Annotated in this window: 70 protein-coding genes, 1 tRNA gene and 1 rRNA gene (1 of these 72 running past the window's edge); 33 read left to right on the top strand and 39 right to left on the bottom strand. The window is 60.0% G+C overall.

Features of this window, described 5'->3' with window-relative positions:
* A 5S ribosomal RNA gene (gene rrf, locus FH061_RS31990) occupies positions 1-99 on the top strand; the annotation flags it as partial.
* A 571-nt stretch (positions 100-670) separates the two neighbouring features.
* On the opposite strand, the gene FH061_RS30595 is transcribed toward rrf, so the two are convergent.
* The 11 genes from FH061_RS30595 to FH061_RS20115 all read right to left on the bottom strand — a co-directional run bounded on the left by FH061_RS30595 (position 671) and on the right by FH061_RS20115 (position 14,666).
* A complete protein-coding gene (locus FH061_RS30595) occupies positions 671-2,743 on the bottom strand; it encodes a DUF4142 domain-containing protein (protein ID WP_192805155.1) in 2,073 nt (690 codons plus the stop codon).
* A 481-nt stretch (positions 2,744-3,224) separates the two neighbouring features.
* Positions 3,225-3,605, bottom strand: coding sequence for a hypothetical protein (locus FH061_RS20160; RefSeq protein WP_225984753.1), 381 nt, complete (start codon positions 3,603-3,605; stop codon positions 3,225-3,227).
* A 164-nt stretch (positions 3,606-3,769) separates the two neighbouring features.
* Entirely contained in the window at positions 3,770-3,952 is a 183-nt protein-coding gene (locus FH061_RS20155; RefSeq protein WP_151637623.1) for a 4-oxalocrotonate tautomerase, read from the bottom strand.
* 19 nt (positions 3,953-3,971) lie between these two features.
* A complete protein-coding gene (locus FH061_RS20150) occupies positions 3,972-4,751 on the bottom strand; it encodes a class II aldolase/adducin family protein (protein ID WP_404822487.1) in 780 nt (259 codons plus the stop codon).
* Between the two features lie 91 nt (positions 4,752-4,842).
* Complete coding sequence (locus FH061_RS20145) at positions 4,843-5,934, bottom strand: porin (RefSeq protein WP_151637621.1); 1,092 nt, start codon at positions 5,932-5,934, stop codon at positions 4,843-4,845.
* Positions 5,935-6,175: 241 nt separating this feature from the next.
* Positions 6,176-7,525: a guanine deaminase gene (gene guaD, locus FH061_RS20140; protein WP_151637620.1), complete on the bottom strand. Its 1,350-nt coding sequence runs from the start codon at positions 7,523-7,525 to the stop codon at positions 6,176-6,178.
* A 28-nt stretch (positions 7,526-7,553) separates the two neighbouring features.
* On the bottom strand, positions 7,554-8,609 hold the full coding sequence (gene xdhC / locus FH061_RS20135; RefSeq protein ID WP_151637619.1) for a xanthine dehydrogenase accessory protein XdhC: 1,056 nt from the start codon (positions 8,607-8,609) through the stop codon (positions 7,554-7,556).
* Positions 8,610-8,623: 14 nt separating this feature from the next.
* Positions 8,624-11,008, bottom strand: a complete 2,385-nt coding sequence (gene xdhB, locus FH061_RS20130) for a xanthine dehydrogenase molybdopterin binding subunit (RefSeq protein WP_151637618.1) — start codon at positions 11,006-11,008, stop codon at positions 8,624-8,626.
* Positions 11,009-11,032: 24 nt separating this feature from the next.
* Positions 11,033-12,505 carry a xanthine dehydrogenase small subunit gene (xdhA, locus tag FH061_RS20125; RefSeq protein WP_151637617.1) on the bottom strand — a complete coding sequence of 491 codons (1,473 nt, stop codon included), beginning with the start codon at positions 12,503-12,505 and terminating at the stop codon, positions 11,033-11,035.
* Positions 12,506-12,931: 426 nt separating this feature from the next.
* A complete protein-coding gene (locus tag FH061_RS20120; protein WP_151637616.1) occupies positions 12,932-13,216 on the bottom strand; it encodes a DUF378 domain-containing protein in 285 nt (94 codons plus the stop codon).
* 148 nt (positions 13,217-13,364) lie between these two features.
* Entirely contained in the window at positions 13,365-14,666 is a 1,302-nt protein-coding gene (locus tag FH061_RS20115) for an NCS2 family permease (protein WP_151637615.1), read from the bottom strand.
* A 579-nt stretch (positions 14,667-15,245) separates the two neighbouring features.
* Between FH061_RS20115 and FH061_RS20110 the strand changes: the two genes are divergently transcribed.
* The 4 genes from FH061_RS20110 (at position 15,246) to FH061_RS20095 (ending at position 20,463) form a co-directional block, all read left to right on the top strand.
* A complete protein-coding gene (locus tag FH061_RS20110) occupies positions 15,246-16,778 on the top strand; it encodes an ABC transporter ATP-binding protein (RefSeq protein WP_151637614.1) in 1,533 nt (510 codons plus the stop codon).
* Positions 16,771-17,832 carry an ABC transporter permease gene (locus FH061_RS20105; protein ID WP_151637613.1) on the top strand — a complete coding sequence of 354 codons (1,062 nt, stop codon included), beginning with the start codon at positions 16,771-16,773 and terminating at the stop codon, positions 17,830-17,832. The genes FH061_RS20110 and FH061_RS20105 overlap by 8 nt, the downstream gene beginning before the upstream one ends.
* On the top strand, positions 17,832-18,746 hold the full coding sequence (locus FH061_RS20100) for an ABC transporter permease (RefSeq protein WP_151637612.1): 915 nt from the start codon (positions 17,832-17,834) through the stop codon (positions 18,744-18,746). Before FH061_RS20105 ends, FH061_RS20100 begins: the two co-directional genes overlap by 1 nt.
* Positions 18,747-19,374: 628 nt before the next feature.
* Positions 19,375-20,463 carry a BMP family ABC transporter substrate-binding protein gene (locus FH061_RS20095; protein WP_225984752.1) on the top strand — a complete coding sequence of 363 codons (1,089 nt, stop codon included), beginning with the start codon at positions 19,375-19,377 and terminating at the stop codon, positions 20,461-20,463.
* A gap of 112 nt (positions 20,464-20,575) precedes the next feature.
* Here the strand turns inward: FH061_RS20095 and FH061_RS20090 are convergent, their stop codons facing one another.
* Complete coding sequence (locus FH061_RS20090; RefSeq protein WP_151637611.1) at positions 20,576-21,217, bottom strand: glutathione S-transferase family protein; 642 nt, start codon at positions 21,215-21,217, stop codon at positions 20,576-20,578.
* Between the two features lie 456 nt (positions 21,218-21,673).
* Between FH061_RS20090 and FH061_RS20085 the strand changes: the two genes are divergently transcribed.
* Complete coding sequence (locus FH061_RS20085) at positions 21,674-22,093, top strand: hypothetical protein (protein ID WP_151637610.1); 420 nt, start codon at positions 21,674-21,676, stop codon at positions 22,091-22,093.
* A gap of 540 nt (positions 22,094-22,633) precedes the next feature.
* Positions 22,634-23,062 carry a hypothetical protein gene (locus tag FH061_RS20080; RefSeq protein WP_151637609.1) on the top strand — a complete coding sequence of 143 codons (429 nt, stop codon included), beginning with the start codon at positions 22,634-22,636 and terminating at the stop codon, positions 23,060-23,062.
* 60 nt (positions 23,063-23,122) lie between these two features.
* Here the strand turns inward: FH061_RS20080 and FH061_RS20075 are convergent, their stop codons facing one another.
* Both FH061_RS20075 and FH061_RS20070 read right to left on the bottom strand, forming a co-directional pair.
* A complete protein-coding gene (locus FH061_RS20075) occupies positions 23,123-25,810 on the bottom strand; it encodes a protein kinase domain-containing protein (RefSeq protein WP_151637608.1) in 2,688 nt (895 codons plus the stop codon).
* Between the two features lie 822 nt (positions 25,811-26,632).
* Positions 26,633-30,127, bottom strand: coding sequence for a 7TM diverse intracellular signaling domain-containing protein (locus FH061_RS20070; RefSeq protein WP_151637607.1), 3,495 nt, complete (start codon positions 30,125-30,127; stop codon positions 26,633-26,635).
* Between the two features lie 160 nt (positions 30,128-30,287).
* On the opposite strand from FH061_RS20070, the gene FH061_RS20065 reads away from it, so the two are divergent.
* The 5 genes from FH061_RS20065 (at position 30,288) to FH061_RS20045 (ending at position 37,280) form a co-directional block, all read left to right on the top strand.
* Entirely contained in the window at positions 30,288-32,057 is a 1,770-nt protein-coding gene (locus FH061_RS20065) for a GMC family oxidoreductase N-terminal domain-containing protein (protein ID WP_151637606.1), read from the top strand.
* Positions 32,058-32,154: 97 nt separating this feature from the next.
* Entirely contained in the window at positions 32,155-33,954 is a 1,800-nt protein-coding gene (locus FH061_RS20060; RefSeq protein WP_151637605.1) for an alpha/beta fold hydrolase, read from the top strand.
* Positions 33,947-35,488 carry a metallophosphoesterase family protein gene (locus FH061_RS20055; RefSeq protein WP_151637604.1) on the top strand — a complete coding sequence of 514 codons (1,542 nt, stop codon included), beginning with the start codon at positions 33,947-33,949 and terminating at the stop codon, positions 35,486-35,488. The genes FH061_RS20060 and FH061_RS20055 overlap by 8 nt, the downstream gene beginning before the upstream one ends.
* Positions 35,489-35,618: 130 nt before the next feature.
* Positions 35,619-36,905, top strand: a complete 1,287-nt coding sequence (locus FH061_RS20050; RefSeq protein ID WP_151637603.1) for an EAL and HDOD domain-containing protein — start codon at positions 35,619-35,621, stop codon at positions 36,903-36,905.
* Between the two features lie 141 nt (positions 36,906-37,046).
* Entirely contained in the window at positions 37,047-37,280 is a 234-nt protein-coding gene (locus FH061_RS20045; RefSeq protein ID WP_151637602.1) for a hypothetical protein, read from the top strand.
* Positions 37,281-37,344: 64 nt separating this feature from the next.
* On the opposite strand, the gene FH061_RS20040 is transcribed toward FH061_RS20045, so the two are convergent.
* From FH061_RS20040 to FH061_RS20025, 4 genes are all read right to left on the bottom strand, one after another.
* Entirely contained in the window at positions 37,345-37,929 is a 585-nt protein-coding gene (locus FH061_RS20040) for a DNA-3-methyladenine glycosylase (protein ID WP_151637601.1), read from the bottom strand.
* An 86-nt stretch (positions 37,930-38,015) separates the two neighbouring features.
* The gene (locus tag FH061_RS20035) at positions 38,016-41,333 is read right to left on the bottom strand and encodes a carboxyl transferase domain-containing protein (protein WP_151637600.1); all 3,318 of its coding nucleotides are present in this window, start codon (positions 41,331-41,333) and stop codon (positions 38,016-38,018) included.
* A gap of 27 nt (positions 41,334-41,360) precedes the next feature.
* A complete protein-coding gene (locus tag FH061_RS20030; protein WP_151637599.1) occupies positions 41,361-42,614 on the bottom strand; it encodes a branched-chain amino acid ABC transporter substrate-binding protein in 1,254 nt (417 codons plus the stop codon).
* Between the two features lie 96 nt (positions 42,615-42,710).
* Positions 42,711-43,424: a TetR/AcrR family transcriptional regulator gene (locus tag FH061_RS20025; RefSeq protein WP_151637598.1), complete on the bottom strand. Its 714-nt coding sequence runs from the start codon at positions 43,422-43,424 to the stop codon at positions 42,711-42,713.
* A gap of 220 nt (positions 43,425-43,644) precedes the next feature.
* On the opposite strand from FH061_RS20025, the gene FH061_RS20020 reads away from it, so the two are divergent.
* A complete protein-coding gene (locus FH061_RS20020) occupies positions 43,645-45,246 on the top strand; it encodes an AMP-binding protein (protein WP_151637597.1) in 1,602 nt (533 codons plus the stop codon).
* A gap of 234 nt (positions 45,247-45,480) precedes the next feature.
* On the opposite strand, the gene FH061_RS20015 is transcribed toward FH061_RS20020, so the two are convergent.
* From FH061_RS20015 to FH061_RS19995, 5 genes are read right to left on the bottom strand one after another with little or no spacing between them, the layout of a single operon-like run.
* The gene (locus FH061_RS20015) at positions 45,481-46,617 is read right to left on the bottom strand and encodes an acyl-CoA dehydrogenase family protein (RefSeq protein WP_151637596.1); all 1,137 of its coding nucleotides are present in this window, start codon (positions 46,615-46,617) and stop codon (positions 45,481-45,483) included.
* A gap of 9 nt (positions 46,618-46,626) precedes the next feature.
* Positions 46,627-47,823, bottom strand: a complete 1,197-nt coding sequence (locus FH061_RS20010) for an acyl-CoA dehydrogenase family protein (RefSeq protein ID WP_151637595.1) — start codon at positions 47,821-47,823, stop codon at positions 46,627-46,629.
* Positions 47,824-47,874: 51 nt separating this feature from the next.
* The gene (locus tag FH061_RS20005; protein WP_151637594.1) at positions 47,875-49,056 is read right to left on the bottom strand and encodes an acyl-CoA dehydrogenase; all 1,182 of its coding nucleotides are present in this window, start codon (positions 49,054-49,056) and stop codon (positions 47,875-47,877) included.
* Between the two features lie 33 nt (positions 49,057-49,089).
* Positions 49,090-50,292, bottom strand: coding sequence for a 3-oxoadipyl-CoA thiolase (locus FH061_RS20000; protein WP_151637593.1), 1,203 nt, complete (start codon positions 50,290-50,292; stop codon positions 49,090-49,092).
* 3 nt (positions 50,293-50,295) lie between these two features.
* The gene (locus FH061_RS19995) at positions 50,296-51,837 is read right to left on the bottom strand and encodes a 3-hydroxyacyl-CoA dehydrogenase (RefSeq protein WP_151637592.1); all 1,542 of its coding nucleotides are present in this window, start codon (positions 51,835-51,837) and stop codon (positions 50,296-50,298) included.
* 343 nt (positions 51,838-52,180) lie between these two features.
* Here FH061_RS19995 and FH061_RS19990 point away from each other — a divergent pair, with 343 nt between their 5' ends.
* The 5 genes from FH061_RS19990 to phbB all read left to right on the top strand — a co-directional run bounded on the left by FH061_RS19990 (position 52,181) and on the right by phbB (position 58,277).
* Positions 52,181-53,716 carry a class I adenylate-forming enzyme family protein gene (locus tag FH061_RS19990; protein ID WP_151637591.1) on the top strand — a complete coding sequence of 512 codons (1,536 nt, stop codon included), beginning with the start codon at positions 52,181-52,183 and terminating at the stop codon, positions 53,714-53,716.
* 197 nt (positions 53,717-53,913) lie between these two features.
* Positions 53,914-54,726: an IclR family transcriptional regulator gene (locus FH061_RS19985; RefSeq protein ID WP_225984751.1), complete on the top strand. Its 813-nt coding sequence runs from the start codon at positions 53,914-53,916 to the stop codon at positions 54,724-54,726.
* 526 nt (positions 54,727-55,252) lie between these two features.
* The gene (locus tag FH061_RS19980) at positions 55,253-55,720 is read left to right on the top strand and encodes a MarR family winged helix-turn-helix transcriptional regulator (RefSeq protein ID WP_192805154.1); all 468 of its coding nucleotides are present in this window, start codon (positions 55,253-55,255) and stop codon (positions 55,718-55,720) included.
* Between the two features lie 577 nt (positions 55,721-56,297).
* A complete protein-coding gene (locus FH061_RS19975; RefSeq protein WP_151637589.1) occupies positions 56,298-57,473 on the top strand; it encodes an acetyl-CoA C-acetyltransferase in 1,176 nt (391 codons plus the stop codon).
* Positions 57,474-57,536: 63 nt separating this feature from the next.
* Complete coding sequence (phbB, locus tag FH061_RS19970; RefSeq protein ID WP_151637588.1) at positions 57,537-58,277, top strand: acetoacetyl-CoA reductase; 741 nt, start codon at positions 57,537-57,539, stop codon at positions 58,275-58,277.
* A 131-nt stretch (positions 58,278-58,408) separates the two neighbouring features.
* Here phbB and FH061_RS19965 read toward each other — a convergent pair whose 3' ends face one another.
* Entirely contained in the window at positions 58,409-59,065 is a 657-nt protein-coding gene (locus FH061_RS19965) for a DsbA family protein (RefSeq protein ID WP_151637587.1), read from the bottom strand.
* Between the two features lie 280 nt (positions 59,066-59,345).
* On the opposite strand from FH061_RS19965, the gene FH061_RS19960 reads away from it, so the two are divergent.
* Positions 59,346-60,062, top strand: coding sequence for a hypothetical protein (locus FH061_RS19960; RefSeq protein ID WP_151637586.1), 717 nt, complete (start codon positions 59,346-59,348; stop codon positions 60,060-60,062).
* Between the two features lie 391 nt (positions 60,063-60,453).
* Here the strand turns inward: FH061_RS19960 and FH061_RS19955 are convergent, their stop codons facing one another.
* Positions 60,454-61,458: an SLAC1 family transporter gene (locus FH061_RS19955; protein WP_225984758.1), complete on the bottom strand. Its 1,005-nt coding sequence runs from the start codon at positions 61,456-61,458 to the stop codon at positions 60,454-60,456.
* Between the two features lie 123 nt (positions 61,459-61,581).
* Between FH061_RS19955 and FH061_RS19950 the strand changes: the two genes are divergently transcribed.
* Complete coding sequence (locus FH061_RS19950) at positions 61,582-62,364, top strand: phasin family protein (RefSeq protein ID WP_318841034.1); 783 nt, start codon at positions 61,582-61,584, stop codon at positions 62,362-62,364.
* Between the two features lie 122 nt (positions 62,365-62,486).
* Here the strand turns inward: FH061_RS19950 and FH061_RS19945 are convergent, their stop codons facing one another.
* Positions 62,487-63,272 carry a carboxymuconolactone decarboxylase family protein gene (locus tag FH061_RS19945; RefSeq protein ID WP_225984750.1) on the bottom strand — a complete coding sequence of 262 codons (786 nt, stop codon included), beginning with the start codon at positions 63,270-63,272 and terminating at the stop codon, positions 62,487-62,489.
* Positions 63,273-63,458: 186 nt separating this feature from the next.
* Here FH061_RS19945 and FH061_RS19940 point away from each other — a divergent pair, with 186 nt between their 5' ends.
* Positions 63,459-63,752, top strand: coding sequence for a winged helix-turn-helix transcriptional regulator (locus FH061_RS19940; RefSeq protein ID WP_318841033.1), 294 nt, complete (start codon positions 63,459-63,461; stop codon positions 63,750-63,752).
* 43 nt (positions 63,753-63,795) lie between these two features.
* On the opposite strand, the gene FH061_RS19935 is transcribed toward FH061_RS19940, so the two are convergent.
* From FH061_RS19935 to ypfJ, 3 genes are read right to left on the bottom strand one after another with little or no spacing between them, the layout of a single operon-like run.
* The gene (locus FH061_RS19935) at positions 63,796-64,023 is read right to left on the bottom strand and encodes an RNA-binding S4 domain-containing protein (protein WP_404822486.1); all 228 of its coding nucleotides are present in this window, start codon (positions 64,021-64,023) and stop codon (positions 63,796-63,798) included.
* On the bottom strand, positions 64,020-64,301 hold the full coding sequence (locus tag FH061_RS19930; protein ID WP_151637583.1) for a hypothetical protein: 282 nt from the start codon (positions 64,299-64,301) through the stop codon (positions 64,020-64,022). Before FH061_RS19930 ends, FH061_RS19935 begins: the two co-directional genes overlap by 4 nt.
* Before the next feature lie 48 nt (positions 64,302-64,349).
* Positions 64,350-65,225: a KPN_02809 family neutral zinc metallopeptidase gene (gene ypfJ, locus FH061_RS19925; protein WP_151637582.1), complete on the bottom strand. Its 876-nt coding sequence runs from the start codon at positions 65,223-65,225 to the stop codon at positions 64,350-64,352.
* 1,065 nt (positions 65,226-66,290) lie between these two features.
* On the opposite strand from ypfJ, the gene FH061_RS19920 reads away from it, so the two are divergent.
* Positions 66,291-66,860 carry a thermonuclease family protein gene (locus FH061_RS19920; protein WP_151637581.1) on the top strand — a complete coding sequence of 190 codons (570 nt, stop codon included), beginning with the start codon at positions 66,291-66,293 and terminating at the stop codon, positions 66,858-66,860.
* A gap of 93 nt (positions 66,861-66,953) precedes the next feature.
* Here FH061_RS19920 and FH061_RS19915 read toward each other — a convergent pair whose 3' ends face one another.
* The 3 genes from FH061_RS19915 to FH061_RS19905 form a co-directional block, all read right to left on the bottom strand.
* A complete protein-coding gene (locus FH061_RS19915) occupies positions 66,954-67,574 on the bottom strand; it encodes a CDP-alcohol phosphatidyltransferase family protein (protein ID WP_151637580.1) in 621 nt (206 codons plus the stop codon).
* A gap of 636 nt (positions 67,575-68,210) precedes the next feature.
* Complete coding sequence (locus FH061_RS19910; protein ID WP_151637579.1) at positions 68,211-68,702, bottom strand: phasin family protein; 492 nt, start codon at positions 68,700-68,702, stop codon at positions 68,211-68,213.
* Between the two features lie 106 nt (positions 68,703-68,808).
* Positions 68,809-69,303: a phasin family protein gene (locus tag FH061_RS19905; RefSeq protein ID WP_225984749.1), complete on the bottom strand. Its 495-nt coding sequence runs from the start codon at positions 69,301-69,303 to the stop codon at positions 68,809-68,811.
* Positions 69,304-69,962: 659 nt separating this feature from the next.
* Here FH061_RS19905 and FH061_RS19900 point away from each other — a divergent pair.
* Positions 69,963-70,166: a transposase gene (locus tag FH061_RS19900; RefSeq protein ID WP_151637578.1), complete on the top strand. Its 204-nt coding sequence runs from the start codon at positions 69,963-69,965 to the stop codon at positions 70,164-70,166.
* Between the two features lie 363 nt (positions 70,167-70,529).
* Positions 70,530-70,700 (top strand): hypothetical protein, encoded by a 171-nt coding sequence (locus FH061_RS30590; protein ID WP_192805153.1) that lies wholly within the window; start codon positions 70,530-70,532, stop codon positions 70,698-70,700.
* 51 nt (positions 70,701-70,751) lie between these two features.
* On the opposite strand, the gene FH061_RS19890 is transcribed toward FH061_RS30590, so the two are convergent.
* The gene (locus tag FH061_RS19890) at positions 70,752-71,090 is read right to left on the bottom strand and encodes a CzcE family metal-binding protein (RefSeq protein WP_225984748.1); all 339 of its coding nucleotides are present in this window, start codon (positions 71,088-71,090) and stop codon (positions 70,752-70,754) included.
* A 229-nt stretch (positions 71,091-71,319) separates the two neighbouring features.
* Between FH061_RS19890 and FH061_RS19885 the strand changes: the two genes are divergently transcribed.
* Entirely contained in the window at positions 71,320-73,293 is a 1,974-nt protein-coding gene (locus tag FH061_RS19885; protein ID WP_151637576.1) for a right-handed parallel beta-helix repeat-containing protein, read from the top strand.
* Between the two features lie 104 nt (positions 73,294-73,397).
* Here FH061_RS19885 and FH061_RS19880 read toward each other — a convergent pair whose 3' ends face one another.
* Together FH061_RS19880 and FH061_RS19875 are read right to left on the bottom strand one after the other, a co-directional pair.
* Entirely contained in the window at positions 73,398-73,811 is a 414-nt protein-coding gene (locus tag FH061_RS19880; RefSeq protein ID WP_151637575.1) for a hypothetical protein, read from the bottom strand.
* Between the two features lie 177 nt (positions 73,812-73,988).
* Positions 73,989-74,276: an HU family DNA-binding protein gene (locus tag FH061_RS19875; RefSeq protein ID WP_151637574.1), complete on the bottom strand. Its 288-nt coding sequence runs from the start codon at positions 74,274-74,276 to the stop codon at positions 73,989-73,991.
* A gap of 539 nt (positions 74,277-74,815) precedes the next feature.
* Between FH061_RS19875 and FH061_RS19870 the strand changes: the two genes are divergently transcribed.
* Positions 74,816-75,985, top strand: coding sequence for a polysaccharide biosynthesis/export family protein (locus FH061_RS19870; protein ID WP_225984747.1), 1,170 nt, complete (start codon positions 74,816-74,818; stop codon positions 75,983-75,985).
* A 122-nt stretch (positions 75,986-76,107) separates the two neighbouring features.
* Here the strand turns inward: FH061_RS19870 and FH061_RS31080 are convergent, their stop codons facing one another.
* The 3 genes from FH061_RS31080 to FH061_RS19855 all read right to left on the bottom strand — a co-directional run bounded on the left by FH061_RS31080 (position 76,108) and on the right by FH061_RS19855 (position 78,023).
* Entirely contained in the window at positions 76,108-76,977 is an 870-nt protein-coding gene (locus tag FH061_RS31080; RefSeq protein WP_225984746.1) for a hypothetical protein, read from the bottom strand.
* 60 nt (positions 76,978-77,037) lie between these two features.
* On the bottom strand, positions 77,038-77,352 hold the full coding sequence (locus tag FH061_RS19860; protein ID WP_151637573.1) for a hypothetical protein: 315 nt from the start codon (positions 77,350-77,352) through the stop codon (positions 77,038-77,040).
* A 275-nt stretch (positions 77,353-77,627) separates the two neighbouring features.
* Complete coding sequence (locus tag FH061_RS19855) at positions 77,628-78,023, bottom strand: nuclear transport factor 2 family protein (protein WP_151637572.1); 396 nt, start codon at positions 78,021-78,023, stop codon at positions 77,628-77,630.
* 199 nt (positions 78,024-78,222) lie between these two features.
* Between FH061_RS19855 and FH061_RS19850 the strand changes: the two genes are divergently transcribed.
* A complete protein-coding gene (locus tag FH061_RS19850) occupies positions 78,223-78,867 on the top strand; it encodes a histidine phosphatase family protein (protein ID WP_225984745.1) in 645 nt (214 codons plus the stop codon).
* A gap of 102 nt (positions 78,868-78,969) precedes the next feature.
* Here the strand turns inward: FH061_RS19850 and FH061_RS19845 are convergent, their stop codons facing one another.
* Positions 78,970-79,212 (bottom strand): hypothetical protein, encoded by a 243-nt coding sequence (locus FH061_RS19845; protein ID WP_151637571.1) that lies wholly within the window; start codon positions 79,210-79,212, stop codon positions 78,970-78,972.
* Positions 79,213-79,531: 319 nt separating this feature from the next.
* On the opposite strand from FH061_RS19845, the gene FH061_RS19840 reads away from it, so the two are divergent.
* The 6 genes from FH061_RS19840 to FH061_RS19815 all read left to right on the top strand — a co-directional run.
* Positions 79,532-79,608 (top strand) — tRNA-Arg (locus FH061_RS19840).
* Between the two features lie 495 nt (positions 79,609-80,103).
* Complete coding sequence (locus tag FH061_RS19835; protein WP_151637570.1) at positions 80,104-80,781, top strand: response regulator; 678 nt, start codon at positions 80,104-80,106, stop codon at positions 80,779-80,781.
* Positions 80,768-82,183, top strand: a complete 1,416-nt coding sequence (locus tag FH061_RS19830; RefSeq protein ID WP_151637569.1) for a sensor histidine kinase — start codon at positions 80,768-80,770, stop codon at positions 82,181-82,183. Before FH061_RS19835 ends, FH061_RS19830 begins: the two co-directional genes overlap by 14 nt.
* Positions 82,184-82,309: 126 nt before the next feature.
* Positions 82,310-83,005, top strand: coding sequence for a TerC family protein (locus tag FH061_RS19825; RefSeq protein ID WP_151637568.1), 696 nt, complete (start codon positions 82,310-82,312; stop codon positions 83,003-83,005).
* Positions 83,006-83,057: 52 nt separating this feature from the next.
* Entirely contained in the window at positions 83,058-83,498 is a 441-nt protein-coding gene (locus tag FH061_RS19820) for a universal stress protein (RefSeq protein ID WP_151637567.1), read from the top strand.
* A 317-nt stretch (positions 83,499-83,815) separates the two neighbouring features.
* Positions 83,816-86,133, top strand: the 5' portion of a protein-coding gene (locus FH061_RS19815) for an AI-2E family transporter (protein WP_225984744.1). Its footprint extends 64 nt past the window's final position; only the first 2,318 of its 2,382 coding nucleotides appear in the window; it begins with the start codon at positions 83,816-83,818; its stop codon lies beyond the right edge, outside the window.

The raw sequence follows: 86,133 nt of genomic DNA, 5'->3' as shown, positions 1-86,133 counted from the left end.
CGAGTTGGTCCCACCCCTTCCCATCCCGAACAGGACCGTGAAACGACTTTGCGCCGATGATAGTGCTGCAACCAGTGTGAAAGTAGGTCATCGTCAGGCTAGTTCTACCGCATCAGCCCTGCCTCCTCATGGACGCAGGGCTGTTTGCTTTGCGCGGCTAGTAAATCGCTATGCCGATGGATCGCGGACAAGGTTAAGCTCGTGCCGCATCGCTCGGCATGTCAGGGCGGTGACTATTTCAAGTCGACGAACAACGATGGGTCGGCAATTCTCATGGGTGTTCAGTCGGCTGGGCTCTTTGAGAACGATGGACGTTTCGCGATTCCTAGTTCCCCAAATTCAGTCCGAACGAACATAAACAAGCTATTGAAACATCACATCTAGAGCATCTGGAGCTGTTGGTTGTTGGTGCTGCATTCTACGAGAAGCTTCAGTGCAATCTTGAGATGTACGAAGTACCGACTTGTTTCCTGAAGAGGGAGCCAGCAACGATATGTGCGTCAATATCAGAATAAAACACGATGCAGCAGGCATCGCATCTTATTTGAATCAAGAGTGTTCCTGATGGATGCTCAAGTCTGTACAACTCGAGCATCTCCAGACACTGTCGCGATGTATGCCGTGCGATCCAGTCAACCGGGTAGGTAGGTCGCCTGGACCGCGGGGGCAATCAGGTGCCGGCAGGGGCCGTTGCGGTACTGGTGCCTGTCGTGCCTGGCCCGGTTGCTGCCGTGCCTGTTGTGCTGGCATCAGCATCAGCATCAGCATCGGTGCTTGCGTCGGTTGTGCCAGTGCCAGTGCCAGTGCTTCCGGTTGTGCCGGTATCCGCAGTTCCCGTCGTCTCAGTGTCTGCCGTACCTGTAGTTCCGGTTTCGGCCGTTCCGGTGCCCGTTGTGCCTGCGCCGGTGGTGCCAGTACCAGTAGTTCCGGTACCCGTTGTATCGGTACCTGTAGTGCCGGTGCCGGCCGGTGTGGTTGGCGTAGTCGGAGTGGTTGGGGTAGTCGTGCCGGTAGGTGTGGTTGGGGCTGGTGGCAGGCTGCTGTTGAGTTGAGTGGCTGCCTGCAGATGAGCGTTCAGTACAGGCAGACTGGATGCGGCAAATGTACGCAGCTCCGCATCAGGTTCGTTGGTCGAGCGGTCGGTGAACAGCGTAACCGCCGCTTGATGCAGCCTGACATTTTCCGCCATGAAGGAACGGTTGAAATCGTCGCCAGTCTTTGGCAGAAGCACGCGATAGGCGATAACGCCCTCGGCCGGGAGCACGTTCGGCAGCACAATATTTTCCGTGCTCGCCAACTGCGCCACCACAGTATTCTGGGCCGAATGGTCGCGGATCATGGACTGCGCAAATGTACGAACAGATTCATTGGTCGCACGCTGTGTCGTGGCCAGGCTCGACAGCAGGATTTCACTGACGTTGTTCTGATAGGCCGCCGCCAGGAACGAAGAGGGAAGGGCAGCATAGCTGTTGGTCGCACTCTCGAGATGCTCCTGCAGTCGGGGCAGGGACTCCGTTGCCAACGCGCGCACTTCAGCATCGGTCCCTTCGCTCGATTGCACCTGCGTGGCGCCGACGTCGCCAAGGTGCACCACGACGTTGTGGCTCATGTAGGCCTTGTCGAAGTCGACTCCGGTCAACTGATTGAGGCTGTCCCTGGCAATGACGTGCTCGACAGGCAGGGCAGACGGAAGCGTCACGCTTTTCGCCTGCGCAAGCGCTGCGATTTTCGTGTTCAGTTCGGTGTGATGAGTGATCATCATTTCCGCAAATGAACGCACTGCGGGGTTTTGCGCCTTCTCGCGGGCGATATTGGCGAGCGCGATCTCGCCAAGGCCATCTTCATAAGCGCCGCGCAAGTAAGCCGCCGGGTCAAAGGAAGCGCCAAGCTCCTTGGCAGTCAGCAACTGCAGTTGCAGCAGCGGCAGGGCATCCCTGGCAAACGCCTTCAGCTGCGCATTCGTTGCGCCGCTGGCCTGTTCCAGGAACCGGGCCACGTATTGACGCTGCAATTCCAGGCTTTGCTGCAGGTAGATCCGGTCAAGTTGTTCGCTGGTTTGTGTGTTGGCGGGGTTGCTCGACGGTGTGGCTCCGGTGCCGGTTGCGCCTGTACCGGTAGTACCTGTCCCCGTTGTTCCTGTACCGGTTGCGCCCGTACCGGTGGTACCTGTTCCCGTTGTTCCCGTACCGCTTGCGCTTGTACCAGTAGTACCGTTTCCAGTTGTTCCTGTTCCAGTGGTAGCCGTGCCGGTCGTTCCGGTACTTGCGGCCAATGTAACATTGTTGGCTTGCGCAATTTGTGTCAGCGAAGCATTGAGCTGAGTGTGATTATCGATCAGCAGTTGTGCAAGCCGGAGAACAGCAGGATTCGTCGAACGCTGCAGCACGGCTTGGGATTGCTGTACCGTAGTTCCCCCGCTTTGCACAATGTCGGAAAGGAAGGTGCTTTCAGACGCCGTTACCGTTGCCGACGGCGTTGTAGGTGTCGTAGGTGCCGTAGGTGTCGTAGGGGTTGTTGGTGTTGCCGTCGGCGTAGTTGCTGCCGGCGTGGTCGGTGTTGACGTTGGGGTCGATGACGGTGTTGACGATGTATCTTGAGCCGTCGGTGCAGGTGCGCTGCTTGGCGTGGAGCTTGCCGGGGCCGGGTTTGTCGGCTGCGCGTTGACTACGGTATTGTCATCGCTGTCTCCGCCGCAGGCGGCAAGAATCGCTGTCAGCAGGATTGGTAAGGCCTTCTTTTTCATTTGAAACTCCACGTCAGAATTGTTCAGGTCCGTTTCTGACGTAGAGCGGATGGCACATGTTCGCGCCCAAAATTGGGTTCTAAAGACGGCTTAATCTAAATCAAACCTTAATCAACCGGTTTGACTATTTAAAAATATAACAAGAACTTCTTCAAGGATGTGGAACCTTAGACATCTAGTTTCGGAACATCAGGCGAATGCTTGCTTATCCTGAACAGTGCAGATATGCAATCGCTTTGAGCACGCCTCATGGCGATGTCGTAGCTTTCTCATAACATTCGGCCTTGAATACCTGTTCTGTTAAGCCAGGAGAAAATAGAAAACGAGCCGCCAGCTTAATAATGTGGTTGGCTTAATGAAAAAACCGACCGAGTGAGCGGTCGGTTTTTTAATGAAGTTCAGTGCGGATCAGCTGAGCTTCCCGTCCTCGTCATGCGTCAAGAACATGACATTGTGCCGTCACCGAGACGCAAAGTCCTGCTCAACGGCGCAGGCTGCTATGTCCCTGCCCATGACCATGGCCACGCCCCTGGCTATATCCCTGGCCGTAGCCGCGGCCATGTCCATACCCCTGGTGCTGGTGATAGTGAGGCTGCGGCGACTGGTAGACCGGACCCGGCACAACGTAATGCACTGGAGGCGGCGGCTGATACTGGTAGTACACCGGCCTGTCGGGAAAGCCTGATGGCGGTGGTCCATAGATGAACTGCGGTTGTTCGTAGACCACTACCGGCGGCGGAGAGTAGACAGGTACGCCGTTGCCAACGGACACAGACCACTGCACATTACCGCCGGCATGCGCGGGGGCTGCCGTCGCCCAGAGGGCGCTGATTGCAGTCAAGAAAAGCAAAGATGTTTTCATGGCGACGACTCCTATATGCATTCATGATAATGGACAAATTTGCCGTTGCAATGCGAAATCTCCGGCGAAGGCCAAGTTGGTCGATCCGGGTTGCGCCCATGCATCATCATTTTCACGGGGACAAATTGTCGTCGTGTCTTTGTCTTGCCCGCAACTCTGTAGATTCAGTCAGACCAAAGTTTCCCGCCGGTAGCCCAGTTTTCCTTCTTGACGTCCTGGATGACGATATCTACCGACTCGGGCTTGCATTGCAGCGTGGCCACCGCCGCTTCGGTAACGGCTTTGACGAAAGCGCGCTTTTGCTCAATGGTACGGCCTTCAAACATTTCAACGTGGATGGTGGGCATGAATACTCCTTGCAGGTGATTAGTTCTTGTAAGTGGGGGAAAACTGTTCGAGTTGCCGCAGCAATGCCGGCCATTCCAGCACGCCTTCCGGCGTGCCGTCGCCGATCAGTTCGCGATGCGTCCTGGCGCAGGTCTCAGGATCCGGCATGACAAGGCGGGTAGCGCCGGACAGCGCCTTGCATTGGATTTCGCAGGCCTTGTCGAGCGTGTCCATCAGAACGAATGCTTCGGCGATCGTGCGGCCGCAGGTGAGCGTGCCGTGATTGCGCAGCAGCATGGCGGGATATTGCCCCAGCCGCTCGACCAGGCGCTGCTGTTCGCCGGGAGAAAGGGCCAGGCCTTCGTAGCCGTGATAGCCGATCTGTCCGTAGAAACGCAAGGCATGCTGGGACAGCGGAAGCAGTCCGCCTTCCTGCGCTCCGACCGCGATGCCATTGACGTTATGAAGATGCATGACGCAATGCGCATCCTCGCGGGCGGCATGGACCGCGGCATGAATCGCGAATCCGGTGACATTGATGCGGTAACCATGATCGCCGATGATATTGCCCTGAAGGTCAATCTTTACCAGGTTGGAAGCCGTGATTTCATCGAAGCGATAGCCGAAGGGATTGATCAGGAAGCGTCCGGGTTCGCCGGGAACCGCTGCCGAGATATGGGTATAGATCAGGTCATCCCAGTGTCGCAATGCGCACAGGCGGTAACAGGCGGCGAGGTCGCGGCGCACCTCCCATTCCTCGAGGCTGGTTGCGCCGGCGGCAGGGCTGCCGCCGCGATGTATCAAGTTCGAATCCGTCACTGTCCCGACATCCTTCCTTTTTCCGCGTCCTGATAGCAAAACGCCCGGCAGTGCCGGGCGGTGCGTAACGCTAATCCGTTCGCAGAGCGCTTCAGAAGCGGTGGCGCACGCCAACGCCGAAGCTGTTGCCATTGTTGGTGCGCGTGATGCGATCATTCATGTAGACCGCATACACATCCGTCCGCTTCGACAAGTCGTAATCATAGCCGACGGCGGTGGTGGTGCGCTTGACATCGGCGCCGATCGCCACGCCCTCGCGCTTGGTCTGCGCCCATGCCACCTGCACCTTGCCCGGACCTGCCGGCACGGTGGCGCCGAGCGACAGCGTCTTGTCGTCGAGGTCGATGTTGTGCGAGGTCTGCCCATAGGTGGCAAACAGCTTCGCTGCGGTCAGGTCGTAGCTGCCGCCGACCATCCATGCGGTCTGGCGCGCGGCGAACAGGCCGGAGGCGAGCGGAATATTGCCCGCCGGCTGAACGTTGCCGACCGGGGCATTGAGCGGGTTGTTGATCTCGACATTGTGATAGAACGCGGTCAGCGCAAGCGGACCTGCGAAATAGAGCGCGTTGATGCCGATGTTGTTGCGGCCGGTGCTGCCGGCGATCTCGCCGAACTGGTAATGAACGTTCGCGGTCAAGCCGCCGAAATTCGGCGTCTGGTAGCGGATCGAATTGCTCCAGCCGGTATCGCCCGCGACCGAATTGGTCCAGCCCGATGCATTGAACAGCGGCACGTCCGCATGCAGGATCAGCGGTGCGAACTGATAGGAGTCGCCGAAGGGATTGAACAGGATGGTCGGCAGGAAGTGAGGCGCCAGTTCACGGCCCAGGGAGACCGCGCCGAACCCGCCCGACAGGCCGACGTTGGCGTCGCGCGACCACAGCGTATCGCCGGGGAAGCGGCCCTGCGCACCGGTATCGGCCTGGATGAAGCTGGTCAGCAGGAAGTTGGCCTTGAGGCCGCCGCCCAGATCTTCGGAACCCTTGAAACCGAACCAGGAGGTGGTCATGCCGCCGCTGTTGACGACGGAACGCGAGCGGGCATCGCCGGCACTGCGCATTTTTCCCGCATAGACATCGACCAGTCCGGTGACGGTGACGTTGGTCTGCGCCATTACCGGCGCGGCGGCGGCGGTGGCAAGTGTTGCCCCGACCATCAATTGTTTCAGCTTGCTTCCTTGCATGACATCTCCATTTTTTGTGCAGATTTATGAACCGGGAAACCCGGTGCCTCTCTCCGCCGCCATGATTGCTTTAATGCATTAATTACGGCAGCCATTCTACTTATCATTCCTCCATGCCGGATGGAGGAATGGCACTACTTACTGGTGTTGTAGCTTTTTTGCATCAGGTCGACGCGGACTGGGAACCGACGAATGCCGTCCGCGCAAAGTCCGGGCTTCAGGATATGGGTAAGGCGATTGGTCAGGCCTCCACCGCCTCCGCCGCACGCTGGCTTTCGCCGCGTACATGTACCCGCTTGCCTGCACTGTAGGTTGCCGCGATCGCGCGGTCGTCGCCGAGCAGGGCGAAGGCGAACAGCAATTCCTCCAGGCTCTCGGTGCGCGAGGTGCGCCGGGCCAGCAGCGGCGTGGCCTCGGGATCGAGCACCACGAAATCGGCTTCGACGCCGGGCGCGAAGTTGCCGATGGTGCCTTCGAGTTGCATGCTGCGCGCGCCGCCCAGCGTGGCCATGTAGAACATGCGCAGCGCGGGCAGGTAGGTTCCGCCCATGCGGGCAACCTTGTAGACCTCGTTCATGGTTTGCAGCATGGAGAACGACGTGCCTCCGCCGACATCGGTGGCCAGCGACAGCGGCACCTGGGCGGCGTCGGCGCGGGCAAAGTCGAACAGGCCGCTGCCGAGGAATAGGTTGGAGGTGGGGCAGATGGATGCAGCGGATTGCGTCTCGCGCATGCGGGCGCGGTCATGATCGTCCAGCCAGATGCAATGCGCATACATCGCGCGCGGCCGCATCATGCCGTAATGGTCGTAGACGTCGAGATAGCTGCGGGAATTCGGAAACAGCGACTTGACCCAGGCCACCTCGTCGGTGTTCTCCGCCACATGCGTCTGCAGAAAGGTGTCCGGATAGGCTCGCGCCAGTTCGCCGGCCAGCTGCAATTGCGCTTCGGTGGAAGTCGGCGCGAAACGCGGCGTCAGCGCATAGAGCTGGCGGCCGCGCTTGTGCCACTTGTTGATCAGCTCTTCGCTTTCGCGGGCGCCGCTCTCGGCGGTATCGCTGAGGAAGTCGGGGCAGTTGCGGTCCATCATGATCTTGCCGGCCACCATGCGCAGGTTGCGCTTTTCGCTTTCGTTGAAGAAGGCATTCACCGAGGAGGGATGCACCGTGCAATAGACCATGGCCGTGGTCGTGCCGCAGCGCAGCAGTTCATCGAGGAAGAAGCTCGCCACTTCGCGCGCATGCTCGCCGTCGGCGAACTTGCGCTCGGTCGGGAAGGTATAAGTCTCCAGCCAGGGCAGCAGGCCGGGTGCCGGCGAAGCGATCATGTCGGTCTGCGGATAATGGATATGCGTATCGATGAAGCCCGGCACGATCAGTTTGCCGCGGTAATCCTGCACCCGCACGCCTTCGGGCACCGCGTCGCGCAGGCGGCTGTAGTCGCCCGCGGCCTGAACGCGGCCGTCATTGATAATCAGCAGGCCGTCCTCGTGCCATGCATAGGCCTTCTCATCAAAGGCCGGATCTGCGGTGAAGTGAAGGATGCTGGCGCGGTAGGCCTGGCAGGACGGCGATGCTTTGGTCGTGGTCATTGACTGCTTTCTCTTGCTTGTACTTGATTCAAATTGTTTCGGCTGCATCTCTACGCGCGCGGCGGCCGGCATGCATCGCTTGCTCTTCGGCTTCCCACACCTGCAGCAGCTGCGCGCAGACCGATGCGGCGATCACCGCCGGCTGTTTTCCGGCGATGCCCGGGATGCCGATCGGGCACACCATGTCGGACAGCCGTTGCGCCGGAATGCCGCGCTCGCGCAAGCGGTGTTCGAACTGCATGCGCTTGGTCATGGATCCGATGAGGCCGAACCAGCCGGCATCGTACCGGCGCAGAATGGCTTCCGCCAGGCGCTGGTCGAGCGCGTGGCTGTGCGTCAGCACCAGGTAGGACGAACCGGCCGGCACCGCGTCGACGATGGCCTCGGGGATGTCGGTGGCTTCAATCCTGACATTGGCAGGAACATCGACGGGGAACATGTCTTCGCGCTCGTCAACCCAGGTGACATGACAGGGCAGTTCCGCCAAGGCCCGCACGATCGCCGCGCCCACATGGCCGGCGCCGAACAGGACCAGGTGTGGACGGTGAGGCACGCAGGGATCGACCAGCCAGCGCTTTCCACTGTCGTCCTGCATTACATGGCAGGGGCGGGACAAGTCCGTGGCCGGCGCAATCCGCAGGCCGGAGCAAAGCGCTTGGCCGCGCTCATCCAGCAGTGCCGGCGGATGAACTTCATCCAGCGGCACCAGGCGCCAGCTGCTCAGTCTGTTGCTCCAGCGGTCGGTCAGCAGGCTACCGTATGCCGGAGAGGGAGTGACGCGCTCGAAGGCAAGGTGCACGACGCCGCCGCAGCATTGGCCAAGGCTGGGACCGAGCGGAAAACGCTCCAGCCGCCGCAGCGCGGCAAGACGTCCCGCCGGATCGGCGAGCATCTCGCGCGCCACTTCGCAGGCCCGCATTTCGAGATGGCCGCCGCCTATGGTGTCGAACTGTCCATCGCGCGTGATCAGCATTTTCGCGCCCGGCTCGCGCGGCCCGGAACCTTGCACGGCGGCGACCGTCACCAGCACCGCCGGCGTGTCTTCCCTGTGCAGCTTGTCGAGCGCTGACAGCCAGTTGATCATTGCCATCTCCGCATTCAGGCCGCAGCCGCGCCGGCGCGGCTGTGGTGCGCGGCGCGTACCGCTTCCACCGCATTGAGAATCGCTTCGCTGGTCGCGGGGGCGTTCAGCGGCGGATTGATCCTGTAGCCGCCGACGCTGGCCACCGCGTCGCGGATCGCAAAGAATACCGAGAACGGCAGCAGCAGCGGCGGTTCGCCCACCGCCTTGGAGCGGTGAATGCTGTCGGACACGTTCCGGTTCTTGAACAGCCTCACGCGGAAGTCCTCCGGGCAGTCGGAAATGCCCGGAATCTTGTAGGTCGACGGCGCATGCGTCATCAGCTTGCCGGACTTGTTCCACCACAATTCCTCGGTCGTCAGCCAGCCCATGCCCTGGATAAAGGCGCCTTCCACCTGGCCGATATCGATGGCCGGATTGAGTGAATTGCCGGCGTCATACAGCGCGTCGGCGCGCAGCAGCTTCCATTCGCCGGTCAGGGTATCGACCACCACTTCGGCGACGGCCGCGCCATAGGCGAAGTAGAAGAAGGGATTGCCGGTCATCGTCGCCGCGTCCCAGTGCAGGCCGGGAGTCGCGTAGAAACCGTCCGACCAGAGCTGGATACGGGCGTTGTAGGCCTTGCGGATCAGGGAAGGGAATTGCTCCGGGATGCCGTCGATGTACACATGGTTATTGGCGAACTCGATCTTCGACGGATCGACCTTGAAAGCCTGCGCCGCGAAAGCGGTCAGGCGTTCGCGGATCTGGCGCGCCGCATCCTGCGCCGCCTTGCCGTTAAGATCGGCGCCGGTGGAAGCCGCGGTGGCGGAAGTATTGGCAACCTTGCTGGTATCGGTGGCGGAGACGCGCACACGCGACAGGTCGAGTCCGAGTTCATGGGCAACCACCTGGGCCACCTTGGTATTGATGCCCTGGCCCATTTCGGTGCCGCCATGATTGACCAGCACCGAGCCGTCGACATACACATGCACCAGCGCGCCGGCCTGGTTCAGGTGCGTGAGGTTGAAGGCGATGCCGAACTTCACCGGCGTGATCGCCAGGCCTTTCTTCAGTACCGGGCTGCCGGCGTTGAAGGCCAGCACGTCCGCGCGGCGCTGGCGGTATTCGCTGGTCTGTTCCAGTTCCGCCACCAGTTCATGGATGACGTTGTCCGCCACCTTCTGGCCGTACTGCGTGACGTTGCGGCCTTCCGCGTCGTTGCGGCCGTAGAAGTTGGTCTTGCGCACATCGAGCGCATCCTTGCCCAGATTGCGGGCGATCTCGTCGATGATGTATTCGATGGCGATCGCGCCCTGCGGTCCGCCGAAACCGCGGAACGCCGTGTTCGACTGGGTATGCGTCTTGCCGCACATGGCGACGATGTCCACGTCCGACAGGTAATAGGCATTGTCGAAATGGCACACCGCGCGTGTGGCGACCGGTCCCGACAGGTCGGCGGAATAGCCGGCGCGAGACACCATTTCCACCTTGGCGGCGAGAATGCGGCCCTCGTCGTCGTGGCCGATTTCATATTCATAGTAGAAGCAGTGGCGCTTGCCCGTGACCATCATGTCGTCATCGCGGTCCGCGCGCAGCTTGACCGGCCGCTTGAGCAGCGCCGCGCTGATCGAGGCCGCCGCCGCCCACAGCGCCGACTGCGATTCCTTGCCGCCGAAGCCGCCGCCCATGCGGCGGCATTCCACCACGATGTTGTGCGAGTGCAGCCCCAGCGCATGCGCGACCACGTGCTGCATTTCCGATGGATGCTGGGTGGAGCAGTACACGTGCATGCCCCGGTCTTCCTTGGGCACCGCATAGGAAATCTGGCCTTCGAGGTAAAACTGCTCCTGCCCGCCGACATGCAGCTCGCCCTTGACGCGATGCGGCGCCTGCTCGAACGCGCGCTTGAAGTCGCCGCGCGCCAGGTGCATCGGCGGCAGCACGAAAGACTGCGCATCGCGCGCCGCCTGCGGTGTCAGGATCGCCGGCAGCTCTTCGTAGTCGACCTTGGCCAGGCGCGCCGCGCGGCGCGCATTGTCGTGCGTGTCGGCCACCACGATGAACAGCGGCTGGCCGACATACTGCACCAGGCCGTCTGCAAAGATCGGGTCGTCATGAATGATGGGGCCGCAGTCGTTGGTGCCCGGAATATCCTTGGCGGTGTACACCGCGACCACGCCGCGGGATTTCCTCACTTCGGCAAGGTCGATGCCGTGCACTTTCGCGTGCGCCTTCTGCGACAGGCCGAGCGCCGCATGCAGCGTGCCCTGCAGTTCGGGAATGTCGTCGGTATAGGTGGCTTCGCCCAGCACATGCAGCACCGCGGATTCGTGCGGCCGCTGCTTGCCGACTTCCGCCCAGCTGGTGGCGGGAGTCGTGGCGGCGTCTTGCTTGAGGAAGGCTTCGGACTGTGTGTTCATCGTGATCTCTCTTTCGCCCGTGGTTCAGGCGCAGGCAAATGCGTTGACGGCGCCGGCGGACAGCGGCGCATCGGTTCGGGTCTCGAACCAGAAGCGGCGCAGCAGGTTCTGCGCAGCCTTCATCCGGTAGTCGCTGCTGGCGCGCATGTCGGACAGCGGCGTGTAATCCTGGGCGAGCGCGGCCACCGCTTCCTCCAGCGCCGCTTCGTTCCATTCGCGGCCGTTGAGGGCGGCTTCGGCCCTGGGTGCGCGGCGCGAGGTCGCCGCCATGCCGCCGAAGGCAATGCGGGCTTCCCGCACCATGCTGCCGTCCAGGGTGATGCAGAAGGCGGCGCATACCGCGGAAATATCCTGGTCGAAGCGCTTGGCAAGCTTGTAGGTGCGGAAGCGGCGATCGGCCTGCGGCAGCGGCACCCGCACCGCCTCCACGATCTCCTCCGGACGCAAGTCTTTCTTTTGGTAATCGAGATAGAAGGCTTCCAGCGGCATGCTGCGCTGGCCATCCTTGCCGCGCAACACGATCTGCGCCCCGAGGGCGATCAGCCATGGCGCCGAATCGCCGATGGGCGAACCGTTGGCGACATTGCCTCCCAGCGTGCCGGCATTGCGGATCGGCAGCGAGGCGAAGCGCTGCCACAATTCGGACAACTCCTGCGGATAGTGCCTTGCCAGCGCGGCGTAGGCATCGTTGAGCGTGACCGCCGCGCCGATTTCCAGTTGCCCATCCTTCTCCGCCAGGGTCTGCAGTTCGGCAACCTGGTTGATGTAGATGATGTCGCCGAGATGGCGCATCTGCTTGGTTACCCACAGGCCGACATCGGTGGAGCCAGACAGGATCGTCGCCGAAGGTTTTTCCGCGCGGATCGCAAGCAGCTGGTCGAGCGTGGTCGGCACATGGAAGGACTGGCCGTCGAAGGTATAGGTCAGCATGTCCTTGCGCTGGATGGACTCCAGCGAAGCGGCCAGCGCTTCGCGGTCGAACTGCACCTTGGGGAGTTCGAGCATGCGCTGGGCGGCGTCGATGATCGGACGGTAACCGGTGCAGCGGCACAGGTTGCCGGACAGTGTGTCGTCGATTTCCTTGCGCTGCGGCGCGCACGACTTGCCTTCCTGCTTGAGATACAAACCCCAAAGCGACATCACGAAGCCCGGCGTGCAGAAGCCGCACTGGGAGCCGTGGCATTCCACCAGGGCCTGCTGCACCGGATGCAGTTCGCCATCGGCCTGCTTCACGTCTTCCACGGTGAACAGGGCCTTGCCATCGAGTGTCGGAACGAACTGGATGCAGGAATTGACGGACTTGAGTTCCACCGTGCGGTCGCCCTTAAGTTCGCCGATCACGACCGTGCACGCGCCGCAGTCACCCTCGGCGCAACCTTCCTTGGTGCCGGTGCAGTGATGATGCTCGCGCACATGCTGCAGGATGGTCTGCGTCGGCGGCACATCCGAGATGGTCTGGACTTCACCGCGATAAAAGAAACGTATGGGTTGTGACATGCTCTCTCCGCCTTTGCGTATTGAATGCAGGATTTTGTAACGCTAGGTTAGCATCGGTCGTCCGTCAGGCTATAAGGGGATGCTGATGTTGAGTATCCGAAACCTGCAATATGATCAAGCTTGCCCTGCCGGATTGTGCCAACTACAAGCGTATGGGCAAATTTTGCCCGCTCTGCGCGCGCATGTTTCGGCTTTTATCATGCAAGAACCCGACCCGGCGATTATTCGGCGCGACGCATAGCGGGTATATCGGCGCGCGTATAGAGGGCAGCGGGTCAAGGAAGTGGAGGGGGCGCCGTGCCTGTATGCCACGCCAAGGGCGGCGGAGTTGCGTTGGAATAAGAGCAGAAGAGAACCTGGAGAGAGCCGGAACCGGTGCGCCCCACTGCACGCAAGCCGGCTCCGGCATGGATTACTCACTTGCGGCTATCCGTGACTGCTCGACATCCGCGTGCTCAGATACAGGGAATAGAGCGCCGACAGACCGACAAGGGCATAGACCACGCGGGAAATCCCGCTTCCCGGGCCGAAGATCATCGCCACCAGGTCGATATCGAACAAGCCCACCAGGCCCCAGTTGATGCCGCCGACGATCAGCAGCAGCATCGGAATCCATTCAATCGGCTTCATGCGCTTGGAACCGTGTATGTGCGTACCGCCATTGCGGCGATCGGGAATATGGCGTCTTTCGCCATGCGTTAACGTAGCCATGTTGACCTCCTAGCAAAACATTGAAGAACAAATGCATTCCCTGCAGGCATCTGCCCCGGGATGTGAGGCCATGCCGGATGCAAGCTCCATGCCGAAAAACAAAAGCCGGCACGTGGCCGGCTTTTGCAGGCGGCAGGGTATGCCGTTTTTATTCTGCACCGAGATAGACATAACGGAAGATAAAGATCGCCGCGATGATCCAGACGATGACGGGTACCTGTCTGCCGCGCCCGGTGAACAGTTTCAGGCCGGCATAGGATATGAACCCGAAGGCTACCCCGTTGGCGATCGAATAGGTAAAGGGCATGAGCAGGGCGGTGATGACCGCGGGCACGCTTTCCGTGGTGTCGTCCCAGTCGATGTCGGCCAGTTCCCGCAGCATCAGGCAGGATACATAGAACAGTGCCGGCGCGGTCGCATAGGCGGGAACCGCGCCTGCCAGCGGTGCGATGAACAGGCAGGCCAGAAACAGGACCGCCACGGCCACCGCGGTTAAGCCGGTGCGGCCGCCGGCCTGCACGCCGGCAGCGCTTTCGATATAGGCGGTGGTGCTCGACGTGCCGAGAAAGGCGCCGCCGACGATGGCGGTGCTGTCCGCCATCAAGGCCTTGTTCAGGCGGTCCATCTTGCCATCCTTGAGCAGGCCGGCGCGGTTGGCGACCCCCATCAGCGTGCCGGTGGCATCGAACAGTTCCACCAGGAAGAACACCAGCACCACGTTGAGGATGCCGATGGAGAGCGCGGCCGACAAGTCGAGCTTGAACAGGGTCGGATCGATGGACGGCGGCGCCGAGACGATGCCAGCGAAGGTGTTCCCGCCGAAGAAGAAGCTGAGCACGGTCACGGCGATGATGCCGATCAGGATGGCGCCGCGCACCTTCATGCGGTCGAGGGCGACAATCAGGAAGAAGCCGACGATGGCCATCACCGGCGGCGGCGCATGCAGGTTGCCGAGCGTGATGTAAGTGGCCGGATGGGGGGCGATGATGCCGGCGTTCTTCAGCGAAATGATGGCGAGGAACAGCCCGATGCCGGCGGTGATCGCCGTCCGGATCGAATGCGGAATGCCGTTGACGATCATTTCCCGGATGCGCAGGATGCTGATGATCAGGAACAGGATGCCGGAAATGCAGACCGCGCCGAGCGCGGCTTCCCAGGTATAGCCCATGCCCTTGACCACGCTGTAGGCGAAATAGGCATTCAAGCCCATCCCGGGCGCCAGCGCGATCGGATAATTCGCGTACAGCCCCATGATCAGCGTGCCGATCGCGGCCGCAAGGCAGGTGGCGACAAACACCGCATCCTTGGGCATGCCGGCGTCGCCGAGGATGGAAGGGTTCACGAAAATAATGTAGGCCATCGTGAGGAAGGTGGTCAGGCCGGCCAGCAGCTCCGTCTTGACGTCCGTTCCCTGTTCCTTCAGCTTAAAGAACCGCTCCATCACACTCATCTGTCTTCTCCTGTGGGTATTGCTGTTGCATTGTTGTCATTCATTCGCGCAACGCCATTAATCAGTTTGCAATGTTTCGGACAGTCTAGGCGGGACGGATTTCATTCCGGCCTGCGGCCGGCCTTGCGTCTGATCATATCCTTGCGCAAATGGACATTCATGAAGCGGTTGCAGCGCGAGCAGTAATGTCCTATAGAAAGATGCGTCCGGGATATCGCATGGCCGATATCTTGCATATCGCATTGGACATATGATCCCCCATGCCGGCCGAAATACGGCGATCGGGCTCCGCTCACGGCAATCCCCAGGATGCTTGGCTTGATAAAACGGTGCATGCAAGCATGAGTGCATACATCGCTTTATACTTCTGCGCCGCAGCGGTGCGCGAGGAATCCAACGCGCACCAGCATGGGAAATACAGACAAACTCCGTCAGCCTATATCGCCGTTTCTATAACAGCCATACACGGACCGCTATATTGACCAAACTTTTTTTCCTGTAATTTTTGTGAAGAATAAAAATATTGATAAGAGAGCTACTAACATGATGGTTTTTAGCAGCTCGCATAATGAGTGAGACATGGACACGCGCCTAACCCTAAGCGGGATCTCCAAGAGATACCCCTCCGTAGTGGCGAATGACGGCATCGATCTGAACGTTCTACCGGGGGAAATCCATTCCATCCTCGGCGAGAACGGCGCCGGCAAGTCGACCCTGATGAAAATCATTTATGGCTCGGTCAAGCCCGATGCCGGCAAGGTCTACTGGAATGGCAAGGAGGTCAATATCGCCAATCCGGCCGAGGCCCGCAAGCTGGGCATCGCCATGGTGTTCCAGCATTTCTCGCTGTTCGATACCCTGACCGTGACGGAAAACATCGCGCTCGGCCTGCCCAAGGGGACGAAGCTCGACGAACTCAGCCGCCGCATCGAATCCACCGCGCGCCAGTACGGCCTCGACCTGGAGCCGCAGCGCCATGTCCATACCCTGTCGGTTGGCGAATGCCAGCGAGTGGAAATCGTGCGCGCATTGCTCACCAGGCCGCAGCTGCTGATCCTCGACGAACCGACTTCGGTGCTGACGCCGCAGGCCGTGGAAAGACTATTCGAGACGCTGCGCAAGCTGGCGTCCGAAGGCTGCAGCATCCTCTACATCAGCCACAAGCTCGACGAGATCCGCGCCCTGTGCGACAAGTGCACCGTGATGCGAGCCGGCAAGGTGACCGGCATTTGCGATCCCCGGCAGGAAACCGCATCGAGCCTGTCGCGCATGATGATCGGCGCCGAGCCGCCGGCGATCAGGACGGTCGACCGCCTGCCCGGCGAACGCCTGCTTTCCCTGCGCAATCTCTCCCTCGACAAAAGCCATCCATTCGGAACGACACTGGACGGCATCAATCTCGACCTGCATGCCGGAGAAATCGTCGGCGTCGCGGGCGTTTCGGGCAACGGCCAGCAGGAATTGCTGGCGGCCCTGTCGGGCGAAGACCCGCGCGCGCAGCCGGGCATGATCCTGCTCAAGGATGAGCCGGTTGGCCGCATGAACGCGGCACGGCGCCGGCAGCGCGGCCTCGGCTTCGTACCGGAGGAGCGACTCGGCCGCGGCGCGGTGCCCGACCTTTCGCTCGCACAAAACATCCTGCTCTCGCACCAGAACCCGTCGACCGTCAGCCGCGGCCTGATCCGCTTCGGCGCGCTCCATGACCTTGCCGCTTCCATCATCAGCCGCTTCAAGGTCAAGGCGCCCGGGCCGCAGGCGACCGCCGGCAGCCTCTCCGGCGGCAACCTGCAGAAATACATCGTCGGCCGCGAAGTGATGCGCAATCCGAAGGTGCTGATCGTGGCCCAGCCCACCTGGGGCGTGGATGTCGGCGCGGCGGCGCAGATCCGGGCCGAACTGGTCGCCTTGCGCGATGCCGGCTGCGCGCTGCTGGTGGTCTCGGAAGAACTGGATGAACTGTTTGAAATCTCCGACCGCCTGGTCGTGATCGCGAAAGGAAAAATGTCGCCCTCGATCAAAACCACCCATGCCACGGTCGACCTGATCGGCCAGTGGATGAGCGGACTGTGGGATGCCGCGGCGCCTGCAAGGCAGGAGGTGGCCAATGCTTAAGCTGGAAAAACGGCCCAGCCCGTCGTCGCTGATGTCATGGCTGTCGCCGCTCTTCGCGGTGCTGCTGACGGTCCTGTGCGGCATCGTGCTCTTCCTTGCGCTCGGCAAGAATCCGGTCACCGGCTTGGCGGTGTTCTTCCTGGAGCCGATCAAGAACCTGCAGGGCTGGGCCGAAGTCGGCGTCAAGGTGACGCCGCTGCTGCTGGTGGCGGTGGGGCTGGCGATCTGCTTCCGCGCCAATGTCTTCAATATCGGCGCCGAAGGGCAGCTGGTGGTCGGCGCCATCGCCGGCGGCGCGGCCGGTCTCTTCTTCGACCAGGGCGAGGGCGGCGGCGCGCTGATGATCGCCATCATCATGCTGGCCGGCGCGGCGGGCGGCATGGCATGGGCGGCGATCACCGCCTTCCTGCGCGACCGGTTCAATGCCAACGAGATCTTGGTCTCGCTGATGCTGGTCTACGTCGCGCAGCTGCTGCTCAGCATGCTGGTGCACGGTGCCCTGCGCGATCCGGAAGGCTTCAACTTCCCGCAGTCGCGCATGCTCTCCGACGGCTTCCTGCTGCCCAACATCATCGACGGCACGCGGCTGCACCTTGGCATCGTGATGGCGCTGGCCGCATCGCTCCTGGGCTGGCTGTTCCTGGCGCGCAGCTTCGCCGGCTACCGGCTGCAGGTCGGCGGCATGGCGCCGGCGGCGGCGCGGTATGCGGGATTTTCCTCGCGCAAGGCACTGTGGACGTCGATGCTGGTCTGCGGCGGCCTCGCCGGGCTGGCAGGCACCGCCGAAGTGCTCGGGCCGATCGGCCAGCTCACGCCGACGGTCTCGCCCGGCTACGGCTTTGCCGCCATCATCGTTGCCTATGTCGGCCGGCTGCATCCGATCGGCGTCGTGTTCTCGAGCTTCATCATGGCGCTGTTCTACATCGGCGGCGAATTGTCGCAGTCGCGCCTGGGCATGCCCAACGCGATCACCGGCGTGTTCCAGGGCATCCTGCTGTTCTCGCTGCTGGCCTGCGACGTGCTGATCCACTATAAATTGAGCTGGAGGAAATAATGGACGCCTATGCGCCACTGATCGCCGCGTCCATCAACGCCGGCACACCGCTGATGCTGGCAGCCCTCGGACTGCTGATCAATGAAAAATCCGGCGTCGTCAATCTCGGCGCCGAAGGCATGATGCTGGTAGCCGCCGTGATCGGCTTTGCGGTCGCCGTCGATACGCAGAGTGTCGCCTTCGGCTTCGTCGCCGGCGCGGCGGCCGGCATGCTGCTGGCGGGTTTCTTCGCGCTGATGACGGTCTGGCTGGGCACCAACCAGTATGCGACCGGCCTGGCGCTGTCGCTGTTCGGCGGCGGTGCTTCAGCCTATATCGGCATCAGCTATGTCGGCAAGAGCCTGGACAACCCGAAATTCGCCATCCCCTTCCTGTCCGACATTCCCTTCGTCGGCACGGCGCTGTTCCGCCAGCATCCGATGGTCTATCTGTCGCTGCTGCTGTGCGCGGGGATCGTGGTCTTTCTCTACCGCACCCGCGCCGGACTGGTGCTGCGCGCCGTCGGAGAGTCGCCGTCCTCGGCGCATGCGCTGGGTTACAACGTGCGCCGCATCCGGCTTGCCGCGCTGCTGTTCGGCGGCGCCTGCTGCGGCCTGGCCGGGGCCTTCCTGTCATTGGTGTACACGCCCCTGTGGGTGGAGGGCATGGTGGCGGGGCGCGGCTGGATCGCGCTGGCGCTGACCACCTTTGCCACCTGGCGTCCGGCGCGCGTGCTGATCGGCGCCTACCTGTTCGGCGGCGTCACCATCATGACCTTCCATGCGCAGGGCCTGGGGGTGTCTATCGATTCGCAACTGCTGTCGATGCTGCCGTATCTTGCCACCATCCTGGTGCTGGTGCTGATCTCGACCAATGCCAACTGGATCAAGCTCAACATGCCGGCTTCGCTCGGGAAGAATTTCAATCCGGGGTAAAAAGGGGCGCATACCCCTTTGCAAGGCAGCAGGAATGCCGTGTCATTCCTGCTGCCCGGATGTTTGCCTGGCAGACAGGCTGCGTCGTGATGATTGTTGGGTAACGTTGTTTTGTCGCGCCCTCGCGTCGTGCCGACTCAATCTGAAGGATGGCCCATGCTTCCATGATGGCTGCCGTCAGTGGCAATGTATCTGCGGACTGGAAATGTACAAGTGGCGATGTCGCCGTTCGCGATGCTGTGCAAGCAGTGATGTCATGTCGCGGCAACGGGTGCCGCAGGTATTGAGATGTCAACCGCGCGAAGCTGCGTCGCCCTGCGCGCATCCGCATCACGGAATACGAAAAACTGTATGTATACTATCCGCGTATACATATAATGCTCCCCGCTGACCTGTTCATAATTCAACAAGCATTTGTACTGCAAATGCGATGTTGGCATGCGGTGCACGACACCGGCAGCGAGTTGTTTTCGAAGTTGGCATTATTGATTCCGATACCCAGGCATCTGAATCAGACCGGACTTTTGGCGCGGGACTTCCTGCGGCCTGACAATCCCGCTGTTTTACCCACACGGCGTGGCTTGGCGTCCATTCAACAGCAAGTGGGAGTCACATGTAGAGGAAAACCATGTCGAAAACCTTCATGCGGGGCGCCTTGTCCGCCATCGCTGTCCTGCCGGCACTCGCAGCCGCCCCCTCGTTTGCAGCCGATCCCGCGCCCCTGAACGTCGGTTTCGTCTATATCAGCCCGATCGGCGAGGCCGGCTGGACTACCCAGCACGACATCGCACGCAAGGAAATGGAAAAAAGCCTGGGGGGCAAGGTGACGACCAAGTTCGTCGAGAACGTGCCGGAAAGCGCCGATGCGGAACGTGTCATCCGCGATCTCGCGCAGCAGGGCAGCAAGCTTATCTTCACCACGTCGTTCGGCTACATGAACCCGACGCTCAAGGTTGCCAAGCAGTATCCCGACGTCAAGTTCGTGCACCTGACCGGTTACAAGACCGCGCCCAACGTCGCCACGACAAACGCGCGCTTTTATGAAGGCCGCTACCTCGCCGGCGTTCTTGCGGGCAAGATGACCAAGTCGAACGTGGCCGGCTATGTCGCCGCTTTCCCGATCCCCGAAGTTCTGCAAGGCATCAATGCCTTCACCCGCGGCATGCGCAGTGTGAATCCTAAAGCGGAAGTGCGGGTGGTCTGGGTCAACAGCTGGTTCGACCCGGGCAAGGAACGCGATGCCGCCATCACGCTGCTGGGCCAGAATGCCGACGTGGTGACCCACCATACCGACTCCACCGCCATCGTTCAGGCGGCGGAAGAGAAGGGCAAGTATGCGGTGGCTTACCACTCCGACATGAAGAAATTCGGTCCCAAGGCGCAGATCGGCGCGGTGACCCATCACTGGGGCAAGTACTACACCAATGCCGCGCAGCAGGTCATCGACGGCAAGTGGAAGACCAGCAGCACCTGGGGCGGCATCAAGGACGGCATGGTCAAGCTGGAAGCCATCGGCAGCGCGGTGCCCGAGGATGTGAAGCAGCTCGTTGCGGCCAAGGAAAAAGAGATCGTTTCCGGCAAGCTGACGCCGTTCGACGGCCCGGTCAAGGACAACGAAGGCAAGGTACGCCTTGAAAAGGGCGCGCTGAGCGACGAAGCGCTCAACAAGATGGATTATTACGTCGAAGGCGTGGCCGGCAAGCTGCCGGGCAAGTGATCGCGTAAGCGCAGGCTGGCGCCAAGCCTGCCTTCTTTCCATAAAAACGGCCTGCATGCGTGCAGGCCGTTTTGCGTTGTTGCCAAGGGATCCTGCCCTCGGATCAACGTCCTCAAGCCATCAGGGTCCAGTCGGTCAGACCCTCCAGTTCCGTCATGCGCTTCCAGCTCGGGCGCTGGCGAACCAGCAATGCCAGCCTGTCGAGCGCCGGCCAGCTGGTGGCCGGACGCGGCATGTTGCGCGACCAGCGCATGTACATGGCCAGCAGCAGATCGGCCGTTGAAAACCGCTCGCCGAGCAGGTAAGGCCCGTTGGCCGACAACTCGCCATCGAGGCATTCCCATGCCGCTTCTATCTTTTGCTGCAAGGCCCTGCGCACGGCATCCGGGTGCTCGTCGGCGCCAAGGTCGGAAGGATAGAACCAGAAGCGGAAGGTCGCGCCGAGATTATTGGACAGATAAACCATCCACTGATGCCAGGCCGGCCGCAACGGGCTTCCCGGCCCGGGCGCGAGATCGGCCTGCGGATGGCGCTCGGCAAGCGTCATCAGCAGCGCCGCCGATTCGAAGGCGGGTTTGCCGTCGATGAGCAAGGTCGGAACGGTTCCTTGCGGATTGAGGCGAAGGTAGGCCGAGGTGCGCTGCTCGCCATGCTGGAAGTCCAGCATTTCCAGGTCATAGGGAACACCTGCCTCGATCAGCGCAGCATGGACCGCCATGCTGGCGGAACCGGGGGAGTAATACAGGGTGTACATGAAATCTCCAGGCGTGCATGAATCCTGTCCGGGGCTTCGCGACAGGCATTGATTGAGAAGACCATAAGCATACACAAAGCCGCGCATGGGGAGAGACCATGCATTTCCCGGTCTCGCATGCGCAAGCAATCCAGGAATTTTTGATGGCGGAGCGCGAAAACGGTTTGAACCGCCGCTCGTGTTTGAGATTGGGCAAGAAAGTTGTCCGGCCTGTTGTCATGTCATTAAGCCGCAAGAATTGCTCCGTTAAAATCGCAAAAAATCTCTGCAGGCCTTATAAATAAAGGCTAGAATGCGACGTACTGTATGTAACAACAGTATGCGGCAATGAATTGCAGCTGTTCAATACCGATAGAATTAATTGCTCTGTTGCATATGTTTAAGGAAAGTAACTTTCGTGTTCTCGGCGCAGGACGTTAGCGGATTGCCGCCACTGCTTAAACAAGGAGATCAGTCATGTTCAAAACGGGTACTTGGGTTGGCGCAGGTCGTTGGCCAAATCAGCATGCCCATCCTGACCAGTGGCACAAGCCGCTGCGCGGCCAGGTGATCGACTTTTGTGACGTGCGGGCCTGGGCAAACTCGATCCAGTTTCCGGAAGACGTGCCGCATGCGGGAGATGTGATGACGGTTGCGCTGCGCATGAAGCACGAAGGCAGGCTGAACGGACTGACGCCGGTATGCTGGGATTTCGTTACTCACCGCCGGGTACTCTGGGAAAAGACTACCGCGCTGCGCAGCTATGAGGACGACGTGCTGCTGTGGAAGGCCGCAAGGGCCATGCGCACGGATGAAATCCAGCATCCGCGCCGCCGCAAACCACGCGATATCCGGGAATTCCTGCCTCAGCAGCAACAGCATCTCGCGCTGACCTGACATAGCCGCATACGCCGCACTCCACCATGGCGTTTCCGCCGACGAAGCCGGTTTTTCCGGCTTCGCTGCTTTCGGGACATGTGTCGCGAAGATAGTCTGCCGCATCCTCCATGTTGCTTTGCCCTGAAGCCTGGAGCGGCCACAGCCCTTTATGCAATGCACCCCATAAGGGGGATGGCCGCCGCCATAACAGGACGTCCGGCATGTTGTGATTCCTTGTCTTAACTCGTTACCGTCGCATCGTCACGCCTTGCGTCAAGGCCGTCCTGCCGTTATTCCTGAGACGCATTCCCCGATAAGCCTTTTGCCTTTTCTGCGCGAGAGCAATGCGTGATCTGCCGTGACCGATAGCATGTGCTGCATCAACTCGATACGCCGGGGCGAATTGCCGATGGATCGCTGGAAGGATCTGTTCGGCTTGAAATGCAGGGCAAAGCGACGGACCAAGCGACCGCAGTCCGCTCTGGGCAACGTACCTTCCCGCAATATTGTCTTTGACCGGTGTTGTTCTTGATAAAGCGGATCGCGTGAGGAATCGGCATGGATATCGAATTCGGACATCTCGACGGGATCGATACGCAAGGCACCGGCTGGTTCCTTGGATTCAGCGATTGGGTGCGGGACAGCTCAAACGAGGCAGGCGGGCTGCGTTACATGCCCAGCGACAGGAGATCGCACACGCTGGCGATGAAATGGATGCGCCATGCGGCCGGCGATCCGCGCGGCAGCGGCAAACCGGTCAGCGAAGGACGGACGATCTCCATTCTGGTCGGCATGCCGGGCCGGTTCAGGCTCCAGTTTTCGGAGTATCCGGACTTTCCGGAGGAAAGCATTGCGGAGTATCTGCTGGAGACGAACGGGCACTTCTGCCTCTGGGGTGAAGGCATTCATCACCGCTATACAGTGGAAGAGGGCTGCACCATTCTGACGCTGCGCTGGATTCCCGAGCAGCCTTCTCCAACGGCTTGATGTCTGTCGTCAATCCAGCACCGTATGTTGCGAAACCTGGAACAACCGGTCTCCATACGCTTACTTCGTCACTGTCTCGTCCCGCATGCCTGCCGATGCGTTGCCGTCGGAAGCACCACCAGGCGAGCCGGAACTCATCGCCGAACGGCTCATTGCGGTAAGGAGCTTGCCGTTTTCGGTGCGCTGTCCATCACGGAATTCGCCTTCCCATGCCGTGCCGTTGCTCCAGCTGAAGCGGCCATGTCCGTTGCTGCGGCCTTGCGCCACCGTGCCGACGTAAACATCGCCGTTCTTGAACCGGGTGACGCCTTGCCCATGAGGGACGCCATTGCGGACATCGCCTTCGTATCGGGTGCCGTCAGGGAAGGTCATGGTTCCCTTGCCGTTTGGCACACCGCTTCGCACATCGCCTTCATAACGGGTCTTGTCCGCGAATACCAGCGTGCCCCTGCCGTTGGGAAGGCCGTTCCTGACGTCGCCGTCGTAGCGGTTGCCGTTGGCAAAAACGATGGTGCCCCTGCCGTTGGGTTCATTGCCCGACCAGTCGCCGCTGTAGCGCTGACCGTTGCGCCAGACAAACTGTCCCTTGCCTTCCTTGGAACCGCGCACCAGCGTGCCGTCAAAGCGGTCGCCGTTGGACCATTCGATGCGTCCGCTGCCGGAAACCACGCCGCTGGACGGGTCGGCGGTGAAGCTGCCGGTCATGGTCTGGCCATCCAGACGGATCACCCGGGAATTTCCCGAGGCGGCCACGGGAGGCGCCGGAGAATCATCCTCGCGTGCGGCCGACGGTGCCTGCCTGTCTTCATCGCCGCCGGCGGCTGCGCGCGCTTCGGTGCGCTCAGTGCGCTCAGTGCGCTCACTGCGGCCGGGTGAGGCAGCGGCAGCCGATGATGCCGCAGCGGAAGCGACAGACTGGGACGGGCGCTCGGACGCTTCTGCAGGTGCGGCGGTTGCGGCCTGGCGCTGTTCGGGGCGCGCTTGCATTGATGCCAGCTTTTCCCGCGCCGCGTCGGCATAGCGGCCGTTGGGATAGCGTTTCAGATAAGTCTCATAGGAGACAGGCTGATCCACGTACCCGGCGATTCGCCACTGCTCCTGCTCCTGCGCAGCCAGGCGCGCGGCGTCGTTGGTGTCCGGTGTCGGGCCGGCCTTTGCGGCGCTGGCCGTGCCGGCGGGTGATGAAGGCAGTGGCAAAGGCGGTTGGGGGAGCTTGGCGGCGGGCGATACGGATGGAGCGGCCGGTGCGGTTGAAGCCGTGGGCGACGCCGGGGCTGCAGCCGGGGCCGGCGAAGCAGGTGTTGCTGGCGATGGCTTGCTTTCGCTGTTTCGTGCCGGTGCGGCCGGTTCGGTGCGCGGCGGTATCGCTGCAGGAGCCGCAGCGCCAGGCGTTACGGCCGCGACCTGCGTGTCCTGGCGTTGCTGGGCATCGAACTGCTGCGGCCTGCCTTCCGCAGCCTCGGCGGCAGGCGTATTGTCGTCGCCAATGAAATGCAGATAACCCGCGCCAAGGCCGACGCTCGCTCCTGCCATCAGCATCAGACCCGACATCCACAGTGCCGAGCGGCCCTTTTTATGCGGACGTCCGAACCGCGGCTCTTCCGCGGGCACAGCCTTGCGCCAGTTGTCCGGCAGCGCGGGCAAGGCATGCTCCTGCGCTTCGGCGAGCGGTGCATGCATCGTCCCCGGGTTGATCCGGGTAACTTGCTCTGCCTGGGTGCTGGCCGTGCCGGCAGCGGCATGAGCGGCTGATGTCATGGATTCCCGATGCGACTGCATCGCAGCCCGCCCGTTGTCGGCACGCAGGATCGAGGGTGCTTCCGGCAAGACAATTTCGCGTTCGGCGGCAAGCGCGGCGCGCATTTCCGCGATGCTTTGGAACCTGTGCTCCGGATGAATGGCGAGGGCGCGTCCGATTGCTGCAAGCAGTCCGCGTGAGCGGCTGCCGCGCGCGGCAGCCAGCGCCGGCAGCATGCCTTCATTGGAGAGCCTCTGCATGGCATAGGGCGGAGGATGCCCGGTGACCAGGAAATACGCGGTTGCTCCGATCGCGTAGATGTCTGTCCAGGCGCCGATGTTGCGTTCCCTGGCATTGAAATGCTGCTCCACGGCTGCGTACCCGGTGAGGAGTATGCCGGTAGGCGTGCGGATGATCTCGCCGATGGTCGCCTGTGCCGTATCGAACTCCAGCAGCAGCGGCGTGCCGTCGGGGCGGATCAGGATATTGCCGGGGTGGATATTGCCGTGACAGGACTGCACCCGCTGAGCCGCTTCCGCGGCATCGAGCAGGCGGGCAATCAGCATGCGTATCCAGGTTTCGTCGGGATTGAAGTCCTGCTCGGCAACGGTGCTGTCGAGCGTGCTGCCCTCATGGAAGGGCATGTATGCGTAGGCAGTGCCATGCAGTTCAATGTAGCGGTCAAAGCTCAGCAGTGACGGTACGGACAGCCGCGAAAGCACCAGCGCCTCGTTGATGAAGCTGCGCAGGCCGGCTGCGAAAACTTCCGCTTCGGTGTTGCCGGACGGGCGGACGCTGCCATCGGCCGTGCGGGCTGCAAGTCCGTGCGGCATGTATTCCCGCAGGGCGATGCGCCTGCCTGAAGAAATTTCCCTGGCCAGGTAAACGATCGCGGCCGGGCTGCTGCCAATCTGGCTCACGATCTCCGCGTTATCGATGCGTGCTCCCGCGTTCAGGGCATGGGTGCCGGACGAGCCGGCTTGACGGGCTTGATGGGATTCCTCGTGCATATCAACCGTTCTGGAAAAATGGATTCTGCCAACGCGCGATGGCACGTCTTCTGTTTCTGGATGGCCGTGTCTGGCTATGTATCGAGATAGGTATCGAGACAGGATGACGTGCACCTTTCACCGTCAAGTTTCCGGTGGCCATCTTGACCTGACACAAGACCAATTCCGGCTATCAAAGTTGCGGTCTAGGATAGACTTCGCATCCGTTGTTGCCTCGATATTGCGCAAACAAACTTCCTTAATCCAAATTTCTTACAAATGATCACAGGAAGAACAAAGTTTCGACGCGTAAAGATCGAAGATGATCAATTAAATGCCATCATGCAATGTCGCTTGCGATAACCGACTCCACTTGCACACGCGACGTCATCCCCACGGCTCTGCGCCGGCAATACGATCGGTCCCATTTTCGCGGAGGAGCGTTATCGAGGCTTTATCCGAAGACTGCGCCAGCGTGATGTGCACGCCTGGACCATCCTTGCACTTGTCATCTTCCTTGCCGCTGTGGAGGACCGATGATGCGATTCGCATCCGGCATGCATGGCTGCATGGCTGCGCTTCATTTGCGATGCGGATTTACTCACGCCGGTGCCGCATGACACGATGCCAGCCATGCCGCAGGAAGCAGCGGGCAGAGAAATCAACGCAGGATCAGACTGGCTCGACAAACTTCCATCGACCCGGCGCGAAAATAGCTTGGGTCGGCTCCGTCACCCCGACCCTCTTCCAGAAACACAGGGTGAGATCAGCGGCACGGAAGCGCAGGCTTACGGCGGATGCCGGAGTGTCGTTCCGCCGGACCAAGCCCCACTTCCGCGGCAATCATGCGGCCTTGCGCCCGGCCAGTCCCTGTTCGACAAGATGCAGCGTCTTCTCCACGCTCTCGCGGAAGCCTTGCAGGCGTTCCGGATGCGCCATGCGCGCCGCCAGCAGCGCTTCCAGTTCCGCAGCTTGTTCCGTAAGCGCTGTCGCACCCACATTGGCAACCATGCCGCGCACGGTATGCACTGCGGAACGCGCGGCATCGTTATCGGAAGCCTCCACCGCGGCGTCGAATTTTTCCAGAGTCTCGGTGAGGCTGGGAATCAGCATCTCCAGGATCTGATGATAGAGATCGACATCGCCCGATAGCCGATCGAGCGTATCGCCAGTATCAAAACCGGGAATTTCAATCGGAGCGATGTGTGCCTGCAAGGGGATCGCTGACGATACATCCGATAGATCGGACACATCCGACACCTTGAAAGCATCGGATACCGCTCCCCGCGACGCGGCAGCGGCAGCCTTGCGCCCAAGCCAGCGCGACAGCGTCGCATAGAAGACGTCGGGGTCGATCGGTTTCGTAATATGGTCCTGCATGCCGCTTAGGATGCAGGCTTCCCGTTCATCGGCGGAAGCATGCGCGGTCATCGCAATGATGGGAAGCTGCATGAACCGTTCATCCATACGGATGCGCCGGGTCGCCGCATGTCCGCCCATCTCCGGCATCTGGATATCCATCAGCACAAGGTCGTAGCCCTCGGGGCCGGTGCCGAAAACGCGCTCCAGCGCAATCCGGCCGTTGCCGGCAATTTCCACCTGCAGTCCGGTGGCGACAAGCATTTCCCGCGCGATCTGCTGGTTGACGTCGTTATCTTCCACCAGCAGCACGCGGCATCCATCAAAACGCGGCAGGGTACGCCCGTACAGTCCCGGGGCACGCACCGGCGCCTCGCTGGCCAGCACCTTGACGAAAGTGTCGTGCAGCAGCGACTGGTCGATCGGTTTGAACAGCATGGCGGCCAGCGGCGCGTTTTCCGCCTGGCGCATCACGTCGTCGCGTCCGAACGCCGTGATCAGGATGACCTTGGGCGTGCGGCGCAGGTTGCCATGAGCGATCTGTTCCGCAAGCTGCAGGCCGTTCATGCCGGGCATGCCGAAGTCGGCCAGCACCAGGTCGTAGGGTAGGGCAGCGTCCGCTCGGCGGATGGCGGCCAGCGCATCGAGCGCGGTTTCCTCGCTGTCGACATGCAGACCGAAGGCTTGGACCAGGTGGCAGATGATTTCCCGTGCCGCCGGATTGTCGTCCACCACCAGCACCCGGCTGGCGCGCAGGCGGTCGGGCAAGCTGGGCAGCGCCGACACGGTCAGCGCGCCGTATCCGAGGCGCACGGTGAAGGCAAATATGGAACCGACGCCGGGCTCGCTGTGCAGGCCGATGCTGCCCCCCATCATTTCCACCAGCCTTTGGCTGATCGCCAGGCCGAGCCCGGTACCGCCGTACTTGCGGGTTGTCGATGTATCGGCCTGATTGAATGCCTGGAACAGACGCGACTGCTGCTCGAGGGTCATGCCGATGCCGCTGTCTTCCACCTCGAACCTCAGGTCCACGCCGCCTTTGTCGATGGCATGCACCCGGCAGCGGAGCAGCACCCGTCCCGCGTGGGTGAACTTGATGGCGTTGCTCATCAGGTTGACCAGAACCTGGCCCAGCCGCAGCGGATCGCCATTCAGATGCACCGGCACGTCCTCGGCGATGTCGAAGACATAGCTGAGCTTCTTGTCGCTGGCCCGCTGGCTGGTGACCGTGTCGACGTGACCGAGCACATCATGAAGCGAAAAATCCGTGCGGTCGATGCTTAGTTTTCCAGCCTCGATCTTGGAAAAGTCGAGAATGTCATCGATGATGCCCAGGAGCGACACCGCCGCGCGGTGGATCTTTTCCACATAGTCGCGCTGCCTGCCGGTGAGATCGGTGCGCAGGGCGAGGTAGGCCATGCCGATCACGGCATTCATCGGCGTGCGTATTTCATGGCTCATGTTGGCCAGGAAGGCGGACTTCATGCGGGAGGCATCCTCGGCGCCTTCCTTGGCGACTTCCAGGGCCCGCTCGTGTTCCCGCAATTCCTGGTTGATGCGCGACAGTTCGGCGGTGCGTTCCAGCACTCGCTGCTCCAGCATGCGTTCGGAACGCTTCAGCGCATCCACCAGCTGCTGCTGCGCCTGCTCCTTTTCCCGCTTGACCTGGTTGAAGCGGTCGGCAAGTGCCAGCGACAGCAGCAGCATCTCGATGGCCGAACCGATCTGCATGCCGTAGACCGCCATGAAATTGGGTATGCCCTTGACGCCGTAGCTGCGCAGCGCGGTGAGGACGGCCGTGAAAACAAGGCAACTGAATGCAAGCAGGAAGAAGCGCGCGCTGCGCTGGCCGCGCAGCTTGCACACTACGCCCACGACCACTGCCAGCAGCATGTTTGCCGCATCCAGCGCAATCGCCATGCCAATGATGCGATGATAGGGGATGATGAAAAACCCGATCATCTGCAAGATATTGAGAACCAGAAAGGCACTCATGACCCGGTCCAGCCAAGGTACGGTGTCGTAGGTGGAGAGCAGCCGGCGCTGGAACAGCAGCAGGGTAAACCCGGTGGAGGCGAAGCCGATCATCGAGGAAATCTTTGACCATTCGGGCATGTCGGGCCAGAGAAACTGGAAACCCATGCCGCTGAAGGCCACGATCGACAGCGCGTTGGCGCAGACGAACAGCACGTAATAGAGATAGGTGCGGTCGCGCAGGGAGGCAAACAGCAGAAAGTTGTAGAGGCCGAGCGCCAGCAGCATGCCGAAATACAGCGACTGCCCGATGTACTCTTGCATGCTCTTGTGATTGAAGGTCTGCGGCTCCCACAGCTTGGTCGGGATGTCGAGGGAGGTGCCGGAAGCGACGCGCAGGTAATAGGTGCCGCCGGATTCGGCGGCGATCCGGATCGGAAAAACGAAATTGCGGTGATTGACGGGGCGCTCCGAAAACGGAAGCGAATGGCCGGTGACGATCCGGTCATAACCGCCGGGGCGCTGCGCGTAGAACTCGACTGAATGCAGGTGCGTAAAGGAGACCTCCAGCAGGCGCTCCACTTCCCGCGGGGAGGCGTTGCGCAGATGAATGCGCAGCCAGATCGCCGAGCGTCGCAAGCCGAAATTCAGGGAATCGGTGTTCATGTTGGAGGGCGCGAACCGCGCCGCGACTTCCGGCCCGGTTACGTCGTCGAGACTCAGCCGCTGTTCGCGGTCTTCCAGAACGTCCCAATAGGGCGTGAGTACGAGAGGCGTGCCTACCCCCTTGTCTTCAATGCGCAGGTCGCCGGCCCGGGCCGGCGCGCATAGCAAGACGCCCGACAAAGCAAGCAGAGCGAGCAGAGCAAGCAAGCCCTGCATCAGCGCCAGAGGGGAAAATTTCAGCCCGGCTGCCAGGCGACGGCAAAGCTGATGTCCGTCGATGGGGCTGAGAGTGGGTTCCGGGACTCGATTTGGTCCGAATCCGTTAAGTGTAGGAAACATTGCAATGCCAGCCGCTTAAATAACTAAAAAACATTCTTTTTCAAGTCATCAATTGTTACATTTTGTTATAAAGTGCGCATTTCTGTGGAGAAATAATATCTCAACATGAAGTCAACTACATATTCGGTTTCCCAAGCGGGACTATATGTCAGGAATCAGCATGAGCATAGCCGTACAGTATGACGTGCTGATTATCGGCAGCGGCTTTGGCGGCGCGGTCATGTCGGCCCGGCTGTCGCGGCGCTGGCCGGGCCGCGTGCTTTTGCTGGAACGCGGCCGCCAGTACCAGCTCGGTGCCTATCCGCGCAGTCCGAACGACCTGGCGGACAATGTCTGGTGTCCGCAGGGCGATGCGGCGCGCAGGCCGCACGCGGTGCGCAGGCGCAAGGCCCGGCTCGGCCATCTCACCGGCATGTTCGATATCCGGCACTTCGGCAAGATCGATACGGTGACGTCCGCAGTGTACGGCGGCGGATCGCAGATCTATGCGAATGTATTTCTGCGCCCGCCGGCGCCAGTCTTCGAACAGGACTGGCCCGCGAGCCTCAACCGCGACACGCTGGCACCTTATTACGACGTCGCGCAGCAGGTACTCGGCGCGCGCACGGTGCCGCCCGCCGCCGGGCCCGGCGACCGGCGCCATATCCAGCGCACGGTGCAATTCCAGTCTTTCGCACGCGAGGCGGGGCTGCCGACAAAACTGGCGGACATCTGCGTCTATTTCGGCAACGACTACAGCTACAAGCGCAACGGCGAGCCGCTGCCGCTGGGCGTGCAGCAGCCCAACCGCTACGGCGCGCTGCAGACCTCATGCACGTATTGCGGCGAATGCGATATCGGCTGCAACGTGCAGGCCAAGAATTCGGTCGATCACAATTACCTGCACGTGGCCCGCCAGCGCTATCGCCTGGAAGTGCGCACGCAGTCGCTGGTGGAACGGATCATGCCGATGAACGAGCGGCAGGCCGACGACCCGCAGGCCGACGGCACGCACGGCTACCGCGTCTATTACCGAGACCTGGAACAGGGCCGGCAATGCGAGGTAACCGCGCAGCGGGTCGTGGTCTCCGCGGGCACGCTGGGCACCAATGAGCTTCTGTTGCGCTGCCGCGACGTGCACCGCAGTCTGCCGCGCCTGTCCTCGAAGCTCGGCCGGCATTTTTCCGGCAACGGCGATTTCCTCGCCTTCGCGGTGGAGGGCAAAAAGGAACTGAATTCGACCTACGGCCCGGTCATCACCCAATACACCGATCATCACCTGTTCGATCAATTCGACCGCAAGCGGGCCTTCATTCTTGAAGATGCCAGTTACCCGACGCAGGTCGGCTGGGCTGCCGCGGCCTTCGGTCCGATGATGAATCCGCTGCAGATGTTCTGGCAAGCCTGCAAGCAGGTGCTCGGTTATAGCTTCAACCGCTACTATCCCGGGCGCAGGCAGAGCAGCGTCGGCTTCCTGGTGCAGAAACTGTTTTCCCATGACTTGTCCCAGTACAGCGCGGTGCTGCTGTGCATGGGACTGGACAATGCGCAGGGCGTGCTGCGCCTGAACCAGGACGGCTATCTCGACATCGACTGGCCGCAGGAGAGCAACCGCCCGCTGTATGACGCAATCCTGGCGCTGGGCGAACGCTTCACGCGCTTCATCGGCGGCAGCCATTTTCTGCCGATGCCGACCTGGCTATGGCCGGTAAAGAACAATGTGACCGTGCATCCGCTGGGAGGCTGCGCGCTGGCCGCATCGCCGGAGGAGGGCGTGGTCAGCGCGCTCGACGGCAGCCGCGGCCAGGTTTTCCACTACCGCAATCTGTACGTCGCCGACGGCTCCCTGATGCCAACCGCGCTGGGCGCCAACCCGGTCGCGACCATCACCGCCGTGGCCGAGTGGATCGCGCACGAGATCACCGGCGACATGCCGGATGCCGAACTGTGAAACTTCCCGGGCGGCCAGTCCGACCCGTCAATCCGAACCTGCGCCCGACTTGCCTTCCATGGCGGTGGAGCCACGCCTGCACGAAGGAGCCCATTGCATGTCCGACAAACTGAACGAACTGAGCGGCGTGAGCATCCAGTTCGCCGAAGTCATGAAAGGCTACGTCAGCGCCGAAGCCACCACTTTCGAGGACGGCCATGCCGACGGCGAGCGCGCGGGACATGCGCTGGCCCTGCATGTAACGGTGCGCATCGCCGACCTCGCCGCGTTCCTGGAGCAGGGCGGGCATGCCGGCACGCTGTCGGGCCATATCGACTGCCCGCTGCTGGGCGGTGTCTGCCCGGTGCAGTCCGGCACATTCCGGCTGATGCCGGATACCGCCGATCGCGACCGCAAGGTCATGTACTACCAGGTCTACTGCACCACGCCCCAGGGGGAGGAGTTCACCTTCGTCGGCAACAAGCAAGTGCAGCATGACGCGCCGCTCGACGCCTGGAAGGACACCACGACGCTGTTCGTCAATGTCTATCGCGGACATGCCGATCCCGATACGCCGGCGCAAGAGCGGCTGCTGGCGACCGGCATCATCAGCCTGGGACTGACCGACTTCATGCAGGTCTTGCGCGGACTGCGGGCGACCGATGCACAAGGAGGCTCCAGCGTGGCCGGGCTGCTCGCCTTCGGGCGTTTCTTCGCCGGCAAACTGTGGGATGTCTACGGACCGCATCTGCCGCCGGCGCCCAGCCAGCCGCAGCGCCGCTATGCGAAATTCACCACCGAGGGCGTCACCGGCGCGGCGGTCAGCGTGCATCCGTTTCCGACGGCCGACGGACTGCGGCTCGAACTCACCCGTTTCCGCCGCGCGCCCAGCGACGACGTGGTGCTGGTGGTGCACGGACTCACCAGTTCCTCGGACATGTTCATCATGCCCGAGCACCAGAACCTGGTGCAGACCTTGCTGGACGAGGGCTACGGCGATGTATGGACGCTCGACTATCGCGGCAGCTGCCGTTTTCCCTACAACCTGGCGCGCACCCGCTATACCTTCGATGACATCGCGCTGTTCGACCATCCGGCCGCGCTGCAGGAACTGCGCCGGCACATCGGTCCGCAGCGCCGGGTGCATGTGATCGCCCATTGCGTCGGCGCGCTGACCATGGCGATGAGCCTGTTCGGCAAGACGGTGCAGGGTATTTCCAGCGCCATTCTCAACAGCATCGCCCTCACGCCCAGGGTGCCGGAATGGTCGAAATTCAAGCTCGGCATCGCGCCCTGGGCATCGGACAACCTGCTTGGCATCGAGTATTACAACCCGTCGTGGCGGCGGGAGCCGGGTTTTTCCATGGGCAAGCTGCTGGCATGGGGCGCCGATCTGGTGCACCAGGAATGCGACTCGCCGGAATGCTACATGCTCAGCCTGATGTGGGGCAGCGGCCGGCCGGCGCTGTTCAATCATGCCAACCTGCTGCCGGTCACCCATGGCCGGCTGGGAGACCTGTTCGGCGGCGTGGCGGTTCATTATTACCGGCACGTGCACAAGATGGTGAAAAGCGGCAATCGCGCCGTCAAGTACGATACCGCCAATCCGCGCCATGCGGCGCTGCCCGACGACTATACCGCGCACATCGCGGCGCAGCCGACGCCGATCCTGCTGGTTCAGGGCCAGGACAACCGGGTATTCGCCGATTCCAACATCCGTTGCCACGAGCTGTTCCAGCGGCAGGCTCCCGGGCGCCACAGGCTGCATGTCGTGCCCGGCTACGGCCACCAGGACATCTTCATGGGCCGCAACGCGGCGCAGGATGTGTTCCCGCATCTGCTGGCATTCCTGCGGGAGCACAGCCGTGCGGATGGCGAAGACGAAAGGAACAGTCTTGGAGTGCGCCGCTATGGCTGACACAGGCATGCCGCCGCTGCCCCCCGGCCTGGTGCTCTGGCCGGCGCAGGCCGATCCGTCCAACCGGCTCTGCGTGCTGATCAGCGACATCCATTGCACCGACTGTACGGTGGGCAACCAGACCGCGGCCGAGACCGACTGGCAGCTGTTCTTCGAACAACTGGAATTCGCGGTCCGCAATCCGGGAGACAAGGCGCAGACCCCGGCGTTGCAGCGGATCGATGAACTCATCCTGATTCTCAACGGCGACATCATCGACCTGATCCGCACCAGCAAATGGGCGCAAGCCGGTGTCTATCCCTGGCAGCGCAATGATCCGCGCTTCGAGCAGATCGTACTCGACATCATGAGCGACATCATATGCATCCATGCGCGCAAGCGGCCCGACGACAGCAGCCAGCCATACTCCGGCTTCTTCTACTGGATGCGGCAGAGCATGGACAAGCTGCGCGACAGCGGCGTGAAGGTGACGATCGTCCCGATTGTCGGCAACCACGACAAGGAGCTGCAGGTGGTGCCGTCGGCCAGGCAATTGTTTTATGAGGAATGCCTTGGCCTTACGGCGCTCGATGTTTCCGACGCCTACCGTGCCTGGGTGGGCGCGCAGATGGGCGGCGACCGCGAGGAACGCTATCCGCTGCTGCCGTTTTATCTCGCCGACACCCGGCTGCGGTTGCTGGCCACGCATGGCCAATGGCGCGACGCGGACAATGCGCGTGCGACCGCGAACTGGCGTCCGGGCGACGGCTGGACGCCGAAACAATGGCAACAGGAAGGCTACCGCGCATTCAGTGATCCCTGCTTCGGCGATACCGTCGCGGCCGGCATGCTTTCGCACTTCATCTGGTGCGCCAGCAAGCGCATCGACCCCGCATTGCCGGGCGCGCGCAGGCTATGCAACCTGCTCGACGAAATGGATCTGTACCGGCCATCGGTCGCCGCCGTGGTCAGGCTGCTGTCGGAGTCGAGGCAGATCGCCAGGAAAAATCCGCAGGCCAGGGGGCTGCACGATGCGATGCTGAGCTGCTTCCGGGAAAGCCTGGTGCTGTGGCTTGGCCATCCGGAGACATGGAGCAGCGCCTGGCGCAGCACGCGGCTGGGGCTGCACCTGCTGTCGATATTGACGAAGCTGAAATGGTACTGGCTCGACGTGTCCCTGATGCGGCTGATGGCAAAAGTCCAGGAACCGGAATCCGACATCGCCGACAGGGCGCTGTTCGGGTTGCCGGCCTTCATGGCAGCCTACCGCGAACTCGGACTGCGCCTGCATGTGGAGGGGCATACGCATGTGGCGCTGGAAGCGGACCTGCAATTCCGCCAGCCGGCGCTCGGCCGCAACAATTTCACCTACATCAACCTTGGCGCCTGGCGCGACGCAGTCCTTCGCAAGCGCAACCGCGGCTTCCGCCGCCGCGCAATCGGACGGGCGCTGTTCATTTTCGATCTGGCGCGCATGGAAAAGGACCATCCCGATGCCTACCGTTTCTACACCCGCGACATGATCAGCTGGGGCGACCGGCTCGACAGCTGGTGAAGCCGCCGGCTTCCATGGTCCACCTCGGCACCGGCCCGCAAATCACTGGCGCATCCGGCGCAGGCGGCGTATCGTTGAAGAACTGCAATATCGCGCCGCGAAGCATTCGCGTCTGGCAAGGAGTCGGAAGATGAGCATCAGCGTCACTTTCAGCAGCACCCACAGGATTGCCATGGCGTCGGACTTCTACATGGCCCGCCGGCCGGTAGTGGACCGCAGCCGCAAATTGATCGCGCACGAGTTGCTCTTTCGGCAAGCGGGCGTCCCGAATGCCGCCGCATGCGCCGGATCCGCAGGCGAACTCATGGCCAGCGCTTCCGTGATTGCCGATGTGATCCAGTACGGCATGACGCGCGTGCTGGGCGATCTTCCCGGCATACTCCACATCGACAGCGCTGCCCTGACCAGCGACTTCTTTTCCTTCCTGCCCGCAGACCAGGTAACGCTGGTGCTGACCGATACGCCCCACGCCAGCGCGGCGATGCGCGAGCAGCTCGGGTCGCTGCGGCAGCGCGGCTTCCGCTTTGCCCTCGCGGTCAGCGGCCAGACGCAGGGCATTGCCGAACTGCTCGATCTGGTCGACGGCGTGCGCATCGATATCACCGGGCGCTCGACGGAAGAACTGAGCCGTTTCCGCGCCAGCTTCCGCCTTCATCACAAGACCATGCTGGCCGAACGCGTCGATACTCTCGAGCAGTACGATCTTTGCGCCAACCTCGGTTTCGACGCCTTCCAGGGATATTTTTTCACCGAGGCGCGCATGCAGGATGGCGCAACGCTGTCGCCGACCCAGGCCGCCATCATGGAATTGCTGGACCTCCTGGCGTCGGATGCCGAGGATGCGGCGATCGAGCACCGCATCAAGGCGGATATCGCACTTGGACTGAACCTGCTGCGCCTGGTCAATACGCCGGCCATCAGCATGCATCGGATCGAATCGCTGCGCCAGGCGCTGATGGTGCTGGGACGCAACCAGCTGCAGCGCTGGCTGCAGGTCCTGCTCTATGCGGACCGGGGAACCATGAACGCCGGGGCAGAGGTGCTCGCCCGGCAAGCCACCACGCGCGGCAGGCTGATGGAGCTGCTGGCGCAAAAGACACGGCCGGGCAACAGAAGCCTGGCGGACACGGCTTTCACCATCGGCATCATGTCGCTGATGGATACCCTCTTTTCCATGCCCATGCCCGAACTCCTTGAACAGATTCCGGTGGCCGATGAGGTCAGTGCCGCATTGCTCGGACGGGAAGGATATTTCGGACGCCTGCTCGATACGGCCGAACATACCGAATGGCGCGAGTCCAGCGAGGTGCCGCTCGGCGCATTGCTCGGCGAATTGCAGGTCTCGTGCAAGGACCTCTACCTGATGCAGCTGCTGGCCTTCGAATGGAGCGACCAGGTGACGGCCGGCATGCATTGAGCTGCATTAAGCTGCATTGAGCGGCGCGTCTTGCCGTCGCGAAAATCCAAACCGGTTGAATGCCCGCCGCGATGGCGGAAGCGCCGGCAGAACTATTCCTTTCGCATGTCATCCTAACAATATCGTTTTCAGGAGCAGACCATGCAAGAGACCAGCAAGCCTCGTCCGTCCGGGCCCGTGCCCGACAGGCCGGCACCCGGCAGCCTGGAAGACCTCAACCTTACCGCGCCAGCTACCGCCGACGCGGCAGGTGAGGCGGAAGCGGGCGGGGAGCAGGGACAACCGGAGCAGGACGCCAACAACCGCGACCGCCACGGCCTGGAAAACCAGAGCGTGACCAAGCCCGCGCCCATTGACGTGGAGCGGCGGCAGTAGGGAATGCGGGCACCGAACGGCGGAACACCCGCAGCATGCGGCAATCGGCAGGCGAGTGCACCGCTTATTTCTTCGACACCCAGGGATTGCCCTCGATATAAAAGCGCAGATCGGCGTCCGCCCATTCCTTTGCATAGGCAACGCCGATGCGCGGCCTCGTCGCGATGTTGAAATCCTGCGCCCCTCCGGGGTCGGCGATATAAAAATCGTCGCTCAGCAGATCGTGGCCGTTCAGGCTGCGATCGATGCCCAGCGCGCGGCACAGCAGCCCGGGTCCCTTCGTATTGCCATCGACGTGTTCGACCGGTTCCAGCGCGCGCAGCAGCACCGCCGCTCCGTTGCCCTCGGCTTCGGTCACCACGTTCATGCAGTGATGCATGCCGTAGATCAGGTACACATACGCGCGGCCGGGCGGGCCGTACATGATGGCGGTGCGCGGCGTGATGCCTTTCGATGAATGGGAGGCGAGATCATGCGCGCCGAGATACGCCTCGGTCTCGACGATGCGGCCGCGCATGGGCACGCCATCGCGCACATGCACGAGATGCATGCCGAGCAGGGCGCGCGCCACCTCGACGGTGTCGCCTGCATAAAACTCGCGCGGCAGCTTGCCGGTGCGCTTGCGGTCGGATCGAGAAGTCGGCTTCATGCAGTAATGACCGCGCCGCTTGCGCCGAGTTGTCAGAGCTGAGGTGGCGCAAAGCGCCCCTCGCCGTCCTTACCAGGTATCCGTCCTTACCATGTATCAATAAAGGACCGCTTCTTGCCGCTCCTCGCCGAAGCGGGCGGACAGGACCGCAAGCCGCGCAGCAGCCAGCGCCGCGATTCCTCGGGATCGATGACATCATCGATTTCCAGGAAGGAAGCCATGTTGATGGCCTTGCCCTGTTCATAGGATTGCGCCACCATCCTGTCGAACATGGCCTGGCGCTCGTCGAGGTCGGCGACCGCTTCGAGTTCCTTCCGGTAGCCGAGACGCACCGCGCCTTCCAGCCCCATCGCGCCGAACTCGCCGCTCGGCCAGGCAATGGTGAAGAAGGGCGCATGGAAGCTGCCGCCGGCCATGGCCTGGGCACCGAGGCCGTAGCCCTTGCGCAGCACGATGGTGAAGAAGGGCACGTCGATACTGCCGGCGGTGACGAACATGCGCGATACATGCCGCACCATCGCCGTGCTTTCCGCCTCCGGCCCTACCATGAAGCCCGGCGTGTCGCAAAGCGAGACGATGGGCAGGTCGAAGGCGTCGCACAGCTGCATGAAGCGCGCCGCCTTGTCCGCCGCATCGGCATCGATCGCGCCGCCGAGATGCATGGAATTGTTGGCGATCAGGCCGAACGGGCGGCCTTCGATGCGCACCAGCGCGGTGATGATGCCTACGCCGAACCGGCGGCGCAGTTCCAGCACGGAATCCTTGTCGGCCAGCGTCTCGATCACCTTGCGGATGTCGTAGGAACGCAGGCGGTTCTCGGGGATCAGCCTGCGCAGTTCGCGCTGGTCGGCGCATTCCCATTCACTGACCGCGCCCTGGAAGTAGGACAGATACTGCTTCGCCGCGCGCACCGCCTCTTCCTCATCCCTGACCATGATATCGATAACGCCGTTGGGCGCCTGCATGCTGACCGGGCCGACCTCTTCCGGCTGGAACACGCCGAGGCCGCCGCCTTCGATCATCGCCGGCCCGCCCATGCCGATGGTGGCGTTTTCGGTGGCAATGATCACATCGCAGCAGCCGAGGAAGGCGGCATTGCCGGCAAAGCAGCGGCCGGACACGATGCCCACGCGCGGGACGAGCCCGCTGAGGCGGGCGAAATTGATGAAAGACATCACATCGAGCCCCGCCACCAGCACCGCATCGGTATCGCCCGGACGGCCGCCGCCGCCTTCCGCGAACAGCACCACCGGCAGCTTCCATTCCTGCGCGAGCTGGAACATGCGGTCGGTCTTCTTGTGGTTCATCATGCCCTGCGTGCCGGCGAACACGGTGTAGTCATAGGACATCACCATGCAGCGCGATTTGTCGTCGCCGAACCGGGCGCCGTTGATGCTGCCAATGCCGGCCACCAGCCCGTCGGCCGGGCTGATGCGGATCAGTTCTTCGATGGAGCGCCGGCGCCGCTGCGCCGCCAAAGCCAGTGCGCCATATTCGATGAAGCTGCCGGCATCGCACAAGTCGTCGATGTTTTCGCGCGCGGTCCGCTGGCCCGTCTTGCGCCGCCTGGCGACGGCATCGGGGCGCTGCGCATCGAGTCCGATGGCATGCCGCATCCGCACTTCCTCTAGGTCGGGGCGCAGCCGGTCGAGGTCGGCTTCATCCTCGCCGGCATGATGCGCGGCGTCGACCTCCGCCGGCTCCAGGTAGAGCAGCGCCTGGCCATGCCCGAGCACATCGCCCTTCGCCGCCACGATCTTGCGGACGATGCCGCTGGTCTCGGCCTTGACGATATGTTCCATCTTCATGGCTTCCAGCACCGCGATCTGCTGGCCGGCATGCACCTGGGCGCCTTCGGCGACATCGATGCCGACCACCGAACCCTGCATCGGCGCAGCGGCCGCCACCGTGCCCGGCGGCGCGTCCGATTCGCCATGCGTGCGCCCCGCGGCACCAGAACGGCCTGCCGTCGTCCGCGTCGTCACGTACAGCGCACGGTGCGCGTTTCCCGCCGACAGCAGTTGCCGCATATTCGCCTCGACAAAACGGGTATCCACCCGATTGGCGATCACATCCGGATGTCTGAGCAGGCTTTGCAGGAAGGAGATATTCGTGTCCACGCCCTCGATACGGAATTCGCACAGGGCGCGATAGGCCTTCGCCATCGCCTCGGCGAAACCGCCGGACGGCAGGTGCGTGATCTGCTTGGCGAGCAGGGAATCGAAGTTCGGGCTGGTCGCATAGCCGGCGTAGCCGAAACTGTCCACGCGGATGCCCGGACCGGACGGCGGCTCGAACACTTCCAGCGTGCCGCCGCCCGGGAGGGCGCCGCCGTCCGGCGTCATGCTTTCCATGTTGATGCGCAGCTGGATCGCATGGCCGCGAGGGGACGGTATGCTTTCCTGAAGAAGGTCGAGTTCGCGCAGCGACTGTCCGCCGGCAATGCGCAGCTGGGCCTTGACCAGATCGATTCCGGTCACTTCCTCGGTCACGGTATGCTCCACCTGCAGGCGCGGGTTCGCTTCCATGAAGGTGAAGGCGGCATCGTCGCCGGAGCCGTCGGCATCGAGCAGGAATTCGAAGGTGCCGAGCCCCCGGTAGCGGACCGACGCCGCCATGCGCAATGCGGCATCGGTGATGCGCTTGCGAAGCAGCGGCGTCAGCGATGGGCTCGGCGCAATCTCGACCAGTTTCTGGTTGCGCCGCTGCAGGGTGCATTCACGCTCCCACAGGTGGCTGACCGCGCCGCTGCCGTCGCCGATCACCTGGACCTCGATATGGCGCGCGCGCCGCACCAGCGCTTCCGCATACAACTCGCCGTTGCCGAAAGCGGCCAGCGCTTCCGAACGGGAGCGGGCATAGGCTTCCTCGATGCCGGCGATGTCATCCACTGCGCGCATGCCGCGACCGCCGCCGCCGGCGAGGGCCTTGATCATGATCGCCGCTTGCGGTCCGAGGGCGGACATGAAATCCCGGACCTGTTCCACGCTGGCGCCGCCCGGCGTGCCGGCGACCACCGGCACCTGCTGCTGCACGGCGAGGCCGCGGGCACGCGCCTTGTCGCCGAACAGTTCCAGCACTTCCGGCTGCGGGCCGACGAAATGCAGGCCCGCTTCCGCGCAGCGGCGCGCGAAAGCGGCGTTTTCGCTGAGGAATCCATAGCCGGGATGGACCGCATCGCAGCCGGCTTTGCGGGCCGCTGCCACGATCTGTTCGATGTCGAGGTAGGCAGGAGCGCCCCTGCCTTGAAGGGCGCGCGCCTCGTCGGTCTTGCGCACGTGCAGCGAGGCGGCATCGTCCTCGGAATAGACGGCTACGGTGCGGATGCCGAGTTCCGCCGCCGCGCGGGCGATGCGGATGGCGATTTCACCGCGATTGGCGATGAGCAGGGTATGTACTGTCATTGTGATGATGTTCTTGTATGAAGCGGATCATGCGCCCGCGGGACGGCGCATCTTGCATTCGGTTGGCAGCGCAAGGTCCTTCCCTTCGACCGTCGTTTCGGTACGGAAGCCGTAGCTGGTTCCTTCGACGCCGGACTTCACCGTCTTGTTGTCGACCGGCGCTACCGTCGAGACGATCTGCGGCAGCAGAAGCTGGTGGTCTTCCTTGCGCATGGTGACGTCGCCGATGATGGACGCATACGTCATTCCTTCCAGCGCAAGTGCGATCTTCAACGGCGAGCTCGAGTTGGCCTTGTTGATCGCGGCGGCCACCATGCGCGGCGTCATGTCCATGCGCGGCGCGAGGAAGGGCTTGTTGAAACGCTGCTTGTAAGCCGATGCCACCGGCGTCACGTTGGGGCTCTCGATGTTCTGGTGCCATTCTCCAACCCAGGTCAGCTGCCCGAGCTTGGCCTGCGATACGGCGAACACCGCGCCCGGCAGGGCGCCCGCACTGTGATTGATGTAGCGCAGGTTCATGCCGGAATCGGCGGCCGACTTGAGCAGCAGGTTGAGATCGCTGCCCCAATTGCCGGAGATGACTGTATCTGCCCCGCTGGCCTTGATCTTGGCTACATACGGCGAGAAGTCCTTCACCTTGCCGATCGCATGAAAATCCTCTCCGACGAACTGCACGTCGCTGCGGGCGGAACTCAGCATTTCCTTGCCGAGCTTGGCCCAGACCCGGCCATGCGCATAATCCTGGTTCAGCAGGTAGACCTTCTTGATATCCTGCTTTTCCTTCATGAAGCCAGTCAGCGCCTTCATCTTCATCGCGGTGTTGGCTTCGGTGGTGAAGTGCCAGAAGCTGCAGTTCTTGCCGGTGAGGTCGGGGTCGATCGAGGAATGATTCACGATCAGGATCGCCTTGTCCGGATTGCGCTCATTGTGCTTGTTGGCAGCCTCGACCATCGCGCTCACCGCGGACGAACCCGACCCGCCGGTAAACACCACCTTCGCGCCGGCATCGATCGCCGCCTGGAGCGCCGTCAGGCTTTCCTGTGCCGACAGCTTGTTGTCCAGCGTCATGAGTTCCAGCTTGCTGCCGTTGAGCACGCCGCCCTTGGCATTGATGTCATCGATGGCGAAGCGGATGTGCGACAGCATGATCTCGCCGACATCGGCGAAGGGACCGCTCAAGGGATCGATGAACGCCAGCTTGATGCTTTCCTGCGCCGCAGCTTGTGATGCGCCGAGGATGCCGAATGCCGCGACGGCAATGCTTGCCACTACCTGTTTCATGACTGTCTCCTTGTCGATGGGTCGGTGCTTGTGCCTGGTGTGTCTAGTGTGACTGGTGTGCCAGGCGCCTTTGCTTTTTGCTGGTGCTCGTTGTTCTTATTCCGGTGCCTTGCGTTTCCTTGCCGTCTTGCGTGCCCTGGCGGGAGCCGCCTGCCCGCGCACGCCTGCGATCTTGAGCAGGATGCGCGTCATTTCCTCCACCATTTCGTCAGGGGAGAGGCGCCCGTCAGGGTTGTACCAGGTGTACATGAAGCCGGCGATGCTGCCGATGGACAGCGCCGTCAGCTTGGCGTCGTCGAAATCGAGATCACCGTCGGCGCGCGCCTGCTCAAGCAATGCGCAGAGTTCGCGGTAGAAGCGCCGCGCCATCGTGCGCAGCTTTTTCAGGAACACGGGCTGCAGTGCGCCGCCTTCGCGGTAGGCGAAGGTGCCGGACTTGAAGTAGGTAATGTTTGCGGTGGCGAAGCGATGAAGGCCTTCCTGCAGCCGCACGATTGCCGGCCGGACGTCGACGCTATCGAAGTGCATCGCCGTCAGGCAGGCATGAGATGCGCGCCAGCATAGCGTTTCGAAAATATCGTCCTTGCTCTTGAAATAGTAGTAAAGGAAAGGCTTGGTAACGCCGAGTTCCTGCACGATGTCGGAGATGGTCGTGACCGTGAAGCCGCGGCGGTAGAAAAGATCTTCCGCGATGCGCAGGATGTGCTCGCGCTTCTGGTCGTGCACGTTTTCCGCGATGGCATTGCGTACCTGCTTGCGTGCGGACGCCTGCGACGGAACAGGGCGCCTTGCGCCTGCGGCATTTTTCATTGTCGTGGTTCCGGTTCGTACTTCCATGCGCATGCTCGGCAGGTCGTGATAAGCAAGAATATACCAATGGGTATAAAGTTTATACCGTCCGGTAGGTACTTTGCGCAAGCCTGTGTCGGATTGATGCAGATCAAAACGTTGCCGATGGTGTGACGACATGCTTCCAACGTCAGAATGCGCCGTCATGCCTATCAAGAACGGCAGGAGAGGAGACAAACCGATGAACGCGATTGCCTATTTGCAGGAAGAAAAGCCGCTGCATGAATATCTGCGCCAGCATGCGCGCACGCAGCCCGACAAGCCGGCCTATGTCTGGTATGGCCAGGCGTTGAGCTATCGGCAGATCGATGACATGAGCGACCGCTTCGCCGCCAGGTTGGACAGCCTCGGAGTGAAAAAGGGCGACCGTGTGGTGCTGTTCCTGAACAATTGCCCGCAATACGCGATCGCGCATTTCGGCATCCAGAAACTGGGCGCGATCGTCAGTCCCTGCAGCCCGCTGTTCAAGAAACATGAGCTTGAATACCAGGTATCGGATGTCGGTGCGGAAGTGATTGTCGCTGCCGACAATCTGTATCCCATAGTCCGCGAGGTCATGGACAGGACGCCGCTCAAGCATGTATTCCTGACATCCTACGGCGACCTGCTGCCGCAGGAGCCCACCGTCGATGTGCCGCCGGAACTTCGCGCCCCGAAAATTCCAGCCGCGAACACGATGGACCTGCTGGAGTCACTCGCAGGCATGCCGACGCCACCGTGCCCGGAACTGGACATGGAGGACGTGGTGCTGATGACCTATACCTCCGGCACCACAGGCATGCCGAAGGGCGCGATGCTCACCTACCGCAATGCGCTCTTCAAGACCGCCTGCGCCACCTTTGCCGCCGGCGTCGACAAGGACACCGTCACATTGGCGATTGCGCCGCTGTACCATATTGCCGGCATGCTGATGGGTCTGAATGTCACCATCTACAGCGGGGCCACGGCCATCCTGATGCACCGCTTCGATCCGCGTTCGGTGCTGCAGGCGATTGACCGCTACAAGGTCAGCCACTGGTACAGCATCGCCCCGATGAACGTCGCAGTGATGCAGCTGCCCGATGCGGGGAATTACGACCTGCGCTCGCTCAAGGTCAATCCCTGCACCAGTTTCGGCATTACGCTGACGCAGCCGCTGGCCGAACAGTGGCGCGATTTCACCGGCGGCTGCCAAACCTTCGAGGCCGCCTATGGATTGTCGGAGACGCATACCTGCGACACCTATACGCCGCGCGATGCGGTCAAGTGGGGTACGCAGGGACGGCTGATGCCGGGCGTCGAATGCCGCATCGTCGACCAGCAGAGCGGAGCAGCGTTGCCCGCGGGGCAGATGGGAGAGATCACGCTGCGCAGCGCCGGCAACTTCAAGGGCTACTGGAACAAGCCGGAAGCCACCGCCGCAACCCTGCGCGAAGGTTGGGTGCATACCGGCGACATGGGCAAGCTCGACGAGGACGGCTATCTGACGTTCAGCGGCCGCTTCAAGGAAATGATCAAGGTATCGGGCTACAGCGTGTTCCCCGAGGAAGTGGAAACCATCCTGATCAAGCATCCGGCCGTGCGGCAGGCTGCCGTCATCGGCATTCCCGATCCCAGCAAGGGCGAGGTCATCAAAGCGGTGATCGTGCTCAAGCCCGAGGCGGCCGGCACGTCGGCGGAGGAAATCATCCAGTGGAGCAGGGACCAGATGTCGCCTTACAAGGTGCCGAAGATGATTGAATTCCGGTCGGAGCTTCCGGCTACCGGAACAGGGAAGGTGCTGCGGAGGTTGTTGAAGGAGTAGGAGGTTTTTGGAAGGGAATGGAAGAGCTTGCGTGGGGCATCCTTCGTTTCAACCAATCCGATAGCTGGCGCCGGATATAGAACATTCCTCCCCTTTCAGGGGGAGGTCGGGAAGTCGTGAAGGATAGAGGGTTTCGCAATGGACGCGTTGCGCTCGCGGACTTGGAGCCGCCCATGAGCGGCGAGGCGAGCGGAGCGGAAGTCTCGCGCCGCCCCCCTTACCTCGGACGTCCGCTCAAGCCAGCTGCGCTGCGTACTGCTCCAGATGCTGATCGCTGCTGCCGAATTGCAGCTCGATCGCCATCAGCCGCTTGAAGTAATGGCTGACGTCAAGCTCATCGGTCACTCCCATTCCCCCGTGCAGCTGCACCGCCTGCTGGCCGACATAGCGGCATGCCTGGCCAACGACGACCTTGGCCGCCGACATCGCGCGCTGACGTGCCTGCGGATCAGGATCGGTGCAGCGCACCGCGGCCAGATAGCTCATCGAACGCGCCTGCTCGATATGCAGCACCATGTCCGCCATCCGATGCTGCAGGGCCTGGAACTTGGCGATCGGCTGGCCGAACTGCTTGCGGTTGCGGGTGTATTCGACGGTGGCGGCAAGCAGCTTGTCGAGCGCGCCGACCGCTTCGGCGCAGACCGCGGCCAGGGCGAAGTCCAGCACGTCGCCAAGCCTGGCTTCGGCATCCTCGGCGCCGTTCAGGCGGGCATCGGCCGGCACGAACACCTGGTTGAGCCAGAGCTCGCAGGCCGGAACGCCGTCGACGGTGCGGTAGGCCAGCTTGCGCAGTCCCGGTGCGTCGGACTGCACGCGGAATACCGCCAGCGGGCCTTCTTCGCCGGCCCTGCCGATGCGCGCCGTGACCAATACCGTGTCGGCGGAGGCGCCGTGCGCGACCACGCTCTTGTGGCCCGTGACCAGGTAGCCGTTGCCGACCGGCCAGGCACGGGTCTGGATGTCCATGCGGTCGAAACGGGTCTGCGGTTCTTCATGCGCGAGCACCGCGATCTTTTCCCCGGCCGCCAGTGCCGGCAGCAGTTCGGCGCGCTGCGCTTCGCTGCCCAGCGCGGACAGGGTGCGGGTGGCCATCACGGCGCTGGCCAGGTAGGGCTCCAGCAGCAGGCCCTCGCCAACGGCATTCATTACCAGCATGTTGTCGATGGCACTGCCGTTGAGACCGCCTTCTTCCTCCGGTACGTTGAGAGCCAGCAGGCCGATGTCGGCCAGGCTCTGCCAGACTTCGCGGCTGAAGCCCTCCGGCGATTTTTCCTTGATCTGCCTGCGCGCTTCAAAGCCATAATCCTTGGCGATGAAGCGGCGGGTGGTGTCCTGCAGCATCTGCTGTTCTTCGGTAAAGGTAAAGTCCATTGGGTGCTCCTACAGGCCAAGGATCATCTGCGAGATGATGTTCTTCTGGATTTCGTTCGAGCCGCCGTAGATCGACAGCTTGCGCATGTTCAGGTAATTGGCGGCCAGCGGCGTCGCATAGAACGGCCCCACCGCATCGCCCTGGTAACCGGCGGCCATGGCGTCGCGGCGCAGCGGCAGCGCATAGGTGCCCACCGCCTGCACCAGCAGTTCCGTGATGGCCTGCTGGATCTCGGTGCCCTTGATCTTCAGGATCGAGGCTTCGGGTCCCGGCGCCCGGTGCGCGGCTTCCGCCGACAGCACGCGCAGGTTGGTGATCTCCAGCGCGGTCAGGTCGATTTCGACCTGGGCGATGCGCGAGGCGAACATCGGGTCCTTGATCAGCGGCTTGCCGTTCTTGGTTTCCAGCGTGGCGATGCGCTTGAGGCGCGCGATCTCGCGCTTGGCGATGCCGATGCCGGCAATGTTGGTGCGCTCGTGGCCGAGCAGGAATTTCGCATAGGTCCAGCCGGCGTTCTCTTCGCCGACGCGGTTTTCCACCGGCACGCGCACGTTCTCGAACCAGACTTCATTGACTTCATGGGCGCCGTCCATCGTGATGATCGGGCGCACGGTGATGCCGGGCGTCTTCATGTCGATCAGCAGGAAGGAGATGCCGCGCTGCGGCTTGACTTCGGCATCGGTGCGCACCAGGCAGAAAATCCAGTCCGCATACTGGCCCTGCGTGGTCCAGGTTTTCTGGCCGTTGACGACGTAATGGTCGCCTTCAAGCACGGCGCGCGTCTTGACCGAGGCCAGGTCGGAGCCGGAGCCCGGCTCCGAATAGCCCTGGCACCACCATTCGTCGGCGGCCAGGATCTTCGGCAGGAAGCGTTCCTGCTGCGCCGGCGAGCCGTATTGCATGATGACGGGAGCGACCATCTTCAGGCCGAAGGGCACCATGCGCGGCGCGCCGGCGGCGGCGCATTCCTCCTCGAAGATGTATTGCTGTCCGGCGCTCCAGCCGGTGCCGCCGAACTCCTTGCGCCAGCCGGAGCCGCCCCAGCCCTTGGCATGCAGGATCTTCTGCCAGCGGATGTAGTCTTCGCTGTGCAGGACCAGGCCGTTGAGCACCTTGTGCTGAATATCCGCCGGCAGGGAGCTGGCGACGAACTCGCGCACTTCCTGGCGGAACGCAAGTTCTTCGGGAGAGAAATTAAGGTCCATGTGTGCCTCTGGTGTTTTTGTTTAGCCTTGGAGCGCCGCCGATCCGAATGATCAGAAGGCGGCAATGCCGGTCTGCTCGCGGCCCAGGATCAGCGCATGGATGTCGTGCGTGCCTTCATAGGTGTTGACGACTTCCAGGTTGACCATGTGGCGGATCACGCCGAATTCGTCCGAAATGCCATTCCCGCCCAGCATGTCGCGCGCCATGCGCGCCACGTCCAGCGCCTTGCCGCAGGAATTGCGCTTCATCATCGAGGTGATGGCCACGGCGGCGGTGCCTTCGTCCTTCATGCGCCCCAGGCGCAGGCAGCCCTGCAGGCCCATGGTGATCTCGGTCTGCATGTCGGCCAGCTTCTTCTGGATCAGCTGGTTGGCGGCCAGCGGCTTGCCGAACTGCTTGCGGTCGAGCACATACTGGCGTGCGGTATGCCAGCAGGATTCGGCGGCGCCGAGCGCGCCCCAGGCAATGCCGTAGCGGGCGGAATTGAGGCAGGTGAACGGGCCCTTCAGGCCGCGCACTTCCGGGAAGGCGTTCTCTTCCGGGCAGAACACTTCATCCATCACGATTTCGCCGGTGATCGAGGCGCGCAAGCCGAACTTGCCGTGGATGGCCGGTGCGCTCAGCCCCTTCCAGCCCTTTTCCAGCACGAAGCCGCGGATCGCGCCTTCGTCATCCTTCGCCCAGACCACGAACACATCGGCGATCGGGGAGTTGGAAATCCACATCTTGCTGCCGGTCAGGCAGTAGCCGCCGTCGACTTTCCTGGCACGGGTGACCATGGAGCCGGGATCGGAGCCGTGGTTCGGCTCGGTCAGGCCGAAGCAGCCGATCCATTCGCCGGTGGCCAGCTTGGGCAGGTACTTCTGTTTTGTCTCTTCATTGCCGAATTCGAAGATCGGCACCATGACCAGCGAGGACTGTACGCTCATCATCGAGCGGTAGCCGGAATCGACGCGTTCGACCTCGCGGGCGATCAGGCCGTAGGACACGTAGTTCAGGCCGGGCCCTCCGTACTGTTCGGGAATGGTCGGGCCGAGCAGGCCGAGTTCGCCCATCTCGCGGAAGATGGCCGGGTCGGTGGTTTCATGGCGGAAGGCTTCGAGCACGCGCGGCTGCAGCTTGTCCTGGCAATAGGCGTTGGCGGCTTCGCGGACGGCGCGTTCGTCGGCGGTGAGCTGCTCGTTCAGCAGCAGCGGGTCGTCCCAGTGGAATTGAACTTTGTGGCTGGACATGATGGTCTCCGATCTTGAATGCGTGGACTTTGCTTAGACTTTTTCGATAACGACGGCCAGGCCCTGGCCGACGCCGATGCACAGGCTGACGACCGCATAGCGGCCGTTGCGGCGGGCGAGTTCGCGGCTGGCGCTCAGGGCCAGGCGGGCACCGGATGCGCCGAGCGGATGGCCGATGGCGATGGCGCCGCCGTTGGGATTGACGCGGCTGTCGTTGAAATCGATCTCCAGCAGCTTCAGGCAGCCGAGCACCTGGCTGGCGAAGGCTTCATTGATTTCAATGATGTCCATGTCGGCCAGCGACAGGTTGGCGCGCTGCAGCGCCTTGCGGATCGCATAGACAGGGCCGATGCCCATGACGCGCGGCTCGACGCCGGCAACCGCCGCCGACAGGATGCGCACCATCGGCGCCTTGCCGGCCTGCTCGCCGACGGCACGGCTGCCGATCAGGAGAGCCGCTGCACCGTCATTGATGCCCGACGCATTGCCGGCCGTGACGACGCCGCCTTCGAACAGCGGCTTGAGCTTTTCGAGTGTCGCGGCGGTGGTTTCGGGGCGCGGATGCTCATCCTTGTCGACCAGTACCGGCGGCGTCTTGCGGCCGGTCGGCACGCTGATCGGATGGATTTCGCCGGTGTAGAAACCATCCTGCAGCGCGGCGTGGTATTTCATCTGCGATGCCAGCGCGAAGGCATCGGCCTGCTCGCGGGTGATGCCGAATTCATGGGCCACGTTGTCGCCGGTTTCCGGCATGGTGTGGCCGCCGAATTCCTTGGTGACCTTGGGATTGGGGAAGCGGGCGCCGATGGTGGTGTCGAATACCTTGAAGTCGCGGCTGAATGCGGATTCGGATTTGGCGACGACGAAGGGAGCGCGGCTCATGCTTTCCACGCCGCCGGCCAGATACAGCTCGCCTTCGCCGCAGGTGACGGCACGGGCTGCATCCATGATGGCGGCAAGGCCGCTGGCGCACAGCCGGTTGACGGTCTGTCCGGCGACGGTCACCGGCAGGCCGGCGGCGAGCAGGGCATTGCGGGCGACGTTGCGCGAATCCTCGCCGGCTTGGTTGGTGTCGCCAAGGATCACGTCTTCGATCTGTTCCGGTTTCCAGGGATTGCGGGCGACCACGGCGCGCATGACTTCGGCCGCCAGGTCATCGGGACGCACCGCTGCCAGAGCGCCGCCATGGCGGCCGATGGGGGAACGCAGGCCATCGTAAATGTAAGCGTCGAGCATGGATCAGATCTCCTTGTGATGTAGTGAGAGGCCGAGCAGGGCGCGACGCTGCAGCCAGGGGCTGGGGCGGTAGCGGCTGTCGCCGGTTTGCTGTTCAAGATTCTTCAGGATGGCAAGCACGGTGCGCGGGCCGAGCTGGTCGCCCCAGGCGAGAGGGCCGAGCGGATAGCCGAGGCCCAGCGTCACCGCGCGGTCGATGTCCTGCGGATCGGCGATGCCCTGCTGCGCGATTTCACAGGCGATATTGACGATATGCGCGACCACGCGCTGCGAGACCAGTCCGGCGCTGTCGCGGATGACGCTGACCGGGGTACCGGTGGCGCCGAACAGGCCGCAGGCCATTGCCAGATACTGCGCATCGGTGGCCGGCGTCGTCATCACCACACGGCGGCGGCTGGCATCGAACAGCGCTTCCACGCCCACCGTGCGACGCGCATCCAGGTTTTCACGCACGCAGCAGGTGGTGGCGTCTTCGCCGAGCGGGGTCACGATGCACAGCGCGGAATCGCTGGGGCGCTCGCCCGATTCCAGCGGAATGCCGGCGGCGGCGATCAGCACCGCGATGCGCTCGGCCAGTTCCGGACGTTCCTGGCTAAGCCAGGCACTGGTTGCCTTGGCGGTAGGCTGCGCCGGTTCCGCGACGGCTTCCTTCTTGCCGTCGGCGCCGTAGCGATAGAAACCGTGGCCCACCTTCTTGCCGAGCGCGCCCGCGGTCAGCATCTGGCGGGTATGCACCTGCGGACGGAAGCGCGGCTCTTCATAGTACTGGTGGTAGATCGACTCCATCACCGGATGGGAGACGTCGAGGCCGGTCAGGTCCAGCAGCTCGCACGGACCAAGGCGGAAGCCGGCGGTGTCGCGCAGGATGTTGTCCAGCGCCGGCACCGATGCGACGCCTTCAGCCAGCAGGCGCAAGCCTTCGGTGCCGTATCCGCGCCCCGCATGATTGACGATGAAGCCGGGCGTATCCTTGGCCCGCACTGCGGTATGGCCCCAATGCTTGCCGAGCGCGAGCAGGTAATCCACCACCGCGGGCGCGGTCAGGAAGCCGCCGATGGCTTCCACGATCTTCATCAATGGCACCGGATTGAAGAAGTGGAAACCGGCGACGCGCTCCGGATGCTTGAGGCCGGCGGCGATCGCGGTGACAGGCAGGGAAGAGGTATTGGTAGCGAGGATGGCGTCGGTGGAAACGATGCCTTCGAGGGAAGCGAACAGTGCCTTCTTGGCATCGAGATTTTCCACGATGGCTTCGACGATCACATGGCAGTCCGCCATGTCGTCCAGGCCCTTGCACGCGGCAAGCCGTTCGCCGGCCTGCTGTGCCGCGGCTCCATCCAGCTTGCCCTTTTCGACGAGCTTGCCGAAGGTGGCAATCAGTTCGTCCCGCGCCGCCGCGGCGGCGCCTTCCCGGCCGTCGTGCAGGCGCACGCGGGCGCCTGACAGCACGGCGATCTGCGCGATTCCCCTTCCCATGATGCCGCAGCCGACCAGCCCGATGATCAAATCCGGCGAAGTCGGCGCCGGCCGTGATCCTGTCTCCATCCTTATCTCCTCAGATTTGGAATAAAGTTCTGCAGTGCAGAAGAAAAATCCTTAAAACGGCACTGTATGTGTTTGCCTACATGATGTCAAGAAATCGCTTCCCGTCTCGCCGTCGATTGCCTTGGACTTAATTCAAGGAATTTAATGTGTCGCCAGGAAAAGTTGCCAGAAATCTGGGTCAGCTGTTTGGTTGTCATTAGCTTCATGCATTGTTGAACTGCACAGTGGAACATTATTCCGCATTTCGATTGCATTTCAATTTGCTGTATGCCACTATTTCGGCTTGCACGACAGGCAATACGAGGCGGACGTCCTTGCATGCCATGTAATTGAGGAAGATGTCATGAACCATACCGTCAACCAGCCGGGCAGCCCTTGCCGAATCCATGAGGTTTTCCTGACTTGGACCGCCAGTTATCCGGACAAGATCGCGCTTGCGGATAGCGAACGCCGGCTTTCCTACGGAGAACTGGCTACAGCGGTCGACGAGGCGGCCGGCAAACTGCAGGATGCCGGGGTGCGCGCCGGCGACCGGGTCCTGCTGGTGGCCGAGAACTGCGTTTCCCTGGCGGTATGCATCCTTGCCGTCAGCCGGCTGCAGGCCTGGTCGGCGACGGTCAACGCACGCCTGTCGGCACGCGAGATCGACAATTTCCTGTCCCATTCCGGCGCCCGTATCGCGCTGTACTTCAGCGCTGTCTCGTCACAGGCCAGGGCCCATGGCGAACAGCGCGGCGCGAAGACGGTCGAGTGGCCGGCCATTGGGTCATTGATGCTCGGACCGCTGAACGAGGGCACGCAGCCCGAACCGGTGGAGGAAGACGGCGCGAAACAGGTAGCCGCGATGGTCTATACCTCGGGCACGACCGGTGCGCCGAAAGCCGTCATGCTGACCCATGCCAATCTCCTGTTCATTGGGGCCAATAATTGCCGCATGCGCAAGCTGGTGCCGACCGATGTCATTTACGGCGTGCTCCCGCTGTCCCATGTCTACGGACTGTCGGCGCTGCTGGTTGCCGCACTGCTTGGCGGCGCATCGCTTCATCTCGTGGCGCGCTACCAGCCCGAAACGCTGGCGCATGCGCTTGCCAACGAGGGCATTACCGTGATGCATGGCGCGCCCGCGATGTACGCGAAACTGCTTGAATGGGGAGAAAGCAACGGGGTGGCGCTACGCGCACCCGCGCTGCGCGTTGCCCAGTCGGGCGGCGCTCCTCTGACCATGCCGCTGAAGGAAGCATTCGAAAAAACCTTCGGCCTGATCCTCCAGAACGGCTACGGCATGACCGAAGCCTCGCCGTCCATCTGCCAGACCCGCCTGGATGCGCCCCGCGCCGACTGCTCGGTCGGCCAGGCCATTCCCGGCGTCGAAATCCTGCTGCATGGCGCCGACCAGGACAGCGAGGGTGTCGGCGAATTGTGGGTACGCGGTCCGAACGTGATGAAAGGCTATTACCGCGCGCCGGAACTGACTGCCGAGGCGGTCACGCCGGACGGCTGGCTGCGTACCGGCGATCTGGCCTGCCAGCAGGATGATGGCGCGATCGCCATTGTCGGCCGCAGCAAGGAGCTGATCATCCGCTCGGGCTTCAACGTCTACCCGATCGAAGTGGAGCAGGTATTGAACGCCTATCCCGACGTGGTGCAGTCCGCGGTCGTTGGCCGCACCGTCGAGGGCAACGAGGAGGTGGTGGCGTTTGTGGAATGCGCGCAAGGCAGCACCATCGACATGGAAGCGCTGCGTGCGCATCTGAAGGCCAACTTGTCGCCGTACAAGGTTCCTTCCGATGTCATCGTTCTCGAACAGCTGCCGGCAGCTGCCACGGGCAAGATCCTGAAGAAGGAATTACAGCAGCGGGCGCAGCAGATGCATGTTTGAAGAGCATGCCGGAGGTGCATGCCTGAAATGCATCCTTCCCCGGGCGCAAGCCATGGAATCGAATTCATTGATTTTGCTTTGGCAGCGCGATGTCGGATAATGCCGTGAAGCAGCTATTTACCAATCGTCGCGGCTACACCTCGCAAGCCGCCCGTAACACTGGATGAGGAAGGCGACCGCAATTGAAACGAGATGCCATGGACGACGTCAACGACATCAACGAAGAAGACATGCCGGCGGCAAAGCAGTCCAACGCCAAGGAAGACCGCCATTTCGTCACCGCGCTGGCGCGCGGCCTGGAGTTGCTGTCCTGCTTTCGTTCCGGAGAAAAGATGCTCGGCAACCAGGAACTTGCCGAAAGGGCAAAGCTGCCGAAGTCGACGGTTTCGCGCCTGACCTATACGCTGACCAAGCTCGGCTATCTGCAGTATGACGAGCAAGTCGGCAAATACCGGCTCGGCACCGCCAGCCTGGCACTGGGCAGCGCGATGCTGTCCAAGCTCGACATCCGCCAGTATGCGCGTCCTTACATGCAGGAGCTGGCCGACTTTTCCCATGCCACCGTGTCGCTCGGCATGCGCGACCGTCTCAGCATGATCTATATCGAAAACTGCCGCAGCCAGGCCGCGCTGACCTTGCGGCTGGACGTCGGCGCGCGCATCCCGATCGCACAGACCGCCATGGGCCGTGCCTATCTGGCGGAAACATCCAACAGCGAGCGCAGCGATATCCTGGAACGCGTGCGCGAACTCGACGAACTCAAATGGCCCGCCATCGAGGAGGGAGTCGCGCGTTCGGTCGAGGAATACCACCGCATCGGCTGCTGCACCTCGTTCGGTGACTGGCAGCATGATGTCAATGCCATTGCCGTCGCTTTCCGGCCCACCAACGGCACCTCCATCCTGAGCATCAATTGCGGAGGTCCCTCGTTCAATCTCTCTCCCGACTTCCTGCTCAACGAAGTCAAGCCACGTCTGCTGGAACTGGTCGAGCGCCTGCGCCGTCTGTAAGCTGGCCTTGCGGCGCCCGGGCGGCGCCGGTTTCCCGTCTCGCGTTTTTCCTGGGGCGCTACGCAGGTCCTGCATCAGTACCCCGAGCAGGTTGGCATTGTCACGGTTGATACGCAGCGATTCCGGCAGGCATTTGAGCCGGAAATCGCTGCTGACGTCGCGAGCGCATCCCGAGGAACTCCCGCGGCTATACGTGTAGCTCAAAGCCAGTCGCGCAGCATTGATGGCGGCCTGGTCGGTCTACAAGGTTGCACGTGCGCTGTCGACTTGGCTTTGCACCGTATCAACTGCGCCTTGCGAAATGAAGCCTTTGCCTAGGAGGTGGCGGCCGCGCCAGCTGGCGCTCGAAATCGGAGAGAACAGCAGCACAAGAACAGTAACGGGAAAAGGTTTCTCCATGAAGAACGGAAACAAGCTCCGCAACGCCTTCAAGGCGGCATGCAGGGCAGGATGAAGCCCATGGTCCAAAATAGTTAGCTATGCAAACTATTCTGGCATATGAGCTAAAATCGCTTGCATGGGCACCATGAAACCACTGACGAAACTTGTCGAGATGCAGGCGCAGGGCACCATCCAGGAAAAATTCGGGGTGGCCATTGGCGATGTCAGCCGCGCCTGGCGCGACAAGGTGACGCAGCGCCTGAAGCCGACCGGCTTGAGCCAGTCGCGCTGGACTGCCTTGCTCTATCTCTCCCGCATTGAAGGCGGACTTGCCCAATCGGATCTGGCGCGCATGCTTGGCATCGAGCCGCCGACCGTCACCCGCCTCGTCAAGCAACTTGAGGACGAAGCTTGGGTCACGCGGATTGCGCCTCCGGAGGATGCGCGCGTCAAGATGGTGCGTCTTACCCCCAAGGCAAGACGCGTCGTGGTGCGCATCAATGCCGCCATTAATCAATTGCGTGCGGAAACCGTCGGCCGGCTGAGCGAAGATCAGGCGAGGGCAGGGTTCGATACGCTTCAGATTCTTCAGAAATTGATTGATGAAGCCTAGGGCCTGTCCACCCTTGATCCGAAAGATGCGTTCGCACCATAACGCGTGTTGGCGGAGGCGGTAGCGGTGACGACGCATAGGCTGGCCCCTTTGCCAGCGATGCAACGCCGCCAGCGCGCGTTACGGTGGAAACTCTCCCGGAAGGCACTGTAGGCGTCGCATGGCAGCGTTACAAGGGGACGCCGAGTCGTCCTTGCCGTAGCACCACTACGACGCGTCCTCGTGCCTGGCCCTGCAAGGCTTACGGCACCTTCACACTCCCGAATCAAGTATGAACAGGTCTTGGTGAAGCGCAGCCGCGTATTGAAAGGTAAAGCCCCGTAGCCGGTTCGCCCTTTTTCTTCATGATTGGCTCAAAACTTGCTATATTGCAAAAGCCGGGCACGTTAGCATGGCAAAAAGAATCATAAGAATCAGCAGTGCGTGCATTTTCCGCTTGGAGGGGATTGATCCAGATCAATCGGCATGATTTACCTCAACGTTATGATGAAACTCTGACTCTTTTATCAATGCGCTTTGCCCGCGCAATGCAATTTAAATAAGTTTTTATTCTGTTTTGTCTTGGAGAGGAGTTGCAATGAGTGATGTCGTTATCGTCGCTGCGGGACGTACCGCCGTGGGTAAATTCGGTGGAACGCTGGCGAAGACCGCAGCGTCGGACCTGGGCGCGCATGTAATTAAAACCCTTATTGCCAAGACAGGCATTGCACCGGAAATGGTCAGCGAGGTCATTTTGGGCCAGGTGCTGACTGCGGGCGTCGGGCAGAATCCTGCTCGGCAGGCCGTGATCCGCGCCGGCCTGCCCGACATGGTGCCTGCAATGACCATCAACAAGGTATGCGGAAGCGGCCTGAAGGCAACCCATCTGGCAGCGCAGGCAATCATGTGCGGCGATGCCGAGATCGTCATTGCGGGCGGCCAGGAAAACATGAGCGCGTCGCCACATGTGCTCAACAATTCTCGCGACGGATTCCGCATGGGCGACGCCAAACTGGTGGACACCATGATTGTCGATGGCTTGTGGGATGTCTATAACCAGTACCACATGGGCGTCACCGCAGAAAACGTCGCCAAGAAATACGGCGTCTCGCGCCAGGAACAGGATGAGTTCGCCACTGCTTCCCAGAACAAGGCGGAAGCGGCGCAGAAGGCGGGCAAGTTCAAGGATGAAATCATTCCGTTTGAAATCCCCTCGAAAAAAGGTTCGATCGTTTTCGATACCGATGAATTCATCAAGCCCGGTGTGACGCTCGAGGCCCTTTCGGCACTGCGTCCCGCATTTGCCAAGGACGGCACGGTGACCGCCGGCAACGCTTCCGGCATCAACGACGGCGCCGCCGCGGTGATCATGATGTCGGCCAAGAAGGCCGATCAGCTCGGATTGAAGCCGCTGGCCCGCATCCGCGCCTATTCCTCCGCCGGCGTCGATCCCACCATCATGGGCATGGGGCCGGTGCCTGCTTCGCAGCTGTGTCTGCGCAAGGCCGGCTGGACGCATGAGGAAGTCGATCTCATGGAGATCAATGAAGCTTTCGCGGCGCAGGCCATCGGTGTCAACAAGGAGATGGGCTGGGATACCAGCAAGATCAACGTCAATGGAGGCGCCATCGCCATCGGCCATCCGATCGGTGCGTCGGGCTGCCGTATTCTGGTGACTCTGATCCATGAAATGATCCGGCGTGATGCAAAACGCGGACTTGCCAGCCTCTGCATCGGCGGCGGCATGGGCGTGGCGCTGGCCATCGAACGCTAGTTTTCGGCAGTGTGTTGCAAGGCAGTGCATTCGTTCTAACTCACAATAGAGAGAGATAACAACATGGCAAGAGTCGCATTAGTTACCGGTGGCATGGGTGGTCTGGGAGAGGCAATCTGCATCAAGATGGCGGCACTCGGTTATCAGGTCGTCACGACCTATTCACCCGGCAATACCAAGGCGCAGGACTGGCTGGCGTCGATGGAATCGCAGGGCTACAAGTTCCGAGCCTATCCATGTGACGTCTCCGACTACGACTCCGCAGTGGCTTGCATCAAGACAATCACCGACGAAATCGGCCCGGTGGATGTGCTGGTGAACAATGCCGGCATCACGCGCGACATGACTTTCAAAAAAATGGACAAGGTCAACTGGGATGCGGTGATGAAGACCAATCTCGATTCCGTGTTCAACATGACCAAGCCGGTATGCGATGGCATGATGGAACGCGGCTGGGGCCGAATCATCAACATCTCATCGGTGAATGGACAGAAGGGCGCATTCGGCCAGACCAACTACTCTGCGGCAAAGGCCGGCATGCATGGCTTCACCAAGGCGCTGGCGCTTGAAGTGGCGCGCAAGGGCGTGACCGTCAATACCATTTCGCCGGGCTATATCGGCACCAAGATGGTGATGGCCATCCCGTCGGAAGTCCTGGAATCAAAGATCATTCCGCAGATCCCGATGGGACGCCTGGGCAAACCGGAAGAAGTTGCGGGATTGGTCGCCTATCTCGCATCGGATGAGGCTGCCTTCCTGACCGGCGCCAACATCGCCATCAACGGCGGACAGCACATGCATTGATCGACTCCGGTCACTGATATACGGCTGCCAATAAAAAACCCTGATCCGCTGTAGCGGTCAGGGTTTATTTATTCCTGGTCTCGACAAGACTGGGCAGGAAAAGGAGTATGCCTGCCAACGCCCCGTGTTCTTCAGGCAGGGGCGGTGGTTTCCGTTTCAGCGTCAACCAGGGCCTGCATCAGTTCGACGAGTTCCGGCATGGTGACGTAACCGGATGTCACCAGGTCGAGTGCACCGTCCCGCTCAAGAACAAGCGTCGGAAAACCTGTGATCTCCCAACGCTTGGTCTGCTCGAAGTCCTGATACGTCGCCATGACGGCGGCTTCGGACTTGAATGTGGCATGGAATGCTTCCTGGTCCATCGGAATGCCGGCCGCCGAGATGGCCTTGGCCGCGATGTCGCAAAGTATTCCGGTCTGCGTCACATCCTTGCCTTCGGCATAGAACGCCGTCTGGATCGCCTCGAATACCGCAAGGCATGCAGCGGGCGCGAGCAGGCGTGTAGCGACCACGGCGCGGCAGGCGGGTTCGCTGTCGTAGATGAAGTCCTTCCTCTCCGTCGCTGCCGGTGCCAGTGTCAGCCCGGTACGCTCGCCAACCTGTTTCCAATGGTTCTGCAACTTGGCCTTTAGGGCATCGTCCATCGACGCAGTGTTATAGGCGCGCAGTCCGCCGACGATAATGTCGAGCCGAAGACCCGGCAAGCCATCGAGCAGGGCCTTCAGTTCAGCACTAAAGCCATAACACCAGGAGCACATCGGGTCGGCAATATAGATCAGGCTCGGCATGGTTTGCTTTCTTGATTTCGGTCATTCGGGACAGGTTGGATGGCCGATACTATCCGATACCGGCCCTTGTCCGTCCCTTGAACATGCCCGAAATATCCGGCCTGTTTGCGGGAATGCCGTAATCTCGCCGGAACCATGAACTTACAGGCAGGATAAAACTCTATCCGCCAGGATTGTTGACATCGCTGCAAGCATTGTCGCTGCACGTGCCGACACCCCTGTTCATTTGGAAATTGAGTCCTACACTGAGTTATCCAGCAGCGTTTTTTCGGAGAGGTTTATGCGGAGCGATTACATCCATCGGTTTGGTGCGGAAATTGATGAGGCGCATGAAAAGATGCGCAAGGACGTCATGCGGACGATCGAGTCGCATGGAAGCAAGACCATCTCCGACCTGCCGGACATGACCGAGGGCGAACGCGTCAAATGGCTGTTCTGGAACCTGCATGAGAATCTCGAGGATTTCAGGCGGCTGGAGCCGACACTGATCGGTCAGATCATGTGTACCCAGCTGACCGTCACCGACGGGCTGTCCATGGCGACTGAAAAGGTCGGAATGGAAAAGAAGATCGCGCTCATCTGCAGATGGCATCTCCGCCTTGCCTATACTTCGTATCAGAACGAGGAAGCCTATCCTATCGGCGAGGGGTCGGTAGATCTTGCGGTCGTCAACTCGACACCTGAGCAACCTCCGCTGCAAAAAAACCAGAAGGGTTATCTCGACTCGGACAGTTCACTTTACCCAAACCAGCTCTATCTCTATGGCTGGGTAACACCGCCCATCTGGGATGCCATCAAGGAACACCTGTATTCGCCCACGCCAAACTGTCATACCGATCTTATCCTGCGCGATGACTGCCTGTTTCCTGTCAAAAGCGGCTTCGATTTCGTGGCGGGTCCGCCAGGGGCAATTGGCATCACCAACCTCGAATTCTGCGTATCGTCGCATTCCGTTGAACGGCGATCCAGCAGGCGTACTGAAACCTTGCAGCGCTAGGTTGCTGGGTTGGATAAGCGTCACGAGCGGTTCGGAATTGCGTTGAAGAGCCGGAGTGCCTACGTACGGACATACGCGAGCACTGTTGACACCGTATCCATCCCAACCCATCAGCCTGGCAAGCCCCACTAGGGCTTGTTCACACTGCATCCGGAAGCGCGAAGGCGCCGTAGGCGTTGCAGGGCCAGGCACAACGACGCGTCGTAGCGGCGCTGCGGCAAGGAGGGCTCGCCGTTCCCTTGTAACGCCACCAGTGCGCGTTATGGTGGGTACGCATCTCCCGGATCAAGTGTGAACAGGCTCTGGTGCCCGCTATGCCCGCCGTAACTCATCTCATGATTTGGGATGGGCATTGAATCCCGATAGTCTCCTCATAACCTCTCAAAATCTACTACGGCAGAAGCCGCCCGCGTACCAGTAGTATCGCGGTGCGCAGCAGAAGCCAGGCGATCACGGCGGTCGCTGCGAACAGGGCCAGCATGCCGATCCATGATGGCCAGCCCCCACGCTGGCTTGCCTCAAGCACGACACTAGCGAAGGCGGCCACCGGAAAGGAGAATGACCAGAATCCAATCGCGAAGGGAATCCGGCTCCACCAGCGATAACGCGCGAAGACGCTCACAAACGGAATCACCGTCAGGCCAATGCCTAGCATGATCGCCTGGGACGGCAGACTCGGCCAAAGAGTCGCTGCCGACAAGGTCGCGACGGCCGGCGGCGCCAGTTCTATGCCGATGGTTGCCCGCAGCGGTTCAGGCATCGGGCCTTCAAACAATTGACCGAGAACGCGCATTTCAAGGATCGCCCAACCGGAAAGGCCGGTGCTGAATAGCAGTGCCGCACATTCATCATAATGCAGGACAGCCAGTGCCATGGCCCCCACCAGAAAGCCTCCTACGACAGGCAAGTACAAAGCTGGCGTAACGGCGTTGCGCGGCAATTGGCCAGTCGCAAGCAGGTAAATTGTCCGGCCCGCGATCAGGCCGTTCAGTAGCAACGCGCCAATACAGCATAGCAACCAGATGCCTTGCTCCGGGTGCTGCAGAAGAATCACCGCCAGCAGGGCAGACAAGGGAATCAGCGACTGGAGCGAGCCTTGCACGGGGTGGCGAAACTCGTCCAGTACGGCCTGTGCATGGCGCTTGCATTTGAGTGCATAGAGGAGCGTTGATATGACCCAGATCGTCAGGGCGAGATAAAGGATCATTTCACTGATCGTGGCAGCGCCGCTCCAACCGGATGCGGCCGCGCGGCGCCATGCAGCAACCAATCCGAATAATCCGACAGAGATGGCAAATATGCCGGCCGGAAATCTGCTCAGCCATGAGCCGCGCTGCGGCGTATTGTTCGGACCAAAGAGATAATAAAGCCGCGCATGGTGAGGGTCGTTATTCATCTTGATCAATCCGGTTATTGCTCACCGCACATCGTGCGTTTCGCGACGACGCAGGTTGAAGCGGCACGACGTTCGCCGCCTGAGGTTGGCCATGTGATTTATCTTAGCTGATTTGAGAATTTCATGGAGGTAGCGGTCATGTGCTGGCGTTCGGCTTTCATGCTCCAACGATCGCGATCTGAAGCAATAAAGACCACCAGGAAAAAGCCTGAGCTCACGCTCCCGCATTGCACAAGAACATCCTTGATGGCGGCATCAAGCGTCCTTAAAATAGGCGGCTGTTGCAATGCACAACACCCGCAACTTTTCCATGCTCTCTGTGGTCTATCGAGCCCTATTCTAGGAGATAACATGTTCCCATCCCAAGACGCCATTTCCCAAGCAGCCAAAGCCAATATCGAATCCAGTCTGAACTTGTACACTGCCTTGAGCGGCAAAGCGCTCGAAAGCATGGAGAAGCTGTGGACACTTAATCTGACGGCTGCGAAGGCGTCTCTCGACGAGTCGTCGGCAACAACCCGGCAGTTGCTGGAGGCGAAGGATCCGCAACAGTTCGTCGCGCTTATCAACGCGCAAGCGAAGCCCGCACTGGACAAGGCAGTCGCCTATAACGGCCATCTGGCCAATATTGCAAGCGGGATGCAGGCAGAGGTTTCCCGCGCCGCGGAGCGGCAGTTCGCGGACTTCAGTCGCCAAGTCGGACAATTTGTCGACGAGGCCGCAAAGAATGCGCCACCAGGCTCGGAAAATGCCGTGGCCATACTGCGAACCGCATTCGGCAATGCAGCTGCAGGCTACGAACAATTCAACAAGACAGCCAAGCAGGCGGTTCAGGCATTCGAAACGAATCTCGCCAACGCCGCGAGCCAGTTCACGCCAGCCTCACCCCAGGCCGCGACAGTGTAAAGCATTGCCCTGAGCAACATCGAGGTATCCTGCTCGATGATTGCCCCCAAAGAAAAGGCCGCATTGCGGCCTTTTGTTTTGACCTCTTTCAAGGGAGGAGGCGTCGAACACGAGAAGCAGTTTTAGGGAGCAAAGCCCGGTGCAAAGCTTTCCTTCTCGATCCGAAAAGCGTTCGTCATGAAAGAGATGGTATGGTAGTAGCCCGTAAGCGCAACCAGCTCAAGCAGTTGTTCGGCGCTGAATTCTTCGTGAAGCCCCTTCCATAATTCGTCGCTGACCTGTGCACGATCATGCAGCTCATCAACCAGTCTCAGCAGCAGGCCGTCGCTTTTACTCCATGATGTATACAGCGGTTCGCGGCTAGCGCGGATCTCATCGCCGCTCAGGCCCGCCTTGCCTGCGAAAAAGGCGACGTGAACTCCCCATTCATACTCGGAATTGCATCGAGCGCAGGTGCGGAGAATGATCAGCTCGCGCTGACGCAAGGTCAGCGGGCCCTTGTCGAGGAAGCTGCCGGCGAACATCCGTGTCAGTACTCTCGGGCTATGCGACATGGTGCGAAACAGCTTGAGCGGCGCTTGCCCCGGAGGCATGGCGCGAGCCAGAGCGTCAGCTACTGCAGCATCATAAGGACCATTGAATGGAGCAAGTCTAGGATCGGTGGCGGATTCCAACATCATTTCTCCTTTAGTAAGCAGGCAGGGTAATAGAGCGGATTGTGGGTGAATAGAAGATTGCATCGGCGTGTCTGGCGCATGGTTACGTTGTCTGGCGATGATGTGGTCCGCGAAACGGCGTTTTTCTCGCCTTGATATGCCGCCTCCCAGTGCAAATCGATTCTTCCGTGCACCCACCGCAATCCGTTCCAGGCTGTATTCGATAGGCTGCAGTTGGGTCCGTGTCTGCATCCGCACCTGCGGTGCTTAACTCAAATCCGAACCGCTCGACGCTTCTCGGATACGGCCTGGGCGCGCAGCATATGGACTGCATGCTACGTTTACTGTAGCATATTGCTACACATTCAGTAGCGGGAAATTATGGCTTCGATCAAACCTGGAATGTCTGTTCGCGGTTCGCGGACAGGCCGGCCCGTCATGGCTTTGCTTGATTTGCTTGGCAGGCGCTGGGTATTGCGCATCCTTTGGGAACTGCGCGACCGTCCTCTTACCTTTCGGGAGCTGCGTGAGCATTGCGACGACATGTCGCCCACCGTTCTCAATCAACGGCTGCGTGAATTGCGCGACTCGGATATCGTGATACTGGAAGAGCCCGCCGGTTATGCGCTCAGCCGGCAGGGGAGGGAATTGCTCGATGCATTAATGCCCCTCCAGCGTTGGGCGGAACGCTGGGCGAAACAGCAGGGAGAAAAGGAAGACGGGGAAGGCTGAGCGCACGCAGTTTCAGCGGGAACGGCTTGCAGTCGGCTTGTAGTCATCCCGCCAACAATCTGATGCGGATATGGCCCAGGCTTACCATCTGACCCGGCCGGACCTTGCAGGTTTTGCGCATTTCCACCTGTCCGTCGACAAACACTTCCCCTCGCGCGACGATGGCCTTGCCCGCACCTCCGCTATCGGCAATCCCAACCAGCTTTAGAAGCTGATTCAATTCGACATACTCGCCTTCCACGGTGAAATCAATGGCTTGAATACGTGTCATTGCAACTTCTCCAGCGTTTGTTCCGCCTTGTCGAGCCAGACGGCTAGATTGGCCTGCAGATCTTCCTGGCTGAACGAGCAGCTTTCTTCGGTAAACAGGCTGCCGGCTTCCATCCTTCCCAGCAGATCCTCCATGACTTGCGCATAGCGGTCGGGAAGGGCGGTCAGCAAGGCTGTCTGGCCGCGCCATGTTCGGCAAAATTCGTTCAGGCTCGTCTGTTTCGCTTTTAATGCGTCGAGCGAAGCCCGGAGCAAGGCGAGAGTGGGGGCAAAGGACATGTAGAGCGATTCATCGGGAAAGCCGGCATTGTATAGGAAGGCGCATGCTTATAGCTGCTTGGCTTCAAACGTATTGCAGGCAGTGACCTGGCCGCTCTTTATGCCCTGCGTAAACCAGCGGACCCGCTGCGCCGACGTGCCGTGCGTGAAGGAGTCCGGCACCACATGTCCTTGGGATTTGCGCTGGAGCGCATCATCGCCGATGGCACTGGCGGCATTCAGCGCGGCCTCCACATCGCCGGCTTCAAGTATATTGCGCGCACGGTTGGCATGGTTTGCCCATACCCCTGCAAAGCAGTCAGCTTGCAATTCAAGCCGCACAGACAGGGCATTGCCCTCTGCCTCCGACGAGTTGCGTCGCGCGGCATGGACCTTGTCGGAGATGCCCATCAGGTGCTGTACATGATGCCCGACCTCATGCGCAATGACGTAGGCCTGCGCGAATTCGCCGGACACATTGAATCGTTGCTGCATCAGCCGATAAAAGCTTAGGTCGATATAGATGCGTTGGTCTCCAGGGCAATAAAAGGGACCCATAGCCGATTGCCCTGTACCGCAAGCTGTCGGTGTGCTGCCCGAAAACAGGACCAGCCGCGGCTTCGCATAGTTGGCGCCCTGCTGGCTGAAGATGGCGGTCCAGGTATCTTCCGTATCGGCCAATACCGTCGACACAAATCGGGTCATTTGGTCGGATGCAGGAGGATTTTGCGTCGGCATCGGCTGAGACACGGATGTTCCCGGCGAGCCACCAGTCAACATGCTCAACACAGTCATTGGATTGACACCAAGAAAATAGGAGGCAACGAGTGCAATGGCGACTGTACCGAGTCCTATTGACCGTCCCCCGAATCCGCCGCCTCCGAAGCCTCCAGCGCCCCGCCGATCTTCGATATTTTCGCTCTCACGATTACCTTCCCATTTCATGGCGCCTCCGTAATCTTGCCCGTCGATAAAAGTCTAGAGTTTTTATAAAAGCAAGAAACGCGCTCAACTTGAATACGTTCAGCTTGGAGGTCCCCCCTTTGGCTAAGGCGTTTGCCATTTGTTGTTTGGACAAAATGGGTGCAATTTTTACAGATCAATTACGTACCTTTAATGCATTCCTTAAGAATGCACCTGCTCTGACATAGGCTCTATCATCCGAGCGGTGAACTGAACTAACTGCAAGCCGTTGTTCTGGCTTCCAGTTATCTTTTCTCCGAACATGTGTCGCCTCGGGTCGTAATGACAAAGGGTAAAAAAACGAATGGGCTGCCAAGGTAAAGAACAAGCCGGGCAAGCGATGTCTTGTTCAGGACCTATAGCTGAAACTTTATCGGGCGCGCCATGAAGAAGAACGTCAATATCCGATCACGCACAATAGGTTTTCCACCAAGGACAATAGCCAATGCGGTTGAGACAGCGTTCTGCGTTTGCAAGGCTTGCGTCCGGAACACGTTAACAAGATCAGTTTGGTATTCGCCAAAAGGTAAAACACATGGCGAAAAAAAACCCGCCACAAGAGCGGGTTCAAATCCAATTCAAGAAGAGTTGGAGGAGACAAGATCACTTTAATGCGATGCACAATAAATTGCCGCTTTTATTCCGTGATATGAGGTATTCACCGAACTCATATCTAAAAAAGGAAAACCCCGTAAGACAATGCTATACGGGGTTCCTGTCTCTCTCGTCGTCCTGGCTTGGATTTTTTTGTTACAGCGGGCAGATATTACACCGAAAAATTCAAAATCTTTAAAAAGATTCTTTTGTGAATCTAAAAATTTCGGGTTTTGTACTCTGCAACATGCACGCATTCCAAATTTCATTTGCAGGTATTGGCAAAAAATTACTTCCAATCCAGCTATTCCCCGTGGAGAACCGCAGTGATAGGGTAGCCTTGGAAAAATGCCATTTGTGGGGATTTGGCACAGGACAAAAAATTTAGTTGCAATTATGCATCGGGTTTCTTACAGTACATCGATCCCTCCGCCTATGTCACAGTGGCATTAAATGAAATTATCACATCGCAGTGCGAGTTTTCTCTTCATTGGTACTTTATTAACGTCTTCCGTCGCATATGCAGAGAAGGTCAAGAGCATTGAGGACGGCAACACAATGACCATCTTGCTGGATGAGCGCCCGGTTCTTCTCAAACTTGCGCATATTGACGCCCCGGAAAAGAAGCAGGCTTTCGGAGAAGCTTCCCGTCAAGCACTAGCCGAGCTTTGCCTTGGAAAAAATGCCGTCCTGCAAAACAAGCAATTCGATTATGCAGGCACATTGGTCGCGGTTGTTCAATGCGATGGCAATGAAGCAAATCGGATACAAGTTGAACGAGGTTTTGCCTGGGTGGATCCGAAACACAATAACGATCTATCTCTTCCCGCATTGGAAGCGATGGCACGCCGTGATCGCCGAGGGCTCTGGAGCGAGGATGATCCGACTCCGCCATGGAAATTCCGCCGTTCGGGACGGAAAACTAAACTTTCCCAAGTGCGTCATTCAGACGATGCCATTTGCTTCGTCGATAAATGGGGCAGTTATCGCATCGTGGATGGCGACCGTCGATATGGATGTTGACCTGGTATTTCTTGAGTGATTATCTCATTGTCCGATTGTCGTCCGATGCGCAATTAATGCATCTGGAATCAATCAACGCTTAGCGAGTGATTGCTATGGCTTGGGGATGCGAAGTGTTTTGCTGATCATCATGCTTCCCGAAACGACAAACACAAGTACGAGGGGATGCAGGCTCCATGGCCCCAAGTCCCATACTCCGCCGTATAGTGCATCGCCTATACGGCCTTGAAACGCCGCAAATGCCAGGATGGCGGTAATAATGACGCTCGTCGGTATTGGCGTCCCTTCAAAATAGGCAACCTTTTCTCCCCCTTGCGATAGTTCTTCGGCAGTGACATTGAATCTTGCCAGTCTGCTAACGCCGCAGCATACAAAATACATCAGTGCAACCGCGTCCCATCCTCCCTGCATTCCAACGGCAAAACCCAGCGTTGCCGGTGCTACACCAAACGAAATAACGTCTGCAAGGGAATCGAGTTCTCGGCCAAGAGGAGAATGCTGATGTCGCCAACGTGCGATCATGCCGTCCAGCACGTCAAATAAAAACGCTAGGGGCGCCATTGCGGCGGCTGCGAACAAATAAGATTGCGATCTCGTAGAAACATACAGCATCGCAAAAAATACTGCAGCGACACCACATGCGGCATTGCCTAAAGTAAAGAAGTCTGCAAGATGGAAACCGCGAATCATCGAGAAGTGACGCGGTGTTTTCATGCCATGGTCCATAGGTATTTTCGTTCGAAAGGTTGCGCATCATTCGTCAACCATAATGTGATTGCATGAACGTCAATAAGGTTTCCCATGCGAGGGCCGAGTAGGGGCAGGCATTGATTCAATGCAAACCGTGTTCTGATCACGACTGTTGAGATGGCGGTAACTGTAAGGAGACAGACGCAGGCAGACGGAAAACTCTCATCGAAAGCGGGCTGGCCTAAGGCGGCTTTCCAACGTTCACGCCCGGCTGACTTTTCGAAAGCAAGGGTTATCGTGAGCCTAAAACTTGCTCTCTATTTGCGATGTTGTCGCTGGGTAGCAGATCAAGCTAATGATCGGCAATGTCCCCCAAGCTAGCGGATTCTCCAGCCGGGAACGTTCTCTCCCTAGCTGCTGTTATTTGTGGAATGATGCCGCCGTGTCTGTTGCTTCGGTCGGGCTGACATTTCGTGGACAGCTCAGGATGAGGCGACAATAGACGGCTTTCGTTGCCGCTTCGAGGGAAAGGATCTTCGAAGCGGCAACCTGGCGTTGCAGCGCACCTGCAGTAAGCGATCGCCTACGCGGGCCTTCTGCCGCAATTCAGGCTAGCGAACCTGAATGAATGTATTGCGGCAGACACGTCTTTGTGGGTAGTCAATGCACGTTAGCTGTCGTGCCTTTACCTGTGTCCGGCTTGCCGATAGGTGCGGCAATTTTTTCAAGGGTTGCTTTCTGCCGCTGGGTGGCTTTCTGAGTATCTTCGTTGGCGCGGCGTGCCACCTCGTCGGCGAGGGCGGATGCAGTGCGGCTGGTTGCCGGCACGTGCACTTCTGCGGTTTTTGCGAGATCAACCTGAGTGTTGGCTGCGATATTTGTGAGATGCTGCTGGTACACACGCAGCCGTTCTGCTGCGGGCTGCACCTGGCCGGCGGCAATCGACAGAGCCTCATAAGGGTTCTGTGCACTGGCAACTTCACGAGTGCTGTTCAATGTATCCTGCAGCACGTTTTGCGCAATACTGATGTTCAGATCATTAATCTTCTGCACGGTGGTAAAAAGCTGCTTCGAAAGTTCGGACACGAAGGTGAATTGCGATTCGAGATGAGCTTTTGCAGAAGGCGGAAGCGGTTGATTGAATAGGAACATGGCGACTCCAAAATAGACTAGATGGGAATAACGGAGCACTTCTCGTGGTATGCACTTGCATGCAATGCACTAGGAGTGGAATGGGCTTGAGATGACTGAACCGGTGTCATGTTGCAGGCCGGGCTGTCTGCGGCTTCTGTTCATCGCCACGTTCGAATGAAGTATTAAACCGTTCGAATGCAGCTTTCTGACGCGAAGCCGCCTTCTCGGTTTCCTCATTGGCCTTTCGTGCTACTTCGTCTGCGACAGCTGCCGCCGTGCGGCTCGTGTTGGGAACGTGAGTCTCTGCTGTTTTTGCCAAGTCGACCTGCGTACGCGCAGCAATATTGTTCAGATGCTGCTGATACTCCCGCACTCTTTCCGCGGAGGGTTGTGCCTGCGCTGCTGCAATGGAAAGCGCTTCGTACGGATCTTTCGCCACAATGACCTGCTGTGCGCTCGACAGCGAACCCTCAACCAAGGTCTTTGCCGCTTGTATATTGAGTTCGTTGATCTTCTGTGCTGTATCGAACATTTTCTGCGACAGCTCGGCGAACATCGAGTACTGTGCGTCGATATGCGCTTTCAGTGCCGGCGGGACTTCCTGCGAAAACGTAAACATTGTCGATCTCCTGTTAAGCTAAACATGAGGAAAACATTGCATGTGGCCAGCAATACAGGCAGTAGCGAGCACATGCAAACGGGCCTTTGTAGAGCTTGATATATTTAGCAAGTTCCAGCCAAAAGAGATAAAAATCGTGCATTGCACAATGGAAGTCTTCAGAGAGAAAACTCTGATTTAACTATTAGATATATTGCATTCGCAAAATAGAGCGGACTGGAAGACCACCGAGTCTTGACAGACTGAATTGGACACATGCAGCGATGTTTCTTCGCAGCGTAGCGTCGCGTAAATTTTGAGTTGTTGCTTGAGCAGGAAGAAACAGTTCAGCAATGGAGGAACAACTTTCACGCATGCGCACATATATTGAAGAATGTGAGCAGCCGGGAGAGCGTTTTCGTAATGATCGGCCTAGGCTGTGTCTGATAAGCGTTGCGAGCGGTTCGGATTGGCGCGGAGGAGCGCACACGTACGCAGGGCACACCGAGCGCCGCAGGCGTCAACCCGGACCGCGCAGCAGCTTATCAAACACAGCGTAGTCGGGACCGAGGCAGATTGCCGTTGGAGCAAGGCGTGACGACGCGACATGGTCTAGCCATGGCAAGGAGCAACGGCGCGGTGCCGGCGGCAATCTGTGCGGAATCGGCAGGCAGGGCAATGTGGAAACGCTCCGCTACGGCAAGTGGCATACCCTCTACACCCGTATGCTGCGTTGGTGCCGAGCCGGGGTGCTCGATCAGGTGTTCAAGCAATTGCAGCGCCGGCGGCTCATGCAGGTGCGTATCGAAGCGGTGTGTCTGGACTCGCGTATCGTCAAAGTGCATCCTGATGATAACGGCACGCCCAGAAAAACGGGCCCCTAGCGCTTGGACGCAGCCGACGATGCCACCTGTAGACTGGCCAATGTTATGGGCTGGATGCCGGTAGTGCTACCCAATCCACAGCGATGTAAGCCCTGGACATATGACCGGCAACTCTGTCGCAAGCGTAATCGAATCGAGCGACTGTTTCGGCGTCTGAAGGCGTGGCGTCGCGTATTTGCTCGCTATGACAAGCTGGATGTCATGTTCGCTGCGTTCATCACCTCGGCCCTCATCGCTGAAGCGCTGCGTTAGTGTGAACAGGCCCTAGTCATATCGATGCACCGCAGCCACATTGCTAATCCTCAATGCCATGCCACGACATGCCGCTACACTTGAAAAGTCTTAAACATTCATGAGCGATTTATGTGGCATTTCATCGCAGGACGCTGTGGCATTTGCGGCGCGAAAAAAGAATGGAGAGAGCGTGAATGTCACGGCTGCCATACCAAGCGGACTCCCTATGCCAACATTCTGCTTGGCTTTACGCTGACCCTTTGCGCGCTCGGCATTGTGGTTCTTGGTACACAAGCATAATCAGCCTCCTTCAGTCATCCCATCTGCTATCCATGCACTCGTGCCGGACCCTTACGGGGCTGTCAAATATTTTGGGTCTGGCGACACGTGAGCAATGACGGCGTGGCCAAGTATCCCGGGCGGCGCGACTTCTCTGAGATCAAACGAATCGATGGTTCGAGCTACATTGAAATGCCACGCGAACTCCCTGTCGCCGACAATGAAGCGTACCGAGTTACCTCCCTGGACGTTCACATGGCGGGTGTCGGGACCAATCGAAACAATCTGATCGGTATGTGCTGAGGCAGGAATTTCCTGTCCATACAGATCCTGATAGCTCGTGCGTGTTGCGCAGGATGTAACCAAGACTGATATCAGCATGGTTACTGCTTTGATCATGAGTTTATGCATTTTGATTTCCTCTTGCTTCGCTTGTCTTGTGATGCATATTTCGACTGCGTTGACCGCTTAAAATGCGCCCCGGAATACTGTCGTCCGGTATGACGCGACGTCAATTTCATTCGTGCATTCCCCTTTTTTGAAGATCATTTTTTCAACTTGAAGTACTTACATTATTCACGATTGGTAACAAAACATGAGGGTGAACTTGCAGTAAAAGCATTGAATTAAAGAAATTGAAGTGTTGAAATCGACGTCCGTTAATTATTTCGGCGTACGACGTGTTGTTGCGGGCGGCGCTGATCTGAAGATGCAGCCATTTCAATCTCCGATTATCTTGAAGCGCCTTGTCATGTCTTCTTCCATTGCCGTTGTCGTCGCTGCTTGTGGCGGAGGCGGCGGAAGTCCGGACAGCGTCGCTGCGGCAAGTACAGGCAACGACGTTTCCGCAAGCACCGCAGCGCGGCCTGAATCATCAAATGCGACGGTATCGGCTGAAGGCTTGCCACAAACGTCGTCCAATCCTGCCTCCGCAATCAGCTCGTCCACTTCCCCATCAACCTTGCCGGGAACGCCTGCGGCGATCGATACCGGTGCGTTACCAATTGGGGTCATTACGACGGCGCCAGTCCAGGGTACGCCGTTACCCGTGCTCGCCATGCCTTCCGGAATCGTCAATGGAAGCACCGTACAACTTGAATGCGGACGCATTTACCAAGGTACGCTTGACCTGAAGGGTAAATCGAATGTCACGGTGAAGACTGCAGGGGCTTGCGGAAAGGCGATTCTGTCGCCAGGGCAGGCCATAAACGGCTGGGTAAGACATCAAGGGAGCATCTACTCTGCACCCGTGAATACGGATGTGGCTCAGGTCAGCATTTCGGAACAACCGATGGCGAAAGCTCATTGGCCAAGTGCCGCGCAAGTCTGGGCGCGCGCAAGTTCATCGAACGAGTCGAGCCTGACCCATGCTATGCCCAATTCAGACCTCGTCGGTGCGACCCTGGTATTCAAACCTTATGAATGGGCGGTCGAAGCGCGGAGGATCACCGGGTACGCTGATGGCAGGATCGGCGTCGCCAGTACTGGCAACCTCAATTTTGACGGCTATCCGCTTGGTGGTCAGGTCGAATTTTATGTCGAAGGAAAATTGTGGATGCTCGACGAACCCGGAGAGTGGGCGGTCAGCGGAGGACGGTTGTATGTCTGGGCACCGGACGGCCAATCACCCGAGGGGCGTGTATGGGTTTCTCCCGACAGGGACGGTATCGATGCGAGCAATTCCCAATCGGTGACAGTCGACGGCGTTGCAATCTTCGGTGCAGCCAATGGCATCAATGCAATGGGCGCTGGCAACCTCAAGGTTAACAATGTCGAGATCCGCAATTCCTCGGGCAACGGCATTCTGAACTCTGCAGGTTCCGGCCTGCAAGTGAACGCTGCTGCAATACGCAATTCGAAACACGATGCCATCGCGATCAAATGGGGCGGTGGCGGCGAGCGCATTTCCAATTCCATCATTGACGCATCCGGAACCCTCGGCATGCCGACCAATGCGCATGCTGCAATCAACTTGACAGCTGGCGAAGGAGCCCTGGTACAGAATAACAAGGTAACCAATTCCGGCTATATCGGCATACGCGTGTATCGCAATGCAGTCGTGTCCGGAAACACCGTCGACGGTGCATGCAAGGTGCTTACTGACTGCGGAGGAATCTTTACATCGTCGCCAGAGCGAATGCGCCTTGATACCCGCATTGAAAACAATATTATCCGCAACGTCGGTGCTTCGCAGAGGCTGGCTTGGGGAATCTATCTGGGCGATTACGCCAACGGAACCGTTGTATCCGGCAATACCGTTACTGGCAGCGGCAACGGCATGGAAATACTCAACGGCTACGACAATGCAGTAACGGCTAACGTGTTTTCCCAGAACACCCAGGCTCATGTGCAGATTGTGGAAGCGGGAACGACACCAGTGGTGAACAATAACGCCTTTGCGGGCAATGTCTTCACAATATCCGGCAAACAGGAGATGTATCGTATCAGCAGCGACCTTGGCACTTCAGCCGTCATCCGTTTTGGAACCTATGCCGGCAATCGCTACATCAGTTCGTCTTCAATATTTGCAAACTTCAATGGCGAAGCGTTGAGCTTTGTACAGTGGAAAGCACGCACTGGCCAGGATGGCGATTCGACGCTGACGCCGCAATGATTTTCTCAACAACCTAAGAGCGTACGAACGCGTACTTAAGCGTACGAACGCGCATCAAGCAAAAACGCGGCATGTGAGCCGCGTTTTTGCCGTTGGGGATAAGATCAATGGTTCTCCGCCGAATCGACTATTCGTCCTGGCGCTTGTCGGGAACGGTTTTCTCCGCCGTCGGATCCAGCCTTTCCTGAAGACGTTGCGCGATCCGTTGAAGGATGCGCAATCTTGAATGATGCGTGTAATTGTCGATCAGTTTTGCCCGCGTCGCTTCTTCCAAGGCGGCGATTTCTGCGCGAACCCGGCGCAGCCTCCATCTGTAGTACCACTTCATTGCCGCTCCATGCGCGTAAAAAATCATGAAACGGATAGACCGTAATGAGCGGTGCTTGTTCCACATGAGAAAGCACGCGGTTCGATGCCAGCGCGCGCATGCTGCGAATGACGGGATATGTTGCTGGATCAAGAACTGGTCCGACTTGCGGAGGTGGATTCTGCGCGCCACGAACTTCACGCTGCTTCATGCTAGCCTTCGCCGGCAGAGTGTACGCATGGGTAGATGCCGGGCAGGGACATGCTGCACAGCTCGGTTCGGATGGATCTGTCTGTGCCGATCCTGAATCAAATTGATCAGCTGAATGCCGCCAGAACAGGCGGAAGCGGGGAGGAACGAGGAGCGGCGCAACGCCGCCCCGAGTCAATTACTTGACCTTGACTTTCGCGACCAGATCCTTGAGTGCGGGAGCGGCCTTGAAGCGCACGTTCTTGGATGCCTTGATCTTGATGGCTTCACCTGTAGCCGGATTGCGGCCCGTGCGGGCTGCGCGCTGTGTGACGGTAAAGGTGCCCAAGTCCGGGAAGGAAAAACGGCCTTCTTTCTTCAAGTCGGTGCCGACAAAGCCGAACACCTGTTCGACGATTTCCTTCGCCTTTACTTTTGTCAGTTCATGGTCTGCAGCGATCTTGTCGACGATCTCACTCTTGTTCATTCATCCTCCCTTTTGTTAGAAAAGCCACGCATGGCAATTGAGTGGCGAAATATAGCGCATCTTCTTCAATTTGGGGCGCTTTGCATCCATGGCATGAGGAACGAACTCCGCAATTTCAGCCGGTGCAGGAAGCCCGTTCGCGCAATGCCATTGAGTACCGGTGAGACCTGCGCTGCATGCTTGGGAAATTGATCGCTCTCAACACGTCATGTTGCCGCCATTTTAGAGTGGATGTACGCGGCGTTGAATGTCGAAAAAGCATATGGACTCGTGAAACATCGTGCTCTCCTGTCCCGAACGCGACCTGCCGGCTTGTTTCGGGATGGTATGCACGGTAACGCTACGGCGCTTGAGGCCATCGGGTCCATTGATGGCAGCAGCGGCAAAGCAAGGGCGACGTTCACGGACACCACGCCGCTTCGATTCGACCGGACTGCGGTGCCGCAAGCCGGGTCTTCGAAACCGATGCGGCAAGCCGCTTGCGACAAAGGATGTCACCGCGATACGTGTCATCATCATGTAAAGGACAGGAAACTACTATGCTGCGCCATGCCAGAAAACCAGTGACAACGCTCGTGATGATTCTATCGGCGCCATGGCTCTTGCCTGGGTGCGCATCGGTCGCGCCTGGCATGCATTTCCAAGGCGCGCAGGGTTCTTCAGATGCCGGCGGCACGAGCGCCTCCGGTGCGGAAATGACCAATGCAGTCCTCAAGCCAATCACTCCGCAACTGGTAAAGATGGAAAACGCGCTGCGGGAGAAGCAGGTGAGCCAGGATATTGGCAAGCTTCTCGGTAAACCGGCGGCGTACACGATTGATAGCGGCGATGTGCTTTCCATTGTTGTCTGGGATCACCCCGAATTGTCCAACAGTGCGACTACCGCCGTCGGCATGCAGGCCGGCGCAGGCGCTGACGCTTCAACCTTCGCGACGACCGCCCCTCCTGCCGGCTTTATGGTCGATCATCAGGGCGAGATCCAGTTTCCCTATGCGGGTGCGATCAAGGTCGCCGGACTGACTCAGGAACAGGCGCGCAACCTGCTGGCCGGCAAGCTTTCGAAATACCTTCGGCAGCCAAAGGTGACATTGCGTGTCCAGGCGTTCCGCAGCAAGAGGGTCTATGTAGACGGCGAGGTGAAGAGCCCCGGCCTGCAGTCAATCAATGACATCCCGATGACCCTGGTGGAGGCACTCAATCGCGCTGGTGGCGTCATGCCCACCGGCGACCAGAGCCAGATCGTGATCAATCGTGGGGGAACGAACTATCAGATCAATCTGCCGCAACTGGTTCAGCGTGGCGTCAATCCCGGCAGCATACTCCTTGCCGACGGGGACGTGGTACGTGTCAGGTCGCGTGATGAAAGCAAGGTCTTCGTTTCGGGGGAAGTGGTCAGCCCGCGCGCCCTGACCATGTATAACGGACGTTTGACGCTGAATGAGGCGCTTGGAGAATCCGGTGGCGTCAATCCATTGTCCGGTGACGGCAGCCAGATTTACGTGATTCGGAAGAACGGGCCCGATCAGGTGGTCTATCAGCTTGATGGCCGTGGGGCTGGAGCGATGGCCATGGCGGAGGGATTCGAGCTGTCTCCCAAGGATGTGGTCTATGTCGCGGCCACACCGCTGGCCAACTGGAACAGGACGATCAGCTTGATCCTGCCAAGCGCATTGTCCTCGGCCGTCGGAGTGCTGAATCCCCTGAAGTAAAACGTCTTGCCAGGACCAAGACCAGAAATGGGAGGGCGCGCCCGTCGATTGCGGGCGCGCTTCTTAATGCGGGACTTGCTGTCTGAAGCCCGGAAACCTCTTCGAAACCTTCGACATCCAGGTTAGCTGTAATACTTGCTCACGATTTCGCCAAATGCTTCTTCGACCGATTTCCCCTTCGTCATCAATTCGGTGATTTCTTCGGTATGTTCGGTAATCGTCGGCGGCAGGGATTGCCTGTTGTTCCTGAAATATTCGTAACGCTGAGCGGCATACATGTCCATCTGGCGTGCTTTCGCAGTCTTGGTTTCGCCACCACCGGCTGCTTTCCGCGCAACCCGGACCCCTCGCGCTCCCGTACGTGATGTAGAACCAATGCCGCTGATCAGCCTTTGTACCTGATCAACGCTCATGATCGCTGTCGCATTGGGACCGGTGAACTCTTCACCTTGCACCGTGAGCAAATGGTGATTGCGGTCGAACGCCATGGTTTTGCCAAGGTCATTGATAACCTGGTAAGCGGGTTGAGGGCCGCCAGCGACGTGGGAAAACTGAACGCGGCCGCCGTAGGCTTGCATTTTTTCCAGTACGCCATTCAAGTATTCGACTGGAAGGTTGTCAATCTTGCCATCCCAGCGTTTGTTTCGTGTTGTCTTCAATATCTGCTTCCAAAAAATAAAGCGTGCCGGAACCCGGCACGACGAAGGCATAAAAATCCAGCGGACCGCTATTATCCAGTAATCGGGCAAGGGAGTTATGACAAAGCTCAGGTGGGCGTGTTCATTTATTGATAAAACGGCACACCGGCTTTGGGCAATGAGCGTACGGGAAGAGAATTTGAATCGATGCTCATCGCACTGCATCTGGCAAGTTGCGGTGCGATGGGGATTCGTTCCTGCGTTGCCCGACATACCCGTCAGCGCATAGCACAAGCTATACGCTCCCAGACATAACTCCGAGCAGCAGTCCGCTGTCGCATAACGGCTCATCATGGCATGCCATGCGACAGGAAAAGAAAAGGAATTTATTGCCGGAGTGTCCCGGCAGGTATTTTACTGGAGGTATTGCTCGAGCATGAACAATTCATCATGCAATTGTTCAAGTGCGTGACGGGTATCTTTATGGCGCGGCTGTTCGCAGGTGCGCATCAGCAATGCGCCTGTTGCCTTGAGATGCTCGAGATAGTCACCCAGACGGGATGCGGCTTGCCCATTGTCCAGCATGACGCGGAGGTGGGCTGAATCACGGTTGAGGCTCTTCAGGTAGGTCTGGACACGTCCGTCCATATGTCGTTCGCACATTTCCTTCGCGACACCGATCGATTGTTCAACACGTGCCAACTGCTCTTTGACCCTGCTGTGTTCCATATTCGTCTCCGCTCAATTTAAGACTGGTCAGCCCGCGGTCTCTGGCTGTGTTATCAGTACAGGACGGCTGAGAATGACCTCTGTTCTTTCCGATGTGCCGGTAAAAGAACTGCTTGCTTGACAGGAAACGTCCTTATCAAAAGGATAGTTGACGCTAGAATGTTACTCAATGTAACAATAGATGGCAGTATGGCAACATTGCAGCGAGCAGGATCGCTGTAGTCAGCTCGATTGGCCGTGGAGACCGTCAATTTTGGTTGCCAGGTGGAGCGCCATCAGCGGATAGCGGCAAGAGCATGCTGCGAAACATGGGTTCGGATCGGCTCGGTATCATAAATGATAGTGAGTTTGGAGATCGTTTTGCGATCGGCCGAAAATTCAAAAATCATCACTCCGTCGAATTCGAGCGTCTTGCCATTATTAAGAATCCATGTGTAATGCAGCTGCATGGCGAGTGAGGCATTATTGTCTAAGGACTGAAAAACGCAACGCAACCGCGTGATCGTTTCCTTGGTCGTGCCAAAGAGCCATTCATGGAACTTGCGTGCCGTTGACCGCCCTGTCAGTGGAGCACTGACGCTGGCATTCTCCGCAAAGAGCGTCATTATCTGTTCGAGGTTGCCCTTGTTGATGGCATCCTGATATTGTCGACAAAGTTCGAAGCCGTACATATTATTTTAGTAAGCATTAATCCCAGTGTATGAGAAGCTAACCGCAACGACGCCACTCCGCAATCCCATGTTTATGGAAATTCGCGCAAGCAACAAGATGAATGGATGCTTGCAGGCTGTTGAACGCCAAGGTTTCCGGACTCGCGGCGGATCGTGTCTTCTTGGCACTTTGAGATTGACAAAGAGGTTGGCATTCCGCATGCAGTCTGAAAATGATCACGCAGACAAAAAGATGATGGAGATTGCAATGACGCCGGTGTCCGATAGGATGTTCCGTTTTGTTTCCATGGTTGCCTTGTTCGCAACGCTGTCGTTGCATGGAGCGGCTGCGCTCGCCGATCAGGCGCTTTGGCCCAAGCTGCGGCAGGGCGGACATGTCATCCTGATGCGTCACGCAGTCACGGTGCCTGGAGTAGGGGATCCATCGAGCTTCGCACTGGGAGATTGCAGCACGCAGCGCAATCTGTCAGCACAAGGTCGTGATGATGCAAGGCAAATAGGCAAACTGTTCCGCGATAAGGCAATTCCTGTCGAGGAGGTATGGTCGAGTCGCTGGTGCCGTTGCATCGACACGGCGTTGATTGCCTTCGAGGGCGTGAAGACCATGTCCATGCTCGATTCCATCTTCAATGAAGATAGCAAGCGTGCCGCGGACAGGACCGCCGATGCCATGCGCGTGATCCCGCGCTCAGGCTTGAAAGGCAACCTCGTGCTGGTGACTCATCAGCAAAACATACAGGCATTGACTGGAGAGTCGTTGTCGGCTGGGGAGATGTTGGTGACGAAAATGGGACGGGACGGCCGCCTCGAATTGGTTGGGCGCATGTTGCCGACATTGAAGTAACTCGAATTACCGGCCGCCTTTGCCGCAGTGACGGCCGGTAGTATTCGTTACTTTTGTCAGCGGACCAGACTTGGATGCAATGTATCTTCCGCCAGCCCTTGCTTACTGCTCGGCGTGAATTTCCCCTGGTCCCCGGTGACGTCCGGCGCGTGCCCATGCAGCTTGTTCCAGTTCATAGTCGCTTGCGCAGTCGCTGTCACAGAACTTGTGGCTTGGAGGAAGTGCTTCGTCGCAAAACCAGCAACTGCCTTTGGCCGGCAAGGTTGGCTGCCGACGACAGGCTTCAATTGCTGCCATGCGGTTGCGTTCAATATTGTCGTTGGCGACATCGGCTTCATCGCTCATCCCAGCCTCCTTATCAATGTTATGGATTGCGTAGAAAAACTGCGGCGACCGCCGCGTTGCAAGAAATATATCGAAGCCCGCGCCTTTGGAGAATCGGAATCTTCTGGCTTTGCACGTAGGAAAAATCGTACTTCAATACTTCTTTGAAATTTCTCAAGCTTAAAGGGGGCAGGTTTCCAAGTTGGATGAAGGAAGACGAAGCCAGAAGATCAGGGCACCCGGTCGGTGGTCCAACAACACCGAATTTGAAAAGAATGTGAGGAAAGATGCAGAAAGGACTGGAAAAGCAATTGTCTTTGCGCTATGATGCGAGTCCTTCGCGGCTGTAGCTCAGCTGGATAGAGTACTTGGCTACGAACCAAGGGGTCGTGGGTTCGATTCCTGCCAGCCGCACCACACACAGCAGTACAGACGGGCGAGAGCGTAAGCTTCTCGCCCGTTTTCACATGGTTCTTCTGCGTAGTGGAGGAAGTTGAAAATTGGTTGAAGCCAAATGGCGCGAAATCGTGTCGAGACAAGGGAAAAAGCACAGCAATGCCGAGGCCTTGTGCATTTTGCCGCGCTATCGGCATGATTCCCGTCTTGTCGACAGTTGACCAACCAATTTCCAATTCCCCGCTAGAGCGGATTGCGGGTGGGTGTATCAAGAATTGGTTTGCCTTGGGATGGGGGTCAAGGCGGGAGGAGCGCCCGCGGCGGCACACACCAGCGACGAACAACGCTGCCATGTCCCCAGCAGGCCGAGGCAACCGTATCTTCATCTGCATCCGCTCCAGTTAGGCGGGCCGATAAACGGGCCCACAAGGAATACAGGCCACGCATGGCGATCCGTTATGTTTCCTCGGTTAGAATTCAGGCTATCTCTGCCACTGTGCTCACTACATAAAAGCAATGCGTATCCTGCTCGCCGAAGATGATGAAATACTGGCCGATGCACTGTTCCGCGCACTGGTGCAGTCCGCCTATGCGGTGGATCTCGTAGCTGACGGCCTGCAGGCAGAGCATGCCTTGGCGGTTCATGCCTACGATCTGGTGGTTCTGGATGTCGGCCTTCCGGGCATGAGCGGCTTTGACCTGCTGCGGCGTCTTCGCTCCCGCAAATCGCAGGTGCCGGTGTTGATTCTCACCGCGCTGGATGCACTGGCTGATCGGGTCAAGGGATTGGATCTGGGCGCCGACGACTACCTCACCAAGCCATTCGATTTGCCTGAACTGGAAGCTCGCGTGCGTGCACTGCTGCGCCGGGGGAATGGGAATTCCGCGCCGGACCTTCATCATGGCCGACTGCGTCTCGATTCGGGAGGGCGCCGCCTCTATTGCGATGAGCAGCCGATCGAGCTTTCCGCGCGCGAACTGGCCCTGTTCGAGCTGCTTCTGATGCGGGAGGGGCGGGTGGTCAGCAAGGAACACATGGTGAATCATCTGTATGGCTGGGGCGACGAGGTCGGCCCCAATGCGATGGAGGTCTATGTCTATCGCGTACGCAAAAAGCTGGAGCCTTTCGGCTGCCGCATACGTACCATACGCGGCATGGGCTATCTGCTGGAACGCACCGATGCCTCGGCATGATCCGGCGCTTCAACGGAAACTGCTGACATGGCTGCTCGGTCCGCTGCTTGCCCTGCTGCTTCTTGACTCGCTCGTTACTTACGCCACCTCCGTCAGCTTCGCAAATCAGGCTTATGACCGCGCACTGCATGAAATTGCGCGCGAGGTTTTCCTGCATGTGCGGCATGAAGGAGGCCGTCCCCGCATCGATCTTCCGCCTGCCACGGAAAGAGTGCTGATGATGGATCAGGACGACCGGCTCTTCTACAAGGTTTCGTTGGATGACGGCAGGGAAGTAGGCGGCGATGCCGCCATCCGGCCGCCGGACACCGCCGTCGCAGGGCACCAAAGCGTCGTCTTTTACGATGACACGCTCCATGGCATGGATGTCAGAATGGTGGCTGCGCGCATGGCATTCACCGAGGGCGGCAAACCTGTCCAGATGCTGGTACAGGTCGGGGAAACAATCAACAAGCGCCAGCGGCTGGCAACGGAGATCCGTGCCAGCGTACTTGTTCCGCAATTGCTCCTGATTGTGCTGGCCACCATTGCGGTGTGTGTAGGCGTTCGCCAGGGACTCAAGCCGCTGCAGACGCTCAAGCGGGCGGTATCGAATCGCTCGCATCTGGATCTCAGCCCTGTTGACGACCGCGATGTTCCTGGCGAGGTTAGGCCACTGGTGGCGGAGGTGAACGGACTGCTCCAGCGGCTCGACGCCACCCTGGGTTTCCAGAACCGTTTCATTGCCGATGCGGCTCATCAGCTCAAGACACCCGTTGCCGGCATGAAAGCCCAGATCGAGCTGGCCCTTCGCGAAACCGATAGCGGCAAGCTTCAGCGTTCGGTCGCCCAGCTGTATGTCAGCGCCGACCGGTTATCGCGCCTGGTCGGGCAATTGCTCTCATTGGCGCGCAACGAGCCCGGGGCGGTCGACAGCGTCAAGCTCCAGCCGCTTGATCTGCATGCGCTGGCTCTTGAGATCACGATGGAATGGGTACCCGAAGCTCTGAAGCGCCAAATCGATCTCGGATTTGAAGGCGCGGACGGAAGGATCATGATCGATGGTGATACGCATCGGCTGAGGGAATTGATCAACAACCTGATCGACAACGCGGTGCGTTACAGCCAGGACGGCGGCAGAGTCACCGTGCATGTTCGACGCGGCGCGCAGCACGTCCTGTCCATCAGCGATGACGGACCCCGCATACCGGTGGAGGAACGTAGCCGTATTTTCGAGCGCTTTCATCGTCTGCTCGGTAGCCATGCGGACGGGAGCGGGCTGGGTCTTGCCATCGTCAGTGAGATCGCAGCCTTGCATCATGCCAGCATCACGCTGGAAGAAGACAATGACGGAGTCGGCAATGCCTTCACCGTTTTCTTTCCCCCTTCGGGAAGCACAGGCCTGCCCGGCACTCCATCGTAAGCCTGGCGTAAGGATAGAGACAGCATGGCGTAAGGCGGGCGAAAGGAAGGCGACAGGCCATCCCCGTATCCTTGACGGCAATCGAAGACCGGCCCGGTCTTCAGGAAATCATCAAGGAGATAACCGATGTCCATGCTGGCCGCGCCGGAATTCTGGCTTGCCCTGTCCCAGATCATTCTGATCAATATCGTGCTGAGCGGGGACAATGCCGTTGTCATTGCACTTGCCTCGCGTTCGCTTCCGTCGTCGCAGCAAAAGAAAGCCATTCTGTTCGGCAGCGTCGGCGCGATCGTGCTGCGTATCGTGCTGACGTTCTTCGCGGTCTATCTGTTGTCGCTTCCCTATCTCAAGCTGGCCGGTGCCGCGCTGCTGCTGTGGATCGGCGTCAATCTGCTCAAGGGCGAGGATGATGAAGAAGAGCTGGAGGGACATTCGAACCTGGCAGCCGCGATCAAGACCATCATCATCGCGGACCTGGTCATGAGCCTTGACAATGTGATCGGTGTCGCCGCAGCCGCCAAAGGCAACGTCTTCCTGCTGGTCGTCGGCCTGGGGGTAAGTATTCCGCTCATCATTTACGGCAGTACCATCATCCTCAAGCTGATGACCCGCTTCCCCGTCATCATCACCGCAGGCGCGGCGCTGCTCGGCTGGGTAGCCGGCGAGATGGCATTCTCCGATCCCGCCATCGACGGCTGGGCCGCGGCGCACCATAACCTGCACCTCGTCCCGCCGATGCTCTGCGCTTTGCTCGTCATCGCGCTCGGCAAGTGGTTGCAGCGCCGGAACGCGGCCAAGGCACCTCTCAACGAGATGGGCTGAACCTTGCCGCCTGTGCCCGAACGCAGCGTGCATCCATGAGCAAGAAATCACCATGAAAAAAATACTTGTTCCCGTCAGTATCCACAGCAGTCCGGCTCAATTGCGCAGCGCGGCGGCGGAAGCAATCGCCATCTACTACGGCGAGACGTCCGTGCAGGTTCATCTGCTTAGCGTGCAGGTGCCTTTATCGCTTCATGTCGCTGAATTCTTCGATTGTGGAGAACTGCGGCAAATTCATCTTGACGCAGGCAAGGCGGAACTGGCTCCGGTCGCGGCAGCACTGGACAAGGCAGATGTGCCTTACCTGACGCATATCGAAACCGGGCGGACCGCCGAAACCATCGTTCGCTTTGCGACGGAAACGAAGTGCGACCGCATCATCATGGGCAAGGCACCGCAAGCCGGCTTCGCGGAAAAACTGTTCGGCACGCTGGCTAGCGAAGTGCGGCATCTGCTGGGCAGATCGGGAAGCTGCAGAGTCATCGGCTCATAGAACCTCATAGGGGCTCAGCGGGGAGCTGCACTCATGCAATGCGTTTCCTGGCTGTAAATGCCAGGGATGCATTGCAATCCCTCTTTTTTCAACGCGTTGTTCGAGTTGCCGTGCGGATCGACATTGCAAAGGCTAGGTGCCTGATGCAGTCGCGTAACGCCGTAAGTTGCGCAATCACAATGATCGAGTCAGCCGCACCGGAACACTTTCTCCGTTCCGGAACCTAATTTGCGAGTATGTCCGTAAGGGCATGTGGCGGCAGCGGTCGCCGTTCCGATCTCTCACATTGGCATTGCACTCGTCTCTGCTCCCTATCCGTGTCCGACAATTCCACAAACCCAGGCATTAACATCAGCACCGCCCTTGTTGTCGTGCTCAGCATTGGCGTGCTGTACGTGGGGCGCGATATCTTCGTACCGTTCGCGCTCGCCATCCTGCTGAGCTTCATGCTGGCGCCTCCGGTCGCGTGGCTGAGGCGCGTACGCATGCCGCGCACTGCAGCCGTCGTCTTCGTGGTCAGCGGCGCGGTGGCCCTGGTTGCCGGAGTCTCCGTTCTGGTGGGAAGCCAGGTGGTAGCGCTTTCGGAAAACCTGCCGACCTACCAGAAGACAATGCAAAAGAAGATACGCTCCATCCGATCAGCGGCGCCGGGGGGCAGTGCGATCGACCGTACCTCGGCTGTCATCCAGGCGCTCGGCAAGGAATTATCGGAAGTGGCCGGAACCACGCCGCGCACCCGGGACAGTGCATCGAACGCGCCAAAGACGCAACCCATGCCGGTCCGCATCGAGTCAGGCGAACAGCATCCGCTGGAAACCCTGCAAAGCATCGCCGGGTCGCTGATGGGCCCAGTCAGCACGGCCGGCCTGGTGATTGTCTTCATCTTCTTCGTGCTGCTTGCGCCTAGCGATCTGCGGGACCGTTTCATCCGGTTGGCCGGCACCGACCTGCATCGCACCACGGAAGCACTGAGTGAAGCCGCCAGCCGCGTGAGCCGTTATCTATTGATGCAACTGGTCGTGAATGCAACGTACGGCATACCGCTTGGCATCGGCTTGTACCTGATCGGCGTACCTGGGGCTTTTCTCTGGGCGCTGCTGGCGACGCTGCTGCGCTTCATTCCCTATCTCGGGCCGGTGATCGCCGGGATTTTTCCCATGATGCTGGCGTTCGCAGTCGACCCGGGCTGGAACATGCTGCTGTGGACCGGTGCGCTGATCCTTGTGCTGGAACTGGTCAGCAACAACGTGATTGAGCCCTGGCTTTACGGTTCGAGTACCGGCATGACGCCAATGGCGGTGATCCTGTCGGCGATTTTCTGGACCCTGCTGTGGGGGCCGGTCGGGCTGATTCTCGCAACTCCGCTGACCGTCTGTTTCGTCGTGATGGGCCGTTACGTTCCGCAACTGGCCTTCATCGATGTGCTTCTCGGAAGCGACCCGGTGCTGTCCGCGGATGAGCGCATCTATCAGCGTCTACTGGCAGGCAATGTCGAAGAAGCTATCGACATTGCGGAAGAAGAGGTCGCCGGAGATTCCCTGCTGACGTTCTACGACAAGGTGGCCTTGCCCGCATTGCGGCTTGCGGAGAATGCACGGGAGCGGGGCGCCAGCAAGGACGATCGCAAGAACGTTGCCGATGGAATCCGCGCGGTCGTCGCGGATTTGCATGACTTTGAATTGCGCAGGCTGGAGGAGGAGGGCAAGCATCCGATACAGTGGCTGGGCACGCCCGTTTTGTGTGTCGCCGGCCGAGGCGAACTTGACTTCGCGGCCGCCACGCTGCTGGGCCATGTGCTTGAGGGGCGCGGCATAGGGGCTCGTGTCATTCCCTCGGCCGCCATCAGCCTGGACAATATCGGCGGTCTGGATCTGGCAGGCGTCGAAGTGGTGTGCCTTTCCTATCTCAATCCGACGCCCAAAGCCTACGCACGTTTCGTCTGCCGCCGGCTGAGGCCGCGGTCGCGCCGTCTTAAGATTGTGGTCGGCGCCTGGAACCTCGCACCGGAAGCCGGCACATCGGAAAAACTTGCCACGGACGTGGGTGCCGACTCTGCCACAACAAGCATCGAGGCCGCCGCGCACATCATCGAGGACATCGTCGGGCAGGCTGTCGCGCCCGCGGACCTGCCCCCGGTACCTGTTCCTGCGGAGGAAGAGGCTCGATTGCACGCATTGCAATCGAGCGGCGCGCTTGATCCCGACAACAGCGCCCATCTGGACCGTGTCGCGCATACGGTGGCCGATGCCATGGACATGCCGATCGGGATGGTATCGCTGATCGACGAAAGCCTTCAACTGTGGAAGGGGGCATGGGGATTGCCGCAGGAACTTGAAAAGTCACGGCAAGGGACGCGGGAAACTTCCGTATGCAATTATGTCGTGGCCGCCAATGCTCCGCTCGTGGTCGAGGATACGGCCCGCGATCCGCGCTTCTCGCAAAATCCTCTTTTGCGCGAAAACGGGATGCGCTTCTACGCCGGTGTACCGCTGCGCACGAAATCCGGCCATGTCATTGGATCACTCTGCGTGATCGATCTGCGGCCACGCACATTAAGTCCGCGCGAACTCAAGCTCATGCAAGTCATTGCGGACGAGTTGATGGTTGAGCTGGCGAAGGGGCACAAGCTTTCCCG

It is taken from the genome of Noviherbaspirillum aerium (genome assembly GCF_008929045.1).
Classification (GTDB): domain Bacteria; phylum Pseudomonadota; class Gammaproteobacteria; order Burkholderiales; family Burkholderiaceae_D; genus Noviherbaspirillum; species Noviherbaspirillum aerium.
The sequence above is the reverse complement of the archived record's forward strand: the minus strand, read 5'-3'. Positions and strand labels throughout refer to the sequence as shown.

Coding starts and splice junctions, on each gene's coding strand:
- FH061_RS30595 (WP_192805155.1), bottom strand. CDS start 2,743: ATGAAAAAGAAGGCCTTACCAATCCTGCTGACAGCGATTCTTGCCGCC.
- FH061_RS20160 (WP_225984753.1), bottom strand. CDS start 3,605: ATGAAAACATCTTTGCTTTTCTTGACTGCAATCAGCGCCCTCTGGGCG.
- FH061_RS20155 (WP_151637623.1), bottom strand. CDS start 3,952: ATGCCCACCATCCACGTTGAAATGTTTGAAGGCCGTACCATTGAGCAA.
- FH061_RS20145 (WP_151637621.1), bottom strand. CDS start 5,934: ATGCAAGGAAGCAAGCTGAAACAATTGATGGTCGGGGCAACACTTGCC.
- guaD (WP_151637620.1), bottom strand. CDS start 7,525: ATGACCACGACCAAAGCATCGCCGTCCTGCCAGGCCTACCGCGCCAGC.
- xdhC (WP_151637619.1), bottom strand. CDS start 8,609: ATGATCAACTGGCTGTCAGCGCTCGACAAGCTGCACAGGGAAGACACG.
- xdhB (WP_151637618.1), bottom strand. CDS start 11,008: ATGAACACACAGTCCGAAGCCTTCCTCAAGCAAGACGCCGCCACGACT.
- xdhA (WP_151637617.1), bottom strand. CDS start 12,505: ATGTCACAACCCATACGTTTCTTTTATCGCGGTGAAGTCCAGACCATC.
- FH061_RS20120 (WP_151637616.1), bottom strand. CDS start 13,216: ATGGCTACGTTAACGCATGGCGAAAGACGCCATATTCCCGATCGCCGC.
- FH061_RS20115 (WP_151637615.1), bottom strand. CDS start 14,666: ATGAGTGTGATGGAGCGGTTCTTTAAGCTGAAGGAACAGGGAACGGAC.
- FH061_RS20110 (WP_151637614.1), top strand. CDS start 15,246: ATGGACACGCGCCTAACCCTAAGCGGGATCTCCAAGAGATACCCCTCC.
- FH061_RS20105 (WP_151637613.1), top strand. CDS start 16,771: ATGCTTAAGCTGGAAAAACGGCCCAGCCCGTCGTCGCTGATGTCATGG.
- FH061_RS20100 (WP_151637612.1), top strand. CDS start 17,832: ATGGACGCCTATGCGCCACTGATCGCCGCGTCCATCAACGCCGGCACA.
- FH061_RS20095 (WP_225984752.1), top strand. CDS start 19,375: ATGTCGAAAACCTTCATGCGGGGCGCCTTGTCCGCCATCGCTGTCCTG.
- FH061_RS20090 (WP_151637611.1), bottom strand. CDS start 21,217: ATGTACACCCTGTATTACTCCCCCGGTTCCGCCAGCATGGCGGTCCAT.
- FH061_RS20085 (WP_151637610.1), top strand. CDS start 21,674: ATGTTCAAAACGGGTACTTGGGTTGGCGCAGGTCGTTGGCCAAATCAG.
- FH061_RS20080 (WP_151637609.1), top strand. CDS start 22,634: ATGGATATCGAATTCGGACATCTCGACGGGATCGATACGCAAGGCACC.
- FH061_RS20075 (WP_151637608.1), bottom strand. CDS start 25,810: ATGCACGAGGAATCCCATCAAGCCCGTCAAGCCGGCTCGTCCGGCACC.
- FH061_RS20070 (WP_151637607.1), bottom strand. CDS start 30,127: ATGTTTCCTACACTTAACGGATTCGGACCAAATCGAGTCCCGGAACCC.
- FH061_RS20065 (WP_151637606.1), top strand. CDS start 30,288: ATGAGCATAGCCGTACAGTATGACGTGCTGATTATCGGCAGCGGCTTT.
- FH061_RS20060 (WP_151637605.1), top strand. CDS start 32,155: ATGTCCGACAAACTGAACGAACTGAGCGGCGTGAGCATCCAGTTCGCC.
- FH061_RS20055 (WP_151637604.1), top strand. CDS start 33,947: ATGGCTGACACAGGCATGCCGCCGCTGCCCCCCGGCCTGGTGCTCTGG.
- FH061_RS20050 (WP_151637603.1), top strand. CDS start 35,619: ATGAGCATCAGCGTCACTTTCAGCAGCACCCACAGGATTGCCATGGCG.
- FH061_RS20045 (WP_151637602.1), top strand. CDS start 37,047: ATGCAAGAGACCAGCAAGCCTCGTCCGTCCGGGCCCGTGCCCGACAGG.
- FH061_RS20040 (WP_151637601.1), bottom strand. CDS start 37,929: ATGAAGCCGACTTCTCGATCCGACCGCAAGCGCACCGGCAAGCTGCCG.
- FH061_RS20035 (WP_151637600.1), bottom strand. CDS start 41,333: ATGACAGTACATACCCTGCTCATCGCCAATCGCGGTGAAATCGCCATC.
- FH061_RS20030 (WP_151637599.1), bottom strand. CDS start 42,614: ATGAAACAGGTAGTGGCAAGCATTGCCGTCGCGGCATTCGGCATCCTC.
- FH061_RS20025 (WP_151637598.1), bottom strand. CDS start 43,424: ATGAAAAATGCCGCAGGCGCAAGGCGCCCTGTTCCGTCGCAGGCGTCC.
- FH061_RS20020 (WP_151637597.1), top strand. CDS start 43,645: ATGAACGCGATTGCCTATTTGCAGGAAGAAAAGCCGCTGCATGAATAT.
- FH061_RS20015 (WP_151637596.1), bottom strand. CDS start 46,617: ATGGACTTTACCTTTACCGAAGAACAGCAGATGCTGCAGGACACCACC.
- FH061_RS20010 (WP_151637595.1), bottom strand. CDS start 47,823: ATGGACCTTAATTTCTCTCCCGAAGAACTTGCGTTCCGCCAGGAAGTG.
- FH061_RS20005 (WP_151637594.1), bottom strand. CDS start 49,056: ATGTCCAGCCACAAAGTTCAATTCCACTGGGACGACCCGCTGCTGCTG.
- FH061_RS20000 (WP_151637593.1), bottom strand. CDS start 50,292: ATGCTCGACGCTTACATTTACGATGGCCTGCGTTCCCCCATCGGCCGC.
- FH061_RS19995 (WP_151637592.1), bottom strand. CDS start 51,837: ATGGAGACAGGATCACGGCCGGCGCCGACTTCGCCGGATTTGATCATC.
- FH061_RS19990 (WP_151637591.1), top strand. CDS start 52,181: ATGAACCATACCGTCAACCAGCCGGGCAGCCCTTGCCGAATCCATGAG.
- FH061_RS19985 (WP_225984751.1), top strand. CDS start 53,914: ATGGACGACGTCAACGACATCAACGAAGAAGACATGCCGGCGGCAAAG.
- FH061_RS19980 (WP_192805154.1), top strand. CDS start 55,253: ATGAAACCACTGACGAAACTTGTCGAGATGCAGGCGCAGGGCACCATC.
- FH061_RS19975 (WP_151637589.1), top strand. CDS start 56,298: ATGAGTGATGTCGTTATCGTCGCTGCGGGACGTACCGCCGTGGGTAAA.
- phbB (WP_151637588.1), top strand. CDS start 57,537: ATGGCAAGAGTCGCATTAGTTACCGGTGGCATGGGTGGTCTGGGAGAG.
- FH061_RS19965 (WP_151637587.1), bottom strand. CDS start 59,065: ATGCCGAGCCTGATCTATATTGCCGACCCGATGTGCTCCTGGTGTTAT.
- FH061_RS19960 (WP_151637586.1), top strand. CDS start 59,346: ATGCGGAGCGATTACATCCATCGGTTTGGTGCGGAAATTGATGAGGCG.
- FH061_RS19955 (WP_225984758.1), bottom strand. CDS start 61,458: ATGAATAACGACCCTCACCATGCGCGGCTTTATTATCTCTTTGGTCCG.
- FH061_RS19950 (WP_318841034.1), top strand. CDS start 61,582: ATGGAGGTAGCGGTCATGTGCTGGCGTTCGGCTTTCATGCTCCAACGA.
- FH061_RS19945 (WP_225984750.1), bottom strand. CDS start 63,272: ATGCAGACACGGACCCAACTGCAGCCTATCGAATACAGCCTGGAACGG.
- FH061_RS19940 (WP_318841033.1), top strand. CDS start 63,459: ATGGCTTTGCTTGATTTGCTTGGCAGGCGCTGGGTATTGCGCATCCTT.
- FH061_RS19935 (WP_404822486.1), bottom strand. CDS start 64,023: ATGACACGTATTCAAGCCATTGATTTCACCGTGGAAGGCGAGTATGTC.
- FH061_RS19930 (WP_151637583.1), bottom strand. CDS start 64,301: ATGTCCTTTGCCCCCACTCTCGCCTTGCTCCGGGCTTCGCTCGACGCA.
- ypfJ (WP_151637582.1), bottom strand. CDS start 65,225: ATGAAATGGGAAGGTAATCGTGAGAGCGAAAATATCGAAGATCGGCGG.
- FH061_RS19920 (WP_151637581.1), top strand. CDS start 66,291: ATGAAATTATCACATCGCAGTGCGAGTTTTCTCTTCATTGGTACTTTA.
- FH061_RS19915 (WP_151637580.1), bottom strand. CDS start 67,574: ATGAAAACACCGCGTCACTTCTCGATGATTCGCGGTTTCCATCTTGCA.
- FH061_RS19910 (WP_151637579.1), bottom strand. CDS start 68,702: ATGTTCCTATTCAATCAACCGCTTCCGCCTTCTGCAAAAGCTCATCTC.
- FH061_RS19905 (WP_225984749.1), bottom strand. CDS start 69,303: ATGTTTACGTTTTCGCAGGAAGTCCCGCCGGCACTGAAAGCGCATATC.
- FH061_RS30590 (WP_192805153.1), top strand. CDS start 70,530: ATGTGGCATTTCATCGCAGGACGCTGTGGCATTTGCGGCGCGAAAAAA.
- FH061_RS19890 (WP_225984748.1), bottom strand. CDS start 71,090: ATGCATAAACTCATGATCAAAGCAGTAACCATGCTGATATCAGTCTTG.
- FH061_RS19880 (WP_151637575.1), bottom strand. CDS start 73,811: ATGAAGCAGCGTGAAGTTCGTGGCGCGCAGAATCCACCTCCGCAAGTC.
- FH061_RS19875 (WP_151637574.1), bottom strand. CDS start 74,276: ATGAACAAGAGTGAGATCGTCGACAAGATCGCTGCAGACCATGAACTG.
- FH061_RS19870 (WP_225984747.1), top strand. CDS start 74,816: ATGCTGCGCCATGCCAGAAAACCAGTGACAACGCTCGTGATGATTCTA.
- FH061_RS31080 (WP_225984746.1), bottom strand. CDS start 76,977: ATGATGAGCCGTTATGCGACAGCGGACTGCTGCTCGGAGTTATGTCTG.
- FH061_RS19860 (WP_151637573.1), bottom strand. CDS start 77,352: ATGGAACACAGCAGGGTCAAAGAGCAGTTGGCACGTGTTGAACAATCG.
- FH061_RS19855 (WP_151637572.1), bottom strand. CDS start 78,023: ATGTACGGCTTCGAACTTTGTCGACAATATCAGGATGCCATCAACAAG.
- FH061_RS19850 (WP_225984745.1), top strand. CDS start 78,223: ATGCAGTCTGAAAATGATCACGCAGACAAAAAGATGATGGAGATTGCA.
- FH061_RS19845 (WP_151637571.1), bottom strand. CDS start 79,212: ATGAGCGATGAAGCCGATGTCGCCAACGACAATATTGAACGCAACCGC.
- FH061_RS19835 (WP_151637570.1), top strand. CDS start 80,104: ATGCGTATCCTGCTCGCCGAAGATGATGAAATACTGGCCGATGCACTG.
- FH061_RS19830 (WP_151637569.1), top strand. CDS start 80,768: ATGCCTCGGCATGATCCGGCGCTTCAACGGAAACTGCTGACATGGCTG.
- FH061_RS19825 (WP_151637568.1), top strand. CDS start 82,310: ATGTCCATGCTGGCCGCGCCGGAATTCTGGCTTGCCCTGTCCCAGATC.
- FH061_RS19820 (WP_151637567.1), top strand. CDS start 83,058: ATGAAAAAAATACTTGTTCCCGTCAGTATCCACAGCAGTCCGGCTCAA.